The following is a 113165-nucleotide window of genomic DNA, read 5'->3' as shown; positions in this document are numbered from 1 at the left end:
TCAAGGGCGCGCCCGAGTGGGACGAGGTCTATCGGCGCGTGTGCCGGCAGGCGCGGATCTTCATGATCGTGACCCAGGACGAGACCTACCGGGAGTACATCAGCCAGGCGTGGCCGGACCTGCCGCTGCTGCACTGCACGGAGCTTGCGGGCCTTGGGTTCTGGTTCAACGACGAGCTCAACCCGCCGGACTCGCTGCCGTTGATGTCCGGCGACTGGCTCAAGCCCAACCTGTTGGACAAGGGTCCCTTGATGGCCCGCTACAACACCTGGGGCGACGGCAAGGTGTACCCGGGCGAGGAGGACCGCTCACAGTTCGGGTCGAACCCCGAGCTGATCGGCGGCGCCTGGTGGGGCAAGGTGCCGCACGAGCGGTACGACATGATCAGCGAGGGCGACTCGGCGAGCTTCATGCACCTGATCGACGTGGGCCTGCGCTCGCTGGAGGACCCCACGTGGGGCGGCTGGGGCGGCCGGTTCATGCCCGACCCGGAGAACGAGTTCAATCCCGATGCGGCCTACTGGCGCAACGCCGCCGACGAGGCGGGGTCGGGCGCTGTGAAACCGACGGCGTACCAGTTCAGCCGCTGGATGGGCGACTGGATGCAGGAGTTCGCCGGCCGCTGCGACTGGGCGACGTGCGGCGACTACGGGCAGTGCAACCATCGGCCGAGCGTGGACGTGGCCGAGGGGCTCGACCTGACCGTGGAGCCGGGCGAGGCGGTGCGGCTGACCGCGCTGCCGAGCGACCCGGACGGTGACACGCTCTCGGTGCGGTGGTTCGATTACCCGGAGGCGGGAACGCTCGGGCGGAGCGTGGCCGTGGAGCAGGACGGGAACGCCTGCGTGGTGACGGTGCCCGGCGATGCGGCGGCCGGCCAAACGGTGCACCTGGTCTGCCGCGTGAGCGACGACGTCTCGCATGAGAACGGCTACATGACGACCTACGCCCGCGTCATCCTGACCGTGGCGTGACAAAGGGGTCAGAGCATTTTGTCACGTCATACAAGTATTGATGGTTCTGCTGGCACCCGCTGAATGATTCCACGGCCCAGCCCAGAGAAACGCTCGATCTGGCGAACCGACAAGCAAACCGCCCGAAGGGCTCCGATCGCACGATTGCGGAGCCCTTTCTCAACTGCCCCGAGCTCCCCATCAATACCCATGCCGAGGAGGACCTGATCGTACACGACGCGCGCCTCCTCATCGGTCAAATGCCTCCCCGCGTGCGCGAGCACGATGGCCTCCTGCCGAGCAAAGGCGACCCGGTGAGCGTCCTCGAACGCCTCCACCGATCCGTACAAGCCCAGAACCCACTCGACATCGGCCAGACCTCCTCCGTTTAGAACCTCTTGGTAGCTGCTCCAGGCAAAGCTCCGCGCACGATCAAAGTCACCGTGTGCCGGATTGAGATGGATATAGGGGACGACGGCTTGAAGGTGCCGCTCGTCGTCAACCGGGCTGCCATGGAACCGCCCCTGAAAGTCATGCCCCACATGGTCGTGGCGACGGTTGTACTCCCCCGCATAGTGCGAAAAGACGTCCCGCATAAAGTCCGACGGCGGCTCTGCGGGCGACTCGAGCAGCGCGTGGACGTGGTTCTCCATGAAGCACCACACCAGCACCGAGACATCGTGGGTGTCACAGCCCCGCGCGAGAAGCCGCTTGAGGCAGGCCCTGTCCTCGTCGTCCTCGAAGATGCTGTGGCGGCCCGTCCCGCGCGTGCTCACGTGATACAGGCCAGCCTCGCTCCGCGGTCGCGGCCCTCGTGGCATGGTGCCCTCCTCTCCTTGGAGAGGCATGACCCTAGGAAATGAGGGACTCAAAGAAAAGGGCCCCGGTTGCCCACCCTACAGTCCCGCGATATACCCATCGATACCGATGCATACAAGCTGCTGAAACAGGTCAGAGATTGCCTATCCTACCTGCGGACTGACAGGTTTTGTTAGATGCAATCTTGAATCTACAGAGCCCGGGAGTTATCAACATCAAAGATGAAGCGGCGTGACAAAATGCTCTGACCCCAATGTCACCGTGACAAAGGGGTCAGAGCATTTTGTCACGTTCCGTCTTTGATGCAGTGAGGCACCAATCGTTGCAGTCTGGGCGCGGGGGCAGCGTCCACGTGCCGTCCAGCGCGATCGAGCAAGGCTCGCCCCACTCCCCTGTGCGCGGATCGAACCAGCGCCAGGTCCACTCGCCGGCCGCCAGTCCTTCCACGCGCAGCGGCTTCCGCGCCGCCTCCGTGTAGTACGCCGCGATCCGGTCGCACTGCTCGGACACGGTGGCCATGGGCTGCTTGCGCCACCGGGCCCCGTTCGCGCCCGGCCGCTCGTAGGGCGCCAGCTCCCAGAACCGCACGTCCTCGTAAAAACGCTTCCAGTGACCCAGTTGTACGGCGCCCGGCGCGTCGATTCCGTCACGCCACGTCCAATGGAACCGGTTGAACATCCCCACCAGCACGTCGTTGGCCGGGTCCTCGAAGAACGCCTCGTCCCAGACGCAGTCCCAGATGCCCTGCGCCCCGTAGGTGTAACCACAACCGCCCAGCTGCATGACCATGTACGCGACCCGTCGCACCATGGCGGGCGTCACCTGCCGGCTGCCGTTCTCCTCGAGCGTCGAGCAACCCTCGTACATGGCCTCGCCCTCCACGAAGGGCTTCTCGTGATGGGCCGAGAAGAACTCCCGGTAGTCGCCCTCCCCCACCAGATAGTCGCCGTGGCCCGCCTGACCCAGCGTGAGGTCGTGCCACGACGCGTCCTGGTAGTACTCCTCCATGGGCCGGCGCGTGGTGTAGTGCGCCGTCTGGAGGTGGCCGTAGCCGTCGCACGACTCGATGACGCGCGCGACCTCGTCCCAGCCAGCGATGAGCTCCTCGCGGTGCGCCGAATCGTAGCCAGCGACCTCGCCTGCCAGCGTCCACACCACGGGCAGTGCCCCGTACCGAGCTACCACGTAGCGAGCCAACGTCTTCATTTGCTCCATGCCGTTGGGTTGAAACAGCTCGTCGTACCAGGCAAGCCCGAGGGCATTCACCAGTCCGGCGTCGGCAACGTAGGCCATGCGCCGGTCCAATTCCTGCTGGTAGAACGCCACGTTGGGAACGGGCTTCTCGGCGTCCGGGTCCAGCCAGTACCGGTCGTCCGCCTCGTTGGCGCGGAGGTTCGCCTGGCACACCGAGAAGCCCTGCTCGACGCGCCGGTCCACCATGCCGCGGAACATCGACCCCATGGCCGGATGGTTGCTCTCGTCCCAGCGCTCGCCGGTCGCGAAGGCCCAGTGCGTGTCGCCGAGCCAGAGGAACGGCGTGCCATCAGCGTACGTGAGGTAGCGACGGTTCTCGGCCACGCGGAGAAACCCGTGCCGGTAGATCGGCAGTTCCCCGCGGTACGGCTCCGCCTCCAACGTACCGAAAAGCCCGTCCAGCCCGGAGTCTGCAGGCGCGGCCAGCGACCAGTTCCAGCTGCCCGGCACTGGCGGCGCAAAGCTCACGCGGTACGTGCGGCCGCCGTCCCAATAGGCCTCGCGGAGGATCTCCTCGCCAGACGGCCCGGCGAACGTCGCCACCACCGCGCAGTCGCGCACGGGGTCCGCGTACTCGCGGGCCGCTTCAAACGTCAGCACCGTCCGGCGCCAAGTCTCAGCCATCATCAACTCCTTCACCACGTGACAAAATGCTCTGGCCCCTTTGTCACGTCCTCCGTCCCCTTCTGCAGGAAAGAGGCGACCGAGCCTGTGGGCCCGGCCGCCTGCCACGCGACCTCGGTGTGTTTTGTACGTGCGTGCGGAAAGAGGTTTACGCGGCAAGGACGCCGTTCGGGGTCTCGGGCTCGGACTCGCCCAGCTCCTCCTTGGAGAAGCCGAAGAGGTAGGTCACGATCCCAGCGACCACACAGGACACGGCCAGACCAATGACGGAGACCACGAGGTTGCCCGTGCCCCAGCCGGCGTAATTGAGGAAGACCAGGAAGTTCGTGGCGCCACCGAGGGTGGTGAGGGTCGCGCCGAGCAGGCCGGAGACCAGCGCGCCCACCGCGCCGCCGACGAACATGCCGTACATCGTGCGCTGGTAGCGGAGCAGGACGCCGAACAGCGCGGGCTCGGTCACGCCACCGAGGACAGCGGCGACCACGGCGCCCCACGCCTGGCCCTTCTCCTCCGGGTCCTCGAGACGGAGCGCGGCACCGATCGCGACGCCCCAGACGGCGCACATGGCGCAGTTGGTGGAGACGAACAGGAACGGGTCGTAGCCCACCTCGGTGATGGTGACGATGGCGAGCATGATCACGGCCACGTGCATGCCGGCAACGACCATGAGCTGCCAGAAGGCGCCCAGAAGGGCCATGGCGATGAGCGTGCCGAAGCCGCCGAGGTTCTGCAGGCCAAAGAGGAAGCCGGCGACCAGGCCGCCAAGGAAGTTGCCGAGCGGCGCGAGCGCGAAGAACATCACCGGCACCATGATGGCAAGCGTCAGGAACGGCACGAAGATGGTGGAGAGCACGTCGGGGATGACCCTCTTCATGGTCTTCTCGACAAAGTAGAGCACCGGCAGCGAGAGCATGATCGGCAGCACGGACTGCGAGTAGTTGGCAGCGGCCAGATTGATGCCGTAGATGCTGATCATGCCGCCCTCGGCCGCCGCCGCGATGATCGTCGGCGAGATCAGGATGCCGCCGCAGAGCGCGCCAAGCATCGGGTTGGCGCCCAGCTTCTTGGCGCCGGCGTAGCCGAGGTACAGGGGCAGGAAGTAGAACGCCGCATCGTACATCGTCGTGTACAGGAACGTGTACGCGGCGCTGTCCTCGGCCAGGACGCCGAACATCTGCGGGCCGAGCACGGCCGCCAGGGTGCGGAAGAGGCCGCCGACCATCATGACCGGGATCAGCTGCACCATGGTGCCGGCCATGAAGTCGAGAACCGCGTCCCAGACGCCCTTGGGCGTGAGCTTCTGCTTCTCCGCAGGGGCGTCGAGGCTCTCGTCGACGGAGCCGCCGCCGGTCACGCCAAGGGCCACCGCGGCCTCGTAGACCTTGGGCACGTTCTGGCCGATGATGACCTGGCACTGGTCGCCCGCCCACTTGAGGCCGAGCACGCCCTTGACGTTCTTCACCGCCGTCTCGTCCAGCTTGGACTTGTCCTTGATGGACAGGCGCAGTCGGGGCATGCAGTGCGTTGCGGCGGAGATGTTCTCCTTGCCGCCGACCGCCGCGAGCACGTCCACAGCGATCTGCTTGTTGTCCACAGCCATGGTTTCCTCCCTTATTGGGCTGCTTTGCTCCCCGCCTTGCTGTGGTCCCTACGGTAATCTGAATGACCGCTGGACCGTCGTTCGCTGCTGTTTACTAAACCGCTCAAGAACGTTCAATGCCCTGTACCTGCGGAAACGTCGGCGCTCACTGCTCCGGATGCAAGGATCCCGGCCTAAGGCACGCCCGCGCGACGGCCTCGTGCCACTGGGCGAGGCGCTGTGTGCGCCACGCGTCGTCCGCTGCGCGCGCGACGCTCCCGAGCTCTCGGTGCCGGGCCACCGCGTTGTCCGAGTAGAGCCCCACGGACTGCCCTGCCAGCGATGCCGCCCCGCCTGCGGACAGCTCGCCCAACGACGAGACGCCCACCTCGCTGCCCGCCAGGTCCGCCTGCCGCTGCATGATCCATCGGTTCTGGCTGGCACCTCCGTCCGCGGCCAGGAACGGCACCGCAAAGCCCGTGTCAGCGCGCATCGCGTCGACGATGTCCGTGACCTGCAGAGGGATCGACTCGGCGCAGGCGCGGACCATCTCGTTGCGACCGGTGGTGCGCGTGACGCCGGTGAGCAGGCCGGTCGCCTGCGGGTCCCACCACGGCGCGCCGAGGCCCGTGAACGCCGGCACAAAGAACGAGCGGTCCTCTCGGTTGCTGTTCTCGGCCAGCTCCGCGACCTCTGCCGGCTCGTCGATCAGCTGCATCTGGTCTCTGAGCCACGTGATCACGGCCCCGGAGTAGTTGACGTTACCCTCGAGCACGTAGTCGCACTCGTCGCCGATGCGCCAGGCCATCGACGTGACGAGGCCGTGGCCGCTGCGCACCAGCTCGGGCCCGGTCTGCATCATGACCGAGGAGCCGGTGCCGTAGGTGACCTTGACGTCGCCGGGCTTGGTGCAGCCTTGAGCGAAGAGCGCCGCCTGGGAGTCGCCGAGGACGCCGCAGATGGGCACCGGGTCGTCGAAGAGGCCGCCCATCGTGGTGGCGCCGAAGCGCGCGTTACTCGCACGCACCGGCGGCAGCGCGCCGATGGGAACGCCGAAGAAGGCGCAGAGCTGGGGGCTCCATTGGCCGGAAGCGAGGTCCAGCAGCTGTGTGCGGCACGCGTTGCTCGGCTCGGTGGCGAAGACCCGGCCCTTCGTGAGCTTGAAGAGCAACCAGCTGTCGACAGTGCCGAGGCACAGGGTGCCGTTGTCCGCGGCCTCCCGCACCGACGGGACGTTCCGGAGCAGCCACGCCATCTTCGCGGCCGAGAAGTACGGGCTGAGCGTGAGGCCCGAGAGGCCCGGGACGGCCCCGGCGCCCACGGGGTCGGCGGCTCGGAGCTCCTCCACCAGGCCCGCTGCGCGGCCGCACTGCCACACGATGGCGTTCGCGAGCGGCATGCGGCTCTCCCGATCCCAGGCCACACAGGTCTCGCGCTGGTTCGAGAGGCCCACCGCGCGGACCTCGCCCGCGCGCACGCCCACCGAGGAGCACACGTCACGAGCGGCGGCGAGCACGTTCGTGACGATCTCCTCCGGGTCGTGGCTGACCCAGCCCTTCGCGTTGACCAGCTGACGGTGCGGCCGCGCGACCTTTGCCACGCAGGCCCCGTCGCCGTCGAACAGGACGGCCTTGGTGCCCTGGGTGCTCTGGTCGATGGCCAGCACAAAGCGCCGCTCATCCATGTCGCTCACCTCCGTGGCAGGATGTGACATCACCCGGCGGGTAATGTCACGTTGCGAGATTTATGCCGTTGCGAGATTTATGCGAGAGCCAGCGCCGTTGCGCTTAAGGCGATGCCCGCCGTATCCAGGCCGTAGTGCGCGAAGACCTGCGCGCTCGTGCCCGTCACCACCGGCGCGTCCGGCAACGCCAGGGTCCTCACCGGGCGCGGGCACCTCTCGCCCACCAGCTGGGCCACCTGCGAGCCCACGCCTCCGTAGGGACTGGCCTCCTCCACCGTCAGCACGGCGCGACAACGCTCGGCCACGCGCAGCACGGTCTCGGCGTCCAGCGGTTTCACCGAGCAGAGGTCCACCACGGAGGCGTCGACGCCCTGCTCGGCCAGGAGGGCGGCCGCGTCGACGGCCGGCTTCACCAGCTCGCCCAACGCGAGAATCGCGACATCGGAGCCCTCACGCAGCACCGTGGCCGTGTCCAACTCGTAGCCGCAGTCCGGCCCGTACACGTCCTCCACCGGGTTGCGCCCCACGCGGATGTACGCGGGCTCGCGGTCCTCCAGGAGCTGGCGCACAAGGGCCGCCGTCTGGAACCGGTCGCTCGGCACGTACACGCGCATGCCGGGGATCGCGCACATGGCGGCGAGGTCCTGCGCCGAGTGATGGCTCATGCCGAGCGCGCCGTAGGACACGCCGCCGGAGATGCCGATCAGCTTCACGTTGGTGTGCGAGTACGCGACGTCCACCTTGCACTGCTCGTAGGAGCGCGTGGTGATGAAGCACGCGGGCGACACGGCGAAGCTCTTCTTGCCGCACGCGGCCAGCCCGGCGGCGATGCCCACCAGGTCCTGCTCGGCGATGCCCACCTCCACCGACTGCTCGGGGTACGCGTCAAAGAACGGCGTCATCGAGCCGGACCCCCGCGAGTCCGAGCAGAGCACCACCACGTCGCGGTCGGCCCTCGCCGCGTCCATCAGCACCTCGCAGATGGCCGCGCGGTTGGGAACAGCGTTAGCCACGGCACGCCTCCGTTTCTGCCTTCTGCGCCTCGAAGTCCGTCAGAATCCGCGCGTGCTGCTCGTCGCTCGGCAGCTTGTGGTGCCATCCGGCCTGGTCCTCCATGAGCGGGGATCCATAGCCCTTGATCGTGTGGGCGATGAGCACGGTCGGTTTGCCCACGGTACGGGCGGCCAGGTCGAAGGCGTCATCCAGCGCCGCGAGGTCGTGCCCGTCTACGTCGATCACGTTCCACCCAAAGCTGCGCCAACGGTCGCCGAGCGGCTCCGCGCACATCACGTCCTCGGTGCGGCCGCTGATCTGCAGCCCGTTGCGGTCCACGAGCGCGCAGAGGTTGTCCAGCCGGTAGGTGCCGGCGCTCATCGCGCCCTCCCACACGGACCCTTCGGCCAGCTCGCCGTCGCCCATGAAGACGTAGGTGCGGTAGTCGCGCCGGTCCATCTTTGCGGCGAGGGCCATGCCCACCGCCACCGGCAGCCCGTGCCCCAGTGACCCGGAGTTCATCTCGATGCCCGGGAGCTTGTTGTTGGGGTGGCCGATGTAGGGGCTCTCGTAGGCGTTGAACCGGGCCTTGATGTCGTCGAGGTCCAGGTAGCCTCCTTCAGCGAGCACGGCGTAGAACGCCTCCATCGCGTGGCCCTTGGAGAGGATGAAGCGGTCGCGGTCGGGGTCGTCGAGCATGTCGGGGCCCATGTTCAGGTGCCGCTTGTACAGCACGAGGAGGGCGTCGATCACGGACATGTCGCCACCGATGTGGCCACCGCCACCCGCGCAGATAATGTCCACGCAGTCCCGGCGAAGGTCCCAGCGCAGCGTCTCGAGCTCATCAAGGTCGCAGCGGGTCAGAGCCCGGCGGGTGGCTCGTCTCTCGGTTGTCGTCACGTCACTCACCCCTCAGATAGGCCTCGACCTGCTCTGCAATCGGGTCGTAGAGGTCCGGCTCGATGCCCAGGTACTTGCAGGCCTCATAGAGCACGGGAACGACGTCCTCGTGGATTCCCGTGCAATGGTGGATGTAGGGGCCCTCGACGACCTTCTTCTCGAGCCGCTTGATGTTGTCCACCTTGACCCACAGATAGGTGCCCATGCCGCGCGGCCCGTCGATGCCCTCCGCCGTGCCGAGAAGCAGCGAGTACCTCCCGTGGTCGCCGTCAAAGCGGGCCAGCGTCACCCGCCCGTGCTCGGCCTCGGCCGTGACCGCGCCGTTGTGGTCGAACGCGAGCGGCACCGTGATGCGCGGCTTCTCACGCGCAACCGAGCAGGGCCAGGGGCCGCAGTGTTGGAGCAGCTCGCCTTCCGGGTCGTCGGGGTGGCGAATTGTCCAGTCGGCGAAGAAGGAGCGGGTGCGACCCATGGCCGCTGCCTCGACCATCAACGAAGTGATCGCGCCGTGCACGTCCGCCTCGCAGCAGATGGGCGTGCCCTCCTCGTTGAGGATCGCGTTGGCCGCACAGGGCATGATGCCCAGCTCGTGCTGCAGCTCGTTCCAGCACTGGATGCAGCCGGCGGTGCAGTGGTAGCGCTTGAGCATGCGACGCGTCGCCACGGCCATCGCGGCGACGGTCTCTGCCTGCTCCTCTGAACAACAGAGGTCGAAGTCGCGGCGCACCTCCTCCAGCTGCCTCTCGAGGTCGCTCGTCCCGTCGCCGACGTTCTCGAGCTTCACCGCCTCCACCATGCGGGTGAGCTCCGGCAGCGGCACGGGCACCACCTCGATGCCGAAGCGCTCGATCAGCTCGCCCTCGTTGTACATGGTCGAGTAGAACTCGTAGGGGCGGGGGCCGATCTGCAGGATGCGGGCCTCGCGCATCGTCTTGACGACGTTGCAGACGGCGAGGAAGTCGCGGACCCCGCGCTCGAAGACCGGGTCCGTCACGCGACAGTTGGTCAGATAGGTGAACGGCACGTTGAAGCGGCGCAGCACCTTCCCGGTGGCGAAAAGGCCGCACTGGGTGTCGCGCAGACGCGTGCCGTCCGGCTCGGGACGCTCGTCCAAGGGACCCCAGAGGAGCACCGGCACCCCGAGGTCCTGGGCCAGGCGCGCGCAGATGAACTCGGTGCCGAAGTTGCAATGGGGCAGGAAGAGCCCGTCCACCTTGGCCTCGCGGAACTTCTCGAGCACGCGGAGCCGGTCGTCCTCGTCAAAGAGCAGGCCCTCCTCGTTGATGTCGTCGATGTCCACGAACTCGACGCCCAGTTCGCGCAGGCGGTCGGCGATGATGTCGCGGTACAGGCGGGCGTCCGGCGCCGAGAAAATGCTCCGGCGGGTGGGCGCGTAGCCGATGCGGATCGTGTCCATGGCTCCCCTCTCTTGGCAGGCGTCGGTTCCATTGGGTTCCACCTGCGGTTTTGTGACTTCCGTGTGTCTCAAGGATAAGAAGGGGGCCATTTGCTGAATTCCAGCTGAGGATTTACTAAACTCCGCTACTAAACCGAGCGATGAACGCCCTTGTGAGGTGAAGCGCCGTGGCCGTGTGTGAAGCTACCAACGTCCATCCAGCTGGTCTTGAGCCGGTCGTCTACGGCCGCAAGGGAGGGCGTCTGATGAAGGTGACGGCGCGCGACGTGGCGCGCGAGGCCCATGTCTCGCCGGCAACGGTGTCGCTGGTCTTTCGCGGGAAGCCGGGCGTGAGCCGGGCGACCCGCGACCATGTGCTGGCCGTGGCCAAGGAGCTGGGCTTCGAGTACGTGGCAGGGCCGTCCGAGAGGTCTACCAACACGATCCTGCTCGTCGTGTTCAAGCGCACGGGGCAGGTGGTGGCCGAGACGCCGTTCTTCGAAGAGCTGATCGGCGGCGTGGTGGACGCGGCGGCGCGGCACGGGTACCCCGGCACGCCGGCGTCTTACTTCTACGGGCGCGAGAGCGCGTCCGAGCAGCTCAAGACGCTCCGGTCCATCCGCTGTTCCGGACTGATCCTGGTGGCGACCGAGGCGCTCGCGACGGACGTGTCGCAGTTCGAGCACCTGGGCGTGCCGATGGTGCTGCTCGACAGCTGGTTCCCCACCAAGAACCTGGACTCCGTGGTCATCGACAACCTGCGCGGCGCCTACGACGCGGTGCGGTACCTGGTGGCGCGCGGCCATGAGGACATCGGCTACCTGCACTGCGGCGTGCCGATCCGCAACTTCCTGGAGCGGCAGAGCGGGTTTGTCTCGGCCATGCGCGAGGTGGCACCGAGGACCGAGCAGGCGCCGCCCATTGTGCGCGTGGGGTCCACGATCGACGAGGCCTACGAGGACATGAAGGCCTACCTGCAGACGGGTCCGCACCTCTCCACCGCGTACTTTGCCGACAACGACATCGTGGCCGTGGGCTGCATGCGCGCTCCGTGAGCGCGGCGTGCGGGTCCCAGAGGACGTGTCGATCATAGGGTTCGACGACATGCTGCTGGAGGAGGACATCTCCCCCACGCTGACAACGATGGCCGTGCCCAAGCGCCCGATGGGCGAGCTGGCCGTGAGCCGGCTGAACGACCTGATCAAGGGCGAGACGAGCGGCGAGATCGTGCGCGTCTCCGTGCAGACGGAGATCGTGGAGCGCGCGACGGTCCGCGACCTGCGCAAATGATTGATGTGCATTTAGGGACAGTCCCCAAATGCACATTGCGCTGTTGATGTAGGGGACGGACGGCGAGCCCGAGAGGAAAGAGGAGCACACCATGGTACGCACCGAGCAGACGCTGAAGGACCCCGCCGGCCTCCACGCCCGCCTGGCCGTGAGCTTGGCGGAGTGCGCCAAGCGGTTCGAGAGCGCGCTGACCATCCGGTTCAAGGGCATCGAGGCCCGCGCCGACGACGTCCTGCAGCTGATGCAGATCGACGCCAACGAGGAGGACGTGCTGCTCCTCTCGGCAGAGGGCCCCGACGAGCAGGCGGCCTTGGAGGCGCTGAGCGGCACGCTGGCGTCCAGCTGCTGACCGCGGACGCTTCGGAGAGAGCCGTTTGTCCGCACCTGGACGCTTCGGAGAGAGCCGTTTGTCCACGCTGCACCACGATGGAGCGTGGACAAACGGCTTTGACCGAAGCGTCCACGCGAAGCGGCCCCGGAAGCGCAGCGCTCCCGGGGCCGCTCTCTTCTCGACGCCTGGCGCCGCTACCGCACCGTGATGACCGGCTGGCCCACGGACACCGGCCCCGGCGCCACCGGCTCCACGGCGTCGTACTCGGCCGTGTTGGAGATGAGCACCATGACCTCGTCCGGGTGCCCGGCGGCCTTGATTTTCGCGCTGTCGAACGAGATGATCGGCTGGCCGGCCTTCACCTGGTCGCCCTGCTTGGCCCACATGGTGAAGCCCTCGCCCTTCATCTCGACGGTGTCCACGCCCACGTGGATCAGCACCTCCACGCCGTCCGGCGACTTCAGGCCGGCCGCGTGGCCGGAGCCCATCATCGCGGTGAGCTCGCCGTCCACCGGCGCGTAGACCACGCCGCCGCTCGGCCTGATCACGATGCCCTGGCCGAGCATCCCCTCGGCGAAGACCGGGTCCGGGGCGTCCGCCAAGGCGACGGCCTCACCGGCGACGGGGCAGAGCACGGTCATCGGCTGCGGCGTGCAGGCGACGGCGGCCGGCTTAGCGGGGGCCTGCTTCGCCGGGGCTGCCTTCTTGAGCTTGTCGAAGAATCCCATGGTACGCTCCTTATCAATCAGTACACTACCTGCAAAAGTGCTCCGTCCCCTTTTGCAGGGTCACAGCCCTTCCGCGCCGTTGGATTCGATGATCGTCTTGTACGCGTAGTAGCTGTCCTTGGGGACCCGCTCGAGCGTGCCGGAGCCGTCGTCGTGCTTGTCCACGTAGATGAACCCGTAGCGCTTGCGCATCTCGCCGGTGCCGGCGCTCACCAGGTCGATCGGCCCCCACCAGGTGTAGCCGATCAGGTCCACGCCGTCCTCGATCGCGGCCGCCATCGCCGCCACGTGCTTCTGCAGGTACGCGATCCGGTAGTCGTCGTGAACCCGACCGTTCTCGTCCGGCTCGTCCAGCGCGCCCATTCCGTTCTCGACCACCATCAAAGGAATCCCGTAACGGTTGTAGATCTCGTTGAGCGCGATGCGCAGGCCGGTCGGGTCGATCTGCCACCCCCAGTCCGTGCTCTCCAGATACGGGTTCTTGCCGCCCATCGACATGTTGCCGCTGGTCTCTTCCAGCTCGTGGACCGAGACCACGTTGCTCATGTAGTAGCTGAAGGTGTAGAAGTCCACCTTCCCCTGTTCGAGCAGCTCCAGATCGCCCGGCTCGATGTGCAGCTGGACTCCCTCCTCGGCCCACACGCGCTCGGCATAGGCGCCGTAGGCGCCACGCACCTGCACGTCGGAGCAGTACCAGTTGGCCTTCTGCATCGCCTGCTGGCAGAGCAGCTGGTCGGCCGGGTCGGACGTGAGCGGGTAGTACTGCAGGAAAAGCGCCATGTTGCCCATCTTGAGCTCGGGATAGTGCTCGTGCGCGTACTTGACCACCGCAGCGCTCGCCAGGAACTGGTGGTGCAGCGCCTGGAAGCGCACCTGCGCGGACACGTCCATCACGCCGAGCGGTCCTTCAAGCCCCTGCACGACGCCCTCCGAGAGCACGGCGCCAAAGGGCATCACGGACGAGTTGATCTCGTTGAACGTGAGCCAGTAGGTAACCTTGTCATGGTAGCGGTCGAAGACCGTCCGGCAGTAGCGCTCGAAGAAGCCGATGAGCTCGCGACTCGCCCAGCCGTTGTACTTCTCGACCAAGGCGTAGGGGATCTCGTAGTGCGACAGCGTGACCAGCGGCTCGATGCCGTGGGCGAGCAGCTCGTCGAACACGCGGTCATAGAACTCGAGACCGGCCTCGTTGGGCTCCGCGTCGTCGCCGTTGGGGAAGATGCGGCTCCAGCTGATGGACATGCGGAAGACCTTGAACCCCATGCCTGCAAAGAGCTCGATGTCCTCGGCGTACCGGTGATAAAAGTCGATGCCGTCGTGGTTGGGGTACCACGCGTCCTCGTCGATGGTCACCGTGAGCTGGCGCGGGGTCTCGTGCGTGCCGCCGGTGAGGTGGTCGTCGATCGAGGGGCCGCGGCCGTCCTCGTCCCAGGCGCCCTCGAACTGGTTCGCGGCGGTGGCGCCACCCCACAGAAAGCCGTCGGGGAACGGCGCGGTGCGGTCAGCCATGGGCTGGTCTCCCTTCTCTGAAACACTGCTGAGCATCATTATTAGGAGACGAGCGGCGCGATGGGCCGCGAGCTGGTTTTACTAAACCATTGAGCGGAGGCACGAGATGGCGCAAACGGTGATCATTCGCGCCGACGACCTAGGTTACTCCCCCGGTGTCAACACCGGCATAGCGGCTGCGGTCGCGGCTGGCTCCGTGGGATGCGTGAGCGTCCTCTGCGTGCCGGGGCTCTGGACCGAAGAAGGCCTTGCGAGCCTTGCCGGACGCGACGTCGCGCTCGGGGTGCACTCGTGCATCTCGAACGGCCGACCGGCCGCAGGAGCCGCTGCGGTGCCTGCGCTGGTGAACGAGACGGGAGCGTTCCGCTCGTCGCGGTTCTATCGGAGCGCCGAGCAGGACCCGGTGCCGCCGGAACAGGCGCTCGCAGAGATTCGCGCGCAAGTGGCCTGGTTCACCGAGCACACGAGTCGCCGGCCCGACTACCTCGACATCCATGCGGTGCCATCCAAGAGCCTCTCGACCGCAGCGGAGCAGGTCGCCGCCGAGATGGGGCTGCCGTTTCTCGGCTTCGGCATCGGTGAGACGCACGCGGTGGGCCGCGCGAACCTGCGGCTTCACCTGCCGCCGAGCCACACCGCGCCGTACGACCCGTGGGCGTCGCTGGCAGGCGCGCTGGACGTCGCGCCCGAGGACACGGCCCTCGTCCACGTGACCCATCCCGGCTATGTGGACGCGCCGCTCCTGCGCAGGTCGGGCCTGACGGAGAACCGCGCCTGGGAGGCGGAGATGCTGTGCTCGGCAGAGCTGCCCGACTGGCTGGCGAATCGCAGGGCACGGATGACGGACCTCCGCGCCATTCTCTGACCGAACATGGGAAAGGTCACCCGAGCCCTTGGGAAGCTCGGGTGACCCCCTTCTCAATATAAACTCATATAAATAAGAGATGCTTGATGCGGCTCCCAAGTGTCCCAGTGGCGGCAGGATTCCGACCGTTCACGCGCTCTTCAGGGTTAGATACCGGCCTTCACCAGGCGCTTGTACAGCGTGATGAACTCCACGGCCATGAGGCGCACGGTCTCGGTGCCGGCCATCTGGTCCTCCGCGTGGAGGAGGATCAGCGGGGCGTCCGGGTCGCGCTCGCCGGCCGCGTCGGCCTGCAGCAGCTTCATGTGCACGTCGTGGCCCTCGGCGTACGCCTCGTCGCCCTGCTTGATCAGGTCCTCGGCCTCGTCGAACGCGCCCTCGCGGCCCTTGGCCATCGCGTTCACGAAGCAGCTCTTGGCGGTCCCCACCGCCGCGATGATCTGAAAACAGGTCATCTGGAGCTCGTTCATATCATCCATGGTTCTCCCTTTCTCGCCATGTAAAGGGGGACGGAGCGTTTTTGCAGATACGTCTTTGCACTGCCTGTAAAAGTGCTCCGTCCCCATTTGCAGGTGCTAGTTCATCTCGGCCAGCGCGGCGTCCAGGATCTTCGGCGCGTTCATGCGGCCGCGCCTGGCGGGGCCAGCCGCCGGCCGGGGCCGGCGGGCGCTCCGGCTAGTTCATCTCGGCCAGCGCGGCGTCCAGGATCTTCGGCGCGTTCATGCGGCCGTAGTCCACCATCGCGATGACCTCGACGGGCTTGTCGGTGGCCTTCTGGAAGTCGCCCTTGGCATAGCCGATCTGGGGGCCGAGCAGCAGGATGTCGGCGGAGTCCAGATTCTCCATGGCCTCGGCCATCGGGCGGGCCTCGATCGTCACATCGAGGCCGCGGTTCTTGGCCTCGGCCTGCATCTTCTGAACGAGGAGGCTCGTGGACATACCGGCGTTGCAGACGAGCATGATCTTCTTCATGGAACGCTTCTTTCTCTTGGAACGCTCTGCTTTCTCATAGGACAAGGGCCGGGCAAGGGCAGGGAGGACGCCCCTGCCCGGCCGTGATGCGGGAACTTACGCAGCCTGAGCGTGGCCGGCGGCCTCGTTGGCCTGCTGCTCGAGCTCGAGCTGGTGCTGCTGGGCCTTCTCGGAGACCTTCATGAACGGCAGGTAGATGGCCATGCCGATACCGATCTCGATGACCTGCCACACCGCGGCGCGCCAATCCATACCAGTGGAGAGCAGCGCGGAGAGCACCGGCGGGGTGGTCCAGGGGGCCTGGACGACGCAGGGGCTGATCCAGCCAAGGCAGGTGAGGCCATAGGTGGCGGCGATGAAGATGTCGGGCACAATCACGAACGGGATCATCAGCGGGATGTTGTACACGATCGGGTAGCCGTAGATGACGGGCTCGTTGATGTTGAAGATGCCGGGCAGGATGGAGAGCTTGGCGATGTCGCGGGACGCCTTGTGCTTGGAGAAGATGAAGGTGTCGAGCAGGAGCATGAGCGTGCAGCCCGAGCCGCCGATGAGGGCGAAGGAGTTGATGATCTGCATGTTCATGTAGTGGTCGGCCGGGATCGGCTCGCCAGCCGCGTAGAGAGCCATGTTCTCGACGATGACCATCGTGAGGATGGGCTCAGCCAGCACGCCGGAGATCGTGGACTGGTGGATGCCGAGGCAGAAGAGCAGGTTGGCGACCGTGTAGATCACGATGACGGCCCACGGGCCGGCGTTCATGAGGCCCATGAGCGGCGCGGACACCGCGGTGGAGATGATGGCCGGCAGGTTGGTGCCGAAGAGGCCCTGGAGCAGCGCGGAGAACACGGCGAAGATCGACAGCGTGATCAGCATCGGGAGCATGACCGAGAAGGACTTGCCCACCGCGGGCGGGATGCCCTCGCCGAGGTTGATCTGCAGGTGCTTGTTGTTGGAGAAGGCGATGAACACGGTGGTGGCCACGAGGCCGATGATGATGGCGCAGAAGAGGCCGTTGGCGCCCGTGTTGGTGGTGGAGATCATGCCGGTGACGTCGCCGGTGTAGCTGATGGTGTCAGCGGTGGCGCCGAGCACGGACGCGTCGAGGGTCTGGGACGCGACGGCGGAGTCGCCGGAGCTCACGGCATAGGTGAGGTTGGCGACCGCCGTGGTGAGCGTCTGCGGAAACATGATGACCATCGAGCAGATGGAGACCACGAGGCAGGCGATGGCGTTGCCGAAGCGCTTGTTGTTGGCCAGGCAGTAGCCGATGACGCCGCAGAGCAGGATGGCGGCGAAGCTCAGCGTGCCGAGCGTGACCGCGTTGCCCCAGTACTGGGCAGCCGCGAGGGCGTCATCCGTGAGGAACAGCGGGAAGACGACGTTGTTGATGAGGACCGCGATGCCCGCCAGAATATAGATGGGCATGATGGTTGCGAAGCCGTCGCGCAGGCTGCGCAGGTGAACCTGGTTGCCGATCTTGGCCGAGACTTCCGCGAACTTGTCGAGGAAGGACTGACCGCCTCCACTTGCCATAACGTTCCCTTTCTCTCTCTGGGGCCTCCCTTAAGCCCCCGCGCCCGTGTCCGGGCCCTTTCACCGTACCTTCAGAGACCTGTCAGCACGCGACAGACCGCTGATTGAAACCGTTGAACGCTTTAGTCGATCACGTGAGTGGTCGCGACCTGCTTGAGCCAGTCGGCGCTCTCCTTCAGCCGCCGCCGGTAGTTCTCCATCAGGTCCACTTCCACGAAGCCGTAGCGGTTCTTGAACGCGTTGGACCAGGACCAGTTGTCGATGACGCCCCAGTAGTGGTAGCCCACGCAGTTGGCGCCGTCGTTGATGGCCCGCGCGATCCACTCCAGGTGCTGGCGCACGAAGTCCACGCGGTAGGGGTCCTGGATGCGGCCGTCGGCGCCGCGGTGCTCGTACTCGCGCTCCACGCCCATGCCGTTCTCGGAGACGAACCACTCGAGGCCCGGGTAGTCCTTGGCCGCGGACATGCCGAAGTCGTAAATGCCCTTGGGGTAGACCTCCCACCCGCGGCTCTCGTTCATCACGGCGTCGGGCCACCGGTACGGGTCCGCGAAGATGGGGCAGCCGTTCTCGGCGGTGTCCTTGGCCGGGGCCTGGACGCGCTTGGGCTGGTAGTAGTTGCAGCCGAGCCAGTCCACGGTGCCGCGGGCGAGGATCTCGTCGTCGCCGGGGCGCACGGGGAGCACGCAGCCGCGCTCCTGCAGGGTCTCGATCACGTCCTGGGGCAGCTCGCCCTTGGTGACGAGGTCGAGCCACCAGCGGTTGTTGATGCCGTCGGTCATGCGCACGGCCTCGAGGTCGGCCGGGCTCGGGTCTTCCTTGGTGTAGGGCGGCATGAAGGCGTTGATGAGGCCGATGCGCGCGCCCTCGACGAGCTTGCCGGCCGACTGCAGCTCGCGGAAGGCCTGGACCGCCATCGAGTGGGCGATCGAGATGTTGTACTGGACGGCGCGGGCCCGGTTGAAGTTCTTGTACTTGGGCCACCAGTTGCCCTCTTCGTAGCGCTGCTCGGGCTCGACGGTGGGCTCGTTGAACGTGAACCAGTACTTGACCTCGCCGCCGAACTCCTCGAAGGCGGTGCGGGCGTAGTGCGCGTAGGCCTCCACGACCTCGCGGGACTCCCAGCCGCCCTTCCGGAAGAGGTAGGTGGGCATGTCGAAGTGGTAGAGGTTCACGAAGAGGTCGAGGCCCGCGTCGCGCACGGCCGCGAACAGGCGGTGGTACCACTCGGCGCCCTCGGGGTTGAGGTTGCCGTCCTTGTCGAGCAGGCGGCTCCACTGGATCGAGGTGCGCATCGAGTCAAGGCCGAGGTCGTTCTTCAGGATGTCGAGGTCGCCCTCGTACATGGTCATGAAGTCGTTGCCCACGTACGAACCGACCTTGTTGTAGAAGTCGTCGATGTTCTCCATGGACCAGGTGTCCCAGATGTTCTCGAGCTTGCCGCCCTCGTGCCAGCGCCCCTCCGTCTGGGGGCCGGACATCGCGGCGCCAAAGAAGAAATCCTCCGGAAGGGTGAGGTTCTCGGCCATGGCGCTCCTCTCTCTGCGTCGTCTGAAGCGTTCCTGTCCGCTCCGTTGGCAGAATTGTAGCGCTCTACTTCTCAATGCCAAGCGCTATTTCGTGTTTGAGAGAGGTTTCTTTTTGTGAGCGGTCTTAATCCTGCCCTGAGCGGTTATCGTGTACTTGTGCACGTCAAAGTGGCCGATTGGAGCGCTCCAATGCCGAAGTACGAGCAGATCGCTCAGGACATTCGCAAGTCGATCGAGGACGGCGCGCTCGCGCCGGGCGACCGCCTGCCCACCGTCGTGGAGCTGTGCGACCTGTACGGCGTGAGCAAGATCACGGTGCGAAAGGCCGTGGAGCAACTGGCCGAGCAGGGCTTCGTCTCGAGCCGACGCGGCAGCGGCACCTACGTGAAGGCGAGCCCGGAGGCCCAGGGCTCCGAGAACAGTGCGCACGGCGGCGACGCCCTGTACATGGGGCGCAAGGACCGCTCCATCGGCTTCATGCGCGAGCACCAGAACGACGGCACCGTCACGAGCGACATCTACGAGTTCGAGGTGGTGGAGCCACCGGCAGAGATCGCCCAGCGCCTCGACATGGAGCCGGGGGGCTTCGCCTACCACGACGTGCGCGTGCGCCGGCTGGACGGCGTGCCCATCGTGCAAGAGGACACCTACATGCCGCTGGACCTGGCGAGCGGGCTCAAGCGACAGCACCTGGAGACCTCGATCTACGACTTCCTGCGCAACGAGAAGGGCCTCAAGCTCTCGAGCTTCCACCGCATCATGCGCGCCGTCGCCGCAAGCAAGGTGGAGGCGGAGCGGCTGGACATCAAGCCCAACGACCCGCTGTTCGAGATCGAGCAGATCGGTTTTCTGGACGACGGCGTGCCGTTCGAGTACTCCGTCTCGCGCAACGTGGGCTCGCGCACGGAGATGCACGACGTGAACCTGACGTAGGGCCGGTGCCGACCGGCCCCACGAACCTAGACGGCCAGCTCCCAGCAGCGCGCCCGCACCGGCGTGTCCAGGGCCACGCTATAGCGGTCCGGATAGTGGCGCGTGCTCATCGCCGCCTCGCCCCCATTGACGAAGACCTCGACCGAGGACACGTCGCCCAGGACGCGCAGGGTGTCGAGCCGCGCGACCGGGCAGGTACGCGACCCGCGGCCGGCGCCGATGCCCGCTTGGCTCGGGTCCGAGAAGCGCATCTCGAGCTGGCCCGTGCGCTCGCTCCACGTGAGCTCCAGGCCGTCGCCCACCACCGCGTGGAACAGGGGAGCCGAGCAGGACAGCTCCAAATCGAAGCAGCGCGGCAGCCGTGTGGTCGCACCCACTTGCACGCGGATGGCCGCACCGCGCGCGCTCGCGACCTCCCCCACCGGCCGGCAGAGCACCTGGCCCCGACCGTCGGTCGTGACCTCGCGCGGGACCGTGAAGCAGTGCTGCCAGCCGGACTCGCGCTCGCGGCACAGGTGCCCGGGGCAATCGGCCATGCCCATCCAGCCGACAAGCACGCGGCGCCCCTGCTCGTCCACGAAGGTCTGCGGCGCGTAGAAGTCGAAGCCGTGGTCCCAAAGATGGAACGGCCCCAACTCATAGTCGCCGGTCAGGGTGCCCGAGAACTCGAACCACCCGCTCTGGTAGACGTTGCGGCCCTCCCACTCGGGCCCGGTGAGGCCCTGGGGCGACGCCAAGAGCAGGCGTTTCTCGTCCAGCTCCACGTAGTCAGGGCACTCCCAGACGTAGCCGAAGCGCTCGGTCGTCGTGATGCGGTTGAGAAGGCGCCACTGCTCGACGCCGTCAGAGCCGTAGACGAGCGCCTCACCCTTGTCGGAGGCGCGCTCCTCGCCCGCCCTGCGGGCGCCGAGGAGCATGAGGTTCCTCGGCGCGCCCTCCGCCGCCGCGAGCCCCGCGCTCGGGAAGACCTTGGGGTCGCGCACGTGGGCGGTCTCGTCGGCCGGATAGTCCGCTTGCGTGAGCACCGGGCGCTTGGGCAATGACAGCTCCGGGCGCCCGAGCGTCACCACCATCTGGTTGGACTCGCGGCCGGTCGTGACGTAGTCGTAGGTCTCGCCGGCGTCCACGTGTTTGACGTTGCCGGTGTAGAAGAGGTGCGTGGCGTCGCCGTCCACGAGCGCGGAACCAGAGTAGACGCCGTGACAGTCCCAGTGGGTCTCGGGGACGAGGGCGGTGCCGGCGTCGTGCCACCGGAGCAGGTCGCGCGAGGTGGCATGACCCCAGCACTTGAGGCCGCCGTCCACGGCGAGCGGCGAGGCTTGGTAAAAGGCGTGGTAGATGCCATCGCGCTGGTGCAGGCCGTTGGGGTCGTTGAGCCAGCCGGCGGCGGGCATCAGGTGGAAGCGCTGAGCCCATCGTCCGTGGCCGGTCTCGGCAATGCGCTCGCCCGCTGCGTCGCAGAGCGCGGTGAGGGTCTGGGCGAGAAGGTTCATGGCGGTCCTCTCCGAACGAGTCAGAGCCCGTCGGGTCTTGACTCGTTCACACGGGACGATGAGTCAAGACCCGACGGGCGGTGTCACGCGGCTACTTGCGGGTGAGGTCGATCAGCTGCGTCTCGGCGGTCACGGCGCCCGAGGTCACGGGCTTCTCGACGTCGAAGTCGTAGGCGTTCGAGACGATCATCATCGTCGTGGCCGGGTAACCTGCGGCGCGCACCGCGTCGAAGTCCACCGTGAGGAGCTGGTCGCCGGCGCGCACGGCCTGGCCCTCGGTCACGTGCTTGGTGAAGCCCTCGCCGTTCATCTTGACGGTGTCCACGCCCACGTGGATCAGCACCTCGGCGCCGGACGCGCTCGTGATGCCCACGGCGTGGCCGGTCTCGAAGACGGTGGTCACGGTGCCATCGCAGGGGGCGATGACGTCGGCGGAACCGGCACCGGGCTCGACGGCCGCAGTGGGGCCGAGGATCTCGGCGGCGAAGGTGGGGTCGGCGATGTCGGCAGGCGCCACATAGGTGCCGGCGACCGGCGCGGAGAGCTTCTCGGCGGCCAGAAGGGCCTGCGGCTTCTCGGCGGACACCGGGACCTCGCCAGCGGAGGCCTCGAGCTCGCGCTCGGACTCGGAGGGCTTCTCGGAGTACAGCATGAAGGACAGGCCGAAGGCGACGCCCGCGGACACGGCGAACATGATGCAGTACTGGACCGGCTGGGCCATGCAAAGGAGGATGCCGAAGATGCCGGTGACGCCGGTGCCGGAGGCGGCCAGGCCGGTGAGCGAGCAGATCAGGGCACCGCAGGCGCCGCCGATGCAGCCGGAGATGAAGACCTTGATGAAGCGGAGGTTGACGCCGAAGATCGCCGGCTCGGTGATGCCCATGAACGCGGAGAGGGCGGACGGCGTGGCGAGGCCTTTGACCTTGGGGTCCTTGGTCTTGACGGCGACCGCGAGGCAGGCGCCGGCCTGGGCGATGTTGCAGGCGCTCGCGATCGGCAGCCAGTAGGTCACGCCGTAGCTGGCCAGCTGGCCGAGGTCGATGGCGGTGTACATCTGGTGCAGGCCGGTGACGACCGTGGGCGAGTAGATGGCGCCGACCACGGCCGCGCCGATGCCGAAGGGCAGCGTGATGAGCCACTGGACGAAGCCGAGCACGGCGTTCTCAGCGACCACGAAGAGCGGCCCGACGAAGCAGAGCACGACCCATGCGGTGACGAAGACGGAGACGAGCGGCGTCACGAAGAGGTCGATGGCCTCCGGCACCACCTTGTGCAGGCGCTTCTCGAGGAAGGCCAGGATGGCGACAGCGATCACGATGGGGATCACGTGGCCCTGGTAGCCCACCCAGTCGATGGACCAGATGCCCGGGATGACCTCCAGCGTGGGCATCGTGCCGGCGGCCGTGAGCTCGGCCAGGCTGTAGGCGCTCTCCATGGCCGGGTTGATCATGATCGCGCCCATGACCGCGCCGAGGAACGGGTTCGCGCCGAAGGCGCTGGCGGCCGAGAAGCCGATGAGGATCTGCAGGAACGAGAACGCAGTGGAGCTCACCAGGTTCGCCACCTGGTAGAAGGAGCTGTTGGTGTCCATCGCGATGATGCCCTGGGTCACCATGAAGTTGAGGGCCGAGAGGATGCCGAGCAGCAGGCCGGACGCGACGATGGCGGGGATGATGGGCACGAAGACGTCGCCGAGCAGCTTGATGCCGCGCATGATCGGGTTCTGCTGCGCCGCTGCGGCCTCCTTGGCCTCGGCCTTGGAAGCGCCGGACAGGCCGCCCGCCTGCAGGAACTCGTCGTACACCTTGTTGACGGTGCCGGTGCCGAAGATGATCTGGAGCTGGCCCTGGGCCTCGAAGACGCCCTTGGCGCCGTCGACGTTCTCGAGGGCCTCCTTGTCGACCTTGGAGTTGTCCGCGATCACGAGACGCAGGCGCGTCGCGCAATGGGCCGCCGAGGCCACGTTGTCGGCGCCGCCGACGTACCGGAGGACTTCTTTCGCTGACTGCGCATAGTCCATGGGGTCTCCCTTCTCACCCGTGGAGTCGTTCCGAGGGCTCCGTGCTCTCGATTGTCTGTAATGTAATCGATTTCAGTCTGCTGGCAACGGAGAATCTTGTACTTCCTTCAGGAGACGGGTGAGCGGGCGGCAATGATCTGTGAGCGGTTTGGCGCATTACATGGATGAACAAATGGACCTGCGGCCTTTCACCCGCAAGTCCATCGATATCATTTCGTAGCTGTATTCGTTTGCACTTTCTCCCGCGCCCGGACGCTTCGGTGGACGCTTGGGAGAGAGCCTTCCGTCCGGGATCGGACGCTTGAGAGAGAGCCGTTCGTCCACGCTGTCGCCGGGTGGAGCGTGGACAAATCGCTCTCTCCGAAGCGTCCACGGCTGGACGCTTGGGTCAGAGCGATTTGTCCGCGGTCACGCGCTCCGAGGGACCAGCGTCAGGTCCGCCGTCGGGACGGCCAGCTCCCAAGCCGTGACGTTCGCGTCGGGCGCGTCCACGGCGACCTCGTAGCGCTCCGGGTAATAGCGCGTCGAGAAGACCGTCTCGCCGTCGTTGGCGAAGACCTCGACGCTCGAGCAATCCCCCACCACGCGCAGGCTGCGCAACCCGCCAACGTGCGCTCGCCGCTCGCCGCGCCCGGCCCCGACCGGTCCCGAGAACCGCAGCACCAGCTCGCTCGTCTCGGCATCGAACGCAAGCTCGAGGTCGCGAGCCAGCCGCACGGAGCAGCGGTCGTTCAGGACGCCCTCCACGAGCAGGTCGAAGCAGGGGCGGTCCGCCAGCGTGAGATGCCCCCGCGCCTGCACCTGCGCGCGACGATGACCCCCAAGCTCGCGCACGGGTCGTGTCAGCACGCGGGACCCGTCCCAGGTCACCTCGCGCGGCACGGTGAAGCAGTGCTGCCAGCCGTGGTCGAGCGTCGGGTTCTTCTCGGCGGGCGTGTCCGCCATGCCCATCCAGCCGATCAGGATGCGGCGGCCGTCCTCGGCCTGGAAGGTCTGCGGCGCGTAGAAGTCGAACCCGTGGTCCCAGAGCGCGAACTCCCCCAGCTCGCACTGGCCGAGCACGTCGCCCTCCAGCCTGAACCAACCGCTCTGGTAGATGTTCTTGCCGTCCCACTGAGGGCCCGTGAGCCCCTGTGGCGAGCAAGCGAGCAACTTGACGCCGTCCAGCTCGAAGTAGTCCGGGCACTCCCACATGTAGCCGAAGCGCTCGGGCGTGGTCACGCGGTTGGCGAGCGTCCAGCTGTCCAGGTCCGGGCTCGTGTACACGAGCACCTCGCCCGCGTCCTCGTCGCGGGTCTCGCCGAGCCGGCGCGCGCCGAGGACCATTCCCCAGCCCTCGTCCGTCACGAACAGCTTGGGGTCGCGGACATGGCAGCTCACGTCCGCCGGGTAGTCGGCGTTGCTCAGCACCAGGCGCTTCTCGGAGAAGCGCTGCCCGTCCGGGCTCGCCACCACGAGCGTGTTGCCCTGACGTCCGCTCACGATGAAATCGTGGTCGCGGCCGGCTTCATCCTCCTTGACGTTGCCGGTGTAGGCGAAGACCGCGCCCCCGTCGCAGGGAAGCGCGCTGCCGGAGTAGACGCCGTGGCAGTCGAAACGCGTGTCCGGATAGAGCACGACGCCCCTGTCCTCCCAGGTCACGAGGTCGCGCGACGTGGCGTGGCCCCAGAACTTGAGGCCGCCCTCGGCGTTGAACGGGGAGCACTGGTAGTAGGCGTGGAAGATGCCGTCCTTTTGATACAGGCCATTGGGGTCGTTGAGCCAACCGGCGCAGGGCATGAGGTGGAAGCGCTGGCCGAAGCGGCCGCGGCCGCGGTGGCGCTGCTCGTCGATGGCCCGGTCGCAGGCGCGGGCGAGGTCGCGGGTGGCGACGTTCATGAGGGTCCCTCCGAAACGGGTTGCGGTACAGGGAAGGGGCGGCGGCTTGGGCCCGACGCCCCTTGGAACAGTACTGTAATCGATTTCACTCATCAGTGCAGAAGAACCCGGCGCCTCCGCCGGGCTTTCACAGACCAATCCGGAACGCCAACGAGTCAGCGCTCGACGGGTGGTGACTCATAGGGAGGCGCCCCGACCGCCGCTCCGGCCGAGGCGCCCAGGGAGGAGCGCGGGACGGTTAGTCGAGCTTCTGGCGCCACTGCGGGGTGTCGGCCTCGCGGTACAGCGCGGCCTTGCCCATGCTGCCGAGCAGCGTCATCTTCTGCTTCAGCACCTGCTTCGCGGCGTCGATGCACTCCGGGTACAGGTTGTTGGGGTCCCAGCCGGAGCCCTCGCGCCCGAGCACCTCGCGGGCCTTGGTGAAGAACGCGCTCTTGTAGTCGCTCGAGATGTTCACCTTGGAGATGCCCAGACGCACGGCCTCGGCCACCTCGCTGTCCGGGTTGCCGGAGCCGCCGTGCAGCACCAACGGCACGTCGACCTCGTGGGTGATGGCTTCGAGCACGTCCATGCGCAGCTTCGGCGTCACGCACTTGGGATAGAGCCCATGGCAGGTGCCAATGGCCACGGCCAGGCTGTCGATGCCGGTGCGCTCGACGAACTCCCTGGCCTTCTCAGGGTCGGTGTAGATGACCTCGGTCATACCACCCTCGATGGTGGTGCCGGTGTCGCCAATGGTGCCCAGCTCGCCCTCCACGGACACGTCCACCATGTGGGCGTAGCGAACCACCTCGGCCGTCTTCTCGACGTTCTCCTCGAAGGGCAGCGCCGACCCGTCGATCATCACCGAGCTGAACCCGTCGTGAATCGCGCGCATCACGCTCTCAATGGAGTCGCCGTGGTCCAAGTGCAGCACGAAGGGCACCGGGCTGTTCTCGATTCGGGCCAGCACGTACGCGAAGAAGTCGTCCTTGCAGTAGGCCATCTCCGTGGGGTGCACGGCGATGATGGCAGGGGCGTCGTTCTCCTCGGCGGCCTCCACCACGCACCGCACCAGGTTGGACTCAGAGACGTTGTAGGCGCCCACCGCAAAGTGGTTCTTCTTGGCCACCTCGAGCATCTGGGTCATGTTGATGAGCATTGGCTTTCAAGTCCTTTCGACGAATCCGGGGCTGGAGCCCCGTGTACAAGAGCGGCGCGACCACTGTGAGCCGCGCCGCTGGAACCACAGAGGGAGCTACGAGAAGCTCAGGCCGGAGAGGTCGACCTCCTCCTCTTCCTTGACGGAGGTGCCCTCGACGTCCTCGTCGGGCAGCCGCTTCTTGATGGCCACGAGCATGAAGGCCGTGATCGTGGAGCCCACGAGCAGCGCGATGACGGCGACCAGAGGCTGGCTCATGGCAGGAATCACGAAGACGCCGCCGGAGGGGACCGCCGAGCCGTTGTCAAAGAAGAAGCTGATGGCGCCGCACACGCCGCAGCCGATGGAGGTGGAGGCGACCGTGCGGGCGAGGTCGTTCATCGCGATGGGGATGACGCCCTCAGAGATCATGCAGCAGCCCATCGGGAACGCCACCTTGATGTTCTCGACCTCTTCCTTGTTGAAGATGGGCTTGTGGAACGCCTTGGAGAGCAGCCACGCGCCGGTGACGCCGAAGGGCGGGACCATGGCGCAGAGGACCTTGATGCCCTCGGGGCCGTAGATGCCGTCGGCCAGCAGGCCGTCGCAGATAAGGTTGGGCACCTTGGAGATGGCGCCGCCGTAGTCGATGCAGCCGATGAACCCGATGATGAAGCCGTACAGGAGCTTGGCGCTCTGGTCGAGGCCCACGATGAAGTCGTTGAGGGCCTGGGTCACAGCGACGACCGGGTAGCCGAGCACGAACAGCATCACGGTGCCGGCGACGATGGTGGTGAGCGTCGGGATGATCATCATCGGCATGAGCGCCTGCGCCCACTTGGGAACCTTCAGATAGTTCTCGAGGGCGAGCGCGATGTAGCCGGCAACGAGACCGCCGATGAGGCCGCCGAGGAATCCGGTGCCGAGGAAACTGGCAATCTGGCCCATCAGGAAGCCGGGTGCCAGGCCGGGACGGTCGGCGATGGCGTAGGCGATATAGCCGCCGATGAAGGACGGGATGAGGCCCATGCCAAAGACACCGACGGTCGTGAGCATGTCAGGGAAGCTCATGCCGTCGAGCGACTCGGCGACGTTGCCGCCGGCCAGGTTGCCGATGGCGATCAGCAGGCCGGAGGCCACGATGAGCGGGAGCAGGTAACTGATGGCCGTCAGGGTCGGCCGCTTGACTTCGAACTTCATTTTCTTAGCCATGAGGGCTCCTTACACACGTCCGAGGGGCTAGGCCTTGGCCAGCTCTTCTTCCATCTTCTTGAGAACGGCCTTGGGCGCCTTGATGGCGAGGTCCGTGGGGATCTTCATCGTCTTCTTGCCTTCAAAGCGGTCGGTGCCCTCCACGTGCACGTCCACGGCGAGCAGCACGGCGTCGGCGTCGGCGATCTGCTCGGGGGTCAGCTCGTCCTCGACGCCGATGGTGCCCTGGGTCTCGAAATGCACCTCGTGGCCCAAGGCGGCTCCTGCCTGCAGTAACGCCTCCCTCGCCATGTAGGTGTGCGCGATGCCGCTGCAGCAGGCGCAAATGCCAACAACCTTCATGTCCTCCCCTTTCCTGGTGCCTCCACAGGTCTCCCCTTGGACCTGTTACCTTCCGTCTTTATGCAGGTAGATTCGCTGCTCGTCGTGCTGAAAGGAATCTTGTTTCACAGTCGTGCGATCCATGCAACCATGTCCCTTAATCGTTCGCAAACCAGCGAGTGGCGCGAAACCCTCCGTGAGCGGGCGCTCGGGCACCGTCCCTTGACAAAGAAAAGAGCCCGTGCCCTTGAGGGGCACGGGCTCGAACGAGGCAGAGAGGCCTAGAGAAGCGGCGGCGTGGCGCTTTTGTCGTGGCCGAGGCTCTTGAACTCGAGGGTCGCCCTCTCGGCGGGGTCCACGTCTTGCGAGAGCACGAGCGCAAAGAGCAGGTCCGCCACAAAGACGGCCGACAGCGTCGATGAGAAATGCTCCATGCCCAGCAGGTGGTCACGGGAGACCGCATCGAGCACCACGTCGCAGCGACGTGCCAGCGGGGACGCCGGGTTGCTCGTGATGATCAGCGTGGCGCAGCCGGCGTCCTCGGCGTTGTCGAGCGCGGTCTGCAGCCGCCGGGAGCGGCCGGACGCAGACACCAGGACGAGCACGTCACGAGGCCCGAGCGCGAGCGACGCGAGCACCATCGAGTCGGTGTTGGGAGGGCAGACCGTGCGAATGCCGATCTGGCCAAGCTTGAAGGAGAGGTTGGCGCACACGTTGATCGAATTGCCGGCGGCCCCAAAGACCACACTGTCGGCCGACCGGATCAGCGAGACGGCCTGGCGCAGGCGCGACGGGTCCAGGCCTCGAACGGTGGCCTCCAGCTCCGTGATCTTGGTGGCGAGGACGAGGTTCACGGAGCCCTCCAGGTCGTCCATGCTGACGGCCTGGGCCGCGTTCGCCCCCTCTTTCCTGACGGTCACGGCGAGCTGCTCGGTGACGGCCAGGCGCAGGTCCGAGAAGCTCTGGTAGCCCACGCGGCGCACGAATCGCGAAACGGAGGCGCTCGAGGTGCCGCTCCCCTCCGCAATCTCGCGCACGGACAGGTGCGGGATCTCCGCCACGTTCTTCACGATGAAGTCGCCGATACGACGCTCGACGTCCGAGAGCTGCTCGTAGCTGCCCAAAATCGTGTCGATAGTGCTGGCGCGAATGATGATCACGCCCCTTCTCGGAGTGGAAGCCGGCGATAGGGAGCTGCCGCAGCGGCACGAGGGCCGCGCCGCGCCCGGGGCTCATTGTTCCACTCCCCCGCAAGCCGGCGCGACCCGCTGTGACGCACCCTTACCTGAAATCCACGGACTGCTTCGGACGACGTTACTGCGCCTGCAGCGCCAGCGCCACGCAGCCCAAGATGCCCTGGTCGCCGCCGCAACCGGCCTCGCTGATGTAGCTGTCCAGGTCCTCCAGCTCCGGGGCCACGATATAGCCGTTGATCATCTTCGCGAACTTCTCGCGCACGAGCGGGAACAGCTGCGCCTGCTTCATGACGCCGCCGCCGAGGATAATCTTCTGCGGCGAGTAGGTCATCACGTAGCCAACGAGCGCCTCGGCGATGTAGTCGCTCTCGAGGTCCCAGACCTCGTCCCTTTCGGCCAGCTCGTAGCCCTTGGCCCCCCAGCGCTTCTCGATGGCGGGCCCAGCAGCGAGACCCTCGAAGCAGCGGTCGTGGTAGGGGCACGCGCTCTCGCCCGGGTCGTTGTCGCGCTTGGCCAGCAGGACGTGGCCGGCCTCCGGGTGCAGCATGCCGTGCACCAGCTTGCCGCCGATCATCACGCCGGCGCCGATGCCCGTGCCGATGGTGATGTAGACCACGGAGTCCCGCCCCTGGGCGCAGCCGTAGACCTGCTCGCCGAGGCAGGCGACGTTGACGTCGGTGTCGTAGCCGACGGGCACGTCCACGTGCTCCTTGAGCGCGCCGAGCATGTCGAAGTGCTTCCAGGCGGTCTTGGGGGTCTCGAGGATGTGCCCGAAGGTGGGAGCGGCCGGATTCACGCCGGTGGGACCGAACGCGCCCACGCCGAGCGCGTCGATGTCGCGCGCCGCGAACCACTCGCCCACCCGGGCCATGGTCTCGACCGGGCCCTCCGTTGGGATCTCCTCGCGCTCGATGACCTCGCCCGACGGTGTGCAGACGGCCATCACCATCTTGGTGCCTCCGGCCTCCAGCGCTCCGATCCGCCGCGTGTCCTCGCTCATGGCTCCCCTTCCCTTCGTACCTGTGTGCAATCGATTGCACACACCTTATCACCCCAGCATTCACTTGAAAAGAACTGTAAAAGCGGAACCACGACGGAGTCCTAGCGATCGAGACGAGAGCGCCGTTTCTACAGACGCCCACGCGCGTACGCCGCCGCTCGTTCTGTCGTTTCTCCTTGACGACGAGCCCAAATCCACAGACCCAGGCCCTTGTTCTGCGAATCCTCGCGCAAGCCCGCCGAACGAAGCCGGGCCGTTCTGCGATTCTCGACACAACCCCGCACAGGTCAGGCATTGACCACGCGGAAGCCCAGCATCGTGGAGGCCGGCATCGTGCGGGGGTTCTCCATGAGCGAGATGAGCGCCTCTGCACCGCGCACGCCGCTCGTGCGGTTGCCGAGATGCACGGTCGGGAAGCCCCCGCTCACGGCCTGCGCCAGCTCATTGTCGCCAAAGCCGGTGACGAGCGGCGCGTTGCCCGTGCCCGCGGGCTCGCCGTAGCGTTCGAGCACCGCCTTCATGGCGCCAGCGGCGATAAGGTCCGTGGCGCAACAGACCAGGTCGAGCGCCGGCGTTGCAGGGTCCTCCAGCAACAGGTGCGTTTGCTCGTAGCCGGACGCCGTCGTGAACGCGGCCTTGCGCACGCGGGCGTCCGGCACCTCGATGCCACCGGTGGCCAGTCCGGCAAGCATGCCGTCGCGGCGCTCGATGCCCACCGCGCGGTCCTTCTCGGTGACCCAGATCATCGCGGCGGAGGCGCCCGGGCGCTTCTCGGCCACACGGCGGCCCAGCTCAAAAGCCGCACCCTCGTCGTCGTGATAGACGCAGTTGACGCCCGGCACCCGCTGCCCGATCACCACCACCGGGGTCTTGGACTCGCGCAGGAACCGCTCGTGTGCGGGCGTGACCTCCGTGGCCACGAGAATCATGCCGTCCACCGGATACCGCTCGAAAAGCCGCAGGTAGTCCAGCTCGGCCGAGGCGTCGTTGTCGGTGTTGCCGAGGATCATCTGGTACCCCTGGCGCCCGAGCACCTCTTCCACGCCCGCCGTCACGCGCCCGATGGTCTCCGTGCTGATCTTTGGCACCACGACGCCCACGAGGCTCGTCTTGCCCGTTCGCAGGTTTCGAGCCTGGCGCGACGGCGTGAAGCCGGTCTCCTCAATGGCGGCGGCGATCTTCGCGCGGTTCTCCTCGGAGACGTAGCCGTTGTTGAGGTAGCGGCTGATCATGGCGGGCGACACGCCCACGCGCTCGGCCAGCTCTTTAATGGTCATGGTCGCCCCTCTCCTTGCTCCGGAAGACGTCCAGGTCACGATGCGCCAGGCCGTTTTTGGCCAGACGCGCGGAGCATGCCGACAGCCCGGAACAGGCACCAGTCTGACGGATTGCCGAAAGGGACGTCGGCGGCAAGCGCCCTGCAGGAGCCCCTGCCGCCCCAGTTGGGTGGCGCGCCGGCGGGGGCTCTCGCAGTTTCTCTTTCGTGCCTCAGAACAGGCACGACTCGATTTCGCCCTTGCCGCGAAGCTTCTCCAGCCACTCGGCCGGGATGCCACCGATGCCGTAGACGATGCCGGCCAGCCCACCGGCGACGGCGCCCGTCGTGTCTGTGTCATCGCCCAGGTTCACAGCAGCAAGGGCACAGTCCTCGAAGCTGTCCGTGTTCGCAAGGCACCAGAGCGCGGCGTGCAGCGTGTCCAGCACGTAGCCGCCTGATCGCGGTGCGTCCCCGTCGATGATGTCGACGAGCGATGGGTTAACGGCCCTCGCGGCGCTGCGGACGTCCTCACCGGCCGCCAGCTTTCGGGCGACCTCGACGGCCGTGACGCAGGCCTCGGTGGACGTGCGGTGCGCGTGAGTGATCGCGGACACCGCACGCACCTCGTCGTCCGTCGCGTCCGTGAACGCCAGGGGAAGGGTCCGCATGAGCGACCCGTTGCCGTTGTCCCGCTCGCCAGTGAGCCCACGCCCCAGGCGCAGCGCCTGGGCGGTTGTGTTGCCGATGTCGAACAGGCCGTCCACGGTGTACTCGCCCCAGTCCATCCACTCACGGAACCGCCGGAGCATGTCCGCCGTGTCGATGCGGCCGGTCTCGCGGATGGAGTCGCAAATGGCGAGCGCCATGGACGTGTCGTCGCTCCAGGTTCCGGCCGGCTGGTTGTGGGTGCCGCGCCCGACCATGTCGGAGCAGCGGAACGAGCCGCGCGGTTTGAACTCGTAGGGGACGCCGAGAGCGTCGCCGACGGCCTGCCCGTAGACGCAGTCACGAAGGGTCGCGACCGTCTCACTCGCAGCCCTTCGTGGAAGGCCCGGAGCCGGTTTGACCGCAATCGGGTGGTCCCCGTAGTAGTCGGAGTCAGCCTCGACGCGACGGGTCGCGTCGGCCGTCGAGCGCTTCTGATTCTTCGATGTCATGGCTCGGCCTCCTCGACAGGGACGTATAGCTTGCCGCCCTTCGTCTCTTGCCTTGTCACCTGATACTGTACTGGACCCTCCCGGCGCGTACGGGGAGCGGGGTCTGGTCCAAGCCGCAGCCGATCCTGACCCAAAGACGGCGCCTGGAAAGAACGGCCGCGCCCTCTCGGACGCGGCCTTCATCATCTCTGCAACGACCTGCAAAAATGCTCCGTCCCCTTTTGCAGGTTAGGCGAGGTCCGCCAGCTGTGCGGCCAGGCGCTTCACGGTCTCCTCCAGCTCGTCCACGCGAGCGGTCTTCGTCGCCACCACCTCGGGCGCGGCCTTGGCCAAAAAGCCCGGGTTCGCCAGCGTCTTCTTGGTGCCGTTGAGCTCCTTCTCGGCCTTGGCCAGGTCCTTCTCCAGGCGCTTCTTCTCGGCGGCGAAGTCCACGAGGTCGCCCACCTTCACGTAGGCCTCGAACGCCGGGTCCACAATCGTCACGGAGCCTGCCGGCTTGCCGACCTCCTCGCCCGTGCCCACGAGCAGCTCGCCCACACAGCCCACCGAGCGCACGAAGTCGCCCTGGGCCAGCAGACGCTGCGCGTCGTAGGGCGCGGCCTTGACGTCCACGTCCAACACCTGGCGCGGGCTCAGGCGGTAGCGCGCCCGGATGGAGCGCACGCCCGCGATCAGACGGCGCGCGAGGTCGAAGTCGTACTCGGCCTCGTCGTTCACGTACTGCGCCAGCGCCTCGGGGTCCGGCCACGCGGCCTCCATCAGGAAGCGCCCGTCGTGCTGGGCGGCGTCCTCGTCGCCGTCGAACTCCGCCAGGTCGAGCGCCGAGACCGGCATCTGGTCCCACACGGCCTCGGTCACAAAGGGCATGCCAGGATGCAGGAGGCGGAGGCTGGCGTCGAGCACGAACACGAGGTTGCGCTGCGCGCCCAGGCGCACGGCCGGGTCGTCCGACTGCAGGCGACCCTTGCAGAGCTCGATGTACCAGTCGCAGAGCTCGCCCCAGAAGAACGCCTGCGTCTCGCGCGCGTAGTCGCCGAGCTGGTAACCCTCCATCCACTCGGTGTCCTGGGCCACCATCTTGGCCAGGCGCGAGAGCATCCACGCGTCCTCGGCGGTCTCGGCCACCGGAGCACCGGGCTCGTAGCCGTCCATGTTCATCAGTAGGAAGCGGCTCGCGTTCCAAATCTTGGTGACGAAGCCCTTGGCCTGCTCGGTGCGGGGGCTCTTCTCGAAGACCTTGACCTTCTTGCCGTCCTCGCCCTTGACCTCCTTGAACTCCGCGTCGAACTTGACGTCCTGGTTGTTGGTCATGAGCGTGAGCAGGTTGTGGCGCATGGCGTCGGCGCCGTACTTCTCGATGAGGATCATCGGGTCCACGCCGTTGCCCTTGGACTTGGACATGCGCGAGCCGTCCTTGGCGAGGATCGTGGCGTAGATCACGACGTCGTCAAAGGGGATCCGGTCGGTGAAGTAGAGCGAGCTCATCACCATGCGGGCCACCCAGAGGGCGATGATGTCGCGGGCGGTGACCAGCACCTTTGTGGGGTAGTGGCCCTCCATCTCCTCCTCGTGGAGCGGCCAGCCCTGCGTCGCGAACGGCCACAGCTGGCTCGAGAACCAGGTGTCGAGCACGTCGGGGTCCTGCGTCACGTGGCGGCTGCCGCACACCGGGCAGACGTCGACGTCGTCCATGCAGGCGTCCTCCCAGCCGCAGTCCGGACAGGTGAAGACCGGGATGCGGTGGCCCCACCACAGCTGGCGCGAGATGCACCAGTCCTTGAGGTTGTCCATCCAGGTGAGGTAGGTCTGCTCCCAGCGCTCCGGGTGGAACCGCACCGCGCCCGACTTCACGACCTCGGTGGCGGGGCCCTTGAGCTTGTCCACGGCCACGAACCACTGCTCGGACAGCCACGGCTCCAGCTTCGTGTCGCAGCGGTAGCAGTGCATGACGGAGTGCTCGTGCTCCTCGACCTTCTCGAGCAGGCCGTGCCCCTCGAACCAGGCCACCACGGCGTCGCGGGCCTCGTCGCGGCCCATGCCGGAGAACTCGCCGTAGCCGTCCACGACCACGGCGTTCTCATCGAAGATGTTGACCTGCGGCAGGTCGTGAGCCTGGCCCATCGCGTAGTCGTTGGGGTCGTGGGCCGGCGTCACCTTGACGAAGCCAGTGCCGAAGCCGGCGTCCACGTGCCAGTCGCTGAAGACCGGGATCTCGCGGCCCACGATGGGCAGCACCACGGTGGCGCCGACGAACTGGCTCGCGTACTCGTCGTCGGCCGAGACGGCGATGCCCGTGTCGCCGAGCATGGTCTCCGGGCGCGTGGTGGCCACCGTGATGTGGTCGATGCCGTTCACCGGCTCCTTGAGCGGGTACTGCAGGTACCACAGGTGGCCGGTCTCGTCCTTGTACTCGGCCTCGTCGTCGGAGATGGCCGTGTTGCAGCTGGGGCACCAGTTGACGATGCGCTTGCCGCGGTAGATGAGGCCGTCGTGGTACCAGTCGCAGAAGACCTTGCGCACCGCCCAGGCGTAGTCCTTGTCGAGCGTGAACTTCTGGTCCGCGAAGTCGCCCGAGCAGCCCATGCGCTTGATCTGCTTGACGATGGTCCCGCCGTACTCATGGGTCCAGTCCCAGCAAGCGTCGACGAACTGCTCGCGCCCCATCTCCAGACGGGACTTGCCCTCGCTCTTGAGCTTCTTGTCCACCTTGGTCTGCGTGGAGATGCCGGCGTGGTCGCAACCGATGATCCAGCGGGTGGAGCGGCCGCGCATGCGGTTGTAGCGAACGATGGCGTCCTGGATGGTGTCGTCCATCGCGTGGCCCATGTGGAGGATGCCCGTGACATTGGGCGGCGGGATCGTGACGGTGCAGTCGCCCACCCCCTTGGAGCGCTGGTAGCAACCGGCGTCGATCCACTTCTCGACGAGCTGGGGCTCGACGGTGGAGGGGTCGTAGTTCTTGGGCATCTCGAAGTCGGCCACGGGGCTCCGCCTTCCTGTTGTCGCGGCATAAGCGCCGTTCATTGTACGCGCACCGCAGTGGACGCTTACGAGAGACCCGCCCGTCAGGATGGGACAGTTTAAAGAGACGAAAGTGTCCCACTGCGCACGCGAAGAGCGAGTCAGGACAAACGACTACGGCACCTTTGTCCCGGCTCGCTCTTCTTATACGGCCCTGACGTGGCTGGAGCTCGCGCTAGGACTCGTCGTCCATCTCGTCCCAGTAGGTGCCCTCGAGCTCCTCGATGAACGTCTGCGGATCGCTCGTCTCCTCCGCGGTGAAGACGCCTCCGTGCTTGGGGTCGTTGCGGAGGTCGGCGATTGCGTCGATGATGTCGTCGGCCTTGGGACCCTCGGGCATCGAGCTGGCCACCATGACGGCCAGCTCCTCGTCGTCCATCTCGGACTCCTCGGCGAAGCCCAGCTCCACGAGCTTGGCGCTCGTCACCGGGATGTCCTCGTACTGCGCGCCCTGAACCTGAGCGACGCCGCCCTTGACCACGATCTGGCCCGTCTCGTGGCTGAGCGCGTCCTCGGTGTCCTCCTGCTCCAGGTACTCGGTGATGTCGAAGGCCACCGGCGTGGCGAGCGACTCAAGCGCGGCGTAGAGCATCTTGGCCTGGTCCTTGGAAAGGGCGCCGGCCAGGATCGTGTCGACGGCCTCATCCCACCCTTCATCGGTCTTGCCGGTGATCGAGTAGACGGTCTGCGCGCCATCGGAGTCCACGCTCGTGACGGCCGTGATGCCCCACTCCTGCACGGACTGGTCGAAGGTCTTGAGCGCGGCCTGCCACGAGCCCGCGAGCGCCTGATTCTCAAGCGCCTGGTTGTCGATGCTCAGCGTGCCGTAGAAGGGCGCCTGGTCTGCCATGGGATGCTCCAATCAAAGGGGTTGTGCTGCAGAGGCAGGTACCCGTTTGATCGATGGAGGCCGCGACGTCCGCGAGAAAAGGGCAGGCGGGACCGGTTTGGGCTGCGATCGCAAACGCGAGGGCCGACCCTCATGCCGCGTGGTTCTCGCCGGTCGCATAGTCGATCGACACCCCGGGCTCGACGTTGTGCACGAACACGCGGAAGCTGAGGCTCTTGCCCTGGTCGGCCACGGAGGCCGCCTCGATCCACACGCCCTGGCACACCAGGTCGTCGCCGTCGAACACGGGAACCACTCGGTACAGGCACTCGTCGTCGGTGTCCTCCACGTAGTCCGCCACGGCGTTCTCGTAGGGGATCATCGCGAGGTTCATGGACCGCGTGCCCGTGAGCAGGTTCCGCTCGTTCGCGTCCTGGCCGGTGAGGCTGTGCGCGATGAGGTGGCAGCGGTTGTAGAGCTTGCCGCCATCCACGAAGTCGTAGTCGCCCTGCACCCATCCGGTGGGCTTGATGAAGCCGATGTCGCCGCGCTCCTCGTCGCCGGCCTCCAGGGTCGCGTCGCTGATCGTGGCCGAGCAGCCAGTCACGCGACCGAGCGGATCCAGCTCGCCATACACTTCGAAGCCCTCGACGGCGCCGGCGTACATGTCGTCCGAGAAGGTCGGGCTGCCGCCGTCCGTCACGATGTCGCCGGTGTAGGCGGGCGCAACCCTGTCATCTGCCGGGACGTCGGCGGCGCCGGAAAGAAGGCTGGGAGCCCAGGTCGGCATCGGCAGCCGTCCGGTCGCACCTGCCCACGACAGCGCCACCACCACGGCGCCGATGAGCACCACCCACAGGACACTGAGACGTTTGCGCTGACCGCGCCGCCTTTTGGCCATGGTCGTCCTTTCTGGAGCGGTGAGGGACCGCCCATCGGATGTGACAGCTCGGCTGGGGCGACGCTCCGCACGCGAGGAAACCCTAAAAGCCGACCAGCGTGCCCTCCAGTGAACCACGGCCAAGCCACCGGGCACCCCGATGCACCCGCTCTCCATGACCGTGAGCCAGCACGACCCGGGGCCGAGGTACTTCTCGTTGCGCCGCACTTCGGGGCGAATCTGCAGAATCCTGCGGATTCGCGCCGTTTTGCGGCGCAGGGGTCGTGGCACGCGCCGCCATTGCGGTTGAATCCGTCGGCAGTCATATGCCTTCTGGTAAGTTCAGGCTGAAAGGCGGTGCGTGCCAGAAGGGGTGCGCCGCCCTTCCGCTTGAATGCGCAAATCCATGCCCGCTCAGCCCGAAGTGCGGCGCAGGTAGGAGTAGCCCGATGATCATCACCGCCGAGGACCTGGACTTCGCGAGCCCGGTGCCGCTGTACCAGCAGCTCTTTGACGTGCTGATCGACCGCTGCGACCACAGCTCGCTCCATGCCGGCGACCTCCTGCCCACCGAGGAGTCCCTGACCCGCGAGCTGGACGTCAGCCGCGCCACCGTGAACCGCGCCTACCGGATGCTCGCAGAGGAGAACTGCGTGGACCGCGTGCCCGGCGTGGGCACGTTCGTGCGACCGCGCCGCATGAGAAGGTCGCTGGGGCAGGCGTCGGACTTTCTGGGCGAGACGCAACGGTTGGGGCGCGCGGCGTCCTACCAGCTGGTTTCCCTGACAGCCGGACGCCCGAACCGCATCCAACGCGACCGGTTGGCAGTGAACGACGGCGAGCAGGTCTGGCACCTGGACCGGCTGCAGCTGGTGGACGGACGGCCCGTCGCCATCGAGCACCTGACGGTCCCGGTCGCGCTGGTGCCAGACCTGACCGCCGAGCAGGCCGCCAGCCCGATCTTCCCGGTGCTGCGCGCGGCCGGGGGCACGGAGGCCACGCTGCGCCACGCGCTGGGAGCCGGCCTGTTGCCGGAGGCGGACGCCAAGCTGCTCGGCGCCAAGCCGGGCGCGGCGATGTTCCGCTTCGAGCGAGAGACCGTCGGCGACGACGGGCGCCCCTGGGAGTACGGCATCGTGCACATGCCGGCCGTCACCACGCGCTACGACTGTGAGGTGCGCACCGGCGACGCGCCCGTCTCCTTCTAAGCGCCACAAGGTACAAGCCCGCGCCGGCCAGACAAATCCATGGGGTTAGCTGCGGTTATTCCCGCGGCTGAAAAGAGGCAAGGCCGTCGCGCGAGCGAAGCGCGCCCGCGTCTACCCTAGTGGGCGAACCCCGAGCGAAGGAGTCCCATGCTCGCCGACTGCCATGTGCACACGTCCTTCTCGGACGACTCCCCCTACCCCATGGAGGACGTCGCCGCCGACGCCCTGCGCCTCAACCTCGACGCCATCTGCTTCACGGACCACGTGGACTACGGGGTGAAGCCGGACGCCCACTCGCCAGAGGCCGAGCACGCGCGACTGGACCCGCACCTCGGCAAGCCCATCACCAATGTGGACTACGAGGCCTACTTCCCCGAGGTGCACCGCGAGCAGCAACTGTTCGACGGCCAGCTGCAGATCGCCTGTGGCCTTGAGTTCGGCATCCAGCGCCACACGGTGCCACAGTTCGAGCGGGTGCTCGACCGATGGGGCGACCAGCTGGACTTTGTGCTGCTGTCCATTCATCAGGTCGACGACCAGGAGTTCTGGACCGGCGAGTTCCAAGAGGGCAGGACGCAGGGCGAGATCCGCCGCCGCTACTACGAGGAGATGCTCGCGGTGATGGAGGCCTTCGACGGCTACGACTCCCTCGCCCACCTGGACCTGATCCGTCGCTACGACCCCTACGGCGAGCGCGACTTCGCCGAGGACAGGGACCTCGTGGCGCCGGTGCTCGAGAAGGTCATCGCCAACGGCAAGGCCGTCGAGCTCAACACCAGCTCGTGGCGCTACGGGCTCGCGGACCTGCAACCCTCGACGCCCCTGCTGGAACTCTACCGCGACCTCGGCGGCCGGCTCATCACCTTGGGCAGCGACTCGCACTTGCCCCAGCACCTGGGCTCCTACCTGCGCGTGGCCCAACGGCGCCTGCGCGAGCTGGGCTTCCGGGAGTTCGTGACCTACGAGCACCACGTGCCGACGCCCCATCCCCTCGCCTTCTGACGTCCCTTTCTCGGGGTCCTCAGCCGAGCGCTCGGCTGAGGACCCTTTTGTCATCCTTTCAGATACAGTGATGAATTGGGAGCGACCGCGAGGAGGGGCCATGCGCGGAACCATGTACACGGATGCCACGAGCCACGTTCCGGACAACCTGTTGGCCCGGATCCTCGCCTCGCGCGACCACCTGTCCGAGGGCGAGCGCCGCATCGCGGACTTCCTCCTCGCCCACCAGGCGAACGTGTCGAACCTGCCGCAGGCGGACCTCGCCCGGGCCTGCTCGGTCTCGCCCGCCACCGTCTCGCGCTTCTGCAGGAAGATGGGTGAAAAAGACTATCGGGGCTTCCAAATGTCCTTTCTGCGCATGCAGAACACCCTGCATGGAGGCCCATTGGGCATCGAGATGCCCACCGACGACATCTCCATCGACGACGTCCCCGGCGCCGTGCGCGAGGTGCTCAACCGACGCGTCGCCGACCTGCGTTTGACGCTCGAGGGGCTCGACCCCACCGCCCTGGAGGCGTCGGCCCGCGCCATCGCGACCGCGCGGGTGGTGGAGTTCGCCGCTGTCGGACGCTCGATCCCCACCGCCATGGATGCCGCCTACAAGTTCGAGCGGATCGGCATCTTGGCCGTCACCGCCTCCTATTACGAGAAGCTCATCTCCGAGGCCCTTGCCCTCAGCTCCACGGACGTGCTTGTGGTGTTCTCCCGCTCGGGCTGGTCCGGCACCCTCCAGCAGGTGGCGAGCGCGGCGCAGTCTCGCGAGGCCACTGTGGTCGCGGTCACCGGCAACCTGGCGAGCCCTATCGCCCAGAAGGCGAACCACGTGCTGACCGTCGCCAGCGGCGACGTGAGCTCCTCGGAGCTCACCGGCAACACGCGCATCGGCGAGCTGGCCATCATGGAGGTGCTCTTCACCCTCGTGGCGGCGACGCGCCCGGACGCGGCCGCGCGCAAGGCGGACAACGAGCGACACATCTTCTCGGAGGTCGACCTCCCCTGACACTTGCACGAACGCAAGTCACTTGCATCGATTCCTTGAACCTACTTTCATCAGCGCAACTGACTTTCATTACTCTCCGAAATACCGTGAAATTGGCTACCGTTCAGCAGACGGAACCACTCCACTCGCCCAGAGCGCGGTGTATTGAATCGCCTCCCTTCATTACTTTGCCGGCGAACCGGCCCACCGCACCGAAAGCGGCGGTGAGACCGGACAGCCCCACGGGAAAGGGAGGAACCCTATGGCCGGTAAGGACTACGCATCGATGGCGTCCGCCATCCTTGAGTGCTCGGGCGGAAAGGAGAACATCGCCGAGCACACGCACTGCGCCACACGCTTGCGCCTGCACCCCAAGGACAAGGCCAAGATGGACCTCAAGGCCATCGAGAGGATCCCCGGCGTCCTCGGCGTCGTCGACAACGGCAATCAGGTCCAGGTGATCATCGGCCAGTCCGTCGAGCAGCTCTACGCCGAGTTCGTCAAGCTGGCGGGCGACAGCAAGCAAACGAGCGCCGCCCCGGCCGGCAAGAAGTCCATCGGCCAGCTGGCCAGCGACTTCCTTCTGATGATGGCCTCGATCATGGTGCCGGTGATCCCCGCGCTCACCGTGGCGGGCTTCATCTCCGTGATCCTGACGCTGCTCAACCTGCTCGGCTGGGTCACCGCGGACAGCTCCACGTACCTGATCCTCAACAGCTTCGCCCAGGCGGCCTTCTACTTCCTGCCGATCATGGTGGCCTACACCTCCGCCAAGAAGTTCGACACCGAGCCCATCATCGCGATGCTCCTGGCCGCCGGCCTCCTGTACCCGGACTTCGTGGCCTATATCGGCGAGGTGGCGGCCGCCGGCGAGACCTTTGGCAGCTACTTCGGCCTGCCCATCTACGCGATGACCTACAACGGCGGCGTGATCCAGATCGTGCTGTCCGTCTGGGTCATGAGCAAGCTCGACCACTGGCTCAGCCGCGCCATCCCTGAGTCCGCGCGCTACTTCTTGAAGCCGCTCACCCTGATTGTGGCCATGTCCGTGGTGGTCCTCACCGTGACCGGCCCCATCGGCGGCTACATGACCGGCGCCGTCTCCGCCGGCATTGCCTGGCTCACCGCCAACATCCCCTGGCTCGTGGTGCCCGCGCTCGTGCTCTTCTCCTGCACCATCGGCCAGCTCTGCGCCGGCTTCCACCTGGCCCTCGTGCCCATCGCCACCGAGTCCATCCAGACTGTCGGCTACGACATGTCCATCACGCTCTGGTTCTTCTCGTTCACGGTGTCCGCGGGCTTCGTGGCCCTGGCCATCTCCGTCTTCAGCAAGTCCAACAAGTGCAAGCAGATCTCCTGGCCCGCGGCTCTCTCCGGCCTGATCGGCGGCATCTCCGAGCCCACCGTGTACGGCCTCGCGTACCGGATGGTCAAGCCCTACTACGCGCTCACCGTCACGTCCGTGCTGGCCGCCCTCATCTGCGGCATCACCGGCCTCAAGTCCTACGGCTATGGATGTCACTGCCTGCCCGGCCTGCTCATGTTCCTCGGGCCCGAGATGGACTGGTCCAACTTCTACCTCGCCGTCGGGATCACCGTCTTCATGGGCGTCTGCTCCTTCGTGACCGTCAAGCTCTTCGGCTTTGACGACTCCATCTACGAGGACGAGCAGGAGGCCCAGGCCGCTCCCGAGTCCGCGCTGCTCCCCGGCGCCGGCGTCGACGTGCAGCTTCCGGGCACCGGCTCCTACGTCGCCCAGAGCTCCATCTCCGACCCCACCTTCGCAGAGGGCATCCTCGGGCCGTGCTTTGGCATGAAACCCGCCAAGGACACCGTCAAGGCGCCCGTCGCCGGCACCGTCGAGATGGTCGCCGACACTAAGCACGCCGTGGCCATCCGCACGGACGCAGGCTCCGCCGTCATCGTGCACGTGGGCATCGACTCCGTGAGGCTCGGCGGCAAGGGCATGAACGCGCTCGTCTCGGTGGGCCAGCATGTGTCCGTGGGCGACCCGCTCGTGAAGTTCGACCCCATCGCATTCTCCAAGGCGTCCATCGACGACACCGTGGTCGTGGTGCTCACCGAGCCTGCTCCGGCCGGCGCCGGCGACCAAGACGACAGCGGCATTCCGATGACCCCGGTATTCGGTTAAGGGGCGCCCATGACCGACCAGCGAAGCTACGACCGCGCCCTCGTGCAGGGAATCCGAGACAAGCAGCACGTCGAAGCCGGCCCGGAAGTCGATGTGATAGTGAAGCCCATCCCCGACGACGACCGCAACCACGTGCTCGACCCCCGCGTGCGGGAGGTGGCCGCCCGCAAGAAGGCCATGTTCGAGGCCCGGGCGGCCCAGCCCGGCGGCAGCGGGCTCGCCGAGGAGCGCTGGCGCCCCGACAAGCAGCCGGCCGACCTCTGCGAGCACCCCGTGGAACGCCGCGAGCGCATCGTGGACATCGACGGCACGCACCGGATCGCGATCTACACCTACCGCCGCGACGGTGCGCCCGCACCGGCCCCGGTGGTCGTGTTCCTGCACGGCGGCGGCTTCACGGCAGGCTCCGAGCGCATCTACCGCAACCAGATGCGGTACCTGGCGGAAGTCTCGGGGGCCCTCGTGGTGTTCCCGGAGTACCGGCTGGCCCCGGAGTGCCCGTTCCCGGCCGCGATCGAGGACGCCCTCGCGGCCATCCGCTGGGTGCGCGCCAACGCCGGTGAGTTGGGCGCCGATGCCGGGAGGATCCTCGTGGCCGGCGATTCCGCAGGCGGCTCGCTGTCGAGCGCCGTGGCGTTGAGCGCGCCAGACCTGGTGCACGGGGTGTACCTGGTCTTCCCGGGCGCCGACATGTCCAACGTGGACGAGCTCACGGACTACGAGTGGTCCTACGCCCTCTACCCCGTGGCGGACGAGGACCGCGAGCTGGCCTACTCGCGCATTCGGCGCATCGAGCAGAGCTGCCATGGCACGGCGGAGGACAGCCTCTACGTGCAGGGCAGAACGTCGCTCAAGGACCCGCTCGTCTCGGCCGTGTACGCCAGCGAGGACGCCCTGGGGGCGTGGCCGCCCACCACGGTGGCGGTGTCCGAGTACGACTACCTGCGCCCCGGCGCCGAGCACTTGGCGAAGCGCCTCCAAGCAGCGGGCGTGCCGACCCGGTACGTCCTCTACAAGGGCGTCGACCACGGGTTCCTGGACCTCTTCGGCGCGGAGCCCCAGGCCGAGGAGCTGTGCCTGGACATCGCCGACCAGGTAGCCCAGTTGTAGGACCCCCTGCGGGCGCCCGGCTTGGGAACGAGCGCCTGCTCGCGGTCGGTGCGCGCCGGTTCGTGGTTACCGGCGCGCACCGTTATGGTTCTTGAGAACCCCGATCGGATTGGAGCCCCATGGCCGTCCTCACCATCGAGCACAAGTCCCCGACGATGCGCCGCGACATGCCCCTCAAGGTGGTGCTCCCGTTCGACCGGGAGGGTGTGCCGCCGTACCCGCTCGTGGTGCTGCTGCACGGGCTCCAGGGGAACTGCAACACCTGGCTGTACAACACGCGCATCGAGCGATGGGCCTGCGATCGGAACCTGGCGGTCGCGATGCCCCAGGGTGACAACGGCTTCTGGATCGAGCCCGGTGTGGCCGGAGGCCCCCAGGGCGACTATGGCGCGTACATCGTTGAGGTCACGCAGCTGATGCGCGACCTGTTTCCCGTGGCCAACGACCGCGAGCACACGTTTGTCGGCGGGTTCTCGATGGGCGGCTACGGGGCGCTGCGCGCAGCGCTGCTCTGGCCGGAGCTGTACTCCAAGGCGCTCGTGTTCTCGGCGGCGTGCCACTTCTTTGAAGAGGACGAGCCCGGAGACATGGCCGGGGAGCTGCGCCTCTTTGAGCCGCGAGAGGAGAAGCGCGCAACGGACCTCAACCCCCGTTGGCTGGCGGAGCGCCTGGGGCGCGAGGCCGGCCGCGACCTGTTCCCCGCCTTCAAGATGCTGGTAGGGGCCGACGACTCCCTTGCCCGATGCAACGCCGCGATGGCGCAGTGCCTGGCCGAGCAGGGCGCGTCCGTGCAGTTCGAGGAGCGCCGGGGAATCCATAGCTGGAACTTCGTGCAGGGACACTTGGAAGAGGGCCTGGACTGGCTGGCGGGCGGCGCCCGGGCGAACGAGGGCTCGCTGGACTAGTCCGTTAGAACGGCAGCAGACCGAGCAGCGCGTACGCCACGACGCCCGCCACGGCGCAAAGGGCCAGGGACTTGGTCTTCACCGCCACGCCGCACACCAGGCACGAGGCCGCGAGCGGCACCAACGCCCGCGTGGGGCTCTCGGCCCACAGCCCTGGTTGGAACAGGTCGTTGGCCACGAGCGCCGCAAAGGCGGCCGGCGGGATCAGCGACAGCGCCTGGGACACCCGAGGCGGAAGTTCGCGGCCCTTGAGCACGAAGATCGGAACGCAGCGGCACACGAGCATCGTGGCAAGACAGCACAGGTAGACGATCCAGAACTCCTGCTGGGTCATGCTGCCTCACCGCCCTTCTCGGCGTCGCCGCCACAGACGAGCCCGAGCGCCACGCCCAGCACGGCGCCCGTGATGATCGCCATGGACCCGAGGCCGAGGCACTTGCAGAGCACCGTCGCCACGATCGCGGCCGCCGCCGCGACCACGTTCGCGCGGGTCAGGTCCTGGCACAGCATAAGGCAGAGGAAGATGGACGTCATCGCAAACGACGCCACGTCCGTGGGAAGCGAGATGACGTCGCCCACCAGGGCGCCCACCGCGTTGGCGCAGGCCCACGCGAGCATCGAGAGGATGTTCACCGCCGTGGCGCTCGCGCAGTCCCAGTCCCCGCTGTCGAACCGGCCCACGTTGACGCCGAAGGACTCGTCGGTGACCGTCGCCGAGAAGAGCGCCGTCAGGGCTTTCGGCGCGCCGTTGAACCACGGCGCGAACGCCGCCGAGTACAGCATCTGCCGTGTGTTGACCAAGGACACGGACGTGACGATGGCGGCGACGGACTGCCCGGCCATGACAAGGTTGGGAATCATGAACTGGCCGGCGCCGGTGTAGAGCGTCACGCTCATCAGGAACGCCTCGGCCGGCGCGATGCCGACGGTTCCCTCGAGGATGCCCGCAGGCACGCCGATGACCAGGTAGCCGAGCATCACCGGCAGCGCCACGGGGAACGCCCGCTTGACGGCGCTGGCAACGCCCCTGCGCTGTGGCTCCTCCGTCACCGACCCTCCTTTTGGCTCGACGTTCAGGGCCTTCCATCCTAACGCAGCCACCGGAGCCCTCGAGGTTGTCTCTTCCTTTTTGTGAAATCAGTTTGCCTACTGGTATCTGAGCTTATTCTGATGCCATGGGATATCGACACTCACCTGAGGGGGCACCATGACTGAGTCGGTCTTCTGCGCGTCCGGACCTCAGACGGACGCACCGGTCGCCGCGCACCCTCGCGGCGCGCAGCCTCGCACGTTCCTCCCCCGGCCCGGACGTCACGACGACGCCGCGCCCACCGGTCGGAGCCACTGGTTCACCGACTACCGCCTGAGCAACAAGGGCTCCTACTGCGCCAACAGCTGGGTGGGCACCGCGTGGACAGGGCCCGACGGTCGATGGACCTTCGCGTGAGGGCCCGAGGCACCCGTTCACAACCGCTGGGATAGACTCAAAGGCCGCGTCGCGAGGCGCGGCCTTTGTCGTCCGTATCGGAGGTGCCGTGACCGACCCAGCGGTGGTGCTCAAACAGGTCTTTGGCTTCGACGCCTTCCGGCCGCATCAAGAGGACGTGGTGGGCGCGCTGGCCAGCGGCCGCGACGCACTCGCGGTGATGCCCACGAGCGCGGGCAAGTCGCTGTGCTACCAGATCCCGGCACTGATGGCCGAGACGGGCACGAGCGTGGTCGTGAGCCCGCTCATCTCGCTCATGGCGGACCAGGTCGCCGCGCTCCAGGAGGCTGGCGTCGCGGCGGCGTACCTGAACTCCACGCTCGGCACGGCCGAGCAGGACGAGGTGCTCGCACGCGTCGGCCACGGGCTGAGGCTTTTGTACGTGGCGCCGGAGCGGCTCGGCGACGAGCGCTTGGTGCGGGCGCTGCGCTCCGGGCCGGTCCCCCTCGTGGCCGTGGACGAGGCGCACTGCATCTCGCAGTGGGGCATGGACTTCCGACCCGATTACCTGCGGATTCGCGGCTTTGCGGACCGTCTGGCCACCGACGGGGCCGGTGAGCGGCCACCCATCGCCGCGCTCACGGCGACGGCCACCGAACGCGTGCGCGAGGACATCGTGCGGACGCTCGGCCTCAAGGACCCCCTGCGCGTGGTGGCGAGCTTCGACCGGCCCAACCTGGCCTTCTCGGTGGAGCGGCCGCGCACCGGCAAGGAACGCGACGCCCGGGTGGTGGGCTTTGTGAAGGAGCGCCAGGACCGCTCGGGCATCGTGTACGCCGCCACGCGCAAACAGGTGGACGCGCTGTGGGAGGCGCTGCGGGCGTCGGGCGTCCGTGCGGCACGGTACCACGGCGGCATGTCGGCCGAGGAGCGCACGGGGGCGCAGGAGGACTTCGTGCACGACCGCGCCTGCTGCGTCGTGGCGACGAACGCGTTCGGCATGGGCATCGACAAGTCCGACGTGTCCTACGTGCTGCACGCGGCGATGCCGCAGTCCGTCGAGGCGTACTACCAGGAGGCCGGCCGCGCGGGACGCGACGGCACGCCGGCGGAGTGCGTGCTGCTCTTCCGCGAGGCGGACCTCGGAACGCAGCGGTTCCTGATCGAGCACGGCAGCGAGGGCTGCGACGACCCGGCGGCGGAACAGGCGCGGCTGGCCAGCGGGTACGCGCGGCTCGAGGCCATGCGCCTGTACGCCGTGGGCGAGGGGTGCAAGCGGCACGCGCTGCTAGGTTACTTTGGCGAGAAGGCGCCGGAACGCTGCGACGCCCACGTGGAGGCCTGTGGGCCCTGCGTCGCCGCGGCCGCTCGCGCCGAGCAGCACGTGGCCGACGAGGACCGCACCGAGGACGCGCTCAAGGCCCTCTCCTGTGTGGCGCGTCTGCAGAACCAGCGGCGCGCGCAGGGGCGCGGGCGCGTGGCCGCGGTGTTGCTCGGCTCGCGCTCGGCCGACGTACTGGAGCGCGGGCTGGACCGGCTGCCCACCTACGGCCTGTTGAGCCACCTGCCAAAGGCCGAGGTGGAGCGGCTCCTGGACCTGCTCTGCGAGCGGGGACTGCTGGCCCAGACGGCCGCGGCGCTGCCGGTGCTGTACCTGACGGACGCCGGCGTGCAGGCCATGCGCGAGCGCGCGCCGTTCCTCGCGGCGCCGGCACCTCGGCGCGGAACCGGCGCGCCATCGTCGCACGCCACGGCCCGGGTGTTGGGCTCCGGCCTCGGCGCCGACGACCAGGCGCTGTTCGAGCACCTGCGCGAGGTGCGGCGCGAGCTGGCCGGCGACAAGCCCGCGTACATCGTGGCGAGCAACGCGACGCTCGAGGACCTGGCACGGCGCCGCCCGACAACGATGGAGGAGCTGCTCGACGTGCGCGGGATCGGACAGGCGAAGGCCGACGCCTATGGCGAGGAGCTGCTCGAGGCCGTGTGTTCCTGGGCCGGGTGAGCCTGGGCTCAGCGACGGCTCTCGAGCCACTCCTCCGGCGTGAGGCACGGAACCGGAGCATGCTGCGCCAACTTGCGATCCCCGGTGACAATCGCATCGGCGCCTGCGGACCGCGCCGCGGCCAAGAGCAGGTCGTCCTCGAAGTCGGGGTGCGCCGCCCTCAGCGTGAACGCGTCCCATACGTCCATCGCACCCACCGGCGTCACGGAGGCAAGCTCCAGGGCGTTCCTCGTGCAAGCCCAGGCCAGCTCGTCAACTGCGAGGGCGTCCTCCTCGCTCACCTGGCCTTTCTCGGACCGAATGTCGCGTTTGAGCTGGACGCTCAGCAGGTAGTACAAATCCTTGAGCACAGACGCGGTCACCAGAAGCACGGCCTGGCCCTCGGCGGCCGCCGTGAGAAACGCCGTGCACGCTCGCTGGCGAGGAAGGCGCGCCAGATAATGGTCAAGCCACACGTTCGTGTCGACGAGAAGACGAGGGGGCGTCACAGCTGCGCCCCCTCCCCCGTTGCTGCGCCATAGCCCAGCTGCTCCAAGCGGTCGAGGGCTGCGTGCTCCCTGAGAGCCTCGTAATCGTAGGAGCCACGGCTTGCCGAACGGAGCTCGTTGACCGCCGCTCGCAGGCATCGGTCGCGCGCCAGCCACTCCCGTGCGCGCGTCTCGGCCACCGACTGCTCGGTCGGCCCGAGCAGCCGTTGGAGCTCCCCTGCGACTGTCGTGTCCTGCTCGGCGGAGGCGGCCAGCTCCCATAGGCGGCGCACCGCTTGCGTGGGCGTGTATCCCATGAGCTCCAGACCATGATCGCCGGCCCGCTTCAGCCCGGGATCCAACCGTACGTTCATCTGCACCGCAGCCATGGACACCCTCCTGTGCTATACGCCACGATGCTCAGTATAGCATTTTCGAGGTGGAATTCCCTAGAATGAAAACATTCGTTCCTCTCTGCGCTAGGATAGGGACAAACGCACGTTCCTTACCGGCGGAGGCTTCTATGGACGACGGCGCGCGAGCCAAGCGCTATGTGGAAGTGGGGTCGTACACGGATCCGCAGGGGCAGGTCACGCCCCTGTGGGTGCAGTGGTGGGACGGCCAGCGCTTCGACGTGGAACGGGTGCTGGACCGCCGACAGGCCCATTCCTTCCGCTGTGGGGGCGGCGGCCTGCGCTACACCGTGCGGGTGCGCGGGCACGACACCTACCTCTTCTACGAGAACCCCCGATGGTTCGTGGAGGCGAAAGTGGCAGGCTAGCCCTCCCGAGCCTGGTGGAAAGGGCCGACCGTGGCCGCTGGCGCCGACCCGCGACTGCGGTCAGGCAAGGGCGCGGGCCAGGGCCACGAACTGCTCCGGGGCGAGCGTCTCCGCGCGGCAGGCGGGACTGATGCCGCAGGCCTCGAACGCCGCGTCGAGCCGGGCCTTCTCGAAGCCCGTCGCGCCCATCGAGTTGCGGATCGTCTTGCGGCGCTGGGCGAACGCGGCGTCGATCACGGCGCACACCGACGGCGCCTCGTCCTCGGGCACGAGCATCGCGCGGTCGAGCCGCACCACGGCCGAGTCCACGCGCGGCGGCGGGAAGAAGTTGCCCGGCCCCACCTCGAACCGCCCGGTGACCCGCGCGAACAGCCGCAGCTTTGCCGTGTACGCGCCGTAGGCCTTGGTGCCGGGCCCGGCAGCGATGCGGTCGGCCACCTCGCGCTGCACCATCACCACGGCGCGATCCACGCTCGGCAGCTCCTGGAACGTCTTCAGGACGATCGTCGCGGCCACTTGGTAGGGCAGGTTGGACACGAGCTTGTCGGGCACGGGCGCGGCACCGTCCAAAAAGTCCAAAAAGGCCCGCGGCACGAGCCGCACCGCGTCGCCGGGGACCACGGTGAGCTTCTCGGAGTCCCGCGCGCAGGTCTCGGCGAGGACCGCCGGCAGGTCCGGGTCCATCTCGACCGCCACCACCGCCGCGCATTGCGGCAGAAGGGCGCAGGTGAGCGTCCCGATGCCGGGGCCCACCTCGAGCACCACGTCCTGGGGCGTGAGCTCGGCGAGCCCGAGGATCCTGCCGATGACGGCGTCGTTCACGAGGAAGTTCTGTCCGAGCCGATGCTTGGTGAAAAGGCCGTGCCTCTGGAGCACGGCCTTCGTGGCTGTCGGCGTTGCGAGCGGTGAGTGCATGGCGCCCCTACTTCTGCTTCGCGGCCTTCTTCTTGTCGCCCTTCTGCGCCTTGTCGTCGGAGACCAGGCGCGGGAAGAGCGCGTCGCCCTTGGTGACCTCCACCCCCTGCGGCAGCTGGCCCCACGAGCAGGCCTCGCGAAGGTCGCGGCCGACCTCGGCCTCGGCGCCCATGCGACGGAGCACCTCGGGGCTCGTGCGCGGCATGATCGGGGCGAGCAGGTGCGCGGAGATGCGGATGGCCTCGAGCAGGTTGCCGATCACGCGGGCAAGCTGGCCGGCGTTGACCGGGTCCTTGGCGAGCGCCCAGGGCTGCATGTCCTCGATGTAGCCGTTGGCCGCGTGAACCAGGTCCATGACCTCTGCGGCGCCCTCGTCGTAGGCGAAGCGCCCCATCTTCTCCACGTAGCGGTCGACGAGGCCGTCCGCGATCGCGGACAGCGGGTTCTCCTCGGTGTCCCAACCCTCCGGCAGCACGGGAGTCCGGCCGTCGAAGTACTTCGCGCTCATGTTGAGCGTGCGGGAGACGAGGTTGCCCCAGCTGTTGGCGAGGTCCGTGTTGTACACCTGCTCCATGCGGCCCCAGCTGATCGCGCCGTCGGTGCCGGGCTTCACGTCGGTCATGAAGTAGTAGCGGTAGCCGTCCACGCCGAGCAGATCCACCACGGTCTCCGGGCTGATCACGTTGCCGAGGGACTTGGACATCTTCTTGACCTCGCCGGTCTCGTCGTTCTTGACCGTGAGGAAGCCGTGGGCGAAGACCTCGTCGGGCACCTCGAGGCCGGCCGCCATGAGCATCGCCGGCCAGATCACGCAGTGGAAGCGGATGATGTCCTTGCCCACGAGGTGCGCGTTCGCGGGCCAGCGGTAGGCGAACTCCTCGGCGTCCACGCCGTAGCCGACGGCCGTGATGTAGTTGATGAGGGCGTCGAACCACACGTAGGTCACATGCTTGCCGTCGAAGGGCAGCGGGATGCCCCAGTCGAACGTGGTGCGGCTGATCGAGAGGTCGTTGAGCCCGCCCTCGACGAACGAGACCACCTCGTTGCGGCGGATCTCCGGCTCCACGAAGTGCGGGTTCGTGCGATAGAGCTCCAGCAGCGGCTCCTGGAAGGCGCTGAGCTTGAAGAACCAGCTCTCCTCGGAGCGCTTCTCAAGCGGGCGGCCGCAATCGGGGCAGAGGTGCTGGCCCTCGGTGCCGCGCTCCTCGTCGGCGTGGCGGACCTGGGTGTCGGTGAAGTAGGTCTCCTCGGGCACGCAGTACCAGCCGTCGTAGCTGCCCTTGTAGACGTAGCCGTTCTCGAGCATCACGTTCCAGAGGTGCTGGACCGCCTTCGTGTGGCGCTCCTCCGTGGTGCGGATGAAGTCGTCGTTGGTGATGTCGAGCATCGTCAGGAGGTCCTTGAAGGCCGGGACGAGCGAGTCGCACCACTCCTGCGGGGACATGCCGTGCTCGGCGGCGGCGTCGGCCACCTTCTCGCCGTGCTCGTCGGTGCCGGTCAGGAAGAGCACGTTGTAGCCGAGGGCGCGGCGGAGGCGCGCCTGGACGTCGGCCATCACGCTGGTGTAGGAGGTGCCCAGGTGGGGCGCGGCGTTGACGTAGTAGATGGGCGTGGTGATGTAGTAGCTCGGTTGCACGTGGTCGTGGTCCATGGGCGGTCCTTTGCGAGGTGGGTCGTTGTCCGGGAGCCATTGTAGCCCGGCGGCCGAGACGGGCGTGGACGCTTGCGTCAAAGCTTATTGTCCACGCTGCACCCGAGCAGAGCGTGGACAAATGGCTCTCTCCGAAGCGTCCAGGCGTGGACAAAGGGCTCTCTCCGAAGCGTCCAGGGTCAGCCGATGCGGGCGGGCTTGCGCCAGACCTTCTGCCGCTCGTTCGGCTCCAGCTCGAACTCTTGGAAGCCGCAGGCATTGAGCAGGCGCGCGCCGCTCGGATGCGCCAGCTCGCGCGCCACGCGCCCGTACTCGATGTGCACATGGCCGTGCACCATCACCTGCGGGCGCGCCCGGTCCAAAAACGCGCCGAGTGCCTCGAACCCCTGGTGCGGCAGGTCGTCGAGGTCGCCATAGCCCCGCACCGGAGCGTGGGTCACGAGCAGATCGAGCCCGCCGGCCCATTCGGCGCGCCGGGCCAGCCTCCCGGCCTTCCGCGCCATCTGTCGCTCCGAGAAGCCCCACACGCTGTCGTTGTACGGCAGCGACCCGCCGAGCCCCGCCACCTGCAGGCCGCGGTAGGTCACCACCTCGTCCTCGATGGGCCAGCACCCCTCCGGCGGCTCCGTGTCGTAGCGCGCGTCGTGGTTGCCCCGCACGTACAGGAGCGGCGCCCGGGAGAGCGTCGCGATGCGCGACAGGTAGCGCGGCGACAGGTCCCCGCACGAGACGATCAAGTCGTAGCGGTCGAGCCGCCTGCGGTCGTACCACTGCGACAGCCAGGGCACCTCGGTGTCCGAGAGCGCGAGCACCCTCATGCCGGATCGCCCCCCTCGTCCGTCTCGCCGAGCACGGACTCCGCGACGCCGTTGACCTCGACCGCGCGGCGGGCACCCTCGGTGAGCAGCTCCGTGGGCGGCACGTGGCCCGCCACGTTGTGGGCGAGCCAGTCCATGCGGGCGATGGCCTCGCTCGGGAGCCGGGGCGAGCCCTCCGGCTGGATCGGCCGCTCCTGGCTCAGCAGCTCGCCGGAGAAGGGGTCCACCGTGCCGGAGACCACGCCCTGGCGGAGCAGCTCCACGAGGCGCCGCTGGGGCTCCGGCACGTCCTCGTCCACGTGCACGTCCACGACGCCGGACGAGAGCCCCCACCAATAGTTGAGGGTCTGGGCCGGCAGCCGCTCCCCTTCCGCGCGCCAGGTGTCGTTGCGCAGCGACTGCACGAGCCTCTCGTAATAGAGGCCCCAGTTCCACACCGGCGCCCCCAGCTGGATGTCGAGGCCGTCGCCCGCGTCGTACCAGAGGCCCCAGGGCTCCTCGGGGTGCAGCGGGTCGGGGAAGTCGTGGCCGGAGACCACCTTGATGCCCTGCTTCGCGAAGGCCTCGCGCGGGTCGTTGCCGGCCTCCTCCACCCACTCCAGGTACACGAGCGCGTGCGCGTCCACCATCTCGGCCCCGCGCGCGAACGCGTTGACCTCGGCCACGGAGTTGTACACCGGCGACTCCGCCACATACCCGATGCGGTGGTCCTTGGAAATCGCCGCGGCCAGGGCGCCGAGCAGGAACTTCGCCTCGTAGAGACGCCCCGAGAAGATGCGCACCGCGTCGTGGGAGAGGCTCACCGAGCAGTTGATGAACTCGACGTCCGGGTACTTCACGGCGGCGCGGAGGGTCTGCGCCATCTGGGTCGGGCTCACGGTCACGACGAGCGACGCGCCCCGCTCCACGGCGTCGGCCACCACGGCGTCGAAGTCGTCGTCCTCGTAGGCGCTCGGATAGGCGAACGTCTCCACCTGATCGCCGAGCCGGCGCTCGAGGTCGTGGCGCCCCTCCTCGTGGGCGGCGACCCAGCGGGACGTCATCGGGCTCTGGTCGTAGACGAAGGCCACCTTGGTGGGCCCCTCCACGGCGGACTGGTACACCGAGTAGAACGACCGCAGCGACGAGACGAGCTTCTCCATGACGCCGGGCTCGTCGGGCGTGGCGTCCGGGTCCTCGAGGTAGGCCACGCTCGCCTGGCCGGAGAGGGCCGCGAACTCGCCGCGGAGGCGCTCGACCGTCTCGGCCAGCTGGGCCGGCCGCTGGCGCGAGAGCTCATCGAGGCCGCACACGCTGAGCGCCACGAGCAGCGCGTCGCCGGCCGTGAGGCCCACGTCGTCCGCATGCTCGCCGTAGGCCTTGGAGAAGCGCGAGAAGAGGCGCCGCAGCGCGTCGCGCTTCTCGTCGGGCCAACGGTGCTCGAGGTCCTCGCCGAACAGCTCGGCGAGCCGCGCGTAACCGCCCTCGTGGGTGAGGACGATGCCATAGATGCGCGCCACGGAATAGAACCGCGTGAACTCCAGATAGGCCTTTGCCTGGGGGCTGTCCGTCTCGGCCGGCATCACGCGGACCACCTTGGCAGGCAGCGTGGGCGAGCCGAGGTAGCGGGCCACCGAGACCCGCTTGTTGCCCTCCTGCACGTAGAAGCGCTGCAGATACTCGAAGACCTCGATGGGCTCGCGGGTGCCCTCCTCCAGCTGCGACTCGCAGAGGGCCGACCACTTGGTGGCGAACTCGGAGCCCTCGGGCGCGATGGGCAGGAAGTTGCTCGCGAAGATGTTCTGACGCGCGCGGGTCTTGGTGCCGACGACGAGCGCGGGGTCCAGCTCCACGGTGCCGACGTGGACCCGGGGGAGCCGCCCCTGGCCTTCGAGCAGGTCGTCGAGGGCGGGCGGGTACGGGAAGGCGCCGGCCACCTCGTCGCGATGGAACTGCTTGAGGCCGAGCTTGCGGGCGCGGTTGTAGCTTTCGCTCACAGGAATCCCTTCCCAAGGTGGCATGCCGGACAAGAAGATACCCGGCGGACGGGCGCGCCACCTGCGGGCGGGCACCTGGCCCACGCAGAACACGAGACGGGGCCGCTCTGGGCGCGATGGGTCACTTGAGCGAGAGAAGCAGGTCGTAGGCGTCGCTGCGGGCCATGCCGCACCGCTTCGCCAGCTCCTTCGCGGCCCGCGACGCCGAGAGCCCCTCCCCCAGCAGCTCGGCCGCCACCGCGCCCGGGTCCTCCTCTGCCGGCGCGGACTCCCCCGCCACGGGCCCCTCCACCACGATCGCGCACTCGCCGCGCACCGCGCGTCCTTCGGCCTCGTCCGCAGCCACCGCAGCGGCCAGCTCCGGCGCCAGGCCGCGGCGGCACTCCTCGTGCACCTTGGTCAGCTCGCGCACGAGCGCCACGCGGCGCAGCGGGAACCGCTCCGCAACGGCGGCGAGCGTGTCCGCCACGCGGTGCGGCGACTCGTAGAACACGAGCGCGCCCGGCACCGCTGCGAGCGCCTCCAAGCGGCAGGCCTTCTCGCCGGCCTTTCTCGGCAGGAAGCCTCCGAAGAAGAAACTCGCGCACGGAAGCCCCGATGCCGCGACGGCGCACACCACGGCGCTCGGCCCCGGCACCACCTCCACCGGCACGCCGGCGTCGAGGGCCGCGTCCACGAGCACCTGCCCGGGGTCGCTCACCCCCGGCATGCCCGCGTCGCTCGCAAAGGCCAGGGTGTCCCCCGCCAACATGCGCTCCACGAGCCCCTCCGAGCGGCGCCCAATCACGTTCTCGTCGCAACGCTCGAGCGGCTTCCGCAGCCCTAGATGGTTCAACAGCTTCCCCGTCACGCGCGTGTCCTCGCAGAGCACGGCGTCGGCGGCCGCAAGCGCGTCGCCCACGCGCGGCGACAGGTCGGAGAGGTTCCCGATGGGGGTCCCCACCACGAGCAGCCGCCCGACCGGGGCGCCGACCCGCACGCTGGCGCTCAATCGAACATCCCGCGCTCGAAGCTGGAGAGCGCGACGCGCGCGTCCCAGGCGCTCAGCTTGGCCTCCGTCTTCCAGGTCTGGAAGAACCAGCCGGTGGTGGAGCGGAACGCCTCGATCTGCGCGGCCGCGTACACGCGCTCGAGCGCCGAGAGCCCCTCGGGCGTCAACGTCGCGGCGCTCACCGGCAGCGCGCTCGACCACTCGCCCACGATGACGGGGAGCCCGCTGCGCCGGGCCCGCGCGATGTCGCGCCGGGAGCGCTCCACAAGTTTCCGCGCCCCGGCGGGGCCCGCACCGTCGACGGACTGGCCGTAATGGTACAGGTGCAGGTCGAGCCACACGTTCCGATAGTGGGACGACGCCATGAACCCGTTCCACAGGTCCGGCCGCCCGGCGCACGAGAGCACCACCACGGGGCTCGACCCCGCCGCCGCGCGGATCGCGTCGTAACAGTCGCGGTAGAAGTTCCGCAGCACGTGCACCGGCACGCCGGCCGACATCGTGAGGCCGGTGCGCTTCTGCACCACAGGCTCGTTCAGGGGCTCGATCCCCAGGAACGCCGAGCGCCCGGCGTACCGCTCGGCCAGCGACGTCGAGGCGCCGATCACCCGCGGGCGGAAGCGGCTCGTGGTGGCGATGTACTCCACCTGCTCGCCCGGTTTGGCGGCACCGTCCGGGTCCACGACCACGTCGAGCAGCACCTTGATGCCGGCGAGCTCCGCCCAATCGAAGGCCTGGTCCACGTAGTCCAGCGTGGAGGGCGTGCCGTCCGCCTTCTCCGTGAAGGCCGTCCACGGCACCGGCAGGCGCACGGCGTTGTACCCGCGGGCCGCGATGCCCCGGAAGTCCTGTTCGGTGATGAAGCGCTCGCGATGCTGGTCGACCAGCTGGGCGTAGCGCTCATCGCCCACCGCCTGGCGCAGCCCCTCCTCGTCGAAGGCGCCCGTCGAGGCGAAGAGCGAGGGCGTCACCCAGGACTCCAGCACCAACCAGCCACACAGATTCACGCCGTGCACGGTTCCCAGTTCCACGAGACGGGCCCTCCCTGTCGTCCTCAGCCCCTTGTGCTCCAACCTATCATTCCCCGTCCTGTGCCCGGACCAGCCGCCGGCTCTCATGACGGGACTGCAACCTACGGGGCCGGCAGCCGCAAGTTGACGGGTCCGACCCCCCTTTGGGACAATCTCCCTTGTAAATAACCTGAAACCACGATGGGGCGTCGATGCGGCGTCCGTCTCGGGAGGGACCGCCCCATGGAGCAGATCACCCGGAGAGCCCTCCTCACCGGGGTGCTCGGCCTGGCCTCCGTCGCAGCGAGCGCGGAGCTCACCGTGGCGCTCTCAGGCTGTGCGCCCGAGGCCGAGGGCCGCGTGCTCAACTTCGACACCGACGAAGAGACCGAGCCCCGGCGCCTCACGTTCGTGGGCAACAAAGCGGGCACCTTCAACCTGCTGGCCATGGAGAACACCCTGCACGAGTACCTGGACGCGCATCGGGACGTCGTGATCACGTACGAGGGCATCAAGGGCGACCCCTATTGGACGGCCCTCGACCGGCGCCGCGCCACCGGACACTTGGACGACCTCTTCATGATCGACCACGACCGCGTGATCGAGATGGGCCCCGAGGGCGACCTGCTCGACCTCTCTGGTGTGAAGGGGCTCGCCAACTTCACCGAGGACGCGCGCACCCAGTTCACGAACCCGGACGGGTCGGTGTGGCTCGTGCCCACCTGCATCTCGGCCTACGGCCTGTACTGCAACAGCACGCTCCTGGCCGAGAAGGACGTCAAGCCCCCCCACCACCTGGCAGGAGCTGTTGGCCGCCTGCGAGACCCTCGGCTGCGCGGAGGGCCGGCCCATCGTGTGCAACAACAGCGCGTCGCTCCGGAGCCTCGTCCTCGCCGCGACGCTCCTGCCCGTGTACCAGCGCCCGGACGCCGCCGACGTCATCCGCGCCTACAACGACGATGTCCCCGGGCTCTGCGCCCTCTTCCGTCCGGGCCTCGCGCGCGTGCGCGAGCTGCTCGACCGCGGCTACGTGGACGGCGCCGAGGTGCTCGTCACCGAGCAGACCGCCGACGACCTCGAGCTCTTCTGCTCCGGCGAGCGCCCCTTCATGGCGGCCGCCTCGTGGATGAGCCCACGCGCGTCCGGCGACGCCCCCGAGATGACGTTCACCATCGTCGCGCACCCGATGGCCGACGACGGTCCGGTGCTTGTGACCGACGTCAACAACTGCATCGCCGTCAACGCCGCGTCCGAGTACACCTCCGACGCCCTCTCGTTCATGGAGCACCTCTGCAACCCCGACGTGGTCTGGGACTTCTGCGAGACCCAGACGAGCTTCTCCCCGATCGAGGGCGAGACGCGCACGCTCGCGGACGAGACGCTGGCGCCCTGCATGGAGACGCTCGCGGCGGGGCGCGTGGTGATCGCGTCGGACTACCGCCTCACGGTGCCTGTGGACACCGCCCTCCGCAAGGCGTGCGCAAGCCTGTGCTCGGGCGCCACGGTGAACGAGGCCGAGGCCGTCCTGCAGGCGACCCTCGAGGGACGGTGAGCCATGGGGACCTGCGACGACGCCATCTCCGACCGCACCATCGGCGCGCCCCCTGCCGAGGCCGACAACGGGCGCCGCATTGCCCAGGAACGTAGGCCGAGCCGCAAGCGCTCGCGCCTCTCGCCGATGGCGCCCTGGCTCCTCGGCGTCCTCGCCGCCGCCACGCTCATCGTTGCCGGCATGACGTACCTCTCCACGATGCGCTCGGCCCTCTGGCGCCAGACCGTGGAGGACACGCTCGAGATCACCTCCCAGAACGCCCGCGCGTTCCAGGTCTACCTCACCAAGGACGTCGAGACCATCGAGGTGCTCGGCGCGTCGCTCGAGAAGTGCGCCTCCACGGACCTCGAGGGCATCCGGTCGGCCCTCGGCACCTTCGACCTCGACGGCGACCTGCTCGGGGCCGTGAACTTGAGGACCGGCGAGCTGATCGTCGCCTCGGAGGACGCCACGATCCCGCTCTCCGAGGAGTCGCTCGAGGAGTACCGCTCCCTCTCTGGCAGCGGCGTGCTCGAGCCGCGCATCGGCGACCACACCGGCCTCCGGGTCATCCTCTACTACCATGCGTTCACGTTCGCCGACGGCACCCCGGGCCTCGTCTACGAGGGCGTGCCCACCTCCACCGTCGCGAAGGAGTTCACGATGAGCTTCTTCGACGAGGAGGGCTTCTCGTACGTGGTGAACGACGACGGCGACATCCTCGTGCGCTCGCGCCACCGCAACTCCAACCACACCTTCCGGAACATCTTCGAGGTGCTCGCGATGGAGGGCAACGACGCGGGCCTTTTGGACGAGTTCCGCGCGAGCCTGGCGGGCAACCGCGAGGGGGCCATCAGGCTCACGCTCAGCGGCAAGGAGTACGTCTTCGCCTACGTGCCCATCGCCGGCACCAAGAACTGGGACATGGTGTCGATCATCCCGGACGACGCGATTACGAGCCAGGCGGACACCCTGCTCGACACGTCCACGTACCTGCTGCTCTTTGTGGCCGTTGCCATCGGCCTCGCGCTCGTGTACACCGCCGTCGTCACGCTGTACCGGCGGCGCGTCAAGGCCGAGCAGAAGGAGACAGCCTACCGGGAGAAGCTCTTCAACACGCTCGCCACCACCACCGACGACGTGTTCCTCATGCTCTCCCTCGACGACCGCCGCGTGGAGTACGTGAGCCCCAACGTCGAGCGCCTGATCGGGATCCCCGAGGACGCCGTGCGCAAGAGCGTCTGGGCACTGCCGCCGGTGGGAGACGAGCGCCAGCTCAAGAGCCTGCGCGACATTCCACCCGGAGGCTCGTTGAGCTTCTCGGGCCAGCGCAGCAACGACATGACCGGCGAGCGCCGTTGGTTCAGCGACCTGTACTACCGCACGGAGGTGGGCGGCGAGGAGCGCGCCATCGTGGTCCTCTCGGACCGCACCTTGGAGCACCGCAACGAGGCCGTGCTCAAGAGCGCCCTCGACGCCGCAGAGGCGGCCAACGCCTCGAAGAGCACGTTCCTCTCCAACATGAGCCACGACATCCGCACGCCGATGAACGCCGTGATGGGCCTCACGCGCCTTCTGGAGCGCGACGGCGGCGACAAGGACGCGGTGCTCGACCACACGCGCCAGATCAGCGCATCGAGCCAGCACCTGCTGTCGCTCATCAACGACGTGCTCGACATGTCGAAGATCGAGAGCGGGGCAGCCTCGCTCAACCTCTCCGAGGTGGACGTGGCGTCGCTCGCCGAGGACCTCTCGACGATCCTCGCCCCACAGGCCCAGGCCAAGAACCAGACCTTCGTGATGCGCACGCGCGGCCTGCGCACCGAGACCGTGGTGGCGGACCGCCTGCGGCTGAACCAGGTGCTGCTCAACCTGCTCGGCAACGCGGTCAAGTACACGCCCGAGGGCGGCCGCGTCTGCTTCGAGATCCAGCAGCTGCCGAGCACCACCCCCGGCGCCGTGCATCTGCGCTTCGTGGTGACGGACAACGGCATCGGCATGGCGCCGGAGTTCGTGGACCACGTCTTCGAGCCGTTCAGTCGCGAGGTCAACTCCACCACCAACCGCGTGCCGGGCACCGGTCTCGGCATGGCCATCACGAAGAACCTCGTGGACCTCATGGGCGGTCTCGTGAAGGTAGAGAGCAAGCCCGGGGTGGGCTCCACGTTCACGGTGGACCTCGACCTGCGCGAGCCCCACAAGGAGGACACGGCCGCGTTCTTCGCCGCGCGCGGCATCCGGCGCGCGCTCGTGGTGGACGACAACGCGGTGGCGCGCGCGGAGGTGACGGACGCCCTCCGGGTGTTCGGCGTCGCGGTGGAGGGCTGCGCCTCCGGCGAGGAGGCCGTGGAAGCGGCGCAACGGGCACCGGGCGAGAAGCCCTGGGACCTCGTGATCCTCGACTGGAAGATGCCGGGCATGACGGGGTCCGACTGTGCGCAGCGCCTGCGCTCGATCCTCGAGCCGGACGTGCCGATCATCATCCTCTCGGCCTACGACGCGAACGTCGTGAAGACCCGCGAGCACGGGGCGGACGGCTTCATGTCCAAGCCGTTCTTCATGGCGAACCTGCGCCAGACGCTCGTGGAGATCGAGGAGGGCAACGCGGAGCCGGAGGGGTCGCGGCCCATCGACGGCCTGCGGTTCCTCGCGGCGGAGGACAACGCGCTCTCGGCGAGCATCCTCGAGGAGCTGCTCGACATGGAGGGCGCCACGGTGGACGTCTACGAGAACGGCAAGCTCGTGAGCGAGGCGTTCGCGGCGAGCGAGCCAGGCCAGTACGACGCGGTCCTGCTCGATGTGCAGATGCCGGTGATGAACGGCCTCGAGGCCGCGCGGGCGATGCGCGCCTGCTCGCACCCGGAGGCCCAGACGATACCGATCATCGCGCTGACGGCCAACGCGTTCGCCGACGACGTGCGCGCCACCCGCGAGGCGGGCATGGACGCGCACATGGCGAAGCCGGTGCAAGTGGAGTGCCTGGGCGACGTGCTGGAGCAGGCGCGCGAGAACCGCCGCGAGGCGCTGAAGTAGCCGCGAGCGACCGCGCGCCGGGGGGGTGGGACGATCTCGTCTCTTTAGAGTGTCTCACTCGCCGGGGATGGGACGATCTCGTCTCTTTAGACTGTCTCACTGTCCCGGGGATGAGACAATCTCGTCTCTTTAGAATGTCTCACCCGTCACGTTCGCGCCGAGGAACCATGGCACGCCGCTGTCCGCGTGCACGACCGCGTAGAAGAATGGCCGGTCGAGGCGCACCTCTCGAACGATGGGCTGGTCAGGAGTGGCCGAGGCGGAAGAGTTCATCGCGATTGCCGTCGCGGCCGCGGCCTCGGTGCCCTCCTCGTCCACGTCGATGGTCGCCGCGTGCTGAACCTGGCCAATGAACAGTCCCTCGGCAATGCCGGGGAACTGTGCCCGGCCACCATCGAACGCGTCCGTGACGCCGAGCGCCTGGAGCGCGTCCACCAGGGATGTCCAGAGGGAAGCTGAGAACCGGGGCAGGTACGCGTCGGCCTCGTACCAGTCATCGGTGATCGATCGGCCCTGGAAGCAAGCGGCGAGCTGGGCGTCGCCCAGCGGGGCGAGCGCGTCCTCAAGCGGTTGGCCCTCGTCCTCCGTGAGCAGCCCCGTGAATTGGAAGCCTCCGTCTTCGTAGTACTTTGCGAAGCCATAGAGCCCGGGGGCGTCGCGCCAGCCCTGGCGCCCGAGACCCATCATCGTGACCTCGCTGGTGGAGCCGTCGGCAGCCGTGAAGGTCTCACCGTCCGCGAGCTTGGCCGCGTCCACGGGCTCCGCCCAGGCCTGCTTGAAGAGCAGGGCGTTGACCAGCGCAAGCTGGCTGTCGCTGGGGAGCTGCTCGATGATCCGCTCGATCTTGTCGTCGGTGGCGTTGCGGACCCACGCGTTGATGTCGGCCACCGTGGTGGCGTCGAAGGGGGCGGAGTAGACGCTGGCCGAGAAGTCCCGGGCCGCCAGCTCGAGGAAGTCCGGCGAAATCCCTGCGCCGGCCTGCTCCGAGACCCACGCGGCGTTGGCCGCCCTCACACCCTCGTGCTCGGGGGCCGTCGCAAGAAGGGCGGCGCACAGGTCGAGCACCTCGGCCTGCGTGAGGCCAAGCGCCGTCTCAAGTTGCGCCAGGGTCTCGCCGCTCGCGCCCTGCATCGTCAGGCCGAGCGCGAACAACGCCGACACGGGCGAGCACACCACGTTTGTGCCGGGGCTCTCGGCCATAAGCTGGAGGAGCAGGTCGCGGGCGAAACCGCAGAAGGCGGCGACGGCCTCGTCCGAGGGGGCGGCCGCCGCCTGTTGCGGCTCCTTGGCTTCGGCAAGGACGGTGGAGGCCAGGGCCTCCGGCGCGTCGTCGGCAGGCGCGCAGCCGACGAGCGGGGCAGTCAGGGCCAGCGCCAGCGCTGCGCGACGGGTGATGTTCATGGCCGCTCCTTCGTTGGTTCACGACTTCATGATACCGGGAGCAAAGGGGAGCGCGAGCAGAGACCCGCGAGCGGGGCGCATGGCGCGCAGGAGTGAGACGATCTCGTCTCTTTAGACTGTCTCACTGACCCGGGGTGGGACGATCTCGTCTCTTTAGAGTGTCTCATCGGGCTCGGCGGCGAAGAACGCCACCGCGATCGCCCCTGGGCCGGCGTGCGTGCCCACCGTCGCGCCCACCTGATGCACCGGCAGCTCCTGCACCAGCCCCTCCCAGAGCCAGCCCGCGTCCTGCACGTACTTGCGCAGCATCGTGTCGTCCAAGCCCGCGTAGCCCAGCGCGAGCGGCCGCGACACGTCCACCCCGTTGGCGTCCTGGATCTCCTTGACCAGCAGGTTGTGGCCGTTCTTGGAGCCGCGCGCCTTGCCGATCACTTCGACGCGCCCGTCGCGCACGGCGAGCACCGGCTTGATCGAGAGAAGGCCGCCCACGGCCGCCGACGCAGCCGAGACACGCCCGCCGCGCTTGAGGTACTCGAGCGTGTCGACGAGCGCCACCAGGCGCACGGAGCCCTTCTCGGCCTCGAGCTGCGCCGCGATCTGCTCCGCCGAGCGCCCCTCGTCCAGCAGCTGCAGCGCGCGGTGCACCAGCACCGTCTCGCCCACGGTCACGTTCTGGGAGTCCACCACAAAGACGCGGCCAGGATAGGCAGCGGCGGCCATGGTCGCCGAATGGTGCGTGCCCGACAGCTCGGAGGAGATCGTGACGCACACGACGTCGTCGCCGGCGTCGACGGCCGCAGCGAACGCGGCGTCCCACTCCCCCGGCGCGATCATCGACGTGGTGGGCAGGTCGTCTCCCTCGATCAGCAGCTCGTAGAAGCGCCGCGTGTCGATGTCCACGCCGTCACGATACGTGGTGGTTCCAAAGGTGATGGTCATCGGAACCACCGAGACCTCCGGGCGGTCGCAGACGAGGTCGGACGCGGAATCGGTGATGATGCGGGTAGCCAAGGATGTCCTTTCATCGGGAGCAGCGTCGATGGTTCTCATAGTGAACCTTTGGCACCCTAGCAGATCTTCAGTGAATCTCATTCACTTTCACACAACGGCCGTCGCTCGGCCTGCGGCGGCTCCTGGACGACTCCCCTCGTTGGGCTATCGTTTCAGAAAGAGCCGAGCCCACGAGAGGGGCAGCCATGAGCGACACCGTGCAGATCGTCTCCACCAGCGGCGAGGGGCGCGAACGAGCCCTCCGGGGGCAGCATGGCGCCGCCGCGATGCGCGACCTCCGAGACTTCAGCTACGCCGCCAAAGAGGACGACCGGCTGGTGGGCGGCGTGGTGGCCGAGTCCTCGGACAACCTGCTCGAGGTCCGCTACCTCTACGTGCACGAGGGGCACCGGGGTCAGGGGCTCGGCACGGCGCTGATGGAGCACCTGGAGGAGCAGGCCATCGAGGCCGGGATGTCGCGCATCATGCTCGACGCCTACAGCTTCCAGGGGCCCGAGCTGTACCACAAGCTGGGATACACCGAGGCGGCCGTGCTGCCGGCGCCCGAGGGCCACACGCACCATTACTTTATGAAGAAGCTGGGCGAGCGCTCGCCCTCCGTTGAGGCCGAGTGATCGAGCGATGTTGCCCTTGCGGCCGGCGTCGAGCCGGGTGCCCTGGTCGCCCACCAGGTCGGGATCCGGCCCAGTCATGGGCTCGTGCCACGCACAGGTTGCGGCGACAGACTTGTGCGCCGCACATGTCAGGACGCCGGATTTGTGCCGCCCACAGGTTGTCCTGATCGGAGAGTTCAACAGGTGCCGCGCACAGATTGTCTTTTCCGGGCTGGGGGACTTGTGTCACGCACAGGTCTCCCCTCTTGTTCCGTGCGTGGCACAAGTCGCGTTTTCCGATCTCGCACACTTGTGCAGCGCACACGTCGGGGCCTCGATTCGCCCCGAACCCGGACCCCAAGGATCGAGAGCCAGTGAGACAGTCCTGTCTCTCAAGACTGTCTCACGTTGCGTGTTTTATGCCGACCTGAACCTTGGGTTAACGGGCTGCAACAAATGGCGACGGAGCCGGCGGTTTCGTCCACAATCAGGGTTCTTACAGCCGGCGAAAGGAGCCCCACTCCATGACCCCGTATTTCGAGCGCCGCAGCCGGGAGAAGCGCCTGTGCCCTGAGTCCCACGAGGCGCACCTCCAGGTCCGGCCCACGCTGGATCCCAACGTCGCGTACGACCGCTGCCCCGCGTGCGGCTACCTGCACACGGTGGAGGCGCCGGAGGGATGCCGGGTCGCGGAGCCCAAGCCCAGGTTCCGGATGGTCTGAAGCTGACAGAGGAGCTCCACGCACTCCTTGCCGGTCGCGACGTCAAGGTCAAGCGCGATGATGCGGCAGCGGGCGTCGTCCACCCTGCGGCGCACGGCGGAGGGCACGGGCTTCCTTCCCCGGGGCTCCCAAGGCGACGGCGCTCAGTGACAAAGATGCGTCTGCTCGCCGACAGCTCCCTGGATTTCTGCCTAGGAAAGCTAGTATGAAACACGTCTGAAACCACGGGAGATGGGAGAAGGATGCGTTTCGCTCACTGGCTCAAACGCGGTGTTGTCGCCTTGGCGGCATCGGCCCTGGTGCTGACCGGCTCGCCCGGCCCGGCCAAGGCCTGCACGCAGCTCTGGATTCCGGACGCGTACACGGCGGACGCCAACACCTGGTACGCCGGCCGCGTCGAGGACTGGGCCTGCCGCTACCTTAAGATCTTTGGCGTCGAGCCCGCCCACGAGAACGGTTGGACCTACACCAGCTACGAGAACTGGGACTCCAACGGCTTCACCTGGACCTCTGAGGGCCCCACCTACCGCTACACCTACGCGCGCGACCACTCTGGGCAGTGGCTGGACGAGGACAACGGCGGCGTCCCGCAGTTCGAGGCCTACTCTGCGGCCGGCATCAACGAGAAGGGCGTGAGCTGCTCCGCGACCCTGTCGATGTACCCGCGCGACACGGTCTCCGACGTCGACCCCTTCAACGAGGACTCCGGCATCGGCGAGTACAACTACGCGTCGATCATCCTGGGAGAGAGTCCGACAGCCCGCGAGGGCGTCCAGCTCATCGGCAGCCTGGTGGAGGAGCACGGCGCCTATTCCTCTGATCAGATCCTCATCAACGACAGCACCGAGTCCTGGCTGCTCTGCGTGTGCTCCGGCCACCAGTGGTTCGCGGTGCAACTGCCCGAGGACATGGCCTCCATCAACCCCAACATGGGCCTCTACTTTGACGTGGACCTGAGCGACCCGAACGTCCTCCATTCCAAGAACATCGTGGACGAGGCCACCCTCACGGACGCCGACGGCACCTGCATCCTCCAGCACAAGGAGGACGGCACCCCGGACGTCATGCTCACCTACTTTGACCCGGACAGCCTCGGCTCCGCGAGCCGCTTCCTGATCGGCCGCCAGTACTTTGGCGCCCTGGACGGCGTGGACTACACCCTCGACGAGACCACCCACAAGGTGACGAGCCTCCGCAACGCCCTGATGTTCTTTGTGCCCGGGCGCTCCGACTACACCACCTTTGACGCGATCCGCGCCCTGGCGGCCCGCGGCAGTGGCGACCTGGATGCCAACGAGTACTCCGCGCTGACGGGCGTTGGCCGTGACGATTCCGCCGAGACCCACATCTTCGAGATCCATCGCGGCCAGGACCCCCGCGTGGCGACCGTGCAGTGGACCGCGCTCAGCCGCGACGAGTTCTCCGTGGCCATCCCCACCTACTCCGCGTTGCTCACGGACGTCAACTGGCGCTACGGCAAACTGGACATGGACCCCACGCACATCGGCGAGAACTTCTACGACCGCGACAACGCCGACGTCAAGACCGCCATGCAGGCGGGCGAGTGGGACAACTACCTGCCCTTTGTGATGATCGACCTCAACGACCTCGCCTACAACAACCGCGCGAACGTGGCCACGGGGCTGCGCGCCTATCTGGACGCCGTGCAGCAGGCGCTGGTGGAGGAGCACGCCCAGGTGGGCGCCCACCTCACGAGCCTCCCCGAGGACCAGTGGGAGAAGTTCGCCACCGACGCCGCCAATGCCGCCGCCGAGTGCACCTGGGTCAAGTGCGAGGGCGTGCTGCAGGAGGTGCGCGAGTACCTGGCCGGAGACCAGAGCGAGCCCTTCGTGGCGAGCGACTATGACGCCGAGACCGGCGGCCTGGTGAGCGAGCTGGGCTACGCCGCCTCTGTGATCCCCGAGGAGAAGCCCGATCCTGAGCCCCCCGTCGAGCCCGGCACCGCGTCCTCTGCCATCGCCGTTGCCGGCACGTACGGCGACGTCGTGACCGGAGCGACCGCGTCCCTCGACGACGTGAGCGCACTGCTGACCGACGAGGAGCGGGCGCGCCTGGAGGAGGGCCACGACTTCTCGCTCATCCTCACCGTGAACGAGCTGGACGAGGCCACGGTGGCGAGCGGCGAGGTCAGCGCCCTCACGAAGCTGGCCAAGAACCCCACCGGCATCGACTACCTCGACCTGGCCTTGACGCTACGAGAGACCGACGCGGACGGCAACGAGTGCAACAGCCGCGCCATCAGCGAGCTGACCGACCCGCTCACGATCACCCTGGCCCTGCACGAGGGCCTCAAGGCGCCGAGCAACACCACGCGCGCCTTCTCGGTGCTCTCGGTCCACGACCTGGAAGCTCAGGACCACGAAGCCACCTACAAGAGCGCCGAGCACACCGTGACCTTCTCGGCGAGCCGGTTCTCCACCTACGCCGTGGCCCACAAGGACACGACGAAGAAGGACACGGCGCAGAAGGCGCCCGCCACGACCTCGACGAACCGCAAGTCCTCGAGCCGCACGCCCGAAACCGGTGACCCGCTCACGAACAACACCACGATCATCGCCATCGTCGGCGCCGGCGCGCTGGCGCTGGCCGTGGGCTGCGGGCTGCGCTTCGCATCCAAGAAGGAGTAGTCCCGCTCGAGGTGGGCCCCATCGCACGACCCTTCAGGGCCCGCCGGTTCGCCGGCGGGCCCTTTGTGTGATGACGCGATCGAGCGCCTCACCGGCCAGAGTCGACAATGCGCAGCAAGGCCTTGGCGCACCGGCCCTCGCGCTACACTGAACCCAAGAAGGGAGCGCGATGGACCTCTATCACGGAAGCAACCTTGCTGTGGAGCGGCCGCGTCTGCTCCCCCATCAACGCGCCCTTGACTTTGGACGCGGCTTCTATGTGACCTCTGACCTGCGCCAAGCAGAGCGATGGGCGCGATCCGTGGCTCGCCGGCGCGGCGGGTCGCCGACGGTGTGCACCTATCAGCTGAGCGATGAAAGCTGGGACGAGCTGGACGTCCTGCGCTTTGAGGAACCAGACGGCGCGTGGCTCGACTTCGTGGTGGGGAACCGCAAAGAAACGCTGGGTGCCCATGGCTACGACATCGTGGCGGGCCCTGTTGCCAACGACACCACCCTCACGGTCATCAACGACTACATGGCCGGCACGTTTCCTCGCGAGATTGCAATCCAGCTCCTGCTCCCACAAAAACTGACGGACCAGTACGCGTTCTGCTCGGAGCGCTCCCTGGCATGTCTGACCTTCTCGGGGGCGAATTCCCTATGACCCGCCCGACAGCCAAGTTCCTGAGCTTTTTGGACGAGCAGGTGACCGACCTTCTCGTCGACAAATATGGCTTCACCGAGCGCGAGGCGCTCGCGCGTTTCCTCAACTCCAAGACCTACCAAATGCTCTTGGACAAGGAAACGCTCCTTTACCGCGAGAGCCCGCTGGTGTTGTTGGACCTTTGGGAGGCCGAGCAGGTCACCGGCGATCCTCGTCGCTCCGCCTATATCCGGGAGCTGTGACATGAGCAAAGAGGGGGCGTTCTTCGCCTATCTGTTAGAGCACTATGCAGAGGATCGGGGCCGCACCGCCCCGGACGTCCTGCGGCAGTGGCAGAGCTTGGGTGTGGACGGCCTCATCTTTGATATGTACGAGATCTACCACGTGGAGCGGCTCGAAAACGCCTACGAGGACATCGACGCCATCGTGGCGGAGAGACTGGCGCGACCGTAGCTCCAGTACGCTTTCAGTAGCGCTGGGACCCTTTGTGTGGTGGGAGAAAACCGACGGGTCATGTCCCATTTCGACGTGGGCGGTGGGCATATACCGCAACACATCCATGCACGTCGAAAGGTCGCACCCATGCGCCAGTCCACCGCCCGCACCGTCTCTGCCTGGGCCCTCTCTGCCCTGCTCGTCGCATCGCCCGTGATGCTCGGGGGCTGCTCGTGGCCCAACCGCCAGGCCGTCTCCTCCACCGAGCAAGCGCAGCTCAACAACGGCGCCAGTTCCAACGCCAACGGCACCAACTCCAACACCCAGAACACGCTCATCGGCGAGGACGCGGCGCTCGACGTCGCGCTCTCCGATGCCGGCCTCACGGCCGACCAAGTCACGGTGACCAAGTGCGTGCTCACCACCGACGACGGCGTGGACGTGTACGAGGTCGACTTCACGACCTCCAACTCCGAGCACGACTACGAGATAGACGCCACCAGCGGCCAGATCCTCCAGAAGGACAACGAGACCTACACCGCCACGAGCACGGGCGCGACCACCTCGCAAAACGCCGCCAGCACGAGCGTTGCTCCGAGCACCGGCGTCATCAGCCAGGACGCCGCCAAGGCCATCGCGGCCGAGAATGCGGGGTTCTCGGTGGACAAGGTCACGTTCACCGAGGTCAAGCTCGACACTGACGACGGCGTGCAGGAGTACGACGTGACCTTCCGAGTCAACGGCGTGGAGCACGAGTGCACGATCAACGCCACCACCGGCGCCGTGATCAGCCACGAGCAGGACCGCGACTGAGCGACAAACGGCAGAGAAGCACCGTGGCCCCTAGGCATCCGATGTGCCCAGGGGCCACGCTCGTGAAAGGCGACGCGCCGATGGTCGATCTGTGCTCCGCGGTTACCTGCCCTCGATCAGGCGGGCGACGTGCACGCCCTCGCTCGACGCCTGCGACAGCGAGTGCGTGGTTCCCGAGGCGTCGCCGATGATGTAGAGGCCCGGGTACGTGGTCTGGAAGTTCTCGTCCAGCTCCACATGCGAGTTGTAGAACTTGACCTCCGTGCCGTAGAGCAGGTTGTCGAAGTTCGCGGTGCCCGGCACGAGCTTGTCGAGCGCGTAGATCATCTCGATGATCGTGTCCAAGGTGAGCTTAGGGATCGCGAGGCCCAAGTTGCCCGGCTCGGCCGTGAGCGTGGGGCGCACGAAGCCCTTGTCGAGCCGCTTGTGGTTCGTGCGGCGGTTGGCCACGAGGTCGCCGAAGCGCTGCACCATCACGCCGCCGGCGAGCATGTTGGTGAGCCGCGCGATGGACTCGCCGTAGGCGTTGCCGTCCTTGAAGGGCTCGGTGAAGTGGTGCGTCACGAGCAGCGCGAAGTTGGTGTTCTCGGTGTGCTTGGCCGGGTCCTCGTAGCTGTGACCGTTCACCGTCATGATGCCGTTGGTGTTCTCGGTCACCACCGCGCCCTTGGGGTTCATGCAGAAGGTGCGGCAGGTGCCGCCGGTCTTGGGCGAGCGGTACATGATCTTGCTCTCGTAGACCTGGTCGGTCACCGGCTCCCAGATGGCGGCCGGGCACTCGAAGCGCACGCCGATGTCCACGCGGTTGTTCTCGGTGGCGATGCCCAGCTCCTCGCAGACGCGGCTCGTCCAACCGGAACCGCTGCGGCCAGTGGCGAGGATGACGTCCTTGGCCAGGTACGCGCCGCCCGCGGCCTCGACCTCCCACAGGCCGTCCTCGCGCTGGAAGATGTGCTCCACCTCGGCGTTCGTGCGGATATCGATGCGATCCTTGATGTAGTCCACGATGTTGGACAGGATCACGTAGTTCTTGTCGGTGCCGAGGTGGCGCACCTCGGCGTCGAGCAGGTGCAGGTCGTACTTCAGGGCCTCGCGCTTGAGCGACGAGTCGGCCGTGGAGTACCGCTTGGAGCCCTCGCCGCCCATGGCCATGTTGACGGTGTCCACATAGTTCATGAGGTCGATGGCCTTGTCCGGCCCCACGTAGGCCGCCAGGTCGCCGCCGAAGTTGTTGGTGATGTTGTACTTGCCGTCCGAGAAGGCGCCGGCCCCGCCGATGCCCTCCATGATCGAGCAGTGCGGGCAGTGGATGCAGCTCTTGATCTTGTCGCCGTCGATGGGGCACCGGCGACGGGAGAGCGGGTTGCCCTTCTCGAGGAGAAGGACCCGCTTGTCCGTCCCCATCTTCACGAACTCGTAGGCCGCGAAAAGACCGCCGGCGCCGCCGCCGACGATGATCACGTCGTAACGCTCCAAAGCAAAACTCCCTTGGTTGCTTTCAAACTCTTTGTCTTTATCTTAGCGGGAGCTAGAACGCCACGCCGGGGCCGGGGCCGAGACGGCCCTGCGTTCACATCTCCCTGCTGTAGCGGTCGCGCAGGAACGCGGCCTCGGCGGCGTACCCCCATTTCACGGCGACGGCGCAAAAGAGCGCGAGCACAGCGACGATGACACAGACAGAGACGATGGCAACGGCTAGCGATGGGTCCACGGGGTCCTCCCAGACGAATCGTTTGGTCGTTCAGCGTTTCGTCAGGATGCCATATCCAAGGCCAGGAATGCAATGAGAACGGCAACCAGTTCCGCGAACGGTTGTCCGTTATTTCTTGAGAAAACTAGCGACCCCCGCATCGTGGGTACCACAGACCATGGACGCATCACTGTCGATCCGCACAAGGAGACGAACATGAACAAGCACCACACCGTCACCCGCCGCACGTTTGTCTGTGGCACGGCAGCGGCCGCCCTTCTCGGGCTCGCCGCATGCAGCAACCAGCAGGCCAAGGAGGAGGCGGCCGACGCCACGACCTCCGGCAGCACGTTGGGGCTCTCCGTGGTGGGCCTCTCCTGCATCGACCCCTACAACGTGCAGGACGACACCGACATCTCCGTGTGCCGCCAAGTGTTCGACCCGCTCGTGACCTATGACTTCCAAAAGGACGAGGTGGTCCCCTGCGCCGCCGAGTCCTGGTCCGCCAACGACGACGGCACCGTCTTCACCTTCAAGATCCGCGAGGGCGCGACCTTCCAGAACGGCGACAAGGTGGACGCCGCCGCGTTCCAGCGCGGATGGAACCGGCTCGTGAACCCGAAGACCATGGACAGCCCGAGCGCCGTGGCGAGCGCGCTCTCCGCCGTGAAGGGCTACCAGGACGTGCTCGACGGCAAGGCCGACGAGATGGAGGGCCTCGCCTGCCCGGACGAGCACACCTTTGAGGTGACCCTGTCCGAGCCGTTCTTCGAGTTCCCGATGATGTGCACGCTGATGCAGACGGCCCCCGTGCCGCAGGCGGCGCTCGACGACCCCACGACGTTCTTCCACTCCCCCATCGGCAACGGTGCCTACCAGATCGACGGCGAGTGGGTCGACGGCCAGTATGTGAACCTCAAGGCCTACGCGGGCTACACCGGCGACCCCAAGCCCTCCGTCGAGAACCTGCACATCATGATCCAAAAGGACGTGGACACCGGCTACCGCGAGTTCCAGGCGGGCAACGTGGACTACTGCGACGTGCCCACCGCGCAGATCGCGAGCATCAAGAAGGAGTACGGCGAGTCCGAGGACGGCTACACCATCACGCCGGGCCACCAGCTGCTGATGGGGACGATGCCCGCCGTGAGCTACCTGGTGTTCAACCTGGACGACGAGGCGCTCAAGGACGAGCACCTGCGCCAGGCCATGAGCCTTGCCGTCAACCGCGACAACCTCGTGAACACTGTGCTGCAGGGCTCTGCGGCTGCGGCCGACAACCTGGTCCCGCCGGCGTGCCAGGGCTACAAGGAGGGCCAGTGGGCCTACTGCGCCTACGACGTGGACAAGGCCAAGGAGCTCGTGGCCCAGTACTACCCGAACGGCACCCCTGAGCTGGCGTTCCTGTACAACGCCGACGGCGGCCACGCGGACACGGTCCAGGCCATCGCGGCGGACCTCCAGGCCGCCGGCATCAACGTGAAGCTGGAGAGCCTGGAGAACGCGGCGCTCCAGGAGCGCATCAACGACGGCGACTTCCAGATCGTGCGCACGGCGTCGCTCGCGCAGTACCCCTCCATCGACGACATCCTGCGCACGCTCTGCTCGTCCACGGGCGCGGACAACTCCGCCCACTATGAGAACGACGAGGTCAACGCGCTGCTGAGCCAGGCGCGCGGCACGTCCGACGCCACCGAGCGCACCGCCCTCTACCAGCAGGCCAACGCCATTGTGGCCGAGGCGTGCCCGTACGCGCCGCTGACCTTCTCGACGCTCCGCAAGCTGGGCTCGAGCAAGATCAAGGAGGCCTACGTGGCCCCCAACCGCGCACAGAGCGACGCGGCTTGGCAGACAGAGGCCTAGGACGCAATCACTCGCCGCGGCCGGCGGGGAGAAGGCCGCGGATCAGGTCGTCGATCGCAGTGGCGATGTCGCCCGCACGGCGCCACTCGTGCTCGACCACCACGGTGGACGTCACCGCCATCACGCCGTTCACGATGAGAGAAGCCCACTGCCACTCGTCGTTGAGGAGGGCGGCGCCCAGGGAAAGCGCAAAGCAGCACCAGAACACGAGCCGCATGCCCTCCCAAAACTTGCGGCGCCGCTCGCACCTGCGAGCCTGCTCGCGCAGCTCCTGCTCGTCGCCCTCCACTGCCCGGACCCGGGGCTTCTCGGCCACGGGGCTCGGGCAGTGCTCGGGGTCGCAGATCCACGCCGCGCAGTAGAGCGCGGTGCACGCGGACCGGAACGACCGCGCCACCATCGCCGTCATGAGCCCATAGGCCGCCGCTCCGCACCCGACGCCGATGCCGAGCGGCAGCGCCAGCCCGAGCAGCCCCTCGTACCCGGCCAGCAGCGGGACCGTTGCGCCCGCTCCCAGCACAAGGGACACGCCGGTCACCGTGCCGCGCTTCTCGTTCCAGCGGAAGGCCGACACGAACTCCCCCTGCGCCTCCTCGGTGAGCGCCTCCACGGCCGGCTCGCGCCCCTCGGCGATGCGCACGAGGGCGAGCAGCTCGTCGCGGTGCAGCTCGTCGGCTGCGGCGTCGAGCCCGCGGGCGACGCGGTCCTCGCGCGGCGAGAGCCCGTGGGCGTCGAGCCAGGCCATCACCTGGTCCACGGCCTTGTTGGATGCGGTTCCGTCCGGTCCGAGCACAGGACTCCCCTCAATCAACGTCGATTCAAATGATAAAGCATAGCGAGTCCGGGCAAGAACTCCTGCCCGGTCCCTGGAGGATACGGGCTGGACACAGGAGCGGGCCGGGGCGCTACAGGTCCTTCACGTACACCCGCGACTCCTCGCCTTTGACGTTGGGCATCGTCGTCAACAGCCGGTACCCATGCTTCTCGTAGAGGCCCACGTGCCCTGTGGAGATGTGCGTCCGAGCGGCCCCGGCCATCTTCGCGCGCCGCTCGGCCTCGCCCAGCAGGCGACCCATGCAGCCGCGCCCGCGATAGTCCGGCGACGTGTACACGTAGCCGACCCAGGGACCCAGATCCGTCGGACGGATGTCGTCCTGCGGGGCCAGCGTGCAGAACGAGACGAGCCGCTCGCCGTCCACCAGCATCAAAATGCGGGTGCCCTCGCCGAGAACCGCCCCGAGCGCGCCCTCCGCGACCATCTCGGCCAGGTGCTGGCCGGCCGACCAGTCGCACCGTTGCAGCTCGGCGAGCCAATGGGCTCGATCCGGCGATTCGTGAAGCTCGATGATGTCCATGGGTCCTCCGCGTGTCTGGGTGGCAAGCTTACCCGACCACTTGTAGCGCAACGCGGCCGTGTTGTCCCAGCGCCTGTCATCGACGAACCGTCGCATTGTGTTCCCGGGTAACGATTGCGGCCGCAACCCGTGCGCGGCATGGGTTCGCCGGATCGGGAAACGCGACCCGTGCGGCGCACGGCTCGCGCGCCCCGGATAGGGCAACCTGTGCGGCGCGTCTCTCGGGCTATCCGATCGGCTCGACCCGTGCGTGGCACTGGTTACTTAGAACGAGAATCGCGACCTGTGCGTGGCACGAGTCCGAGGCGGGCGACCTGTGCGCTACACGAGTTCCCCGGATCGGGAGCCCCGACCTGTGCGGCGCACGATCAGAGGGAGCCAACCTGTGCGGCACACAATCGGACGCGATTCGACGCCGACTACCTGTGCGCGGCATAGGTCAGCACCGACAACCTGTGCGCTGCACGAGTTCCCCGGATCGGGAAACGCGACCTGTGCGGCGCACGGCGCGAGACGGACGACCTGTGCGACTCACAGCTCGCGCGCCTCGGATAGAGCAACCTGTGCGGGGCACCATTCGGATTCTCCGATCGGCTCGACCTCTGCGGCGCACGAGTCCGCGCGAACGCCACGCCGCCTCACCCGATCCGGTACCGCTTGCCGTCTCGCTCGACCTCGCCGTCGCGCACCATGGCCGCCAGCTCGCTCGACAGCACGCTGCGGTTGACGCTCAGGTAGTTCGCCAGGTCGCCCTGCGTCACCGGCAACGTGACCCAACCCTCCGAGTCTGTTGGCAGGGTCGCAAAAAGCGAACGGAGCCGCCCGCGAACCGTGCGCGGCGCCGTGTGGAGGGCGCGCTGCGACAGGCGCACGTTGCGTTCGGCCGTCAGGCGCATCAGGTTGCGGAGCACCTGCGCCGCCGCCGAATCCCCCTGCTCCAGCGCCTGCCGCCACAGGTGGTCGACGGACAGCCACGCCACGACGCTCGGCTCCACGGCCGTCGCGTCCACCATCAACGGCCGGTCGCCGAGCATCGCGTAGGCCTCGCCAAAAGAGTCGCCCGGTGAGGCCCAGCCCATCACCGTGACATCGCCCGCGTCGCCAGGTCCCTCCATCAGCACGCGACCGGCAAGCACGATGCCCACGCGCGAAACCCGTTGTCCCGCGCGCAACAGTCGCTCGCCCTTGTCGTAAGCGCGGGTGCGCACCTGCAATTCCCGAGCCAGCACGTCTGCGTCCTCGTTGGCGACGCCCTCGAACAGCTGGACGTCAGCAATGCGCAGTGATTCCATACAGCCCCCTGTCTGTTGGGATCCCAACACCCTACCCGAGTCCTTGCAAGTACGTTCGGCCAAACGCCCGCCACAACGAGAGGGGTCGCCATGACCGACCAAGAGCGCGACGACATCGTCGCGGAGGTGAGGGAACTGCTCGGCACCGACATGTTCTGCTTCCAGTGCGAGCAGACCGCCAAGGGCACCGGCTGCACCGTGCGCGGCGTGTGCGGCAAGACCGCCGAGACCGCAGACCTGGAGGACCAGCTCACCGGGGCGCTCATCGCGTTCGCCCGCGTGGTGCACGACGCCGGCGTGGAGCGCCCGTGCGCCCACGCGTCGCTGCCGATGATCGAGGGGCTCTTCACCTGCGTCACCAACGTGTGCTTCGACCCGGAGGCCGTGCGGGAGATAATCGCGCGCATCCATGAGCGGGTGGAGCACGTGGCCGAGAGTCACTGGCTGGATCCGGCCGACTACCAGGACTTCTCGATGGCCTCCCTGTGGGGCGCGCCCGAGGACGTGCGCTCGCTCAAGAGCCTTGTCCTCTTCGGCCTCCGCGGCATGGCGGCCTACGCCTATCACGCGCGAGCGCTGGGCTACGATGACCAGTCGGTGGACGACTTCTTCTTCAAGGCGCTCTACGAGACCTCGGCGACGGACGACCCCGACAAGCTACTCGCGCTCGCGCTGGAGACCGGCCAGACCAACCTGGCCTGCATGGCGCTGCTCGACCAGGCCAACACGCAGACCTACGGCGACCCGGAGCCGCGCCAGGTGGAGCTCGTCGTGGAGCCGGGTCCCTTTATCGTCGTGTCCGGCCACGACCTGCACGACCTCTCGATGCTGCTGGACCAGACCGACGGCACCGGCGTGAACGTGTACACGCACGGCGAGATGCTCCCGGCCCTCGCCTACCCCGAGCTGCGCCGCCACCCGCAGCTCAAGGGCAACTTCGGCACCGCTTGGCAGAACCAGCAGAAGGAGTTCCAGGACATCCCGGCGCCCGTGCTCTTCACCACCAACTGCCTGATGCCGCCCCGGGCGAGCTACGAGGACCGCGTGTTCACCACCGAGTGCGTGGCGTACCCCGGCCTCGTGCACATTGACGCCGACGAGAACGGCCACAAGGACTTCTCGGCGGTAATCGAGAAGGCCAAGGAGCTGGGCGGCTATCCGGAGGCCCACGCGTTCACGGGCATCAACGGCGGCACGCAGGTGACCTGCGGCTTTGGGCGCGAGACCGTGCTCGAGCAGGCGCCGGCCATCGTGCAGGCCGTGAAGGACGGTCAAATCAAGCACTTCTTCCTGGTGGGCGGCTGCGACGGCGCGAAGCCGGGACGCAACTATTTCACCGAGTTCGTCGAGAAGACCCCCCAGGACTCCGTGGTGCTGACGCTGGCCTGCGGCAAGTACCGCTTCAACGACCTCGACCTGGGCACCGTTGCCGGACTGCCGCGCCTGCTCGACATGGGCCAGTGCAACGACGCCTACGGCGCCGTCCAGGTGGCCGTGGCGCTCGCGGACGCGTTTGGCTGCGGCGTGAACGACCTGCCGCTGAGCTTCGTGATCAGCTGGTACGAGCAGAAGGCCGTGGCCGTGCTGTTGACGCTGCTATCGCTCGGTATCCGCGACATCCACCTGGGGCCGAGCCTGCCGGCGTTCACGAGCCCGGACGTGCTCAAGGCGCTGCAGGACAACTTTGGCCTGACCACCATCAGCGCCGTGGACGAGGACCTGGCGGCGATGCTGGGGTAACGGAAGGTCCTGTTGAGCCGGCGGCCGCAGCTTTGCAGGGCTGCGGCAGCCGGCGTCACGTTTGAGGCGGGTGCCGTCCCCGTCCAAGCGACGAACCGTCGCTACTCCACCAGCCGCACCACCTCGTCGCACTGGGCGAGCAGCCCGTCGTCATGGGTGACCAGGAAGGTGACGTGGTCCGACCTGAGGGTGCGCAGCAGCTCCTCGACGTCCCGGCGGCCGTCCTCGTCGAGGGCCGCAGTGGGCTCGTCGAGCACCACCACGTCTGGGCGCTTGAGGAGCGCGCGGGCGATGGCGACCTTCTGGCGCTCGCCGCCCGACAGGCCCCCGTCCCCGCCGGTGACGGGGCGGTCGAGGCCGTCCTCCCGCACGAGCCTCTCGGCCCCCAGCCGGCGGAGCAGACGCTCCGCCTCGACCCTATCGGCGCCGGGCGCGAGGAGCGAGACGTTGTCCCGGAGCGTGCCCTTCACCATCTCGGGAGCCTGCTCCACGAAGGCGACGGTGCGTTCCCGCAAGGCGTATTGATCGACGGACTCGAGCGGGACGCCGTCGTAGGACACGCGGCCGCTGCGGCAACCCTCGAGGAGACCGGTCAACACGTCCATGAGGGTCGACTTGCCGCAGCCGTTGGGGCCGGCCACGCCGTAGACCCTCCCGCGCTCGAAGGTGTGGGTGAGCCCGCCGAGCAGGACGCGCTCGCTCCCGGGGTGCGTGGCGGTGAGGCCCTCCACGGCGATCTCCCCCACGTGCTCCGGCACCGCCTCGCCCCGGGGCTCCTCTGGCTCCGCGGCGAGGTCGCGCAGGTGCTCGTAGTTCACGCGGGCGGACTGGTAGTCGTGGCCGAAGCCGGCAAGCGACTCCACAGACGAGGTCATCGTGGAGAAGTAGCCGTAGGCGGTGGCGACGAAGCCGGCGGCCATGCGCCCGGAGGAGACCTCGACGACGGACACCCAGAGCAGAAGCCCGAGCGCGACGGCGCCGGCGAGGCCTGACGCCAAAGAGAACCTGCCGCCCACCATGTTGGCCTCGTACATGGAGGACCGCAGAGGCGTGTAGGCCTCCCGCATCCGGGACTCCGACCAGCCGAAGAGGGAGTGGCGCCTGACGAACGGAGCGTCCCTGAGCTGGGAGAGCATGCAAGCGGAATACCCGGAGAGGTCCTCCATGAAGTCGGAGTTCGCGGCGTGAATGCGCTCGCCGAAGGCGCCGTAGAGGAGGCCCGTGGCCACGGCCAGAGCGGCACAGACTAAGGAGAGGCGCCAGTCGATGGCCGCCAGGATCGCGACCGTCACGGCCAGGGAGCCACCGTTTTGGATGAGCCCCGTCACCGACTGCAGGAAGAAAACCGTGAGGTCGTTGGTGTCCGTATCCAGCCGCTTGCGCCAGAAGGACGGGTCGAAGCCCTCGAAAAAGGCGGGGCGGAGTCTCTGGATGTGCATGGTGGCGGTGACGTCCAGCTGGAACGACGAGTCCGCCTGCAGGTAGGTGTAAAGCAGGGTGCCGCGGTAGCCGGCGAGCGCCGAGGAGGTGCCGAGGGCGGCCACCAGCGCGCAAAGGACGCCCGCAGCCCCGGCGCCGGCTCCTCCAGCGAGCAGCGAGTTAATCGCGCTGCCCACCAGGAACGGGGTCGCGAGCCCGAGAAGCGCCTGCAGGAAACAGGCCACGACGTAGCGCACGAACATGCCCCGATCCACGATGCTTCGCCAGCAGTACGAGAACAGTTCCTTCATGGCTACCACCTAAGCCACTCCGCATTCGTGCAGCCTCAACTTGACCTGTATGTTGATCACATACGCAAGCCTTCGTCACCTCGAAGGTTTCGAAATCAACTGCAATCTTTGATGAATCTTGCAATAACCATCCTACCTAGAGACACATACAGCAAGCTTTTTACTTTGAGACATGTTCATCTCGGGCCTGTGAACTCCGTGAAAAAATCGAACGGTTCAGCTCATCTTGGAGGCTCTTCGTGAACTCAGGATCATCTGGCGGTCTAGGGCTTGGCAGTGACCTGGTTCAAAGACCCTCGTCACTGAGCCTCGAACCCCTTATGCACCATCACTTGCACCACCTGCCCGCCTGCCAAGATCGCAATCGTTCGGGGCGCTCTGACACTGTGTTCTGCGTGGCTTCCACGGGCTGCAACACGTGCTTGCACGAGCGAGCGCGCCGGACACTGCTAGTCGAAGCTTGCTGAGCGGCGTTTGCCCGGTGGACAGGAGACGGTAGTAGGCTTGCATCGCCACATGGGCGGGCGTCAACAACGTCTTGGCACTGAACAGCTAGCGGGACGCAAGATACCTCGCCAGCTGCGGAGACGCGACAGCCACATCACCACGGGTCGTCGCCACAAGCAGCCCCTTCTCGATAAGCTTCGCCCGAGCCTTGGTCAGCGACGACGACGGCCTACCCAACGACGCGGACGCCTCCGAAAAGCTCACCGGGCCGACACCACCCTCACGAGCCACGGCTTTGAGAAGCTCAAGCTGGTACGGAGGCACACCGTGCAGCATCGGGACAAGCACCGCGCTCTCAAAGCCTTTCTCGGCCTCCGCGATACCAGCTTGCGCATCCTGCTCCTCGACGGCCCCGACCCCACCGAGCCGCCGTCGCGCAGCCTGCCAGGTGTAGTAGCCCACCAGCTGCACCATGAACGGATGTCCCTGGGTGGCCTCTGCCATGGAACGCACAAGCTCCTTGCTGGCGAACATGGCGTCCTTACCGTCCATCGGCATCGAGAGAAATCATCGCGCTTTATAACCTTCTATCACCGTTTATAACTCTCTATCACCCTCCCGTCAGATCGCCGTGACAGAGAAGGCCAGGCAATCGCGACAGCGCTCGGCTGTCCGTCCGGACAGGTTTCAGCCTTTCTTTCGTTATCATTATTCCCATTGAAACCACTGTCGAAAGGACTCAGATGCGCAAGCTTCTCGTTGGCGTGGTGGGGCTTTCCCTGCTCACGTCCGTGCCATTCATCACCGCGTGTGGCTCGAACGCGGCTATGGACGCAGCCCAAGCTGAAGCCGAAGAGAACAAGGTGGACTACGCGGACGACGAGGCCATGAGCATCATCGCGTCGGGCCTCGAGGCTCGCTCCAAGAAGATTGACGACATGACCGCTCAGCTCGGCACGAACCTGTTCGACAACGAACAGATGCTCGCCGTCGTGAACAGCGAGCTCGACATCACCAGCCAGCTCAAGAACCGCCAGTTTGAGGACACCGTGCTGCAAGCCGACGTGCTCTCATACATCAACCTCCTCCAGCAGCAGCTTGACGTCATCGACACCTACTCCATCGACTCCATGGAGTACGCGGACAAGTGGACGTCCGTCTACGACGAGCGCTCCTCACTCCTGAAGAAGTTCGTGGACGAGTACGGCCTGACCGTCGAAGGCGAGAGCGCGCAATCCGGGCTGCAGGAGATCGTGCGCAACGCCAACGCCGTCAACGAGAAGGCCGACGAGCAGAAGAAGGTCGATGCCATCGTCAACGGCCTCACCTGGGACAAGACCGATGACGGTTACGGGTACTACACCTACACGTGTGTGCTCGAGAACACGTCCGACCTGACCTTCAGCAGCTTCAACCTTACCCTTGCGCTCTATGACGCGGAGGGCGTCCGCATGGGAGAGACGTGGGTCGGTAGCTCAACCGCCTGGCAGCCAGGCGAGAAGGTGCGCTTCGAAGCGGCCAGCGACATTGACGCCGCCGAGGTCAAGACCGAGGTCGACTGGTACGAAGTCGCGTAAACGAGGGACAGGCACGTTGAGGGGCGCGGCGGTCGGGGTCTCCTCGACCGCCGCGCCTTCTTCTCGGAAGGGCACTCGGCCCTGGCCGTTGTCTCACCGCTCAGATGGCTGCCAACGCAAAAGACCCCGAGTCTCATGACCCGGGGTCTCATCAGATGCCTTGACTCACCAGCCAGTCAAAGTCACGCCACCTCGACAGGTGCCTACTACCAATTGGCGCACCGGAGCGCCCAGGTGCTTAGCGTGCGTCACCCTCCTGTAGAGAAGAACCCCGCACTTCGACCGGAACGAATCCAGAGCTAGACAGGCTTCATCCTCCAGAGATCTCTCACTTGCTCTGCAGGCTGTCCATCCAAGCGTTTTCAATCACCTCACCGTCATCGAAAGAGGCTCCAAGATACCGGAAGCCATCAATCCACACGTCACTTCCGGCCATCCCAAAATCGAACGACCTCCCGTCCGGGAACGCCAGCACGATCATCTTCGCGTCCACGCCCGAGAAGTCCGTCGTCGCCTCTGGAGAGCAATAGAGGTCCCGGGAAAGTACGATATTGCAGACCGCGCGCAGGACGGCCGACGACTGGGACGGAGACAGTAGCTTTTCGGATCCCGAACCATCAGAGCAAACGGCCACGGCGCACTCGTCTCCCTCTTGGAGCCTAGCGGCGAGTTCAGCCAAAACGTCATCCCCCGCCCGTACCCTTGCGGCGAGCTCAGCCGCAAGGTCGCTGTGACCTTCGGAGGCAGCGCGAGAGTCGCTGGAGGCAATCACCGACGGTGCCCCGGCGTCGCCCGGATCGCGTGTCGTCTTGGGCTGGCTAGCCAGAATCGCAACTGACGCGGCGAGCACACAGCCGCACGCTAGAACAACAAGGGGTCGCTTGCACTTCACTTTGACTCCATGACAATCAGCGACGAGCACACATCACCCCCTAGCGTTCTCTTCAGCGCCCCGGGGCTCGAGTCCCTCGCAGTCACCCAGACCTCCACAATGTCGCCGGACACCAAGTTCGATGCGTCGACCTTCATGCTCCCCTTCATGACTTGACAACCGGGCTCGTAGCGCACCCTCAGAGCGGGGTCACCGGTCAGGGGCTGCTCCGAGAGATCGCGGCCAACGAGCCCCCAAGGGTAGAGAGCCATAACCCGAACGGGCACACTAAGGGAGCTGTTCCATCCCTTTGACTCCGCGCTCGAGAGCAACTGTGAACCAACCATCAGAGCCAGTAGAAGCCCAGTCGCAATGCCAGCAGAGACCGCCAGGAACACGGCGCGTTTAGCCTTCATTCGTACCTCCAGCTTCGGATGCTTGGACTCGGACCGCAAAGCGTGGATCTGCGCGATTTCAGATTAGCTTCATATCACGGTTTAAATCGCTCAGAAATCCCTCAAAGACCCCGCGATGTACCCGCAGTCCGCGCGAGCCGGGTCCCCTCAGAGCACGATGCGGCACTCGGTCCTGTCTCCGTCCCGCCGGATGCGCACGTCACCGCCGAGCAGCTCTGTGTACTCCTTGACCACGGCCATGCCGATGCCCGTGGAGCCGTCCGACCCCGCGTGGAAGCGGTCGAACGCCCGCCGCAGGTCCTCCTCGGCCGGCTCCTCGCCGTCGTCGCGCACCGACACGACCACGCGGGCCCCCTCGACCCGGGCGGAGACCTCCACGGCCGTGCGGGCGTGGCGCACGGCGTTCCGCAGGACATTCGTGAGCACGGAGAACAGGAGCCTCGGGTCGGCGTCCAAGGGCAGCCGCTCGGGCATCGACGGCACAAGCGCGACGCCCAACGCGGCCGCCTCCGGGGCCAAAAGCCCCAGCGCGTCGTAGAGCTCCTCCCGCACGTCGAGCGGCCTCGGCTCCGGGAGCACCGCGCCGGCGTCGGCCTTGGAGAGGGCGAGGATGTCGTCCACCAGCGCTCTGATACGCCCCAGCTCGCCGTCCACCACGGCGAGCGCCTCCTCCTGGCCGCAGAGGCCCTCCCGGAGAGCCGCCACATGGCCGCCCGCGATGGAGAGCGGCGTGCGCAGCTCGTGGGCGGCGTTGGCGAAGAGATCGGCCGCTCGCGCCTGGGCCTCAGCGACCTTGCGGAGGGCCCACCAGGCGAGGGCGCCCAGCGTGGCCACGAAGACGGCGGACACCGCCAGGAGCTGCCCGGCGGTGTCCCGCAGCGCTCTGAGGGCCGCGCCCACGTCCGCCACTAGGAGCTCCGCCGTGCCGTCACCCGCGTCCCGGCACAGGAGCACCACCGCGCCGTCGCCGAGCCGAGCCCTGGCCACCTGCGACTCGGCCGGCAGCCCCTGAGCCGCGCAGTGGCGCAGCGCCACGGAGACCGCGGCCGACGGGAAGCTCGACCCCTCCGTCGCTTGCCAGAACGGGTTCCCCGGGTCGGCGGGGACGGCCTGCACCTCCACGGGCACGCCTGTCTCCTCGGGGTCCCACTCGCCGGCCGCATACTGCGCCACGACCTCCTCCGCCCGGCGCCAGAGGACCTCCTCCTGGGTCGCGGCGAAGAGGCACACGAACGCCACGCAGCCGAGCGCGGCTGCAGCCACCACGAGCGCGACGGGGCGCAGGGAGGCCCCTCCCTTGGCCGGCGCCACGACCCTCACGACCTGTCCGCGAGGCGCCAGCCGAAGCCCCACACGGTCTCGTTCACCCAGTCCGAGCCTGCGTCCATGAGCTTGTGGCGGAGCCGGCGGCTCGCCTCCTCGGCGGCGCGGGTGTCGCCGGGCTCCCGCACGCCCCAGACCTCGGCCATGAGCTCCGCCTTGGAGACGGCGGCGCCCGGCCTCGCGAAGAGGTAGGAGAGCAGGCCGTACTCGGTGGGCGTGAGCGCGAGAGCCCGGCCATCGACGCTGGCCTCGCGGCGCACCGGGTCCAGCGCGAGGTTGCCGAGGGCCGGCGCGGCCTGGAGGGAGGCCCTCCTCAGGAGCGCGGATACCTTCGCCATGAGAAGCTCAGGCTTGAAGGGCTTGGTCACGTAGTCGTCGGCGCCGAGGCGCAGACCCCGACAGAAGTCCCCGTCGCCGTCCCGGGCGGTGAGGAGCACCACCGGCACCTGGGAGGTCGCGCGGAGACGCCGGAGGGCCTCCACGCCGTCGATGCCGGGCATCATCACGTCCAGCAGCACCAAGTCGCAGGGCCTCTCGCGGAACGCGGCCAGCAGTTCCTCACAGGTGCCAAAGCCGACGGCCTCGTGGCCCTCCCGGGTCAGGAAAGCCTCGAGCACCAGGCGCACCTGGGGCTCATCGTCGGCGAAGTACACACGGGCCATGATTACCTCGGAGGGACGGTGCGGTCAGAGCGGCACGTCACGTTTGCGGCAGATTCTGAAACGATTCTAAACCATATCGGCGCAAAGCCGCCCGCAGGAAGTGCCTCGCCGCTGATGACACACCAGGGGTCGCGGACGCTGTCGGTGTCGATGCCGCTCTCGCACACGACATCGGAGGCGGACTGCGACATCTCGCAATCCCACGTCGACGGGCCCATGGAGCCGCTCAGAACACCTATGGCGCAGCCCGGCTGCTTGCACTCGACGGCGGTGCGGCGGAGACCTCTGAGGCCGGGGTAGGCACCCGTCCTGGACGGTCATGGTCCCTCACCTCATCAATGCGGTGGATGCTATCGGCCCCTCGCACGAACGCAGCTCTTTATCCCGCGCGTTTTTTCCAGGAGCGGCCCTTCTTGTCCAGACCGTTCCGGTCGTGCCCCTCGCACTCAGCGTCGCGCCTGCTCGGCAAATAAACGGCGCAACCTGTTCTGGCTCCGATTCCCTACAGTGGCATACGCCAAGATCAGACATGAAAACAGGCCGCTCGGGGTTGCCCGAACGACCTGCGGTTTCTCTGGTGGCGGGGAAGGGAGTCGAACCCCTGACACGCGGATTTTCAGAGATTTTATCTATTGCGTTCCCTAATTCGAACTTATTGCGAGTCCCGTGAACCGGTTCGAGTCCTTACGACACCGCTACGACAAAAACTCCCTTAAATGCCTCTTTCCCGCCTGCATGCAGTAACACGTTAAATCGCCACAAGCGCACTGAAGGCGCCAAGACGGCGCACGTTGTCGGACGACGTTTCTGCCGGATTTGCAGGGTTAACGCGTAATCCGTGCAGGGACGTGCAGGGAAAAGAGGTTAACTTTTGGAAAAGGTATACACGCGGACGCGCGTCAAGAAGATCCAGCGAGGCGGCCGAACCGTCTTCGTGGGATACGCCGCCCGCAAGGACACGGACCGCTGGCGCGAGAAGGAGCACGTGCTCAAGGCCCGCACCGAGGCCGAGGCCAAAGCCGAGCTCGCGGACTGGTGCATGGAGCTCGAGATGCAGGAGGCCATGAACCGCACGCGCGTGTTCCCGCGCTGCCAGGCCCTCGTCGCCGACTACGTGGACGCCTTCGTCGACGAGCTCGAGATGTCGGGCCGCATCGAGCCGGCCACCGTGCGCAGCTACCGCGGCAGCGCCCGGCTGATCCGCTCGCAGTTCGAGAGGGTGCCGCTGACCGCCCTCACTTCGGACGATATCCGCGCCTGGGAGAGCGGCCTCATGGCGGACGGCAAGTCCTCAAGCACGGTGACGAAGGCCCACGGCCTTCTCAAGCAGGCCTTGTACCGCGCCGTCGAGCGCGGGCAGATCGACCGCAACCCCGTCGAGACGGTGCGGCCGCCCAAGAAGGTCAAGAAGAAGCCGGGCATCAACGCGCTCGACACCCAGGGCCGCAACGAGATGCTCGACGCCCTGTCCCACATGACGATGACCCCCGTGGTCATGGCCGCTCTGGTCGCACTCTTCACCGGCATGCGCGGGGGAGAGGTCTCCGGCCTGAAGTGGGCCGACGTCGACTTCGAGCACGGCATCATCTGGGTCCGCCGTGCCATCGCGCTCGGCAAGGGCGGCGCCTACGTCAAGCTCCCCAAGACGGACCGCGGCCGGGACGTCGTGCTCCCGTCAAGCTTGGAGAAGCTGCTGCGTGAGTGGCGCGCCATCCAGGTCGAGGAGTTCCAGGCGGCCGGCGCCACGTGGTCACGCGACGAGTACGTCCTCGGCAGCCCGGGCGCCTTCCTGCACCCGAGCGTGCTCAGCCGCAGCTGGGCGACCCTGGCCATGTCCATCGGAATCCTTGGCACCGAGGGGCGAGTGCCCACGTTCCACGATCTGAGGCACACCTGGGCGACCATGTACCTGGCCGCCGGCGGCGACGTCAAGACGGCCGCGTCGAACCTCGGGCACGCCAAGCCGTCCATGACCTTGGACGTCTACGCCTCCCAGGACCCCGACGCCAAGCGCCGTGCCGCGGACCTCGTCGAGAAGGCCATGCGCGGAGGCGACCGCGACCTGCGGGGCGACCTCGAGACCTCGGACGAGCCTCTCGTCATGCCCCGTCGCAAGCGTGCGTAACCGCACGCCACCGGTGCCGGCCGCCTCGTTCGGCCGGCACCCCACTCGCCCCCGAGCACCCCCCATCGTCTAGGAGCAGCTATGCAAAAGCCCGCTTTCACTCCAGTCCACTGCAAGAGCGGTGTCGGTAAGACCATGACCGCTCTCTACGTGGCACAACAGCTCCGCAAGGAGCACCAATCCCCGTGCAATCGACGTCGACCGGCTCCATCGGTCTTCGTCCCAGTCATCGTTGGCCGCCCCATGGCGGCCGGTAAGGAGCGTTAAATGCCAACGCCGCATGTCATCGGAATCGTCAGCTACAAGGGCGGGGTCGGCAAGAGCACGACCGCAGTTGCCCTCGCCTCCTGTCTCGGCGCAGCTGGCCAAGTCCCCGTCATTCTGGACGCCGACGGCCAGCAAGACTCCAAGGCCTACCGCGACGAGGCTATCGCCGGAGGTAAGGGGTTCATTTGCCCAGTGGCCAGTGTGAGCCCTGAGACCATCGATGCGCGCCTCAGCGAAATCGGCGAGGTTGCCGACTATGTCTTCCTCGACTGTCCCCCGGACGTGCACGTTTTCTCGCCGCTGATCACCCGTTGCGAGATGGCAATCGTGCCCACGACCCCGAGCAAGGCGGACTACAGAGGCGCAAAGCGCGTCATTGAAGTGCTCTCGGACTTTGGCATCCCGTACGGAATGCTTGTCACGCGCTCGGAGCGGCGTAGGATGGACCGCCGCATTGCCGGGTGGGTAGCAAGGGATCGCATCGATGTCTTCGACACGGTCATCCCTGACCGTCAGTTCGTTCGCGAGATCTTCGGGGAGCCCTTTAAACCGAAGCAGCTTCACGAGCTTCGCTACGACAGGCTCACCGTTGAGCTGGAAGAGGTACTCGGTGAAACGACACAGTGAGGACTCTCCTCGAACTCAACTATCGCTAGATCGAATCAACGCCTGTCAGCGAGCTCTGGACGGTCTAGATGGGACAATCGCAGAACGCGCATGCGAGCGTCAAAAGGTGGCATACCGACTACCCAAACGCCTGCTTAACGACGCTCGCGCCTACGCCAAAGAACACGACACGACCGTGACCGCGCTCGTCATTCGCGGACTGCGCATCGTTCTCTACGGCCCCGACGCTTAGCCGGCTAGTGGCCTCCTCAAGACTAGGCCCCGTCATGACAGCGTTCAGACGCTGACATGACGGGGCCTAGTCTTCAGGAGGCGCTTTCCAAGAGCGCCAGCCGGCCACGCTCCCCTCCGCGACCCGGGTACAATGGTTCAAAAGAAGGGAGGACCCGTGGTCACCATCGAGCAGATCCAGGACGCCGTGGCCGAGGCCGCGCCCTCCCACAACGTGCGCGCCGCGTGGCTCTTCGGCTCCTACGCCCGCGGCGAGGCCGACGAGCAGAGCGACGTGGACATCGCCGTGGAGGGCGGGCCGGGCTTCTCGCTCTTCGACGCGCTCTTCCTGGAGGAGGCCCTGGAGGGCGCCCTCAACGTGCCCTGCGACGTCTCCAACCCCCGAGCCTTCAAGCCCCGCGTGCGCCGCGGGTTCGACGCCGACAAGCGGGTGCTCTATGAGGCGCATTGAGCCCGAGGAGGCCATGGTCGACGCCCCCGGCCACTGCCGCCGCGTCGCCGAGATGATCTCCCGCCACGCCATGGACGCCGACTCGTTCCTGGCGGACTACGAGTACCAGTACATGCTCACGATGGCCGTGCGGCAGGTGATCGAGCAGTCCAGCCACTTCCCCACCGAGTTCCGCGCGGCGCACCCGGAGGTGCCCTGGTCCAAGCTCAAGCGCCTGCGCAACGACTCGGCCCACGACTACGTGATGCTCGACAACGAGTGGGTCTGGGAGGTGGCGTCGGGCGACGTGCCGGCCATCGCCCGTATCCTCGAGGCCGAGCTGACGGCCCGCGGCGTCGACATCGAGGCGGAGCTACGCGATTCCGGCTTCATCCAGTAGCCCGCAGAACCCACCACAACCGAAGGGACCCCATGCCAACGACCATCGTCGTGGGCGACCTGCACCTCAAGGCCACCCGCGTGCTGCCCGCGCTCGACCGGCTCATCGACTCCGAGAAGGCCGACCGCGTCGTGTTCCTCGGCGACTACCTGGACGACTGGGACGCGACGCCTGAGGACTTCGAGCGCGAGTGCCGGGCCTTGGCGGAGTGGGCCGACGGCCGGCGCAAGCAGGGCCTCGACCTCGTGTTCCTGTTGGGCAACCACGACCTCGAGTACCTGCGGGGCGCGCAGGGGCCCGGCACCTGGGTCGAGCTGACGCCCTATTGCAGGAAGTTCCTCCACCGGCTCAACGTGCACGTGGCCGTGGAGGACCATGGGTGGCTGCTCACCCACGCGGGCGTGACGAGGGCCTGGGCGCGGCGGCAGCTCTACTGCGCACAGGGCACTCAGAATCCCTCGGCGGCCGAGGTGGCCGACGAGCTCAACTGGATGCTGAGCGGGAACGAGACGAACCTCCTCGCGATGGCCGGCCCCGGCCGCGGCGGGAGCCAACTCCCGAGCCCGCTCTGGGCCGACTTGGATGAGCTGCTCGCCGACCCGCTGCCGGGTGTGCGGCAGATCGTCGGGCACACGCCCGTGGACACGTGTGGAACGGTCAACGGCGCGAAAGAGCCCGACATCATCTTCTGCGACACGATGTCCACGTCGCCGGACGGCGAGCCTTACGGGGACGGCACAGTATTGGTGATTGACGAGGACGGAACCACAAGAAAGGCCGAGCTGACCCGATAGAGCCGGGTCCGCTCGGCCTTGTCTTCTGTCACGACGGCAGTCGCTTACGCCTTGAGCACGTGCTCAACGCCCTCCCAGCTGATAGCAGGGCGACCCGTGGCGCTGTATCCGAAGGGCGAGATGCCCGTGTCCAGGTTCGACACCATCGTCTCGAGAGTCCCATCGGCACCGACGCCACAGCTCAGCTGGACATGCAGCGTCCCGTCCTCATCACTTAGAGCGCAGACGGCACCCTCCGAGCCCTGCGCCATGATCCCGGTAAGCGTGCCCGTCCAGTCAATGGCCTTGTGACTGGAGTCGACCGGATTGAAGCGGAAGCGATAGTCCGCGCTCACATTGCCACCGAGCTCCGCCTCCGTAAAAGTGAGGTCCAGGGCAAGGACGGCGCCATCGTAGTAGTACGCGTCCGCAGCGTAGGTTGCCGTATACGAGGAACCGACCAAGCACCCCGGGAACGTCAGAACAGCGGGCTCAGCCGCCGTGACCACAGCCTCCTCCGATGTCACCGGAGCGGCCTCGGCCACCGGCAGCGCTTCCGTCACCTCGGACGCGAACTGTTGGTCGGGAGTTACATCCGCGGTGGTCTCGACGACCGCGGCGGGCTCTTCCGCGCTCGCACTCTTGGACATCGAGAGACCGCTGCCGATGCCCAGCCCGAGGTCCACGGCCAGCGCGCACCCGGCGGCGGCAACGATGATTCGGAGGTCTCGGGAGCGCTGTCGCCTCTTGATTGCCTTGGCGCTTGGGCCGTACAGCGAGGTGCCGCACTTGTGGCAGAACTCGTCCTCGATATTGACAGGCTCATGGCAGAGCGGGCACTCCATCGGACGGAACTCCTTGGCCTGGCTCAGTTGCTCTTCGTACTCGGGCGTCATTGCGCCCCCTTTCTTTGGTGATCAGTCACACGACGGCCTTAGGTCACGGCTCAGCTCTAGTAGTGGTTGTAGTGGTACTCCTTGACCTCTGTGCAGTACTGGGTCTCCTTGATTACCTTCGGGTTCTCAGCCGCCTTTGCGGCGCGCTCTGCGGCATCGAGCGCCTGGCTCGCCTTGGCACCGGCATAAGCGCTGACTCCGATGTTCACCACCGTTAGAAGCTGGTTGACCTTCTGCTCCTTGCGGATCGCCTCCTGCTCGGCCAGGATTTGGGCCTGCGAGAGCTCCATGCGTCTGCGATGGCACTCGGTGTCGTAGAGACGCACGGCCTCGCCAATGCTCTCGGCCTGGTAGTTGCGCACGTATCCCAGGAACGCCTCCGCTGCGGCCACGTTCACGTAATCGGGCGGGTACCAGGAGGCGCAGTCGGAGGCCCACTGCTCTCGAATGGCCTCCTTGTTGGCCTCAATCCTTTTCAGACAGCCGTTGGCTTCCGCATTGACGGTCTTAATCCGCGCGTTCTCCTCGGCCACCGACTCCGTGTCGACGTCATGCACCACCGCCTTGGCACGGAAGATCGCAGCTGTGAGGAACCGCAGGAAGAGCAACATGAGGACCGCCATCACGATGCCGATGACGACGTCGCCGACGAAGGGCGCGAAGCTCGGCTCCGGGTCGTTCCAGATGTTGTCTGGCTCCCAGTAGCTCCGCAGTCTCACCACCCGGCCGTACGAGTTCTGGAGCGTTATCGCTATGCCCATGAGATAGAGGGCGTAAAACGCCGCCAGCTGCCAGTACATGAACGGCGGCTTGGGCTTCTCGGGCTCGGGCTTGAGGCACCGGATTCGGCCTTTCTGCCGATCCTCTTCGGCGACCGCGGCTCTCATCTGGGACAAAAGGTCATGAGCAGTCACGAGACCCTGCAGGGTCTCCTCCCTCGTCATGGCAGGCATAGAACTCCTCGTCGGCGGGTTTTGAACGGACACGGGTTAGCAGTAGGTCTTGCACCACCAGTGCAGGCCCCACCGGACAGCGCGGTACGTCAGATACACGACCGCCGTGAGTACGGTGAGAATCAAGACAATGGCGAGGGCGATGACGAGGTGCCACCAGAGCGGCACCGGGAGGCTCGGGTCCAGCAGAAAGTCCGGTCGACCCTGAGCGCACACAATGTCACTGAGGGTGCCGGTGATGAAAGAGACAGGGATGCCAAGAAGGCCTGTGAAGCCCAAGAGGCAGACGACCAGGAATGTAGCGCCAGCCACGGTGCCCTTGGCCGACCCTTCGGAGCGTAGGCCCAGACACTGGTGCCAAATCTTCTCCGAACGGGAGAGCTCCCGCTTGGGTGGGGCAATACGGTCAGCGATTGTCGTTGCGACTCGGTCGGCCGCGCTAAAGAAGCTCATCTTCGTTCCTTTCTGATTCGGAGTTCAGGGCTATGCCACGCCCAGCGTGGCAAGGGTCTCCTGTGTAATTGCGAGCGCGTCGGCGCCCGTGCCGGTGCGGTGGTCGAGCTCCGCGTAGGTCGCGCCCTCGTGGATGCGAGCCAGGAACGCGTCCGCGTCCTCGAGAGACGCAGGCGCCCCGTCAATTTCGGCCGACGCGTAGGCGGGGTCCTCGCACTCGCGGTAGACGGTGCGCGAGACCAGCTGTCCGTCCGAGAGCCCGTAGAGGCGGTAGTCGTAGTCCGCGCTCCCCTTCCCCGTTAGGAAGTACGGGCGGCCGTCGAGCACGGTCACGCCCATGAGATTGCCTCCGCCGCCGCAGTGGGGCGTCTCCGTCAACAGGAGGCGAGCCTCGCCGTCCTGCACGCCCCACAGCTCGACCTGGTAGTCCACATAGTCGAAAGGCCCTCCGACGTCGCTCGTGGAGTAGGCCACGAGCAGCTCGTCGGTGCCGTCCAGATCGAAGTCAATGAGCTGGGCGTAGGCGAGGCCGGTGAGTCGCGTCGACGAGGTGTAGCCCAGGTCGAACGCCGTCTGGGTGGGCGCGCCATGCTGCTCAACCACCGTTTGGAGCGTGGCCGAGAGGACCTCGGCCGGTGTCGGCTCAGGATCAGGCTCGGCCTCGACGACGGTCCCCTCGGCCGGCAGAGACGGTGCCTCGACTTGGGCACCATCGCTGGTCAGGACGGTTGCCTCTGCTTGGGGCTCGGCCTCCTCGGCCAACCCGCCTGAGAGTGCGAACGTAAGAGAGAACGAAGCCGCGGCAATTCCGCAAAGGCATAGAGCGGCCTTGGGGGTCACGAGTGGATTGGACATCGGGGATCCTCTTCTTTGGGTGTCGTTTAGACGAGCAGCTGCTCGGTGGGAACGCTTGCACCGGTGCCCGAGCCGTTGAAGTCACGCTCAAGAGAAACCGTCGGCTCGCCGGAGTAGACGCGGACGACGCCGCTTTTGGAGCCGAGGCTCATATAGAAAATGGCCCCGACGCCGTCCGGGTAGACCACGACCTGGCCGGTAGTGGTCGCCGCTGACAAAGCCCAATCCTCTGATCGCGCACAAGCCCCATCAACCCAGCCGATCGAGGGTATGCCGTAGACCGAGAACGGGTCGAACTCCCGACCGCTTACCAAGTCGAAGTGGACGGACTCCTTGTTAGTCCAGTAGGGGCCTCCCCAACAGCCGCCATGGGTGACGAGAAGCGAGGCCAGGCCGTTGGCGAAATACGTGACCTCGATCTCGAGGGTCTCACCGCCGGAGGAGCTGGCAAACCCGGCCACCGACTCCCGTGCTCCTTGGACACGCGTGCTTACCAGCGCATTGAGAGCGTCGATTGCCGACCGATCCTCCCCGTCCGTATCGAACACGGGGTAGCTAAACTCGAAGTTAGGCTCCGCGCCGGTGACGGTCGAGTAGCTCAAGGTGGGGATACCAAGGGCTGTGGCAACGGCCTTCATGGCGTTTAGCCGCGGGTACTCCCGCGCGTCGACGACCGTACGACCGAAGTACTCGACGCCTGGATAAGTGCAAGCAGCTTCCGCAGAGTTGACGAGGATCTCCTTCACGTCTGCACCCGCCAACGCCGGGGCAGCTCCCCACACGAGCGCCGCAGTTCCAGCCACCATCGGAGCAGCCAGAGAGGTGCCACTGCCGTTGGCGTACTCCAGCGCGGAGCTCTCGACGGAGCCCTCCTCCTTGCCGTCTGTGCGGACAGCCTCGATACGCACGACGTTCACCCCGGGAGCAGCGATGTCCACCGCGGAGCCATTGTTGGAATAGGGAGCCATGAAGAACCGGCCGTCCTCAAACTGGCCATGCGATCCCACGTGGATGATACGCGCCCCAGCCTCGGACGAGGGATCTACGCTTCCATAAGGGGAGGTGCTCCGGGCGTCGATCGCCTCGTTACCTGCTGCGATACAGATAAGAAAGTCATGGCCTTCATCAAGAAGGCGCCCAAGCACCAGCTCGGCAAAACGCCCAAACGGCGCGAACGCATCGGCGAGCGCCGCCACATTCTCGCCCAGCAGCTCATTATCGCTTCGCAGCTTGTAGCGCTGGTTCCCTGCTTCGTCCTCCTCGGTCTCTTCCAGAGCGTTGCTCCAGAGCCCGTGCACTGGCACAAGGGACTGATTGATGACCGTACGATCCGCGGCTCTCACCTGTTGATAGATTCCAACGATAAATGCATAGGCAGTTCCAAAGGAAAGGCGGTCCCAGGCCGATATGCCGGCCTCCGCGTATTCCTCCTGCATGACAACCCTCAGGAAATCGCCCCCGAGTCCGTAGCAGTGGTTGTCATCCGCCGCGAAGACCGAAACGTCCGCATCGGGCGCAACCCCGTCTATGCCCTCCTCGCCGTGCGCCGCAGAGATAACGGATGCAACGCAGGTGGCGTGATCCGCGCGCTCAAACGTCTTCGCGTTCGAAACCTCGGCAAGTTCTTGGAGGCCTCCCGACATGCCCGAAAGCTCAGGATGACGAAAGGCGGCGCTCCCTTCGAAGACCGAGACGCGAGCCGCCTCCCCTAGGCTGAGCCCCGACCTCTCAAGACATCCCCACGCAGAGGGGAGCCCAGCGGCCTCAAGCGCCCAATCCCCAGCGCGAACGGGCTGTCCCCCGTACTGCCTAATGCTGGGAAGATCATCGGAGTACGCGCTGCCTTGAGCAGAGGCTCCATAGCAAAAGACGGCGTTGGGGAAAGCCATGGCACTTGAGCCCTCGGTTGTCTCACTTGCCGCGAGCAAAGTCTCGTACGACTGGGGTTCCCGCAGCTTTACCTGCCAGACGCCGAGCTCGGGAATCTCGCCCACGGCCTTCGCCTTGCCAGCATCGAAGAGCCCTTCAATTCCGACCTCGACCGGATTCGAGTCCGAAATGACCAACACCTCGTCGTCCATAAACAGGACGCCTGTTTCCTCGTCGAACGCCACGTGCTCGGGGTCTGGGCTGCGGAGGTAGACACCGTCCTCGAACTCGATCGTCTCGTCTTCCTCGGCCCACACCTCCGTCAGGTCGCAACCGCCCAGCGTGGCACCAAGCGCGCCGAACGCCACGGCCGTGCCGACGCCCAGTGCGCCGAAGAAGCCACGGCGTGACACCTTGCCGTTCTTGTTCTGTCCTTTGGTCTGCGCCTCAAGCGGCTCGCCGCACTTGCCGCAGAACTTCGCGCCGTCGCGCGTCTCCGCGCCACAGTGGGTGCACTTCATGATTGGCCACTCGCCTCCCGGGTCGGCGCACGGCCGTCCCTTAGTTTTCATTGCTCTTTTGATACTGAATGGGAGGCTGAAAGATACGTGGTTTTCGTTGTCTCTTATAAGAGCATTCGGTAATACCCATTGCATCTGCACAAGAAGACAGGGCAAGAAAGCGCAGGTGAGCCCACTGAGTGCCGTTCACGCCGCACAACCGCACCGCCGGCCGACCCACATGAGTCGCCCATTGCCCAGCCCGGTGTCTATTCCCTTTGCTTCTCATCTTCTGAAGGTAACTAAGTCGTTTGGTTCCTAGTTACCTGAAGGCACATCGACGCGAGTTTTCCGACGCTCAAACTGAGGGCCACCCCTAAGAGCGAGGAGGCTCCCGAGGAATGGCCCTATTGAGCGCCCAGCGCCGCCGCGCGGTTCGCATGTCCCAGCAGGAGCTGGCCGACGCCGTGGGCGTGACGCAGAAGACCATCTCGCAGTGGGAGCTCGGCAACACCGTGCCGAATGCCGACCAGCTGCGCGATGTCTCTCGGGCGTTGGGAACCGATCCCAATAGCCTGCTCGGATGGACCACGGCGGACGACGTCGACGTGCGGGCCGACCGCCTGCGCGCGTTGTTCCTCAAGTGCGACGAGAGGGGTCGCGAGGCCCTGATGGCCGCAGCGGAGAAGCTGGCTCAGGAATAGCCGCCGCCTCTCCAGCGTCTTGCCCGTGTCTTGCCGACGACGTTACATCGCCATGCTTTTGACCGGTCGCAAGGAGCCATGCATTGTCCAGTTCCTAGCCGGCCACCAGGTCGCCTCGGCGATCACCGGCCGAGATGTCAGCCTCCAAGAGATCCGCGCCGTCCATCCGGTCGAGGATTTCCCTCCGGATGACATCTAGCCGGAGCCCGGCACGCTCTCCCCTCCGCCACTCCGCAACGACATCGCCAAGCCATTCCTCGGCGACGGTTCTGTTCAGCCCTTCATCGGCAAACAAAGCCCTCGCGGCTGAGACGATAAGCGAAAGCGTCCGCGGGCTGAAGAAAGAATCCGACAGGACCTCTTCAACGCTGCGGCGGTCGACGAGCGTCTGCCCAACGCTCCACAGACCCAGGACATGCACATCGCAGAGAAGCTCAATGTCCGCAGGATCCATGCGGAGCATCGCCGCTGCCTGTCCCACCGTCACCATCGGAATGGTGTCCACCGTCACGTCCGTGGCCACCGTGATCACTCGGCCGCCGGCCACAGGCTGGTTCCCCAAAGGAAAGCGTGTGTCCCATAGTCCACGGAGCAAATCCCAGGTGACCTCCTCCTGAATTAACGCGACGGCCCGCTCTAGGACCTGCTTAGTACTCGACGCTTTGATTGTTTCGTCCGCACCGAACAGCATCCCCTCGAAGCAGCCGTCCGGCTTCTCAACAATCTCAAGCTCACAGACATAGATCATATGTACTTCTCCCTATCATGAGAGGGAATCGCGTCGTGGAGAGCACGTTATCGACCGCACCGGTTCCCCTCCCCCGAGAAGTGCCGAGGGCTGATCGACCCAACGAGCGCCACGACACTTCACTCAATAATCCACTATTAACGCACAATCTACCAGCACCTTTTCTCTAGCACTACCATCGTCTTCCCAGCGTCATGACACCGGGAAGACAAGGACAAGACGTTGGAACGTCGGCATCTAGACGCGCAAACACTAGGTACGTTTTTTGAACCAACAGCTTAACGAAATTGCCCGAAAGAATCCCTTGATTATTCCCCAGATTAACGTACACTTGTACGCACTCAAGATTCGTCACAACCCCCGGGCGAACGGAGAACGATGGACAACCCGCTTCGCGTCAACATGCCGGAGCCAGAGCTGTGGCGGACGATCCCGGCGCTCTCGGGCTGGCCGCACGAGGTGCGGCGCGCCTGCGGAGCCGTGGGCCAGTGCCTCGCCATCGCGTGCACCGACCCGCTGGAGCCCTACGCCGCCTATCCCAACGGAGCTCCCGACTCGTCCCATTTCCGCGAGCTGACCGTCTGGGCCGAGTTCCCCCGCGGGGACCCTGACGACTGGAAGACCCTCGAGCAGTACGCCGAGGACGTCTTCTGGGATACGGGGCGCCAATTGGAGGGTCGGGAACTGGAAGAGGCGCGTGAGCGCGCATGGCTCCTGGAGTTCCCCGACGAATCTTACTGGCACTGGCTCACGCTCAACTGGGCCGGCGACTCGTCCCTCATCGCCGTCGACGACGGCATCGCCGCGCAGAGCGGCGCCTGGGCCATCGAGGACGCCCTCGAGGCCGACGAGTTCGTCCAGATTGCCACGCCAGAGGCCCTCGGCCGGGGGCTCTGGCACCTTGCACAAGCGACGCGCCAGATCGCCGCCGCCATCGACAACGCCGAGTACGGCCCGGCCCTCGAGGCCGGGTTGGCGCCACAGCACCGCTGGGGGGAGGTGCTGCGCTCGGACCTCGCGCTCGCGACCGGCGAGACGCCCTGGCCCGACCGCTTGGACGCGGACGAGGCCGAGGCCCTCGCCGGCCGCCTGCGCGAGCGCGCGGCCGCGGGCGACCCCTGCATCTGGGCCCGGGAGCCGCTGACGGCTCGTAGGTACTTCGACCTGCTGAGGGCTGCCTACCAGGGAACCGGGCGCACCCTGGACGTCGCACGGCCTTCCGAGTTCGCTGCGGGCGACGGCCGCGCCTGGTACGCCGCGTTCGCGCGGCGCCGGCGCCCCGGCTTCATGGACGTCGACCAGTACGACCCGGAGGCGTTCGCACCCTGGGCGGAGAGGCCCCATACGGTCCACGACCACGAGTTCCAGGTCTTGGGCGGCTGGCGCTCAGGACGGGTCGAGTTCTACCCGGAGGTGTCCGAAAGGGGCTGGCGGCTGCATTTGGAGGGGGACCTCACCGACCGCGCGGGCGACATCGCCCTCATGGCCGACGCCCTGGACGCGGCAGGGGTGCCCGTCGTGCTCCACTGTGCCGCGGCCGTCGCCGACGCGCTGGTGGGCGCCGACACGATGCTGGTCGTGCCGTGGGACGAGTGGCTCTTCCTGGAACCCTACGAGCACGCTGGCAGCCACTACGGCGCCGCAATCTACATCGACCCCAAGAACGACGCAATGGTCCGCGCCGTCACATGGGAGCCCGTCAAGGTGCCAATGAGACGGCTAGACGCCACCAATCTCGAGACGACCTCAAACCGTTAGGAGGGACCCCATGGGATACCCGCTCCGGGTCAAGATGACCGAGCCCGAGGTGCAGGAGCTGCTCGAGCTCCACACCGAGTACGGCCTGCGCCCGAGGACGCCCTGGGGCCTCGTGGGCCAGTGCCTCGCGCTCGCCTGCGCCGAGCCCCTCATGCCCTACGCCAAGACCCCTGACGAGACGGCCCGCTTCTACGCTGAGCACGGTCTTGAGACCAGGAAGCGCGAGGTGCGGGTGTGGGCGGAGTTCCCCCGCGGGGACATCGACGACTGGCTGGACCCCGAGGAGTTCGACCTGGCCTACGACTGGCAGTGGGACAGCGCCAGGACCGGCGAGACCAAGGAGGAGATCCGCCGGCGCTACTGGCGGGACGAGTTCCCCGAGGAGAGTGGCTGGCACGAGATCGCGGTCCACGAGGAGGACGGCTGGTGCGCCGTCACCATCGACCACGTGATGATCGCCGAGGCCGGCCAGGGCCTCCTCCCCTGCCCGCCGGTCGGCCGCCTGCGCGACCTGGAGGCGAGCGACCGGTCCCGCGAGCTGCTCCGCGCCCTTGCGGCCGCGACGCGACAGGTGGCCCGGGCGCTCGACGACGGGGCCTATGGCCCGGACGCCGAGGCCCGGATGCCCCCGCAGTGCCGCTGGGGCGAGATGAGCCGCGCGGACTGGGTGCGCATCGAGGAGTGGAACCCCTGGCTGAACGACATGGACGAGCAGGACGCCGTCGCCCTGGCGGCCCGGCTGCGCGCCGAGGCGCCCGACGTCCCGTGGCGCTCGGAGGAGGGCCCCTGGGACACCCGACCGCTGACCAGCCGAATGTATTTCGACCTGCTGCGCGAGGGGTACCGAGCCACCGGCCGGAAGCTGGACGACGGGAGCCAGTACCGCCGCGGCACCTTCCCCGACGAGGACGGCAGGTCCTGGTACCTGGCCTTCGCCGACGGGCGCGACCACGGGCTCCTCGACCTGGACCCCGACGACCCCGAGGCCTTCGCCGGGTGGCTGCGCGGCCCGGGCGCCGCGCCGGACCACGCCTTCGAGGTGCTCGCGGGCCACGGCTACAGCCGCTGCGACCTCTACCCGGAGGTCTCGGGGCGCGGCTGGCGCCTGCGCCTGTCCGGCCCCTCGGGGTGTCACGGCGGCGACCTCGCCCGCATGTGGGCGGCCATGACGGACGCCGGCGGCGCGGTGGTGCTCGACGACGCGGACAGGGTCGCGGACGTCCTGGACGCCTCGGACACAGTGCTGGTGGCGCCGGTGATCGAGACGGACCTCTACCTCCACGAGCGGAACGGCCGCCGCTACGAGACGGTGACGCACGTGTACGCGCCGGACGACGAGCTGGCCCCCTCGGTCGCCTGGGAGCCCGTCGAGGTGCCGGAGCGGCAGCTCTGAACAAGGAGAGATCGGAGGAGACCAATGGGAATGGACCTGAACCTGTACCGCACGCCGGCGTCGGTCCGACTGGACGCCATCGACACGGAGGACAACGAGGACTGGGAGACGCTGGGGAACCTCGAGCGCGACGGCCTCATGACCGAGGTGGCCTACTGGCGCCGTTTCGAGCCCGTGATGCGCTGGGTCGAGACGAAGGTGCTCCACGAGCAGGTCAAGAACTGCGGATACTACCGGCTCACCCGGGACGAGGTGGCCCGACTCGGGGCCGACTGCCTCTCCGTGCTGGCCGACCCGTCCCGCTACTGGGACCTGCTGGAGGGCGACCCCGATGACCTGCGCGACGGGGCCGAGGGGCCGAACCCGGAACGCGAGCTCCTCGCGGACACCGTCAAGCAGGTGGCCGACGCCCTCGTCTCAGCGCCGCCGGGCGACGCGTTCTGGTTCTCGGCGTCCTGGTAACCCGGAAGGAAGGAACCGGCATGAAGACGATGGTCGTCGGCGACCTGCACCTGAAGGCGTCGGTGGCGCTGCCGCTCATCGCGGCCACCGGCGCCCGCATGGGCGTGGGCCGCTATGTGCTCCTGGGCGACGTGACGGACGACTGGGGCGCCTCCCCCGAGCTCGCCATGAGCGAGCTCGGCGTCCTCGCCGACTGGAAGGACGCACAGGAGGCGGACGGGCGTCAGGTCGCGCTGCTCCTGGGCAACCACGACCACGCCTACCTCGCGCGCGACCCCATCCGCGGGACGCTGACCGAGGCCCTCGAGAAGGTGCGCGAGATGCTCCTCGGCCTGGACCCCATCGCCGCCGTGACGGTGGGGCCTGTGCTCGTCACCCACGCGGGCGTGACGGAGGCCTGGCGGAGCCGGCACCTCCCGGACGCCCACACGGCCGACGAGCTGGCAGAGGGCCTGAACGACACGCAGGCCCTGCTGGGCTGGGAGGCGCTCGCGTCCTGCGGCGGCGCCCGCGGCGGCCGGCAAATCCCCGGCCCGCTCTGGGCCGACCTCAGGGAGCTGGCCATCGACCCGGCGCCTGGCGTGGACCAGGCCGTCGGGCACACGCCCGTCCCGTCGGTGTCCCGCATGGCCACCGTGGGCGGCCGCACCCTCTGGGCCTGCGACACGCTGTCCTGCACGGGCAGCGGAACGCCCCTCGGCGACGGCACGTGCCTCGTCCTCTACGACGACGGCGAGGGCGAGGTCGCGTTCCCCTTCCAGGACTTCTGGCCGGAGCTGTGGCGCTCCGGGCGCTGGGAGCGCCTGAAGGGAATCGAGCCCGAGCGGGGCGCACGGTGAGCCGGGCGGTCACGCGCGCCCAGGAGCCGCCCCCTTTGGTGGGCGGCGGCCGCGCCATGGAGCTCGGCATCTTCGAGACCCTGCTGGACCAAAGGGTCGCGGCCCCGGCGCCCGGCTTCGAGGGCCTCTCCGTCGAGCGCGTCTACGTGGGATCCCACAGCGATGCCGTCGAGGCGATCGAGGGCGGCTACGCGGAGTCGCCCGCGCTCATCGCCGTCTGGGACGGCTACGAGGCGGGCCTGGGCTGCCCCATGCTCTGCCTGGACTTCTGGGACTCCTCGGACCCCACCGACCCGGACGCCATGAGCGCGGAGGAGGGGCGGCGGGTCTGCGAGTTCGTCAAGGCGCACGCCGAGGCGAGGACACTCGTGGTGAGCTGCGAGTGCGGGATCTCCCGCTCGGCCGGGATGGCGTCGGCGCTCTGCCGCCTGCTCGGCTTCGACGACGGCCCCCTTTGGCGCGACTGGTGGAAGTGGCCCAACCGCGCCTGCCTCGAGCGGGTGCTGCGCGCCGGCGGCGTAGCGCTCACCGACGAGGAGGCCATGGCCCTCTACGAGGGCTCCATGCGCTACTTCGCGGCCGAGCTCAACGTCAACCGCGAGTCGCTCCAGAGCCAGTACTTCAAGGTCTGGCTCCCGTGGCGCGAGCGAGGGCTCGACGAGGAGGAGCTCTGGGAGCTGGAGGAGCGGTTCGACAAGGTGCTGGACGGCATCTTCAAGGAGAAGGAGGGAAGCGATGCGTGATACCGGAGACGACCATGAACGCCCCTGCTTCACGTGGGACGAGATGCGCGAGGCGGTGGAGAGCGCCCGGGCCTCGGAGGCCGTCCGGATCGCCCGGGCGGTCGGGGGAGCCGGGGACCCGGGGCTGGCCCGAATGATCCTGGCCACGTCCGACCCGCGCCTCGTGCATGCACTGAACGACCAGGACGCGGACGTCGCCGTGCCCTTCTACCTCCCGTTCGTGCCGACACAGGCCCCGAACGGCGACTGGGTGAGGCTCGGCAGCTACGAGCTCGGCAACGTGCGCCACTGCGCGGAGGGCCCGGTCCTCCCGGCCGGGAACCCCACGTACCCGAACGGCCGGGACGACGGCGCGTGCCCCTTCTGCGGCGACGGGGCCTGGGGCGCGGAGCGCTTCGAGGGCGAGACGATGCCCGGCTCCTTCGGGGCCGACTTCTCCCTGCTGCGCAAGACCCACCTCGACTGGGTCTTCTGCTTCCGCCAGACGGGGGTGGGCTGCTGGGGCGGCAACGTGGAGGCCGCCTTCTGCCCCGTCTGCGGCAAGAGGCTCCAAGGGCCGTGCGGACCCATGCCGGCCCCCGACGCCCCGTGCCCGCACTGCCGCTGGGGAGAGCCCTACGTGAGTGACTGGAGCGTGCGCTACGAGATCGTCACGCGCGACTGGCTGGGGCCGCGCTTCGTCGTGGACAACCAGGCCCTGGGCCGCGGTGCGGTGCCGCTCCGCTACTGCCCCACCTGCGGTGAGCTGCTGGAGCACGATGAAGGCGACAAATAGGGCGTCCCGGCCCGTAAAGCGAGTGGAGGAAACCATGGACGAGCAGACGGCCGCGCCCTTTGCGGAGATTGAGGAGGCGCTACGCGAGATCTGGCGCGAGCGGCGCGAGGCCAGGCGCCCTCCTGTGCGCCTCTCCACCCTGCCGACGCTCAAGGAGTGCCTCCAAGAGGTGGGCGCGGAGCCGGTCGGCGAGGCCCACTCGAGGTCGTTCGGCGACGCGGCCTTCGGGGAGCGCGTCAAGGTGTCCGTGGCCTCGATGCTGGAGGTCGAGCCCGTGCGCCAGGCGCGGAAGGCGTTCGTCCCGATGCGGTGCATGGGCGTGGACACGCTCTCGGCGGACGTGCTCCGCTACTCCGTCCTCTCGATGCTCGTCGACGTCGACAAGGCCGACGAGGCCGCATACCTCGCCGACGACCCGGCGGAGGAGGACTACACGCTCACGGACGGGCTCTATTCCGAGGGATACGAGGACGTCCCGTGGCCGGTGCTCCTCGGGACCCCCGTCGCGGGCTGGGACGCCCTCTCGCCCACCGAGCGTGCCATGTTCCTCTCGGACGCCCTCATCGAGATGACCCTCTGGCGGGACACGGCCGAGGAGCACGCGAGGGCGCTCGAGGAGCTGAAGGACGCGGAGCCGGCCAGCTGGGACGAGCTGATGCGGGAACGTGGCTGGGACCGGCCTCGATGCGCCCCGGTCGAGGAGCCGGCGCCCTCCCCTGCCGACGGCTGGGGCCCGAAGGGCGACCTCAGGCAGCGAACCGAGCCCTTGGCCGGCACCATCGACAAGGGGCTGAAGCGCGAGTACCTGGAGCTCGTCGCATCGCTCAGGGAGGGCTGACATGGCCGACTTGCGAGCCGTCACCCATTGGTCCGAGGAGGACGGCGCCTGGATCGCCGAGGTGCCGAACCTCCCCGGCTGCATGGCCGACGGCCCCACCCGCGGGGAGGCCGAGGCCAACGCGCGGGTCGTGATCGCGGAGTGGCTCGAGACTGCCACCGAGCTCGGGCGCTTTGCGACTGACCGCCGGAACCCAGGCCGGAATCGGCTCTAGCCCTCTGGACTCGCAAGAACCCTCGGCTCGCCGCCGGCTTGTCCGAGAAGCACGGCCGCCGTGGAGGGAGAGATCGAGGCCGCCCTGGCGGCCTCTTCCAGCTCCATCCCATCGTCGACAAGACGCTGAAACTTCCTGGCCTTCGACCGCATGACCCGCTGCCGGTTCATGCAATCGTGGTGCCCGCGCTGCTTGGGCGACGAGCCCACAAAGACATGGCCGCAGACCTCGCAGATGCCAAGGTTGCAGCCCCGTGCCCGCGGGTCCTCGTAGCACCTCAGCCAGAAGTCGGTCAGTCCGTCCTGCGCGGTGCTCCGGCACGGCTGGCCAAAGTCGACGGCCATGAACGACGTGATCAGGTGGAGCGACGCGACCGTGTCCAGAAGCACGGTGAGGCCGGCGAGCAGCTCATACCCCGAGAGCGTCACGTCCTCCGGCAGCCCCTTGTCCTGGGCGTCGAGAAAGGCGTCCCAGTCGGGCAGAAGGCTCTGGCGCCCATACACGTCCATCTCCAAGCACTGCCCGTCCTCGCTGAGCGCCAGCCGCCGCGAGACGACCATGCCGAGGACACGGGGCGCCGGCATCACGCCCATGAGGGGCTCGAGGCCGTCGACCCGGGCCCGCAGCCACTGCGAATAGGGCCCTGAGACCTCAAGGGACCAGTGATACAGATGGCACGCCGGCAGCGCGTCCTCGGGTGCCTCGAGGTAACCGTCGCCCCGTTCCAGGGAGAGCCCCTCGCACTCGCGCAGCTCCCCCTCGATTGCAAGCACACCCTCCCGAAGCTTTTGCTCCACCTCGGGCCTCCAGACAGGGACCTCTCCGCCTTCGAAGGCAAGCCGAGCCAGCCTCTGGAGCTTCTTGTGTGCCTCCCACGTGGCGCGCAGGAGCGCGATGGCACGAGCCCGGTCCTCTGAGCCCCCGGCGTCGCAGAAGGGGCCGAAGAACAGGCGGCCTGGAAAGCGCTGGCTGAGCGCAATCGCGCCGCTCTCTGGATCCAGGCACTCCTTGAGAACCTCGTCCGAGAAGGCCCGGTAGTCGAAGCTCCCGTCGATGGACGGCGTGAAGATCTCGTTGTAGGCAGGGGCAAGGTACTCCACGGCGCTCCTCAAAAAGTAATGGTTCAGAACTGTTTTATCCATTACACAGCTCCCTTACGGTGGTGTCAACCGAAAGAAGGGAGTCCCATGAAGAACGGTGCAAGCCGCATCCATCGGCGCGACACCATCCACAGCTGGCTCGTGGACGGCGCAGTCTTCGAGGGCGGAGAGGGCAGCCCGGAGATGCCCGCAATGGAGGCATGTCAGACGGTCCCCGACATCATCGTGCCGTTGTCTATCGCAATCGAGACGCGGGCCCGGATCCAGCCCGGCACCTTCGTCTGCGGCTACGAGGACGACTGCCGGCTCGAGAGCTTCTGGGCGAACCCCAAGCGCTACGCTGGTCGCCTCCAGGCCTTCTCCGGAGCCGTCTCGCTCGACTACAGCAGCTGCAACGACTTCCCGGAGCCCGTTAAGATCTGGAACACCTACCGGGACCGGGCGAGCGGCGCCTGGATGCAGAGCTCGCTCGGCATGGACGTCATCGCCAACGGCCGCTGTCAGGAGCTGACCAAGGCGTGGTCGCTGAATGGCCTCCCGAACCACGGGCTGATCGCCATAGGGACACGCGCCTGCAGCAAGGATCCCGAGGCGCGCCGCTACCTCCTCGAGGAGGTGCGCCTCGTCTGCGACCGCCTCGAGCCCACAGGCCTCGTGGTCTACGGCACGACCCGCTACGGGGTCCTCGACTACCCGCTCTCCTTGGGCATCCCTGTCTACCACTGCCCCGGGGCCGGCCGAGGCCTCTTGGACGCCGACTTCCGTGTCCGTCCCTTGGAGGCCACGAATGTCTAAGGGCAACAGCGGGATGTTCCACGGGACCCGCGGCAACCCGCAGATGAAGCTTCCCCTCGGCGTTGGCGTCGCGCGCCTCCCCGCCTCCCGCTCGCAGCTTGACCACATCTTCCGTGACGCTCGGGGGCACCTCTCCGACACGGCCGCCAACCGGAGCCGGCTCCTGTCCGTGGCCAATGACCACGCCTCGTTCCTGGGCACGGACCGCTACGGCACCTCGTGGTTCGCGCGCACCGAGCCCGACGGGACGCAGCTGTGGGTCTCCGTCCGCAACGGAGTGGTCCAGAACGGCGGGCAGAACCAGCGGAAGCGCAAATGGAGCCCCGTCACCGGGCTAAACTCAAGCTCTCACAGGAAAGGGAAGGGCAATGGCTGACAAACGTCTCACTTATCTCGGGCTCTTCAACTCCCTCGACCTCCTCTACGACGAGCGGCCGAGCGACGAGTTGGGTGCCTTCCTCTCGGACGCCAACCCCTTCGCATGGGAGGACGGCGAGTCGGCAGACCCGGCGCTGTGGGACGATTTCTCCCGCATGTTCGACGGGGGCTTTCCCGACGGGAGCGCGGACGACAATGGCACCTACGAGCTGGCGGCGGATTTCTTGGAGGGGGCGTGCCCGGCGCTCGCCGCGCCGTTCCGCGAGAACGTCAGCCAGGAACTCTGGTCGGAACGGCTCCGGGAGCTTGAGCGGGATGATCACCGCGCCGACAACCCCAGAAAGCAGTAAGCCGAGCAAACGTCGGCTCCTGGGTTCCTCATCAACGATATCCTCCAGGAGAGCAACGGCCACCCCATTCCTCACCAAAGCAAGAGCCGTCTCGCTTTGGCCCGTCAGTCATGCCAACTTCTTCTCGCGCAGCATGACATCCGGCTCGCAGGTCGGGACTCATTGGTGCGCTCTTCGCGACAGCCCGCGCCGCCGCGCCTCCCGCTGCACCGTGGACACTGACAGCTTGCACTCCGCGGCAACCTCGGCCAGCGTCATGTCGCTGTTCTCGTAGAGTCCCATGGCCGCGTCCAGGATCGTCCCCGGCGTCCGGGGGCGCCCTCCCTTGTGACCCTTGGCCTCGGCAGCGCGGAGCCCCTCAATGGTCCTCTCGGAGATCAGCTCCCGCTCGAACTCGGCCAGGTCGGCCATGAGCCGGAAGAACATGCGGCCCATGGCCGTGGTGGTGTCGATGGACTCCTTGAGGCTCACCAGCTCCACGCCGCGTTCGTTGAGGTCCTGCGAGAGAGCGATCAGGTCGGTGGTCGAGCGGCCGAGGCGGTCCAGCGACGCGACGACGATGGAGTCGCCCTCCCCGACCGTCGCCAGGAGCCTCTGAAGCTCAGGGCGGTCCAGGTCGCGGCCGGAGCGCTTCTCGAAGAAGACGTTGCCCTCCGGCACACCGTGCTCGGCCAGCTGCGCAGCCTGACGGTCGAGCCTCTGGTCCTCGGTGGAGACGCGCGCGTACCCGTAAAGCGCCATTTCGCCCCTCTGGTTTTGACCGATGGTTTTGACCATTTTAGGGGACTTCCCTAGCTGGGTCTATAAGGGACGCCAATGGTTGGATGGTTGTTTGGTCTTAAACGACCGTTTTTGACCTAGCCGACGGGCTCCCGAATGTGCGGCCCGAAGGGCTCACGCTTGCAAAGAGCCAGCCCCGCGCTGGCAGACCCCGAAGAGGCCGAACAACTCGGCATGATCCTGACTGAACCGCCGAACCAAAGAACCAGAACAGGACGCGCATGCAAAAGGGCGCCCCGCATCGCTGCGAGACGCCCCTATCTGCCGTGTGAGCCCGGTCCTACTCGTCGCCCAGCTCGCGCGCCAGGCGCTTCTCCACCGCGCGGTAGTACAGCCACGCGCCCAACAGGCAGGCGCCCTCGATGGCCGCGCACACCGAGTTGAGCGGGTCGTCCCCCGTGAAGAGCCCGGCGATGCCCACCAGGAACATCCCGCCGCCGAGGGCCACGCTGACCTTGGTGAGCGCGTCGCCGGCCCCGCCGTTGCCGATCCACGCGTGGTGGCGGATCATCAGGACGTCGGCGACCACGATGGGGCCCCAGAACTGCAGGGTGAACACCAGCTGCGAGCTCATCTCGATGCCCGTGAGCTTCTGCACGTAGAAGACGACCAGGGCAACGCCGATGGCGACCACGAAGGCGGCCTGGTACGCGAAGCCCTGGTCGCGGAGCTGCATCTCGTCGAAACGCGGCGCGTCGTTCAATTCATTTCCTCCCAGAAAAGGTCGTCAAGTGTCCGGTCCAGCACCCAGCAGATGCGCAGGCACAGCTTGACGGTCGGGTTGTAGGTGCCCTGCTCGATCCAGCCGGTAATCGCACACGACGCCTTCGGCCGAGGGACACATCCTGACCCCGCGGGAGGCACCGATGTAGCTCACCGCTGCCACGGCGGATCGCCCCGTGGCAGCACTCACGTTCCTTACCGCGAAATAGAAGAACACAGGGACAACCTCCCGGGCCTGCGTCGAATCCGGAAGAGCCTGTGACAGGCTTCGACACGCCACAAACCGTTACGACAATTGATTTCTTCCGGTCGGGGCAGAATACGAACCCATGGGAGTCCGACGCATTAGCTTCGGCGTTTTCGGCACGAAGCCTCTGCAACGTTGAAATGAGCGAACCACTAGCCCAAAGGCCGCTCTGGGAGGTCTAGCAAGCCGGTGACGCTGGCATATGAAGGATTTGTGTACGCGGGAGCATCCGTGCGGCGACGGGCTCGCTTCCGTCGGGTTCAGCTCATCCGGGTAACGCAGTGCCATTCTGCGCCTCAGATGTGCTATTTTAAAACATTTTCGCGCGCCGTCTTTGTTGGACGTACGCCAGGACCAACCGCACGCGTTACCACGCGCTATCGTGGTCGGCCAGACTATGAAGATCCGAGCTGTAGACCCTTCCGGGCGCCCTTTGGAGCAAGGCCGCCACTCAAGCATCTAGGACAAATTGTGATGCGCTGATCCTGCCGAGAAACCCGTACAGTCCGCTCATTTCAGCAACGGCCGGCGCCCCGAGCGATCTTCGAGCCGAGCCGGTACTGTCCATGTCCCGGCGCACGAACGCGCCGGCGTCCAGGGCCCACGGACACGCACTGTTGAATTCGCAATGAGAGGACTTGCTATGACCCTCGGTAAGAAGACCCAGAAGAACCAGGAGGCGACGAAGACCATCACGCTCAAGGAGCTGGAGCACAAGGAGATGCTCGACTTGCACGACGTGGCGGCCCTCCTGGGCGTCAGCCACCGTAAGGTTCAGCGCATGGTGCACGACGATGAGATTCCGGCCTACCGGGTGGGCTGCACCTGGCGCGTGCCGCGCGAGACCCTGTGCCGCCAGTACGGTCTGGGGGAGTTCGCCAAGAGCCACCCGCTTCTGACCCCCAGGTCGAGCACGCGCAGCTCGGCGGCGCGCCGCCAGGGTACCCGAGCGACGTCTCGCAACACCAGCCAGAAGAAGTAGGAGCAGGACAGATAGGAGGGCCCTGACAAGACGGCGAGCGTCGACCGTCCTGTAGGGGCCTTCCCCTTGACCGGCTAGCGGCCAGCCACTGTCAGGACGATGTCGAGCCGCGTTGCTCTGATGACTGCCCTAGGCCAACACCCTAGCCATTGCGTCCAATTGCCCTCGCGTCACCGCAAAGTCGCCGCTCAGGTCCAGGGCGCTCGCCCGAATCCGATGGCCGCCAATCACGCGATCCAGCGCCGGCTGCTCCCGCGCGTCCGTCTTCGCGTAGAGCAGCAGCCCGGACACCTCGGCCTCCGGCTCGCGGGCTGCCTCGTTGTTCACGTAGGCCAGGAGCTGGTACAGGTTCCCCGAGTGTACGGCGGACTTTCCGAACCGAGAGGACAGGTTGCTCCCGTAGTACTTGGCGTCCACGATGAGCGTCCGAGGGGCGCCCTCCCGCGTGCGGAGGACGAGGTCCGTGCGCATCAGCGGCAGCTGGGGGTCGGGCGCGTCCACGTCCCACGGGATGTGCGGGGCCGATGCCTCCAGCTCCGGGTGCTCCCTCTGGAAGTAACGCAGCAGGAAGCGCTCGTAAAGCGCCGCCATGGTCGAGTCGTCGAGGAACGAGCGCGCCCGCGCGTCGCCGGACTGGCTCGAGAGGACCTCCCCCGAGAGCGCCATGGACGAGACGGCCAGGAGGGCCTGGTAGGTGCGGGACGTCCGACGGCGGGTTAGCCCCTTGAGCGCCTGACGAGGGCCCACGGACGTCACCTGCGGCATCAAAGCCAGCGCGTTGCGGAGTTCGCGCCGTCGGGCACTGGGCACATCGGCGCCCAGCAGGGACGCCAACGCGGCCTTAACGGCGCGGTTCTCCAGGATGTCAGCCGTGAGCTCCGACGGCTCGCAGACCACGTCACGGGAGCCCCTCGCCGCGAGCGCCACCGTCGGCCCCGTCAGCAGCCGGCCGCGCGGCAGCTGCCCCTGGCGACGTTGGAGCACGTACGCCTTCGAGAAGCCGCGCCGCGCCTGATCGGCCACGCCACGGCAGAGGATCGCGGCCATAAGGTCCGCGTGGTTCTCGAACTCCTCGGCCGACAGCGACGCGTACGGCCCGGCCGAGAGGGCCGACCAAGCGTAGGCCATCATGCGGTAGACGTTGGCCACCGGGATCATGCGAGCGCGCCCCGCATCTCGGCCACCCAGCCCTCGGCCTTGCCCGGGTCGTCGAACCAATACTCGCGCGCCACGGGCGCCAGCTCGTACTCCACCACCTCGCGGAGCTGGGCGGGCAGCCGCTCCCCCGCCGTCAGGTTGCAGAGGTAGCTGTGGCCGACGCGGTAGCTGGGGCCGAGCGCCTCGTCCTGGGCGATGTCCTCGTTCATGGCCTGCACCACGGACACGAGGCGGTCGAAGGCGTCGCTGCCCAGGCCCTCGGCGTAGGCGCGGAAGCCGTCGCTCGCGAAGGCCGGCTCCAGCTCCACGTGGCCGAAGCGCCTGAGCAGCGCGTGGTCCATGAGGGCGATGCTGCGGTCGGCCGTGTTCATGGTGCCGACCACGTAGAGGTTGCGGGGCACCGTGAAGGACTCCCGGGAGTACATGAGGTCCAGGTGGACGCCGCGCTTGTCGGCCTCCAGGAGCATGAAGAGCTCCCCCAGCACCCGTCCCAGGTCCGCGCGGTTCACCTCGTCGATGACGAGGAAGAAGGGCTCGTCGGGGTGCTCCAGCGCAGCGTCGCAGAGCTCCAGGAAGGGCCCGCGGCGGAGCTCGAAGCCAGTGGCCGTGGGGCGGTAGCCCTCGACGAAGTCCTCGTAGGAGTAGCCCTGGTGGAACTGCACCACCTTCACCCGGTCGCGGTCCCGCTCGCCCATGAACTCGTAGGCCAGGCGCTTGGCGGCGTAGGTCTTGCCGGTGCCCGGCGCGCCGCGGAGAATCAGGTTCTTCTTGCGGCGCAGGATCCCCTCCATGTCGTCGAGCCTCTCGGGCGTCACGTAGACGTCGGCCAGGAAGTCCTCGCGCGTGTAGGGGTCGAGTTCCGGTTCCGCAGACGCCTCCGGCGCGCCCTGAGCGAGCCGGGAGGCGCCGATGAGAGCCTCCAGCCGGGCGACGGCCTTCTCGTTGTCCGTGATGTCGGTGAGCGTCTTGGTGGGCATGCGGCCCTCCCCCGGCCAGTCCCACTCGCCGGCATCGGTCCACTCCACGTCCCTGAGGTTCCTGAGGCCCTCGGGCCCCTCCTCGTCGTGCGTGTACTCCCCCGTGACCACGCCGCGCCCCACGAGCCTCTTCGAGCCCCTCTTGGCGTAGACCACGTCACCGGGGACCATCTCGCTCGCGAAGGCCCACGCGCAGCCGGCGTCGTTGTGATGGTGCCGACCGTCGTCCGCCGCGGCGTCCAGCGCCTCGAGGACGGCCGCCTTGCTCCCGTACTGGGACAGGTCGCCCAGCGCGTCCCAGCCCACGACCATCGAGCCGCACTCCCGGACGCCGTCCCACAGGGTGGCCTGCTCGCCCGGCGAGTAGAGCCAATAGCGCGGGCCCGGCTCGGCCAGCACGGGGTCCGGCGCTACCTCGCCCTGCTCGAGCTTCTTCTCCCGGTTGACCTCCTCGGAGCGTTCGAAGGCCAGGTGCGAGAGCTCCGGAAGGCTGCGGAAGCCCGAGGAGGGGTCGCCGCACAGCGCCCGCGCCGTGCGGCACAGCTGCAGGTACTCCTCGCCCGACGGCACGGTGGCACCGTGCTCGCGGGGCGTGGCGTCCTTAAGGGTCTGTGGCACGTCCTCCTTCTCGACGAACCAGCGGTTCCGCGAGTCGAGGTTCATGAAGACGTTTGGCCGCGCCCAGTAGAGCCCCATCGTGACCATCCAGCGCACGCCTTTGATGGCCGCCGCGCCGTCGAACGCCTCGGCCAGGGCGCCCTCTCGCTCGGGGGTCGGTCCGTCCGCGTAGGCCACCGCCGTCTCGAGCAGAATCCAGAGCTTCTCGAGGTCCTGGTCGCCCCGGTCGGGGTCGTTCGAGAACCGGTAGAAGGTCGCGTGCTGGTTGTTGAGCAACGGGATCGAGTCGAAGGCCGTCGGCGCGGCGGCCTCGATGCCGAGCGCGCTCTTGAGCGCGGCAGCCAGCTTGGCGCGGTTCTCCCACGTGAGCCCCTTGTTGAAGAGACCCATCACCGTGAACGGGTCGATGTCGGCCGGTGGCATGGTCGAGTCCAGCTTCGGGACCTTCATCTGGACCGCCTCGTAGGCCTCCAGGACGAGGGCGATCAGGCCATGCCGGTCGTCCTTGAAGTCGAGCAGCCGCGTGGCCAGCTCCTCGTAGAACGGGATCCAAGAAAGGTCGGGTGCGGTCGCCATGGGCGCCTCCGAAGTCAATCGAGCCAGTCCTGTTTGAAATCTGAGAGCATTGTATCGCCGAGAAGGTGCCCCGTTCGCTCTATCGGGTCTTTCCTTCGGGCACCCAGCGACTAGCCAGTGTCATGACAGAGCCCCGCCTACGTCTGGCCGATGGCCGGCCATAGTTGGGCTGGATCATGCTCGCAGCTGAGGACAAGGGCGCAACGACCCCGTACGCTGGCCAAAAGCGTGAAAAGGAGGTCTGGTGCACTGGACGGGCAAGGATGAGGTCGAACGGGCGCTCGAGGACTGGTGCCTTGAGTGGCTGCCCGACTCCTTCGACTGCGACGACGAGTGGGTCTGCGCGCCGTACCACAGGGAGGACGCGTCTTGGGACGTCTACGCGGGGATCTGGGACGAGAGCCTCCTGAGTGCGGATGTGCTGCTGCACGTCCGGGCTGACGGTCCGATCTCCTGCGACGTCGTGGAGGCTTTGAAGCACGAGCTTCCAATGGAGAAGGACTCCGAGTGGTCCCGGTGGGAGAAACCTGCGGCAGGGTGGCGAGACTCGGGGAAGAAGGCGGAGCCATGAGGTTCGTCCATGGCCCACGGATTGAGGAGCTCTTGACAGAGTGGTGCTCGGACCACCTTCCAGAGGCCTCCACGCGTTTCGACAACGCGGTCGTGACGGTGGATGACGCGATCCTCTGCTGGGGCTGCGAGGATATCTACACGCTCGAGGGCGTCGTCATGGTCCCGCTATGCTCTGGTGGTCGGGCCTTTCTGCGCTTCCACTTCAGCGGAAGCTGCCACGGGTTCATTGAGGTACGCGACGCCGTCCGCCAAGATCGGGAGGGGTCTGCGTGGACCCGTTGGAACGGCCACCGCAGAAGCTGGGTCCATGTCCGGCCACCCAGCTGGTTGCCGGAAAGAGCTGGGGAAAAGCCTTGATAGCGGAGGCCTCAGAAGAGGCTGGCCAGATAGCCCAAGAGGGTCGGCAGGGATGCCACCCCTTTGTCAAACGCCCAGTCTGCAATGCCCTTGCCCACCTTTCGCAGCCTGCTTTGGTCCCCGTCGGCCTTGGCCGCCTGAGCGTCCACGAGCATGGCCTTGACCTTTGCTTGCTCCTCTTCGGTCAGGCCGTCAGCGTCGAGAGCCCTTGTCACCTCTTGGATGC

The 113165-nt window shown here is 67.2% G+C and carries 107 protein-coding genes and 2 pseudogenes (2 of these 109 cut by a window edge); 47 read left to right on the top strand and 62 right to left on the bottom strand.

The features are described from left to right. Positions 1-974: the 3' portion of a DUF1593 domain-containing protein gene (locus QJ043_RS07560; RefSeq protein WP_283713052.1), read on the top strand. It extends 451 nt beyond the left edge of the window; the window shows 974 of its 1425 coding nt (coding positions 452-1425); the start codon falls outside the window, past its left edge; its stop codon occupies positions 972-974. A gap of 26 nt (positions 975-1000) precedes the next feature. Here QJ043_RS07560 and QJ043_RS07555 read toward each other — a convergent pair whose 3' ends face one another. From QJ043_RS07555 to QJ043_RS07525, 7 genes are all read right to left on the bottom strand, one after another. After that, on the bottom strand, positions 1001-1774 hold the full coding sequence (locus tag QJ043_RS07555) for a transposase (RefSeq protein WP_283713051.1): 774 nt from the start codon (positions 1772-1774) through the stop codon (positions 1001-1003). Between the two features lie 271 nt (positions 1775-2045). After that, a complete protein-coding gene (locus tag QJ043_RS07550) occupies positions 2046-3650 on the bottom strand; it encodes a glycoside hydrolase family 140 protein (RefSeq protein ID WP_283713050.1) in 1605 nt (534 codons plus the stop codon). A 148-nt stretch (positions 3651-3798) separates the two neighbouring features. Then, positions 3799-5250: a PTS transporter subunit EIIC gene (locus QJ043_RS07545; RefSeq protein WP_283713049.1), complete on the bottom strand. Its 1452-nt coding sequence runs from the start codon at positions 5248-5250 to the stop codon at positions 3799-3801. A gap of 145 nt (positions 5251-5395) precedes the next feature. Further along, positions 5396-6913 carry an FGGY-family carbohydrate kinase gene (locus QJ043_RS07540; protein WP_283713048.1) on the bottom strand — a complete coding sequence of 506 codons (1518 nt, stop codon included), beginning with the start codon at positions 6911-6913 and terminating at the stop codon, positions 5396-5398. A gap of 77 nt (positions 6914-6990) precedes the next feature. Beyond that, entirely contained in the window at positions 6991-7926 is a 936-nt protein-coding gene (locus tag QJ043_RS07535) for a transketolase family protein (RefSeq protein WP_283713047.1), read from the bottom strand. Beyond that, positions 7919-8806, bottom strand: a complete 888-nt coding sequence (locus QJ043_RS07530; RefSeq protein ID WP_283713046.1) for a transketolase — start codon at positions 8804-8806, stop codon at positions 7919-7921. The genes QJ043_RS07535 and QJ043_RS07530 overlap by 8 nt, the downstream gene beginning before the upstream one ends. A gap of 1 nt (position 8807) precedes the next feature. Beyond that, positions 8808-10223, bottom strand: a complete 1416-nt coding sequence (locus QJ043_RS07525; protein WP_283713045.1) for an L-fucose/L-arabinose isomerase family protein — start codon at positions 10221-10223, stop codon at positions 8808-8810. 167 nt (positions 10224-10390) lie between these two features. On the opposite strand from QJ043_RS07525, the gene QJ043_RS07520 reads away from it, so the two are divergent. From QJ043_RS07520 to QJ043_RS07510, 3 genes are all read left to right on the top strand, one after another. Next, on the top strand, positions 10391-11257 hold the full coding sequence (locus QJ043_RS07520; protein WP_283713044.1) for a LacI family DNA-binding transcriptional regulator: 867 nt from the start codon (positions 10391-10393) through the stop codon (positions 11255-11257). A 49-nt stretch (positions 11258-11306) separates the two neighbouring features. After that, positions 11307-11492 (top strand): substrate-binding domain-containing protein, encoded by a 186-nt coding sequence (locus QJ043_RS09830; protein ID WP_283722788.1) that lies wholly within the window; start codon positions 11307-11309, stop codon positions 11490-11492. A 91-nt stretch (positions 11493-11583) separates the two neighbouring features. Further along, positions 11584-11841: an HPr family phosphocarrier protein gene (locus QJ043_RS07510; RefSeq protein WP_283713042.1), complete on the top strand. Its 258-nt coding sequence runs from the start codon at positions 11584-11586 to the stop codon at positions 11839-11841. A gap of 176 nt (positions 11842-12017) precedes the next feature. On the opposite strand, the gene QJ043_RS07505 is transcribed toward QJ043_RS07510, so the two are convergent. Next, positions 12018-12551 carry a PTS sugar transporter subunit IIA gene (locus QJ043_RS07505; protein ID WP_283713041.1) on the bottom strand — a complete coding sequence of 178 codons (534 nt, stop codon included), beginning with the start codon at positions 12549-12551 and terminating at the stop codon, positions 12018-12020. Positions 12552-12611: 60 nt separating this feature from the next. Beyond that, on the bottom strand, positions 12612-14060 hold the full coding sequence (locus tag QJ043_RS07500; protein ID WP_283713040.1) for a glycoside hydrolase family 1 protein: 1449 nt from the start codon (positions 14058-14060) through the stop codon (positions 12612-12614). Between the two features lie 106 nt (positions 14061-14166). Here QJ043_RS07500 and QJ043_RS07495 point away from each other — a divergent pair, with 106 nt between their 5' ends. Then, entirely contained in the window at positions 14167-14925 is a 759-nt protein-coding gene (locus QJ043_RS07495; RefSeq protein ID WP_283713039.1) for a ChbG/HpnK family deacetylase, read from the top strand. A gap of 146 nt (positions 14926-15071) precedes the next feature. Here the strand turns inward: QJ043_RS07495 and QJ043_RS07490 are convergent, their stop codons facing one another. The 4 genes from QJ043_RS07490 to QJ043_RS07475 all read right to left on the bottom strand — a co-directional run bounded on the left by QJ043_RS07490 (position 15072) and on the right by QJ043_RS07475 (position 18962). After that, positions 15072-15404 carry a PTS sugar transporter subunit IIA gene (locus tag QJ043_RS07490; RefSeq protein WP_283713038.1) on the bottom strand — a complete coding sequence of 111 codons (333 nt, stop codon included), beginning with the start codon at positions 15402-15404 and terminating at the stop codon, positions 15072-15074. A 196-nt stretch (positions 15405-15600) separates the two neighbouring features. After that, complete coding sequence (locus QJ043_RS07485; RefSeq protein ID WP_283713037.1) at positions 15601-15897, bottom strand: PTS sugar transporter subunit IIB; 297 nt, start codon at positions 15895-15897, stop codon at positions 15601-15603. 96 nt (positions 15898-15993) lie between these two features. Continuing rightward, positions 15994-17433 (bottom strand): PTS sugar transporter subunit IIC, encoded by a 1440-nt coding sequence (locus QJ043_RS07480; RefSeq protein WP_283713036.1) that lies wholly within the window; start codon positions 17431-17433, stop codon positions 15994-15996. 122 nt (positions 17434-17555) lie between these two features. Then, a complete protein-coding gene (locus QJ043_RS07475; protein WP_283713035.1) occupies positions 17556-18962 on the bottom strand; it encodes a glycoside hydrolase family 1 protein in 1407 nt (468 codons plus the stop codon). A gap of 189 nt (positions 18963-19151) precedes the next feature. On the opposite strand from QJ043_RS07475, the gene QJ043_RS07470 reads away from it, so the two are divergent. Continuing rightward, positions 19152-19895: a GntR family transcriptional regulator gene (locus QJ043_RS07470; protein WP_283713034.1), complete on the top strand. Its 744-nt coding sequence runs from the start codon at positions 19152-19154 to the stop codon at positions 19893-19895. A 26-nt stretch (positions 19896-19921) separates the two neighbouring features. Here QJ043_RS07470 and QJ043_RS07465 read toward each other — a convergent pair whose 3' ends face one another. The 13 genes from QJ043_RS07465 to QJ043_RS07405 form a co-directional block, all read right to left on the bottom strand. Beyond that, positions 19922-21388: a glycoside hydrolase family 32 protein gene (locus tag QJ043_RS07465; protein ID WP_283713033.1), complete on the bottom strand. Its 1467-nt coding sequence runs from the start codon at positions 21386-21388 to the stop codon at positions 19922-19924. 91 nt (positions 21389-21479) lie between these two features. Beyond that, entirely contained in the window at positions 21480-23408 is a 1929-nt protein-coding gene (locus QJ043_RS07460; RefSeq protein WP_283713032.1) for a PTS sucrose transporter subunit IIABC, read from the bottom strand. A gap of 408 nt (positions 23409-23816) precedes the next feature. Then, entirely contained in the window at positions 23817-25286 is a 1470-nt protein-coding gene (locus QJ043_RS07455; protein WP_283713031.1) for a glycoside hydrolase family 32 protein, read from the bottom strand. Positions 25287-25524: 238 nt separating this feature from the next. Continuing rightward, positions 25525-26427, bottom strand: a complete 903-nt coding sequence (locus QJ043_RS07450; RefSeq protein ID WP_283713029.1) for a ketose-bisphosphate aldolase — start codon at positions 26425-26427, stop codon at positions 25525-25527. A gap of 96 nt (positions 26428-26523) precedes the next feature. Beyond that, a complete protein-coding gene (locus QJ043_RS07445; protein ID WP_283713028.1) occupies positions 26524-27618 on the bottom strand; it encodes a PTS fructose transporter subunit IIC in 1095 nt (364 codons plus the stop codon). 27 nt (positions 27619-27645) lie between these two features. Next, positions 27646-27960 (bottom strand): PTS fructose transporter subunit IIB, encoded by a 315-nt coding sequence (locus tag QJ043_RS07440; protein WP_283713027.1) that lies wholly within the window; start codon positions 27958-27960, stop codon positions 27646-27648. Between the two features lie 260 nt (positions 27961-28220). Beyond that, the gene (locus QJ043_RS07435) at positions 28221-29099 is read right to left on the bottom strand and encodes a MurR/RpiR family transcriptional regulator (RefSeq protein WP_283713026.1); all 879 of its coding nucleotides are present in this window, start codon (positions 29097-29099) and stop codon (positions 28221-28223) included. A gap of 154 nt (positions 29100-29253) precedes the next feature. Continuing rightward, complete coding sequence (locus tag QJ043_RS07430) at positions 29254-30135, bottom strand: ROK family protein (protein WP_283713025.1); 882 nt, start codon at positions 30133-30135, stop codon at positions 29254-29256. 287 nt (positions 30136-30422) lie between these two features. Continuing rightward, entirely contained in the window at positions 30423-31451 is a 1029-nt protein-coding gene (locus QJ043_RS07425) for a LacI family DNA-binding transcriptional regulator (RefSeq protein WP_283713024.1), read from the bottom strand. Positions 31452-31623: 172 nt separating this feature from the next. Next, entirely contained in the window at positions 31624-32550 is a 927-nt protein-coding gene (locus QJ043_RS07420; RefSeq protein WP_283713023.1) for an ADP-ribosylglycohydrolase family protein, read from the bottom strand. A gap of 228 nt (positions 32551-32778) precedes the next feature. Next, positions 32779-35517 carry a valine--tRNA ligase gene (locus QJ043_RS07415; protein ID WP_283713145.1) on the bottom strand — a complete coding sequence of 913 codons (2739 nt, stop codon included), beginning with the start codon at positions 35515-35517 and terminating at the stop codon, positions 32779-32781. A 229-nt stretch (positions 35518-35746) separates the two neighbouring features. Then, positions 35747-36421: a hypothetical protein gene (locus tag QJ043_RS07410; RefSeq protein ID WP_283713022.1), complete on the bottom strand. Its 675-nt coding sequence runs from the start codon at positions 36419-36421 to the stop codon at positions 35747-35749. 130 nt (positions 36422-36551) lie between these two features. Beyond that, complete coding sequence (locus tag QJ043_RS07405; RefSeq protein ID WP_283713021.1) at positions 36552-37301, bottom strand: DNA/RNA non-specific endonuclease; 750 nt, start codon at positions 37299-37301, stop codon at positions 36552-36554. A 428-nt stretch (positions 37302-37729) separates the two neighbouring features. Here QJ043_RS07405 and QJ043_RS07400 point away from each other — a divergent pair, with 428 nt between their 5' ends. From QJ043_RS07400 to QJ043_RS07375, 6 genes are all read left to right on the top strand, one after another. After that, positions 37730-38488 (top strand): GntR family transcriptional regulator, encoded by a 759-nt coding sequence (locus tag QJ043_RS07400; RefSeq protein WP_283713020.1) that lies wholly within the window; start codon positions 37730-37732, stop codon positions 38486-38488. A 147-nt stretch (positions 38489-38635) separates the two neighbouring features. After that, complete coding sequence (locus QJ043_RS07395; protein ID WP_283713019.1) at positions 38636-39490, top strand: histidinol-phosphatase HisJ family protein; 855 nt, start codon at positions 38636-38638, stop codon at positions 39488-39490. A gap of 100 nt (positions 39491-39590) precedes the next feature. Continuing rightward, on the top strand, positions 39591-40490 hold the full coding sequence (locus QJ043_RS07390) for a MurR/RpiR family transcriptional regulator (RefSeq protein WP_283713018.1): 900 nt from the start codon (positions 39591-39593) through the stop codon (positions 40488-40490). A gap of 241 nt (positions 40491-40731) precedes the next feature. Further along, a complete protein-coding gene (locus QJ043_RS07385; RefSeq protein WP_283713017.1) occupies positions 40732-42621 on the top strand; it encodes a glucose PTS transporter subunit IIA in 1890 nt (629 codons plus the stop codon). Between the two features lie 9 nt (positions 42622-42630). After that, positions 42631-43731: an alpha/beta hydrolase gene (locus QJ043_RS07380; protein WP_283713016.1), complete on the top strand. Its 1101-nt coding sequence runs from the start codon at positions 42631-42633 to the stop codon at positions 43729-43731. Positions 43732-43850: 119 nt separating this feature from the next. Then, positions 43851-44636, top strand: coding sequence for an alpha/beta hydrolase (locus QJ043_RS07375; protein WP_283713015.1), 786 nt, complete (start codon positions 43851-43853; stop codon positions 44634-44636). A 4-nt stretch (positions 44637-44640) separates the two neighbouring features. Here QJ043_RS07375 and QJ043_RS07370 read toward each other — a convergent pair whose 3' ends face one another. Both QJ043_RS07370 and QJ043_RS07365 read right to left on the bottom strand, forming a co-directional pair. Next, the gene (locus QJ043_RS07370; RefSeq protein WP_283713014.1) at positions 44641-44970 is read right to left on the bottom strand and encodes an AzlD domain-containing protein; all 330 of its coding nucleotides are present in this window, start codon (positions 44968-44970) and stop codon (positions 44641-44643) included. Further along, positions 44967-45686, bottom strand: a complete 720-nt coding sequence (locus tag QJ043_RS07365; RefSeq protein WP_283713013.1) for an AzlC family ABC transporter permease — start codon at positions 45684-45686, stop codon at positions 44967-44969. Before QJ043_RS07365 ends, QJ043_RS07370 begins: the two co-directional genes overlap by 4 nt. A 157-nt stretch (positions 45687-45843) precedes the next feature. On the opposite strand from QJ043_RS07365, the gene QJ043_RS07360 reads away from it, so the two are divergent. Both QJ043_RS07360 and QJ043_RS07355 read left to right on the top strand, forming a co-directional pair. Continuing rightward, a complete protein-coding gene (locus tag QJ043_RS07360; RefSeq protein ID WP_283713012.1) occupies positions 45844-46083 on the top strand; it encodes a hypothetical protein in 240 nt (79 codons plus the stop codon). An 88-nt stretch (positions 46084-46171) separates the two neighbouring features. Continuing rightward, a complete protein-coding gene (locus tag QJ043_RS07355) occupies positions 46172-48064 on the top strand; it encodes a RecQ family ATP-dependent DNA helicase (RefSeq protein ID WP_283713011.1) in 1893 nt (630 codons plus the stop codon). Positions 48065-48072: 8 nt separating this feature from the next. On the opposite strand, the gene QJ043_RS07350 is transcribed toward QJ043_RS07355, so the two are convergent. Together QJ043_RS07350 and QJ043_RS07345 are read right to left on the bottom strand one after the other, a co-directional pair. Continuing rightward, on the bottom strand, positions 48073-48552 hold the full coding sequence (locus QJ043_RS07350) for a type II toxin-antitoxin system VapC family toxin (protein ID WP_283713010.1): 480 nt from the start codon (positions 48550-48552) through the stop codon (positions 48073-48075). After that, a complete protein-coding gene (locus QJ043_RS07345) occupies positions 48549-48920 on the bottom strand; it encodes a hypothetical protein (protein ID WP_283713009.1) in 372 nt (123 codons plus the stop codon). Before QJ043_RS07345 ends, QJ043_RS07350 begins: the two co-directional genes overlap by 4 nt. Positions 48921-49054: 134 nt before the next feature. On the opposite strand from QJ043_RS07345, the gene QJ043_RS07340 reads away from it, so the two are divergent. After that, on the top strand, positions 49055-49312 hold the full coding sequence (locus tag QJ043_RS07340; RefSeq protein WP_283713008.1) for a hypothetical protein: 258 nt from the start codon (positions 49055-49057) through the stop codon (positions 49310-49312). Between the two features lie 60 nt (positions 49313-49372). Here the strand turns inward: QJ043_RS07340 and rsmA are convergent, their stop codons facing one another. From rsmA to QJ043_RS07305, 7 genes are all read right to left on the bottom strand, one after another. Continuing rightward, positions 49373-50227, bottom strand: a complete 855-nt coding sequence (gene rsmA / locus QJ043_RS07335) for a 16S rRNA (adenine(1518)-N(6)/adenine(1519)-N(6))-dimethyltransferase RsmA (RefSeq protein WP_283713007.1) — start codon at positions 50225-50227, stop codon at positions 49373-49375. A 7-nt stretch (positions 50228-50234) separates the two neighbouring features. Further along, on the bottom strand, positions 50235-51878 hold the full coding sequence (gene metG, locus QJ043_RS07330) for a methionine--tRNA ligase (RefSeq protein WP_283722787.1): 1644 nt from the start codon (positions 51876-51878) through the stop codon (positions 50235-50237). A gap of 179 nt (positions 51879-52057) precedes the next feature. Beyond that, positions 52058-52696, bottom strand: a complete 639-nt coding sequence (locus QJ043_RS07325) for a metallophosphoesterase family protein (protein ID WP_283713005.1) — start codon at positions 52694-52696, stop codon at positions 52058-52060. Beyond that, entirely contained in the window at positions 52693-54672 is a 1980-nt protein-coding gene (locus QJ043_RS07320) for a BMP family ABC transporter substrate-binding protein (protein ID WP_283713004.1), read from the bottom strand. The genes QJ043_RS07325 and QJ043_RS07320 overlap by 4 nt, the downstream gene beginning before the upstream one ends. A gap of 121 nt (positions 54673-54793) precedes the next feature. Then, positions 54794-55663 (bottom strand): 16S rRNA (cytidine(1402)-2'-O)-methyltransferase, encoded by an 870-nt coding sequence (gene rsmI / locus QJ043_RS07315; protein ID WP_283713003.1) that lies wholly within the window; start codon positions 55661-55663, stop codon positions 54794-54796. Then, on the bottom strand, positions 55660-56694 hold the full coding sequence (locus tag QJ043_RS07310; protein ID WP_283713002.1) for a glycoside hydrolase family 5 protein: 1035 nt from the start codon (positions 56692-56694) through the stop codon (positions 55660-55662). The genes rsmI and QJ043_RS07310 overlap by 4 nt, the downstream gene beginning before the upstream one ends. A 309-nt stretch (positions 56695-57003) precedes the next feature. Continuing rightward, positions 57004-57264 (bottom strand): hypothetical protein, encoded by a 261-nt coding sequence (locus QJ043_RS07305; RefSeq protein WP_283722786.1) that lies wholly within the window; start codon positions 57262-57264, stop codon positions 57004-57006. Between QJ043_RS07305 and QJ043_RS09820 the strand changes: the two are divergent. The 3 genes and pseudogenes from QJ043_RS09820 to QJ043_RS07295 form a co-directional block, all read left to right on the top strand. Beyond that, positions 57166-57396 (top strand): annotated as a pseudogene (locus QJ043_RS09820) (hypothetical protein); the annotation flags it as partial. The gene QJ043_RS07305 and the pseudogene QJ043_RS09820 overlap by 99 nt on opposite strands. A gap of 73 nt (positions 57397-57469) precedes the next feature. Continuing rightward, a pseudogene (locus QJ043_RS07300) lies at positions 57470-58225 on the top strand (extracellular solute-binding protein); the annotation flags it as partial. Positions 58226-58228: 3 nt separating this feature from the next. After that, positions 58229-61237, top strand: coding sequence for a response regulator (locus QJ043_RS07295; protein ID WP_283713001.1), 3009 nt, complete (start codon positions 58229-58231; stop codon positions 61235-61237). Between the two features lie 129 nt (positions 61238-61366). Here QJ043_RS07295 and QJ043_RS07290 read toward each other — a convergent pair whose 3' ends face one another. Together QJ043_RS07290 and QJ043_RS07285 are read right to left on the bottom strand one after the other, a co-directional pair. Continuing rightward, positions 61367-62638, bottom strand: a complete 1272-nt coding sequence (locus QJ043_RS07290) for a serpin family protein (protein WP_283713000.1) — start codon at positions 62636-62638, stop codon at positions 61367-61369. A gap of 153 nt (positions 62639-62791) precedes the next feature. Then, positions 62792-63649: a DegV family protein gene (locus tag QJ043_RS07285; protein ID WP_283712999.1), complete on the bottom strand. Its 858-nt coding sequence runs from the start codon at positions 63647-63649 to the stop codon at positions 62792-62794. A gap of 185 nt (positions 63650-63834) precedes the next feature. On the opposite strand from QJ043_RS07285, the gene QJ043_RS07280 reads away from it, so the two are divergent. From QJ043_RS07280 to QJ043_RS07250, 7 genes are all read left to right on the top strand, one after another. Continuing rightward, entirely contained in the window at positions 63835-64263 is a 429-nt protein-coding gene (locus QJ043_RS07280) for a GNAT family N-acetyltransferase (protein WP_283712998.1), read from the top strand. Positions 64264-64766: 503 nt separating this feature from the next. After that, positions 64767-64964 (top strand): hypothetical protein, encoded by a 198-nt coding sequence (locus QJ043_RS07275; protein ID WP_283712997.1) that lies wholly within the window; start codon positions 64767-64769, stop codon positions 64962-64964. A 281-nt stretch (positions 64965-65245) separates the two neighbouring features. After that, a complete protein-coding gene (locus QJ043_RS07270) occupies positions 65246-67612 on the top strand; it encodes a C69 family dipeptidase (RefSeq protein WP_283722785.1) in 2367 nt (788 codons plus the stop codon). Positions 67613-67781: 169 nt separating this feature from the next. Beyond that, positions 67782-68258 (top strand): DUF3990 domain-containing protein, encoded by a 477-nt coding sequence (locus QJ043_RS07265; RefSeq protein ID WP_283712995.1) that lies wholly within the window; start codon positions 67782-67784, stop codon positions 68256-68258. Further along, positions 68255-68500: a hypothetical protein gene (locus QJ043_RS07260; protein ID WP_283712994.1), complete on the top strand. Its 246-nt coding sequence runs from the start codon at positions 68255-68257 to the stop codon at positions 68498-68500. Before QJ043_RS07265 ends, QJ043_RS07260 begins: the two co-directional genes overlap by 4 nt. Position 68501: 1 nt before the next feature. Further along, positions 68502-68711 carry a DUF3791 domain-containing protein gene (locus QJ043_RS07255; protein ID WP_283712993.1) on the top strand — a complete coding sequence of 70 codons (210 nt, stop codon included), beginning with the start codon at positions 68502-68504 and terminating at the stop codon, positions 68709-68711. A 129-nt stretch (positions 68712-68840) separates the two neighbouring features. Then, positions 68841-69506, top strand: coding sequence for a PepSY domain-containing protein (locus tag QJ043_RS07250; protein ID WP_283712992.1), 666 nt, complete (start codon positions 68841-68843; stop codon positions 69504-69506). A gap of 102 nt (positions 69507-69608) precedes the next feature. Here the strand turns inward: QJ043_RS07250 and QJ043_RS07245 are convergent, their stop codons facing one another. Beyond that, positions 69609-70982: an NAD(P)/FAD-dependent oxidoreductase gene (locus QJ043_RS07245; RefSeq protein WP_283712991.1), complete on the bottom strand. Its 1374-nt coding sequence runs from the start codon at positions 70980-70982 to the stop codon at positions 69609-69611. 94 nt (positions 70983-71076) lie between these two features. Next, complete coding sequence (locus QJ043_RS07240) at positions 71077-71217, bottom strand: hypothetical protein (protein WP_283712990.1); 141 nt, start codon at positions 71215-71217, stop codon at positions 71077-71079. 195 nt (positions 71218-71412) lie between these two features. Here QJ043_RS07240 and QJ043_RS07235 point away from each other — a divergent pair, with 195 nt between their 5' ends. Further along, a complete protein-coding gene (locus QJ043_RS07235; RefSeq protein WP_283712989.1) occupies positions 71413-73059 on the top strand; it encodes a peptide ABC transporter substrate-binding protein in 1647 nt (548 codons plus the stop codon). Between the two features lie 7 nt (positions 73060-73066). Here the strand turns inward: QJ043_RS07235 and QJ043_RS07230 are convergent, their stop codons facing one another. From QJ043_RS07230 to QJ043_RS07220, 3 genes are all read right to left on the bottom strand, one after another. Next, positions 73067-73852: a hypothetical protein gene (locus QJ043_RS07230; protein WP_283712988.1), complete on the bottom strand. Its 786-nt coding sequence runs from the start codon at positions 73850-73852 to the stop codon at positions 73067-73069. A 112-nt stretch (positions 73853-73964) separates the two neighbouring features. Then, positions 73965-74414 carry a GNAT family N-acetyltransferase gene (locus tag QJ043_RS07225; protein ID WP_283712987.1) on the bottom strand — a complete coding sequence of 150 codons (450 nt, stop codon included), beginning with the start codon at positions 74412-74414 and terminating at the stop codon, positions 73965-73967. Positions 74415-75052: 638 nt separating this feature from the next. Continuing rightward, positions 75053-75706 (bottom strand): Crp/Fnr family transcriptional regulator, encoded by a 654-nt coding sequence (locus tag QJ043_RS07220; RefSeq protein WP_283712986.1) that lies wholly within the window; start codon positions 75704-75706, stop codon positions 75053-75055. A gap of 90 nt (positions 75707-75796) precedes the next feature. On the opposite strand from QJ043_RS07220, the gene hcp reads away from it, so the two are divergent. Then, entirely contained in the window at positions 75797-77446 is a 1650-nt protein-coding gene (hcp, locus tag QJ043_RS07215) for a hydroxylamine reductase (RefSeq protein ID WP_283712985.1), read from the top strand. Positions 77447-77547: 101 nt separating this feature from the next. Here the strand turns inward: hcp and QJ043_RS07210 are convergent, their stop codons facing one another. Together QJ043_RS07210 and QJ043_RS07205 are read right to left on the bottom strand one after the other, a co-directional pair. Further along, positions 77548-79176 carry an ATP-binding cassette domain-containing protein gene (locus QJ043_RS07210; protein WP_283712984.1) on the bottom strand — a complete coding sequence of 543 codons (1629 nt, stop codon included), beginning with the start codon at positions 79174-79176 and terminating at the stop codon, positions 77548-77550. 552 nt (positions 79177-79728) lie between these two features. Next, a complete protein-coding gene (locus QJ043_RS07205; protein WP_283712983.1) occupies positions 79729-80127 on the bottom strand; it encodes a hypothetical protein in 399 nt (132 codons plus the stop codon). Between the two features lie 239 nt (positions 80128-80366). Here QJ043_RS07205 and QJ043_RS07200 point away from each other — a divergent pair, with 239 nt between their 5' ends. Next, on the top strand, positions 80367-81200 hold the full coding sequence (locus QJ043_RS07200; RefSeq protein WP_283712982.1) for an FxLYD domain-containing protein: 834 nt from the start codon (positions 80367-80369) through the stop codon (positions 81198-81200). Positions 81201-81528: 328 nt separating this feature from the next. On the opposite strand, the gene QJ043_RS07195 is transcribed toward QJ043_RS07200, so the two are convergent. The 4 genes from QJ043_RS07195 to QJ043_RS07180 form a co-directional block, all read right to left on the bottom strand. Beyond that, positions 81529-82092 carry a hypothetical protein gene (locus tag QJ043_RS07195; protein WP_283712981.1) on the bottom strand — a complete coding sequence of 188 codons (564 nt, stop codon included), beginning with the start codon at positions 82090-82092 and terminating at the stop codon, positions 81529-81531. Continuing rightward, positions 82089-82487 (bottom strand): hypothetical protein, encoded by a 399-nt coding sequence (locus QJ043_RS07190; protein ID WP_283712980.1) that lies wholly within the window; start codon positions 82485-82487, stop codon positions 82089-82091. The genes QJ043_RS07195 and QJ043_RS07190 overlap by 4 nt, the downstream gene beginning before the upstream one ends. 147 nt (positions 82488-82634) lie before the next feature. Further along, a complete protein-coding gene (locus QJ043_RS07185; protein WP_283712979.1) occupies positions 82635-83807 on the bottom strand; it encodes a sensor histidine kinase in 1173 nt (390 codons plus the stop codon). After that, positions 83804-84472: a response regulator transcription factor gene (locus QJ043_RS07180; protein WP_283712978.1), complete on the bottom strand. Its 669-nt coding sequence runs from the start codon at positions 84470-84472 to the stop codon at positions 83804-83806. Before QJ043_RS07180 ends, QJ043_RS07185 begins: the two co-directional genes overlap by 4 nt. Before the next feature lie 871 nt (positions 84473-85343). Between QJ043_RS07180 and QJ043_RS07175 the strand changes: the two genes are divergently transcribed. From QJ043_RS07175 to QJ043_RS07155, 5 genes are all read left to right on the top strand, one after another. Further along, a complete protein-coding gene (locus QJ043_RS07175; protein ID WP_283712977.1) occupies positions 85344-86597 on the top strand; it encodes a tyrosine-type recombinase/integrase in 1254 nt (417 codons plus the stop codon). Between the two features lie 267 nt (positions 86598-86864). Then, entirely contained in the window at positions 86865-87491 is a 627-nt protein-coding gene (locus QJ043_RS07170; RefSeq protein WP_283712976.1) for a ParA family protein, read from the top strand. A gap of 388 nt (positions 87492-87879) precedes the next feature. Beyond that, on the top strand, positions 87880-88173 hold the full coding sequence (locus QJ043_RS07165; RefSeq protein ID WP_283712975.1) for a nucleotidyltransferase family protein: 294 nt from the start codon (positions 87880-87882) through the stop codon (positions 88171-88173). Beyond that, positions 88160-88552 carry a HepT-like ribonuclease domain-containing protein gene (locus tag QJ043_RS07160; RefSeq protein ID WP_283722784.1) on the top strand — a complete coding sequence of 131 codons (393 nt, stop codon included), beginning with the start codon at positions 88160-88162 and terminating at the stop codon, positions 88550-88552. The genes QJ043_RS07165 and QJ043_RS07160 overlap by 14 nt, the downstream gene beginning before the upstream one ends. Before the next feature lie 32 nt (positions 88553-88584). Further along, a complete protein-coding gene (locus tag QJ043_RS07155) occupies positions 88585-89346 on the top strand; it encodes a metallophosphoesterase (RefSeq protein WP_283712973.1) in 762 nt (253 codons plus the stop codon). A 44-nt stretch (positions 89347-89390) separates the two neighbouring features. On the opposite strand, the gene QJ043_RS07150 is transcribed toward QJ043_RS07155, so the two are convergent. From QJ043_RS07150 to QJ043_RS07130, 5 genes are all read right to left on the bottom strand, one after another. Next, positions 89391-90221 (bottom strand): hypothetical protein, encoded by an 831-nt coding sequence (locus tag QJ043_RS07150; RefSeq protein WP_283712972.1) that lies wholly within the window; start codon positions 90219-90221, stop codon positions 89391-89393. Positions 90222-90277: 56 nt separating this feature from the next. Continuing rightward, positions 90278-91174 carry a hypothetical protein gene (locus QJ043_RS07145; RefSeq protein WP_283712971.1) on the bottom strand — a complete coding sequence of 299 codons (897 nt, stop codon included), beginning with the start codon at positions 91172-91174 and terminating at the stop codon, positions 90278-90280. Positions 91175-91210: 36 nt separating this feature from the next. Then, complete coding sequence (locus tag QJ043_RS07140) at positions 91211-91486, bottom strand: hypothetical protein (protein WP_283722783.1); 276 nt, start codon at positions 91484-91486, stop codon at positions 91211-91213. A 171-nt stretch (positions 91487-91657) separates the two neighbouring features. Beyond that, a complete protein-coding gene (locus QJ043_RS07135; protein WP_283712969.1) occupies positions 91658-92389 on the bottom strand; it encodes a hypothetical protein in 732 nt (243 codons plus the stop codon). Between the two features lie 119 nt (positions 92390-92508). Next, the gene (locus QJ043_RS07130) at positions 92509-94872 is read right to left on the bottom strand and encodes a S8 family serine peptidase (protein WP_283712968.1); all 2364 of its coding nucleotides are present in this window, start codon (positions 94870-94872) and stop codon (positions 92509-92511) included. A 380-nt stretch (positions 94873-95252) separates the two neighbouring features. Here QJ043_RS07130 and QJ043_RS07125 point away from each other — a divergent pair, with 380 nt between their 5' ends. Continuing rightward, positions 95253-95555, top strand: a complete 303-nt coding sequence (locus QJ043_RS07125) for a helix-turn-helix domain-containing protein (RefSeq protein WP_283712967.1) — start codon at positions 95253-95255, stop codon at positions 95553-95555. Between the two features lie 94 nt (positions 95556-95649). On the opposite strand, the gene QJ043_RS07120 is transcribed toward QJ043_RS07125, so the two are convergent. Continuing rightward, the gene (locus QJ043_RS07120) at positions 95650-96303 is read right to left on the bottom strand and encodes a hypothetical protein (RefSeq protein ID WP_283722782.1); all 654 of its coding nucleotides are present in this window, start codon (positions 96301-96303) and stop codon (positions 95650-95652) included. Between the two features lie 378 nt (positions 96304-96681). Between QJ043_RS07120 and QJ043_RS07115 the strand changes: the two genes are divergently transcribed. Genes QJ043_RS07115 through QJ043_RS07080 form a run of 8 tightly spaced genes read left to right on the top strand, consistent with a single transcriptional unit; the run spans position 96682 to position 103325 of the window. After that, positions 96682-98061, top strand: a complete 1380-nt coding sequence (locus QJ043_RS07115; RefSeq protein WP_283712965.1) for a hypothetical protein — start codon at positions 96682-96684, stop codon at positions 98059-98061. 10 nt (positions 98062-98071) lie between these two features. Beyond that, positions 98072-99454: a hypothetical protein gene (locus QJ043_RS07110; RefSeq protein ID WP_283712964.1), complete on the top strand. Its 1383-nt coding sequence runs from the start codon at positions 98072-98074 to the stop codon at positions 99452-99454. 24 nt (positions 99455-99478) lie between these two features. Further along, the gene (locus QJ043_RS07105; RefSeq protein WP_283712963.1) at positions 99479-99916 is read left to right on the top strand and encodes a hypothetical protein; all 438 of its coding nucleotides are present in this window, start codon (positions 99479-99481) and stop codon (positions 99914-99916) included. Between the two features lie 20 nt (positions 99917-99936). Further along, on the top strand, positions 99937-100755 hold the full coding sequence (locus QJ043_RS07100) for a metallophosphoesterase family protein (protein ID WP_283712962.1): 819 nt from the start codon (positions 99937-99939) through the stop codon (positions 100753-100755). Further along, the gene (locus tag QJ043_RS07095) at positions 100752-101498 is read left to right on the top strand and encodes a hypothetical protein (protein ID WP_283712961.1); all 747 of its coding nucleotides are present in this window, start codon (positions 100752-100754) and stop codon (positions 101496-101498) included. Before QJ043_RS07100 ends, QJ043_RS07095 begins: the two co-directional genes overlap by 4 nt. After that, positions 101491-102273: a hypothetical protein gene (locus QJ043_RS07090; RefSeq protein ID WP_283712960.1), complete on the top strand. Its 783-nt coding sequence runs from the start codon at positions 101491-101493 to the stop codon at positions 102271-102273. Before QJ043_RS07095 ends, QJ043_RS07090 begins: the two co-directional genes overlap by 8 nt. 34 nt (positions 102274-102307) lie before the next feature. Then, positions 102308-103111, top strand: a complete 804-nt coding sequence (locus QJ043_RS07085) for a hypothetical protein (protein ID WP_283712959.1) — start codon at positions 102308-102310, stop codon at positions 103109-103111. A 1-nt stretch (position 103112) separates the two neighbouring features. Continuing rightward, positions 103113-103325 (top strand): type II toxin-antitoxin system HicB family antitoxin, encoded by a 213-nt coding sequence (locus tag QJ043_RS07080; RefSeq protein WP_283712958.1) that lies wholly within the window; start codon positions 103113-103115, stop codon positions 103323-103325. Here the strand turns inward: QJ043_RS07080 and QJ043_RS07075 are convergent. Continuing rightward, positions 103322-104467, bottom strand: coding sequence for a hypothetical protein (locus QJ043_RS07075; RefSeq protein WP_283712957.1), 1146 nt, complete (start codon positions 104465-104467; stop codon positions 103322-103324). The genes QJ043_RS07080 and QJ043_RS07075 overlap by 4 nt on opposite strands. 45 nt (positions 104468-104512) lie before the next feature. Between QJ043_RS07075 and QJ043_RS07070 the strand changes: the two genes are divergently transcribed. Genes QJ043_RS07070 through QJ043_RS07060 form a run of 3 tightly spaced genes read left to right on the top strand, consistent with a single transcriptional unit; the run spans position 104513 to position 105948 of the window. Next, a complete protein-coding gene (locus QJ043_RS07070; protein WP_283712956.1) occupies positions 104513-105220 on the top strand; it encodes a DUF4417 domain-containing protein in 708 nt (235 codons plus the stop codon). Beyond that, entirely contained in the window at positions 105213-105596 is a 384-nt protein-coding gene (locus QJ043_RS07065; RefSeq protein ID WP_283712955.1) for a hypothetical protein, read from the top strand. The genes QJ043_RS07070 and QJ043_RS07065 overlap by 8 nt, the downstream gene beginning before the upstream one ends. After that, positions 105589-105948: a hypothetical protein gene (locus QJ043_RS07060; protein WP_283712954.1), complete on the top strand. Its 360-nt coding sequence runs from the start codon at positions 105589-105591 to the stop codon at positions 105946-105948. Before QJ043_RS07065 ends, QJ043_RS07060 begins: the two co-directional genes overlap by 8 nt. 159 nt (positions 105949-106107) lie before the next feature. Here QJ043_RS07060 and QJ043_RS07055 read toward each other — a convergent pair whose 3' ends face one another. Both QJ043_RS07055 and QJ043_RS07050 read right to left on the bottom strand, forming a co-directional pair. Further along, positions 106108-106689, bottom strand: a complete 582-nt coding sequence (locus QJ043_RS07055) for a recombinase family protein (RefSeq protein WP_283712953.1) — start codon at positions 106687-106689, stop codon at positions 106108-106110. 319 nt (positions 106690-107008) lie between these two features. Further along, a complete protein-coding gene (locus QJ043_RS07050) occupies positions 107009-107431 on the bottom strand; it encodes a hypothetical protein (protein WP_283712952.1) in 423 nt (140 codons plus the stop codon). A gap of 910 nt (positions 107432-108341) precedes the next feature. On the opposite strand from QJ043_RS07050, the gene QJ043_RS07045 reads away from it, so the two are divergent. Then, positions 108342-108680 carry a helix-turn-helix domain-containing protein gene (locus tag QJ043_RS07045; RefSeq protein ID WP_283712951.1) on the top strand — a complete coding sequence of 113 codons (339 nt, stop codon included), beginning with the start codon at positions 108342-108344 and terminating at the stop codon, positions 108678-108680. 129 nt (positions 108681-108809) lie between these two features. Here the strand turns inward: QJ043_RS07045 and QJ043_RS07040 are convergent, their stop codons facing one another. Together QJ043_RS07040 and QJ043_RS07035 are read right to left on the bottom strand one after the other, a co-directional pair. Further along, positions 108810-109838, bottom strand: coding sequence for a 5-methylcytosine restriction system specificity protein McrC (locus QJ043_RS07040; RefSeq protein WP_283712950.1), 1029 nt, complete (start codon positions 109836-109838; stop codon positions 108810-108812). Further along, on the bottom strand, positions 109835-112009 hold the full coding sequence (locus tag QJ043_RS07035) for an AAA family ATPase (protein ID WP_283712949.1): 2175 nt from the start codon (positions 112007-112009) through the stop codon (positions 109835-109837). Before QJ043_RS07035 ends, QJ043_RS07040 begins: the two co-directional genes overlap by 4 nt. A gap of 244 nt (positions 112010-112253) precedes the next feature. Here QJ043_RS07035 and QJ043_RS07030 point away from each other — a divergent pair, with 244 nt between their 5' ends. Beyond that, on the top strand, positions 112254-112580 hold the full coding sequence (locus QJ043_RS07030) for a hypothetical protein (RefSeq protein WP_283712948.1): 327 nt from the start codon (positions 112254-112256) through the stop codon (positions 112578-112580). A gap of 370 nt (positions 112581-112950) precedes the next feature. Here the strand turns inward: QJ043_RS07030 and QJ043_RS07025 are convergent, their stop codons facing one another. Continuing rightward, on the bottom strand, positions 112951-113165 hold the 3' portion of the coding sequence (locus tag QJ043_RS07025) for a hypothetical protein (RefSeq protein WP_283722781.1). The gene runs 247 nt beyond the window's last position; the window shows 215 of its 462 coding nt (coding positions 248-462); the start codon falls outside the window, past its right edge; the stop codon is at positions 112951-112953.

Source organism: Kribbibacterium absianum (assembly GCF_030067705.1).
In the GTDB taxonomy this organism is placed as follows: domain Bacteria; phylum Actinomycetota; class Coriobacteriia; order Coriobacteriales; family Atopobiaceae; genus Kribbibacterium; species Kribbibacterium absianum.
This window is presented reverse-complemented; position numbering and strand designations above follow the sequence as displayed.

What these genes read in the sequence shown, in the direction of transcription:
- QJ043_RS07555 (WP_283713051.1), bottom strand. Translation starts at nt 1,774, where the DNA reads ATGCCACGAGGGCCGCGACCGCGGAGCGAGGCTGGCCTGTATCACGTG.
- QJ043_RS07550 (WP_283713050.1), bottom strand. Translation starts at nt 3,650, where the DNA reads ATGGCTGAGACTTGGCGCCGGACGGTGCTGACGTTTGAAGCGGCCCGC.
- QJ043_RS07545 (WP_283713049.1), bottom strand. Translation starts at nt 5,250, where the DNA reads ATGGCTGTGGACAACAAGCAGATCGCTGTGGACGTGCTCGCGGCGGTC.
- QJ043_RS07540 (WP_283713048.1), bottom strand. Translation starts at nt 6,913, where the DNA reads ATGGATGAGCGGCGCTTTGTGCTGGCCATCGACCAGAGCACCCAGGGC.
- QJ043_RS07525 (WP_283713045.1), bottom strand. Translation starts at nt 10,223, where the DNA reads ATGGACACGATCCGCATCGGCTACGCGCCCACCCGCCGGAGCATTTTC.
- QJ043_RS09830 (WP_283722788.1), top strand. Translation starts at nt 11,307, where the DNA reads ATGCTGCTGGAGGAGGACATCTCCCCCACGCTGACAACGATGGCCGTG.
- QJ043_RS07510 (WP_283713042.1), top strand. Translation starts at nt 11,584, where the DNA reads ATGGTACGCACCGAGCAGACGCTGAAGGACCCCGCCGGCCTCCACGCC.
- QJ043_RS07505 (WP_283713041.1), bottom strand. Translation starts at nt 12,551, where the DNA reads ATGGGATTCTTCGACAAGCTCAAGAAGGCAGCCCCGGCGAAGCAGGCC.
- QJ043_RS07500 (WP_283713040.1), bottom strand. Translation starts at nt 14,060, where the DNA reads ATGGCTGACCGCACCGCGCCGTTCCCCGACGGCTTTCTGTGGGGTGGC.
- QJ043_RS07495 (WP_283713039.1), top strand. Translation starts at nt 14,167, where the DNA reads ATGGCGCAAACGGTGATCATTCGCGCCGACGACCTAGGTTACTCCCCC.
- QJ043_RS07490 (WP_283713038.1), bottom strand. Translation starts at nt 15,404, where the DNA reads ATGGATGATATGAACGAGCTCCAGATGACCTGTTTTCAGATCATCGCG.
- QJ043_RS07485 (WP_283713037.1), bottom strand. Translation starts at nt 15,897, where the DNA reads ATGAAGAAGATCATGCTCGTCTGCAACGCCGGTATGTCCACGAGCCTC.
- QJ043_RS07480 (WP_283713036.1), bottom strand. Translation starts at nt 17,433, where the DNA reads ATGGCAAGTGGAGGCGGTCAGTCCTTCCTCGACAAGTTCGCGGAAGTC.
- QJ043_RS07475 (WP_283713035.1), bottom strand. Translation starts at nt 18,962, where the DNA reads ATGGCCGAGAACCTCACCCTTCCGGAGGATTTCTTCTTTGGCGCCGCG.
- QJ043_RS07470 (WP_283713034.1), top strand. Translation starts at nt 19,152, where the DNA reads ATGCCGAAGTACGAGCAGATCGCTCAGGACATTCGCAAGTCGATCGAG.
- QJ043_RS07465 (WP_283713033.1), bottom strand. Translation starts at nt 21,388, where the DNA reads ATGAACCTTCTCGCCCAGACCCTCACCGCGCTCTGCGACGCAGCGGGC.
- QJ043_RS07460 (WP_283713032.1), bottom strand. Translation starts at nt 23,408, where the DNA reads ATGGACTATGCGCAGTCAGCGAAAGAAGTCCTCCGGTACGTCGGCGGC.
- QJ043_RS07455 (WP_283713031.1), bottom strand. Translation starts at nt 25,286, where the DNA reads ATGAACGTCGCCACCCGCGACCTCGCCCGCGCCTGCGACCGGGCCATC.
- QJ043_RS07450 (WP_283713029.1), bottom strand. Translation starts at nt 26,427, where the DNA reads ATGCTCATCAACATGACCCAGATGCTCGAGGTGGCCAAGAAGAACCAC.
- QJ043_RS07445 (WP_283713028.1), bottom strand. Translation starts at nt 27,618, where the DNA reads ATGGCTAAGAAAATGAAGTTCGAAGTCAAGCGGCCGACCCTGACGGCC.
- QJ043_RS07440 (WP_283713027.1), bottom strand. Translation starts at nt 27,960, where the DNA reads ATGAAGGTTGTTGGCATTTGCGCCTGCTGCAGCGGCATCGCGCACACC.
- QJ043_RS07430 (WP_283713025.1), bottom strand. Translation starts at nt 30,135, where the DNA reads ATGAGCGAGGACACGCGGCGGATCGGAGCGCTGGAGGCCGGAGGCACC.
- QJ043_RS07420 (WP_283713023.1), bottom strand. Translation starts at nt 32,550, where the DNA reads ATGACATCGAAGAATCAGAAGCGCTCGACGGCCGACGCGACCCGTCGC.
- QJ043_RS07415 (WP_283713145.1), bottom strand. Translation starts at nt 35,517, where the DNA reads ATGCCCAAGAACTACGACCCCTCCACCGTCGAGCCCCAGCTCGTCGAG.
- QJ043_RS07410 (WP_283713022.1), bottom strand. Translation starts at nt 36,421, where the DNA reads ATGGCAGACCAGGCGCCCTTCTACGGCACGCTGAGCATCGACAACCAG.
- QJ043_RS07405 (WP_283713021.1), bottom strand. Translation starts at nt 37,301, where the DNA reads ATGGCCAAAAGGCGGCGCGGTCAGCGCAAACGTCTCAGTGTCCTGTGG.
- QJ043_RS07400 (WP_283713020.1), top strand. Translation starts at nt 37,730, where the DNA reads ATGATCATCACCGCCGAGGACCTGGACTTCGCGAGCCCGGTGCCGCTG.
- QJ043_RS07395 (WP_283713019.1), top strand. Translation starts at nt 38,636, where the DNA reads ATGCTCGCCGACTGCCATGTGCACACGTCCTTCTCGGACGACTCCCCC.
- QJ043_RS07390 (WP_283713018.1), top strand. Translation starts at nt 39,591, where the DNA reads ATGCGCGGAACCATGTACACGGATGCCACGAGCCACGTTCCGGACAAC.
- QJ043_RS07385 (WP_283713017.1), top strand. Translation starts at nt 40,732, where the DNA reads ATGGCCGGTAAGGACTACGCATCGATGGCGTCCGCCATCCTTGAGTGC.
- QJ043_RS07380 (WP_283713016.1), top strand. Translation starts at nt 42,631, where the DNA reads ATGACCGACCAGCGAAGCTACGACCGCGCCCTCGTGCAGGGAATCCGA.
- QJ043_RS07375 (WP_283713015.1), top strand. Translation starts at nt 43,851, where the DNA reads ATGGCCGTCCTCACCATCGAGCACAAGTCCCCGACGATGCGCCGCGAC.
- QJ043_RS07370 (WP_283713014.1), bottom strand. Translation starts at nt 44,970, where the DNA reads ATGACCCAGCAGGAGTTCTGGATCGTCTACCTGTGCTGTCTTGCCACG.
- QJ043_RS07360 (WP_283713012.1), top strand. Translation starts at nt 45,844, where the DNA reads ATGACTGAGTCGGTCTTCTGCGCGTCCGGACCTCAGACGGACGCACCG.
- QJ043_RS07345 (WP_283713009.1), bottom strand. Translation starts at nt 48,920, where the DNA reads ATGGCTGCGGTGCAGATGAACGTACGGTTGGATCCCGGGCTGAAGCGG.
- QJ043_RS07340 (WP_283713008.1), top strand. Translation starts at nt 49,055, where the DNA reads ATGGACGACGGCGCGCGAGCCAAGCGCTATGTGGAAGTGGGGTCGTAC.
- rsmA (WP_283713007.1), bottom strand. Translation starts at nt 50,227, where the DNA reads ATGCACTCACCGCTCGCAACGCCGACAGCCACGAAGGCCGTGCTCCAG.
- metG (WP_283722787.1), bottom strand. Translation starts at nt 51,878, where the DNA reads ATGGACCACGACCACGTGCAACCGAGCTACTACATCACCACGCCCATC.
- QJ043_RS07325 (WP_283713005.1), bottom strand. Translation starts at nt 52,696, where the DNA reads ATGAGGGTGCTCGCGCTCTCGGACACCGAGGTGCCCTGGCTGTCGCAG.
- QJ043_RS07295 (WP_283713001.1), top strand. Translation starts at nt 58,229, where the DNA reads ATGGGGACCTGCGACGACGCCATCTCCGACCGCACCATCGGCGCGCCC.
- QJ043_RS07290 (WP_283713000.1), bottom strand. Translation starts at nt 62,638, where the DNA reads ATGAACATCACCCGTCGCGCAGCGCTGGCGCTGGCCCTGACTGCCCCG.
- QJ043_RS07280 (WP_283712998.1), top strand. Translation starts at nt 63,835, where the DNA reads ATGAGCGACACCGTGCAGATCGTCTCCACCAGCGGCGAGGGGCGCGAA.
- QJ043_RS07275 (WP_283712997.1), top strand. Translation starts at nt 64,767, where the DNA reads ATGACCCCGTATTTCGAGCGCCGCAGCCGGGAGAAGCGCCTGTGCCCT.
- QJ043_RS07265 (WP_283712995.1), top strand. Translation starts at nt 67,782, where the DNA reads ATGGACCTCTATCACGGAAGCAACCTTGCTGTGGAGCGGCCGCGTCTG.
- QJ043_RS07260 (WP_283712994.1), top strand. Translation starts at nt 68,255, where the DNA reads ATGACCCGCCCGACAGCCAAGTTCCTGAGCTTTTTGGACGAGCAGGTG.
- QJ043_RS07255 (WP_283712993.1), top strand. Translation starts at nt 68,502, where the DNA reads ATGAGCAAAGAGGGGGCGTTCTTCGCCTATCTGTTAGAGCACTATGCA.
- QJ043_RS07250 (WP_283712992.1), top strand. Translation starts at nt 68,841, where the DNA reads ATGCGCCAGTCCACCGCCCGCACCGTCTCTGCCTGGGCCCTCTCTGCC.
- QJ043_RS07235 (WP_283712989.1), top strand. Translation starts at nt 71,413, where the DNA reads ATGAACAAGCACCACACCGTCACCCGCCGCACGTTTGTCTGTGGCACG.
- QJ043_RS07225 (WP_283712987.1), bottom strand. Translation starts at nt 74,414, where the DNA reads ATGGACATCATCGAGCTTCACGAATCGCCGGATCGAGCCCATTGGCTC.
- QJ043_RS07220 (WP_283712986.1), bottom strand. Translation starts at nt 75,706, where the DNA reads ATGGAATCACTGCGCATTGCTGACGTCCAGCTGTTCGAGGGCGTCGCC.
- hcp (WP_283712985.1), top strand. Translation starts at nt 75,797, where the DNA reads ATGACCGACCAAGAGCGCGACGACATCGTCGCGGAGGTGAGGGAACTG.
- QJ043_RS07210 (WP_283712984.1), bottom strand. Translation starts at nt 79,176, where the DNA reads ATGAAGGAACTGTTCTCGTACTGCTGGCGAAGCATCGTGGATCGGGGC.
- QJ043_RS07205 (WP_283712983.1), bottom strand. Translation starts at nt 80,127, where the DNA reads ATGGCAGAGGCCACCCAGGGACATCCGTTCATGGTGCAGCTGGTGGGC.
- QJ043_RS07200 (WP_283712982.1), top strand. Translation starts at nt 80,367, where the DNA reads ATGCGCAAGCTTCTCGTTGGCGTGGTGGGGCTTTCCCTGCTCACGTCC.
- QJ043_RS07190 (WP_283712980.1), bottom strand. Translation starts at nt 82,487, where the DNA reads ATGAAGGCTAAACGCGCCGTGTTCCTGGCGGTCTCTGCTGGCATTGCG.
- QJ043_RS07180 (WP_283712978.1), bottom strand. Translation starts at nt 84,472, where the DNA reads ATGGCCCGTGTGTACTTCGCCGACGATGAGCCCCAGGTGCGCCTGGTG.
- QJ043_RS07170 (WP_283712976.1), top strand. Translation starts at nt 86,865, where the DNA reads ATGCCAACGCCGCATGTCATCGGAATCGTCAGCTACAAGGGCGGGGTC.
- QJ043_RS07160 (WP_283722784.1), top strand. Translation starts at nt 88,160, where the DNA reads ATGAGGCGCATTGAGCCCGAGGAGGCCATGGTCGACGCCCCCGGCCAC.
- QJ043_RS07155 (WP_283712973.1), top strand. Translation starts at nt 88,585, where the DNA reads ATGCCAACGACCATCGTCGTGGGCGACCTGCACCTCAAGGCCACCCGC.
- QJ043_RS07150 (WP_283712972.1), bottom strand. Translation starts at nt 90,221, where the DNA reads ATGACGCCCGAGTACGAAGAGCAACTGAGCCAGGCCAAGGAGTTCCGT.
- QJ043_RS07145 (WP_283712971.1), bottom strand. Translation starts at nt 91,174, where the DNA reads ATGCCTGCCATGACGAGGGAGGAGACCCTGCAGGGTCTCGTGACTGCT.
- QJ043_RS07130 (WP_283712968.1), bottom strand. Translation starts at nt 94,872, where the DNA reads ATGAAGTGCACCCACTGTGGCGCGGAGACGCGCGACGGCGCGAAGTTC.
- QJ043_RS07125 (WP_283712967.1), top strand. Translation starts at nt 95,253, where the DNA reads ATGGCCCTATTGAGCGCCCAGCGCCGCCGCGCGGTTCGCATGTCCCAG.
- QJ043_RS07120 (WP_283722782.1), bottom strand. Translation starts at nt 96,303, where the DNA reads ATGATCTATGTCTGTGAGCTTGAGATTGTTGAGAAGCCGGACGGCTGC.
- QJ043_RS07115 (WP_283712965.1), top strand. Translation starts at nt 96,682, where the DNA reads ATGGACAACCCGCTTCGCGTCAACATGCCGGAGCCAGAGCTGTGGCGG.
- QJ043_RS07110 (WP_283712964.1), top strand. Translation starts at nt 98,072, where the DNA reads ATGGGATACCCGCTCCGGGTCAAGATGACCGAGCCCGAGGTGCAGGAG.
- QJ043_RS07105 (WP_283712963.1), top strand. Translation starts at nt 99,479, where the DNA reads ATGGGAATGGACCTGAACCTGTACCGCACGCCGGCGTCGGTCCGACTG.
- QJ043_RS07100 (WP_283712962.1), top strand. Translation starts at nt 99,937, where the DNA reads ATGAAGACGATGGTCGTCGGCGACCTGCACCTGAAGGCGTCGGTGGCG.
- QJ043_RS07090 (WP_283712960.1), top strand. Translation starts at nt 101,491, where the DNA reads ATGCGTGATACCGGAGACGACCATGAACGCCCCTGCTTCACGTGGGAC.
- QJ043_RS07085 (WP_283712959.1), top strand. Translation starts at nt 102,308, where the DNA reads ATGGACGAGCAGACGGCCGCGCCCTTTGCGGAGATTGAGGAGGCGCTA.
- QJ043_RS07080 (WP_283712958.1), top strand. Translation starts at nt 103,113, where the DNA reads ATGGCCGACTTGCGAGCCGTCACCCATTGGTCCGAGGAGGACGGCGCC.
- QJ043_RS07075 (WP_283712957.1), bottom strand. Translation starts at nt 104,467, where the DNA reads ATGGATAAAACAGTTCTGAACCATTACTTTTTGAGGAGCGCCGTGGAG.
- QJ043_RS07070 (WP_283712956.1), top strand. Translation starts at nt 104,513, where the DNA reads ATGAAGAACGGTGCAAGCCGCATCCATCGGCGCGACACCATCCACAGC.
- QJ043_RS07065 (WP_283712955.1), top strand. Translation starts at nt 105,213, where the DNA reads ATGTCTAAGGGCAACAGCGGGATGTTCCACGGGACCCGCGGCAACCCG.
- QJ043_RS07060 (WP_283712954.1), top strand. Translation starts at nt 105,589, where the DNA reads ATGGCTGACAAACGTCTCACTTATCTCGGGCTCTTCAACTCCCTCGAC.
- QJ043_RS07055 (WP_283712953.1), bottom strand. Translation starts at nt 106,689, where the DNA reads ATGGCGCTTTACGGGTACGCGCGCGTCTCCACCGAGGACCAGAGGCTC.
- QJ043_RS07045 (WP_283712951.1), top strand. Translation starts at nt 108,342, where the DNA reads ATGACCCTCGGTAAGAAGACCCAGAAGAACCAGGAGGCGACGAAGACC.
- QJ043_RS07040 (WP_283712950.1), bottom strand. Translation starts at nt 109,838, where the DNA reads ATGATCCCGGTGGCCAACGTCTACCGCATGATGGCCTACGCTTGGTCG.
- QJ043_RS07035 (WP_283712949.1), bottom strand. Translation starts at nt 112,009, where the DNA reads ATGGCGACCGCACCCGACCTTTCTTGGATCCCGTTCTACGAGGAGCTG.